Source organism: Pseudomonas sp. QS1027 (genome assembly GCF_002814235.1).
Lineage (GTDB): Bacteria > Pseudomonadota > Gammaproteobacteria > Pseudomonadales > Pseudomonadaceae > Aquipseudomonas.
On sequence record NZ_PHSU01000007.1, the window covers coordinates 57,672 to 173,014 of the forward strand.

Here is a 115,343-nt window from a genome sequence, read left to right on the forward strand (position 1 = left end):
TCGGCAGCGGCACCGGGCCGAGCGATAACCCGGCGTTCCTTGCCAGTCTCCAGCGGGCAGAGAAGCTGGGCATCGTGGTGGTCGCGATCACCCAGTGCCATGAAGGCGGCGTCGAGCTGGACGTGTATGAAGCTGGTAGCCGTCTGCGCGGTGTCGGCGTGCTGTCCGGCGGCGGCATGACCCGTGAGGCCGCGTTCGGCAAGCTGCATGCGTTGCTGGGCGCGGGCCTGGGGCAGGCTGAAGTGCGGCGCCTGGTCGAGCTGGATCTGTGTGGCGAGTTGAGCTGATATAGCAGCCGAGCGCGGACTTCAGCCGGGCCGAGATTTGTGGCGAGCGGGCTTGCCCGCGCTCGGCTGCGAAGCAGTCGCAAAACCGGTTATCTCGGTCTGCCTGACAGACTGCGTTCGCCGGTTTTAGGGCCGCTTCGCGCCCCAGCGCGGGCAAGCCCGCTCGCCACAAGTCCGCGTTTGACTTCAGATTTCCTTCACTGAACGGCACCCACACCAGACAAATCGCTTTTTCTTGAGCGACATTTCCTAGAAAATCCCAACGCCTTGCGCCTGTCCAGCCACGTGACTAGTCTCCGTTTGTCACTGCCCCATTGCAGTGAACGGGTTTAGCAGCTCGTGTCCAATAGGCGCACAACGCCTCCATTTTTCATGGCCGGCGTTTTTAATGCCCCCAGGTTTATGGTGGCTGTGCGTGGGGCACCTTCGGGTGCGCCGGTTTCCTATTGGCCGGTCTGCTAACCCGCGTACAGCTGCCACCCCCATCGTTTAGCAGCGATTGGTGTCAGCTCCCATGCGCCAATAGGAGTACATCATGGACAAGCTAATCCCCGATCCGCCCAGCAAAACCGCCCGCGCCCGGATCACCGCCATTCTCAAGAAAGCCAACGCCGACCTCTTGCAGGTGCTCAACAGCCAGCACCACGAACCGCCGTTGCTCGCCGCCCTGAAAGAAACCGCCGCCCGCCCGGGCAGCGTCAACGATGGCCGACACCTCTCACTGTTCAACGTGCAGGAAGGCATCACGGCCGAGCAGGCGCTGATCCACGTGTCGTTGATGCTGCGCTGCGCCGAAGAAGTCTCCGATGAAATCACCGAATACGGCAGCGGCGTCGAACGCGGGCTGATCTGGTCGATGATCCATTCGGTGGAAATGGCCCGGGCGGTGGTTGATGCGTTGTTGGCGGGGTCGCAGCCGACACCGACCTGAAACGCCCCCCCTAGCTTTTGTGGGAGCTGAGCCTGTGTGGGAGCGGAGCTTGCCCGCGAAGAAGACGCCGCGGTTTTTCAGAGACACCGCGTTATCGTTCTTCGCGGGCAAGCTCCGCTCCCACACCACCGCCACACCCCGTCATACCGCAGGTGCTGCACTGAACTGATCACTCAGCCGTCGGCACACAACTTGCTCGATGCCCCCTACCTCCCACGGACGGAACCGAACATGCTGCACTCCCACCTCACCACCCTCAACGCGGTATCCCTGGTGCTCAACACCTTCCGCGACAAGGGCATTGCCAGCGATGCACTCCTGGCCGGCAGCGGCATCAGCGCCGCCGACCTGAGCCGCGCCGACACCCGCATCACCACCAACCAGGAGATGCAGGTGTGCGCCAATGCTGTGGCCCTGCGCCGGGAAATCGGCCTGGAGCTGGGCCGGCGCATGCATGTGTCGGCCTACGGCATGCTCGGTTATGCCCTGCTCACCAGTGCCACCTTCGGTGACGCTTTGCGCCTGGCCCTGCGTTATCCGGCGCTATTGGGAACACTCTTCGAACTGAGCCTGGAAACCGACGGCGAGCGCATCTGGTTCACCGCCGCGGATTATCGGGAAAACCCGCAGTTGGCGGTGTTCAACACCGAGCTGTGCCTGGTCTCGCTGAAAGTCATCTGCGACGACTTGCTCGGCCACCCGCTGCCCTTGCTGGCGGCGCGCTTCGAGCACGAAGCACCGGACTACCAAGCCAACTACAGCGACAGCTTCGACTGCCCGTTGCAATTTTCAGCCGACAGCAACGCATTTGCCTTCGACCGGCGCTGGCTGGAGCAACCCTTGCCCCTGGCGGACGCCATTACCCACCAGGCCATGGCCGAACGGTGCCGCAAACATAACCTGGAGTTCACCGGCCGCCAGGCCTGGCTGGGGCGCATCCGCCAGTTGCTCGCCGCGCAACTGCACACCGCGCCGGGCCTGGAGGGCCTGGCCGAGCAGATGAAGTGTTCGGCGCGGACCCTGCGCCGGCACCTCAACGACCTCGGCTGCAGCTATCAGGAACTGCTCGACGAACTGCGCTTCGAGCGCGCCAAGCAATTGCTCGGGGAAGCCCGGCTACCGATTCACCGCATCGCCGATGAGCTGGGCTTCAGCGAAACCGCCAGCTTCCGTCATGCCTTCGTGCGCTGGAGCGGAGTCAGCCCGAGCCAGTTCCGCCCGTAAGACGCGAACAGCGTCTCAGAAACGCAACGTCCATTCGCCCTGAACACCGTGCAGTTGGCGATTGTCGGCGATTTCACCGGTATAACCGACGCCCAGGACGTGGTCCTCGGAGAGCCTGAAGTCCAGGCCCGCGTCCACCACCAGGCTGTCGCGATCCAGCGTGGCGCTGCGGATCTCGAACGCATCGCCGCCCAACGCCGACGACTGCATGACGGCGTGGGTGAGATGACCATACCGATGTTTCCAGCCGGCACTGAGGCGCGGCGCCAGGCTCATGCCACGATCCAGCCGGTGCTCATGGGCAAACCGCGCGCCCAGGGTGCTGCGCACATTACCCTGGGAGTGCGCCTTGACGCTCAAGGCCGCATCGCCGCCTTTTTCCGTGTAAGCGCGACGGTGATAGTGTTGATAGTCGAGGCCGGCAAAGGGCTCCACACTCAGGTTGCCAAAGCCCAGGGCGTAGCCGACCTCGCTGAACACCTGCTGGCTGCTGGCTTGGTGCCGGCCCGATAGACGCTCACTGAAACCAGCGAAAGCCACATCACGCCGGGTGTTGCCATCATGGCGACTATGGACGGCGCCGAGACGGGTCGCCCAGGGGCCGCTCTGATGCAGCGCGTACACCCCCAGATGCCAGCTGTCGACCGTGCCCTTGAAATGGCTGCCGCCCAGGCGCGTCTGCGATTGGCCGCCCACCACCCCGAGTCGCCAATCGGCGGCCCGTGCCCAGTCGGAGCCGATCAGCAAACCCCGGGTCTTGCGGTGCATGGGCTGATCGTTCTGCTGGCTACTCTCGAATTTGCCCGCGTTACCCAGGCCGTGAACCCAGACCCGGCTCTTTGCACCCCGGCTATCCGAATCGAAAGCCAACGTGGCAGGCCTGCCGGAGGACGTCTCGAACCCGGGCAAACGACGGTCGTCGCTCCACTGGCGCATCGCCGAGAGCATGCCGCCACCGACCTGGCCGACACCGCTCAGGGTCGCATTGCCCAGATTGGCGTTGTGGCTGCCCGAGAGCTGATTCAAGGCTATTTTCGCCGTCGCGGCGTTACTCGTGATCAGGCTGGAGACCAGGGCCGGGGGCTGCGGTGCCTGTCCGGTCGAGGCCATCGTCGGGGCCGTGGTGTCACCGACCTTCTGCCCGTCGGGTGCAGGGGCCGGGGCGAAGTACGCGGTCTGCCCGAGGCTCGCGGCCAGGCGCTTGGCATTCCCGGATTCGGCGATCTGTTCGAGGGGCACATAATTGCGGCTATAGATCAGCCCGACGTCCGTGGGGGTGTAGGAGAGCCTGTAGGTCATGAAGGCCAGATCGCTGACCACCTTGTGAAAAGCGCCTTCGACCTGGCCGGCCCGCAGGATCGTATGCACACTGGTCGAGGGCACATTCTCGGCCGTTGGCCGCAGGACCAGCGTCGCCCCTTGCAGATAGGCCGTGCCACCGACGGCAACGGTCGAACTGCCACCATCGCGGTCAATGCCATAAACCAGCACCGAGGAAGGGCCCATCGTGAGATCCCGTTCGACCACAGGCGCACCCGCTTGCGGGTTGGCGAACATCGTCCCGTTGACCACCAGGCTGCCGGTACTGCCGCTGCCAGAATAGAGACCCAACTGATCAACCCACGTGGCACCGGTGATCCCGCCGTTATTGATCAACTCCGCGCCGTTGCCGACACGGGCCTGGGCGCTGAAATCCGCCGGGCCGGTCAAGGTCCAGGTGCCCTGGTTGACCGACAGCGATTCAAAGTTGCGCGTGTTCCCCAACATGCCGCTGCCGCCCTCGAGAAGCAACAGGTCCGAGCCGCTGCCGCCGTCGATGGCCCCAAACACCTGGGAGCCGCTATACAGCGCCAAGGTATCGTTGCCGGCCCCCAGGTCTATCGCCGTGCCGGCGCGATAGGCACCTTTCATATAGACGCTTGCGGTCGAGCCATGGGGGTCCTGGTTTTGTATGTAGGTGGTTTCGATCAAGCCATGGTTGGTCACGCTGTCATCGTGATTGCCATTGAGCTTGATCCCCCGGTGCCCACGAATAATGCCGCGATTCACCACATTGATCGGACCTTTGCCCTGGCCCAGGATGCCGAAGCTGGGCCCCTGGATCAGTGCATCCTCGGCGTTGATCACCAGGCCGCGGCCTATCGAGACCCCTGAAGAGGTGCCGACACCCTTCGGTACATCGGCCTCGATAACGCCGTAGTTTTCTATCCGCGCCAGCCCGTCGATCCTGACCCCGTTGTACCCCGTAAGAAAAACGCCGTCGGTGCGATGACCGGAGATACGCCCCCAGTTCAACACCGTGCCGTTACCGTAGGCACGGACACCCGAACCACTCAGGCCTTTCACCACCCCATCGTTGCGCAGGGAGATATTGCGCCAGGTAAAAAGGCCATCGGCGCTCGAGGCCATGATCGACGAGGTATCGCCCAGATGCTCCACATGCAACGTATCGCCCCGGCTCACCCGGCTGGAAGCCAGCAGGGGCGGCGAGAAGGCGGTGCAAAGGGCTAGTGCGACGGCCCAACCAAGGTGATCGTGTGTCGATGGCATTTCATTCCCTACCTGGAGTTATCGGAGGCGAGAATGTATCCATCCCGATCGAGGACCACTGTCGGGCAAAGCAGATCGCGGCGGCAGGTTGCCTCTGTAAGGCTGTCCGAAAAAAACCGTAACAACTAACCCCGTGCGTGCGCCTTTTCAGGCCACGAAGCAGCCTTCCGCCCTGTTCAGGGGCGAAATCAGGACACATTTTTTGGCCATATCGATCCCCTTTTGGCCGCTCCCGCCGTTCTCCAAAAAGCGCCAGGCATCAAGAATGACGCCACGTCCACGCTATCGGAGAACAATAAATGCTGACGGTCTACTCAGACGATCATCACCTGCACCATGGCCGCTGCGAGCTGATCGACGGGCAACTGATGCCCTGCTTCGAAATGCCCTCGCGCGCCGACCACGTGCTGGCCCGCGTGCAACATCAGGCCCTGGGCCCGGTGCGCGAACCGGAAGACTTCGGCCTGGAGCCGATCCGCCGCGTTCACGACGAGGCCTACCTGAACTTCTTCAAGGGCGCCTGGGAGCGCTGGGCCGAACAAGGCCATGACGGCGACCTGCTGCCCTTCACCTGGCCGGCCCGCACCCTGCGCCGAGTGATCCCGAAAAACCTGCACGGCGAACTCGGCTACTACAGCTTCGACGGCGGCGCGCCGATCACCGCCGGCACCTGGCAGGCAGCGTATAGCGCGGCCCAGGTCGCCCTCACCGCCCAGGCCGAAATCCAGCGCGGCGCCCGCAGCGCCTTCGCCCTCTGCCGACCGCCGGGACACCACGCCGCCAGCGACCTGATGGGCGGTTACTGCTACCTGAACAACGCCGCCATCGCCGCCCAGGCCTTCCTCGATCAAGGCCATCGGAAGGTCGCGATCCTCGACGTCGACTACCACCACGGCAACGGCACCCAATCGATTTTCTATGAGCGCAGCGATGTGCTTTTCACCTCGATCCATGGTCACCCGGAAGCCGAGTTCCCGTTCTTCCTCGGCTATGCCGACGAGCTCGGCGAAGGCGCCGGCGAAGGCTTCAACTTCAACTATCCACTGGCCGCCGGTGCTGCCTGGGACCAGTGGAGCGCGGCGCTGGAACAGGCCTGCGGCGAGATCGAACGCTACGCCCCCGATGTGCTGGTGGTTTCCCTGGGCGTGGACACCTTCAAGGACGATCCGATTTCCCAGTTCAAGCTCGACAGCCCGGATTACCTGCGCATGGGCGAACGCATCGCCCGCCTGGGCAAGCCGACGCTGTTCGTGATGGAAGGCGGCTACGCGGTAGAAGAAATCGGCATCAATGCCGTGAACGTACTCGAAGGTTTCCAATACGCTCAATGAGGAATTAGAACAATGAACAAGCTCAAGCGTCTTATTGCCCCAGCCCTTTGCGCCGCCGTGCTCAGCACCGCCCTCCACGCCGAGGAGCGTACCCTGCGGGTCTACAACTGGTTCGACTACATCACCCCCAAGGCCCTGGACGACTTCAAGGCCCAGAACACCCAGGTCAAGCTGGTCTACGACATCTTCGACACCAACGAAGCCCTGGAAGCCAAGCTGCTCACCGGCAACTCCGGTTATGACGTGGTGGTGCCGTCCAACGTGTTCCTCGCCAAGCAGATCGAAGCCGGGGTGTTCCAGCCCCTGGACCGCAGCAAGATCCCGAACTGGAACCACCTCGATCCCAAGCTGATGAAGCTGATCGAGGCCAACGACCCGGGCAACAAGTTCGCCGTGCCCTACATGTACGGCACCATCCTGATCGGCTTCAACCCGGCCAAGGTCAAGGCGGCGCTGGGCGACAACGCGCCAGTGGACAGCTGGGACCTGATCTTCAAGGAAGAGAACATCAGCAAGCTCAAGCAGTGCGGCGTCGCCCTGCTCGACTCGCCGTCGGAGATCCTGCCGCTGGCCTTGCAGCACCTGGGCCTGAACCCCAACAGCAACAACCCCAAGGACTATGAAAAAGCCGAGGCGCTGTTGCTGAAAATCCGTCCATACATCACCTATTTCCACTCGTCCAAGTACATGGCGGACATCGCCAACGGCGACATCTGCGTGGCCGTCGGTTATTCCGGCAGCTTCTCCCAGGCCGCCAACCGCGCCAAGGAAGCCAAGAACGGCGTGGTGGTGGACATGCGCCTGCCCAAGGAAGGCGCGCCGATCTGGTTCGACATGCTGGCGATCCCCAAAGGGGCAAAGGACACCCAGGACGCCTACACCTTTATCAACTACCTGCTGCAACCCCAGGTGATCGCGCCGATCAGCGACTTTGTCGGTTATCCGAACCCGAACAAGGACGCCACCGAAATGGTTGACCCGGCGATCCGCCACAACGCCAACCTGTACCCGACCGAAGCGGCGATGAAGACGCTCTACACCTTGCAGCCGCTGGACCAGAAGGCCGAACGGGCACGTACGCGGGCCTGGACCAAGATCAAGTCGGGGATCTGAGTGTTTCCCTGCCCCCTAAAGGGGGCGGGGACAATCTTCAGGCACTCGGTGGCAGGAACAACGCCGCGGCCAACTTGGGACCGATGTCTCCACGCCAGATAGCGTCGACTTTGCTTCCAGCGCTCTCCTGGGCCCGCTGAAAACTGAGCCCTTTAAACCGCTGCTCGCGGGTCTTGAGGTGCGCCTTGGAAAAACTGGCCGCCGGCCTGGTCGCGGTCAGGTAATGGAAATGCGCGTACCACAGCGGCCTGCCCTGCCGGTCGCGAATCTCGTACTCATCGAGGAAGTCGTTGCCCTTGCCACCGGAAATATCTCGGCGCTCACCCAGCTTGTGAACCGTGATCTGCTCTTCCTGCGCCAGGAACTCAACGGCGGCGGCGGTCGGCAAGCGCTTCTTGGTCAGGTTGATCCGCAGACTCAGCCCCTTGTTGTTCAAGGTGCTCGCGGCCTGCTCCAGGTCGGCAATCAAAAACCGGGGAGACTGTGAAAGCCCCAGGGTCAAATCCCGCAGCTCCCTGCCGAGCGCTGAAAATGGCTGCGCCTTCATCCCGAGCATGTCCTCGATATCACGCGGGACCTGCACCAGGCTCGCACTGCGTTCGGCGTCCGCCAGCAGCGTCGGCACGCTCGCCAACAGATCACGGGCCTTCTTCTCCAGCGACTTGAGCTTTTTTGCGGCACGTACACTCAATTCTCCCACGCCGCCTAGCAGGCGCAGGCCACGATCCAACTGCCAAAGCCCCGAGCTGTCGCGCCTCAACCAGGGACCCTGTCGCGCCGGGTGGCTGTCATCAATGATCACCACCCCATCGAGTTTGCACGACACCCGAAACCAGGCATCCTCGACCCGCGCATAGAAAAGCTTGTCTCGCCGATACAGACCTTTCCAGTCGCCCGATTCCAGCAAAGTGCCGGGCGCCTCGGACAGTGACAGCTTGAACTTCTCGAGCCGGACCAGCTCGGAAGCCGTGAACTGACGTCCCGGACGGGTCCAGCCAAAGACCAGCTGGTTCGCCGCACTGACGGCAGGTTCCTTGATCACGGCGTTGCTGATGATCGGCCCTGGGCGCACGGCCCCGGCTTGCCCGATCAGCAACTGACGGTGATAGACCAGCACAACCGCCAGATTCAGCAAGACGTCGGCAAACGCCACCCAGGGATGGGGCGCATGGGGATCGGCAAAGGCCTTGAGGCTGGAGAGCAATTGCACGAGCCAGCCGAAACCCGCCAGGGGCCCAGGCAACAGGAACTGCAACAGACCGAACAGGGCCCAGCCCAGATCGACGAAACGGTGCCAGCGATCTTCGGCATTGGACACCGAATCCGCCTCGGCCTGCGCGATCAGCGCTTCGATGCTGGCGGCGAACAGCGCCGCGCAAAACGACCCGTCTAGCGGCGTGGTATCCAGCGCAGCCGGCTCGGGGGTGTCCGGGATATTCCAATCGGAGTGGGTCACCCGGGTCAGGTGCGGCTCCTTGAATCCGCCATCCTCATAAGTTGAACGCCTTGCGCTGTCCAGGCCGTCGAGGACCGACTGCTGCAAAGGTCCCTCCTGCTGGATCGCCGTCAACAAGCCGGCCCAGGATGGAAACTCAAGCAAGAGCGCCCTGGCGCCGGGCCGGCACAGCACCTGCGGGCCCTGTTCCGTCGCCTGCGGGCCAATCACGAACATGTTGCGCACCCGGTCCGCCGAGGCACCGGGATGCGCCAGAAACGCCAGGGGCCTGACCACGATGGGCTGCCCCAGGACCTCACGGACACCGACGTCCCGGGTCATCACCGCCTCGACATAAAGACGGGCGGTCTCCGTCAGTTTCCGCTCGAGCCGCAGCTCCAGCGCCCACATCGGCAGCAGGACCCGCAGGTAGTCGGTAAACAGCCCTTCTTGCCGGGCTCGCTCGGCCTGATCGTGCTGCAATTTCTGCCCGAGCAACTCAGGGTAGGTCCTGCCGATATCGGCGTCGGTCACCGCCGTGCGCAACGCGTCATAGGTCATCCAGGACGGCGCCGTCTGGCCTTGGTAACGAATCTGCGCCAAGGCGCCAAGAGGAAAGGCCTCAAGATTCTTCAGCGCCATGGCGACATAGTCCTGGGCCTGTGACTCATAGCGAACGTCACGCGCACTGTCGACCATTTCGGAGGGGCTGTTCGCGATACGCGTCAGGGTCACGCTGATATCGCTGATCGACACGCTCGCGGCCGCTGGATATTTCGCCTGCAAACTCGCCCGCAACGACTGGCCGGCAAAGGTCCGGATATCGGGAATGCCATCGAGAAACGCCTTGCCGGCATGACCCCGATGCACCGTCGCAAGCGCCGCCACATAACGGCCATAGCGCGTGCGATCCGCCGCCGACGCCTTGCGCAACGCCTCGGGCAGCAAGTCATCCAGGCTCGCCAATTTCGCCTCGTGACCGGAACGAAAAGCACCGAACAAGGCCTGCAAACCGGTCAGCTCACGCAGGTGCTGCTCAAGGGCCTCCGGGTCGCGATAGTCACTCGGCTTGATCGCATCGACGGCCTCCAACTGGCGTACCAGCAGGCTCACCGTCAGGGCGTCGAAGATGTGATGGTCCGGCGAGTAACTCCTGAAACCCGAGCCCTCGTCGCTCAATGTCACACTCAGGGACTCTTCAAGCGCTCGGGTGGAATCGAAGGTTTCGATTCCGCCGAACAGGCTGTAAAGCAAGACGATCTGGCGCTCGCCGACCCAGTGGCTGACAACCAGTGCCTGGATGCGCAAGGGCTCGGGACCCTTGATGCGGCTATCGATGATAGGGATATAGGCCTGCGCGCAATCACTGCCGAACCGGGCTTCGCGCGCCTTCAGGTCGGGATAGTCGAGCACCGCCTCCACGGCGGCCAGTTCGTCGCCCGACAGCGCCGCGCACGCCAGGCGCAATTGCGCCGCGAAGAACTCGGAAAGGTGCTGCCAGGGAGCCACATCCCCCACCAACGGCGAGCTCCAGAAGTCCACCAGCCCCTGCTTGTACGCCTCCAGCAGCAACGGCGCCCACTCATCCAGCAGCGTATCGAGCGCCTCAACACCCAGGGACAGCTTCTGCGGATGCTCCGCGCCCGGATAGAGCGTCACATAGCTGCCGGCCGGACATAGCCGTTTTTCTTCGCCCAGGAAGCGAGCGATCAACAAGTGCGCCAGGGTCAGGACCCGGTAGTCCACCTCATCCCCGCACGCTTCCGGTTCGATCAGCGCGGCATGGGTCAGTCGCTCGCCCTGCGACGGGTATTGGTCGTCCAACATGTCGCGGACCAGGCCGGGCGCCACGCTTTCCAGGGTCGGTCGCTGGGCAAAATAATCACTGAGGGTGTAGACCCGCTCAGCCTGTTCGCTTTCGCTCAAGGTCGCGCGAGCAAGGGGGGAAGTCATGTCCATTTATCCTGGTGGCGGGTTCCGGGAATAAATAAACATCGACCGCGCGATGGCCTGCGGTAGCCGGTTAATACCCTAGGCGGCTAGACCTTCCAGACCGTGCGCAAACGCGCCAGCGCCGACTCGATATCCACCTCCGGTACCGCCGCGAACCCCAGCACCAAACCGGCACGCCGGTCTTCGGGCGGTTCGGGCTGGGTGATCCAGTAGCCGCTCAAGGGACTGATTTCGACCCCGACACTCTCGGCCTGCGCGATCAGTTCCTGCTCCCGGGCCAGGCTCTCCACCGGCACCGTCAGATGCAGGCCCGCCGCAACCGCCGGCAAGTCACCACAGCCCGGGATATTCGCCGGCCAATGGGCCAACAAGGCGTTGCGCCGACTCAGGGCGGCCCGGCGCATGCGCCGGATATGCCGCTGGAAATGCCCGGCGGCCATGAACTCCGCCATCACCGCCTGGGTGCTGACCTCCGAGTGCCGCATATCCAGCGCGCGGCGCTGGGCAAAGGCCTCGACCAGCGTCGGCGGCAGCACCAGGTAACCGAGGCGCAACGCCGGAAAGGCGATCTTGCCGAAGGTCCCGACATACAGCACCCGCCCCTGCCGATCCAGCGCCGCCAAGGGTGCCAGCGGCGCGCCGCTGTAGCGGTACTCGCCGTCGTAGTCGTCCTCGACGATCCAGCCGCCGGTGCGCTCGGCCCAGGCCAGCAACTCCAGGCGCCGCGCCAGGCTCATGATCACGCCGGTGGGGTATTGATGAGACGGGGTCACATAGGCCAGCCGACAGTCCGGCAATTGCGCGAGTTCGACGCAATCGAGTCCTTCATTGTCCACCGTCACGCCATGCAGCTTGGCCCCCGCCACCGCGAAGGCCAATCGGGCCGCGCGGTACCCGGGATTCTCCACCGCGACGCCATCGCCGGGGTCCACCAGCAACTGTGCACAAAGGCTAATGCCCTGCTGCGCGCCACTGGTGATCACAATTTGCTCAGGCGTGCAGGACAGGCCCCGGGAGCTGCGCAAGTAAGCCGCAATCAGGCCGCGCAAGCGCGCCTCCCCCGCCGCCTCGCCGTAACACAGCAGTTGCAGGTCCGGTTTGCGCCAGAAAGCCGCCTGCAGCTTGGCCCAGACGCCAAAGGGAAACAGATCGAAGGCCGGCACACCCACCCGAAAAGCTCGCGGAGGACCACTCGGGGGCCTGTGCATCGGGTTGCTCTCGATGCGCTCCATGGCCAGATTGTGGATAACTTTACTGGATGTAACCCCAGCGGTTTCGGGTGATTTTGTGGATAACCCTGTTGATAAGCCTGTTGAAAACCCTGTGGATAGTTTTGTGGACAACTTTTTGATCGGCAGGGCTTTTTCCGGCAGTTGCGCGACGTAGGTGCCATCGCCGATCCGGCCCTCGATAAAACCTTCGGCGTAGAGCTGGTCATAGGCCCGCACCACGCTGTTGCGGGAAATCGCCAGGGCGCTGGCCAGGTCGCGGCTGGCCGGCAGACGGCTGCCACTCGCCAGTCGCCCGTCGAGCACCCGCAGGCGCAGGGCCTGATAGAGCTGGCGGCTGAGGCCCTTGGCCGGATCGAGGTAGATCCCGGCAGGGTCGAACGGCAAGGGCAACGATGGACTTGGCATGGTATTGGACCTATGAAAATCGCCGGTAATGGCTCTTACAACCAACCAATAGCCTGCCTAGGATGAGGGTATTCGCCAAGGAAAATTTCCATGTACACACCCAGCGCCTTTTCCGAACAAGACCTGCTCACCCTGCAGCAACATATCCAGGGCACTCGCCTGGCGACACTGGTCACCCATGGCAAGCTCGGCCTGCAAGCCATCCATGTGCCGCTGTTGCTGCGCCCCGAGCAAGGTCCCAATGGCACGCTCTATGGCCATCTGGCCCGGGCCAATCCGCAGTGGCAGGAACTGGCGGAGGGCGGTGAAGTGCTGGTGATCTTCCCGGGAGCCGATGCCTATGTCAGCCCGTCCTTCTATCCCGCCAAGGCCGAGCACGGCAAGGTCGTGCCGACCTGGAACTACGTGGCCGTGCATGCCTACGGCCAGGCCGAAGTATTCGATGACGCTGATCGCCTGCTCAACCTGGTCAGCGCCCTGACCGACCGCCATGAAGCGGGCCGGGACAAGCCGTGGAAAGTCGCCGACGCCCCCGCGCCGTACATCGAGAGCATGCTCAAGGCCATTGTCGGTTTTGCCCTGCCGATCCAGCGTCTGGAAGGCAAACGCAAGCTCAGCCAGAACCGCAGCGCCGCCGACATCGCCGGCGTGCAACAAGGGCTGGCGGCCAGCGCCGACAGCCAGGATCAAGCTCTCGCCCAATTGATGCGCTAAGGAGTCACCATGAGTTCCATTGAAATCCGTCCGGTCAGCGCCGCCGACCAGGCCGTCTGGCGCCCCCTGTGGCAGGCCTATCTGAAGTTCTATGAAACCGAGCTACCGGACGCGGTCTACCAGTCGACCTGGCAACGTTTTCTCGACCCGGCCGAAACCACCCACGCCGCCCTTGCCTGGCAGGACGGCAAGGCCGTGGGCCTGGTGCATTTCATCTACCATCGGTCGAACTGGAGCGTTCAGAATTCCTGCTACCTGCAGGACCTGTTCGTCGCACCCGGCCAACGCGGGACCGGGTTGGGACGCTTGTTGATCGAACATGTCTATGCCACCGCGGCCGAGGCCGGTTGCAGCAAGGTGCACTGGCTGACCCACGAGACCAACGCCACCGCCATCCAGTTGTACGAACGGATTGCCGAGCGCCCCGGTTTCATTCAATTTCGTCAAGCGTTGTAAGCCTCAAGGAAAGCCTCATGTCGATATCCCTAGCAAACTGGAAAGGCGCGCCGGCACCTTCGGCCCAACGTCTGGAGGGGCGTTTTATCGTCCTGGAAAAACTCGATCCGGCTCGCCATGGCGACGATCTCTGGCAGGCCCTGACGGGTCCCGGCGCCGATCCCAAGCTCTGGGACTACCTGCCTTATGGTCCGTTCCCGGAGCGCAGCGCCTTCAACGACTGGCTGAACAACCATGCGGCCAATAGCGATCCGTATTTCTTCAGCGTGGTCGACAAGGCCAGCGGTAAGGTCCAGGGCATTCTCAGCCTGATGTCAATCGTCCCGGCCCAGGGACGTATCGAAATCGGCCACGTCACCTTTGGCGCGCCGATGCAGCGTTCGCCCAAGAGCACCGAGGCGGTCTATCTGCTGGCCAAGGAAGCCTTCGCCATGGGTTACCGGCGCCTGGAATGGAAGTGCAACAACGACAACGCCCGCTCGCGTACGGCGGCCGAGCGTTTGGGCTTCAGCTTCGAAGGTGTGTTCCGCCAGCATATGGTGGTCAAGGGCAGGAACCGCGACACGGCGTGGTACAGCATTATCGATTCGGAATGGCCGGCGGTGAATGCCGGGTTCGAGCGGTGGTTGTCGGAAGAGAACCTGACCGAAGCCGGGCAAATCAAGTCCCTGGTCGAGTGCCGGGGTTAACCGGACAGCCTGAAAGTGCAGTGCCCCTCGACCTGAAAATACGGTGGCTGACGCCTCGGCCACCGTAAGACCACAGAGTCACAAAACACACCTCTAATCGCCACCAAACCGGCGACATATCTTGCAAAAGACGGGTAAAAATCCCGACATTTATCGATTACATGGATAGATACATTTCGGCCTCAATTTTCCAGGAGGTCGAAATTCCATGCCAACAACCTTTAATCGACTCGCCATATCGGTCGCACTGGCATCCAGTGTTATTGCCGGTCAACAGGCACAAGCCTATCCACAGACCCCCATATACAGCCGACCTGCCGATCCGAATGCTACCTATGTCGGAACGACTCCAGAGGGCGGCACTGTATGGAACGTTCCCATTGGTTCCGGTCAACAGCCACCACTCTCCCAGTACCAACAACAAGGTCTAGGCCCCAATACCTATACGATCGTCGGCCCACACCCCATCGCTCACGGCGTTGTCTGGGTCAAACCCAATAACGAGAATACGGCCCCCTTTGAGGCGCACATCCGGGACGACGGTTCTGCTGTTCGGGTATACGTGCCCGACCTCCCGCCACTGTGTCCGTCATGCGCTCCCGGTCAACAGCCACCGCTCCCTCAGGTGACACCGGTGCTCCGGCCCAACGCCACGAGCACCGGTATTGTCGAAACCAATCGGAACAATATCGCTGCCAACACCACTGCTCACAAAACCAATGCCAGCAACATCGCAAACCACGAAGGCAGGATCACGGCCAACACCAACGCCCACCAATCCAACACCACTGCTCACCAAACCAATGCCAGCAGCATCGCAAACCACGAAGACAGGATCGTGGTTCTTGAAGAAAGGAGCACCGACCACGGAAAAAGGATTACCGACAACACCAGCACGGGCCAAGCCAACGCCAGCGATATCGCAGACCTCCGTCAAGAAGTCTCCGCTATAAGGCAGAGCAATGCCCAGCTGGAACAAAAGCTTGTGGCCGCTCAAACCACAAACCAGACTCAGGCAGATGATCCAAAGGGCGGCCAGGGTGGCAATGTCGGCCAACCATTCCCCAGGCCGGTCGACTCCCCGCTGCGCACGGCCCTGAACAAACTGGGCACGGCGGCAAAACGAGACGCCCGCATGCAGCTTTCCGGCGCGGGCAATGCCAGCCTGGGTGCCGCCACCCTCAGCGGTGCCAGCCAGGTGGGCAACAGCGCCCTCGCGGCCATGCGCCAGCTCGGTAACGACCCCACGCAACGACAGCTCGCCGGACAAAACGGCGCGCCCGGCCAGGTGTCGCTGTCGGGGCGCTCGGAGATCAAGCCCAATGAAAGTCGCGTGTGGCTACAAGCCCTGAACAACGCCAGCACCTTCGATCAACCGGCAGGCCAGAAGTCCTTCGAACAGGACACCCGAGGCCTGGTAATGGGCGTCGACTGGGCCCTGGACAATGAATGGCGCATGGGCCTGCTGGGCGGCAAGTCGCAATCCAAGCATAAAGCCAACCGCTTCGAAGGCGGCCTGGACAGCTGGCATGTCGGCACCTATGCCCTGCACCAGAGCGGGCCCATGGCCCTGCGCCTTGGCGCGATCCACAGCCAGCACTATGGCAAGACCGAACGCAACGTGGAGTTCGCCGGTTACAAGGACCGTCTCACCGGCAACCACGGCGCCAACAGCCAGCAGGCCTTCGCCGAACTCGGCTACAACCTGGGCAGCGGCAGCCTGAGCGCCGAACCTTTTGCCAGCCTCGGCTACCAGCGCTACTCGCGTCAGGGTTATACGGAAAAAGGCGGTGAAGCGGCGCTGAAAGCCGATGCCCAGACCCAGAGCAACTTCAACACCACCCTGGGCCTGCGCACCGCCAGCATCAAACACATGGACAACAAGATGAGCCTGGCCCCGCGCCTGAGCGCGGGCTGGAAACACCTGTACGGTTCGGTCGAGAGCACCAGCACCCAGTCCAATCAGGTCACCGGCGACGTCTTCAACACCAAGGGGATCACCCGGGACCGCGACACCCTGGTGGTCGAAGCCGGGCTGGATCTGAACCTGTCGGCCCGGCATTCCATCGGCGTGGCCTACAACGGTGAAGTAGGCAACAGCAGCCGGACCCATGGCGTCATGGGGCAGTGGAAGATGAGTTTTTAACCTCTTGAACCTAAGGACTTATCCCGCCTGTCGGAGGTAAAAAGGCCGACATTTATCGATTAAATACATAGATACATTTCCGGCCTCGAATCAACCCGAGGCCGGAAAACCAATGCCCCCTACCCCCCATCGCCTAGCACTCGCGATCACGCTGGCACTCAGCACTGTCGTCTTGCGCGACACACAAGCCAGCCCCACGCCCTCAGCCCCTCAACAGCAGGAGAACATCCACAGCCTGCAAGCCGAGAAAGGCCACACGGTCTTGCTGAGCGATCCGTCAATCGACTACACCAATCATCGTGACGGCGACATTCAAGCAATCACCGGAAGCGCCATCAAGGTCATCGGACGCGTTGCGGGACGCATCGTCAACGACGGGAAAATCAGCAGTGAACGTCATGACGGCATAGACCTGGGGCCCTCCGCTATCACCCTGCTCAATGTCGGCACCCTCTCGGGCGGGCGTCACGGCGTCAACACCCGACGCGAGGGAGAACTCACGAACCGCGGCCACGTGAGTGGGCTCAACGGCGCGGGATTCAATTCCTCGGGCACCGGCAAGATCACCAACTACGGCAGCATCACGGGTGATGCACGCACCCTGGATGCCGACGGCGATGGCATACGGATCATCGGGAATGCGGAGATTTACAACGTCGGCGAGATTATCGGCAAAGGCAGCCTGGGTGTTGATCAATATGGCGGCGCCCATACCAGCGAAGGTATCTCCATAGGCGGCGGCACGATCTTCCAATACGCCAAAGGCACCATCAGCGGCGCGGATCATGGCATCCAGGTGAGTGACGGCAACAATGATCCGGCGCAACGGCCCACCGTCCTGGAAAACCACGGCACCATTCGCGGCCAGAAGGGCTTTGGCGTGCGCTTTATCGGCGAACAGGTCGACCAGGTGACCAACAACGGGTTGATCCACGGCGGCAACGGTTACGCCCTCGACCTGGGCGGCGGAAGCGATACCCTGATCGTGAAAAACGGCAGCCGCTTTATCGGTTGGGTCGATGGCGGGACCACTGACGATGACCAGGAACACATTCAGCTGGGCGTCGACCCTGACACAGCGCTCAAGGCCGACGACAATCTGGTGATCCTCGATGACGCCCTGGGCGGTAGCTTCGGTAACAGCCGACACTTCGAACGGCTGCAGGTCAAAGAGGGCACCTGGACACTCACCAGCCAGGACGACTTCAGTTCGGGTGCCGAAGTGCTGGTCCAGACTCATCTGATCAACCAGGGCAGTATTCTCGGGACGACCCGGGTCCACGACGGCGCGACTTATGGCGGCGGCGGAAGCGTCGGACATATGCGGGTGACGGGAACCCTCGAGGTTGATCCTCGGCAGGGTGCCGCCAGGATCAAGGAGCATCTGACCCTGGATCCCGGCGCGACCCTTTCCTATGGCATCGACGCCGACGGCAAGAGCGCTACTGTCGAGGTCGGCGGCACCGCCCATCTCGATGGCGCCCTGTTGCTGAAGGTACAGACCGACGCCCCATCGGACCGCCAGCACACGGTCATTAAAGCCGGCAAGCTGGAAGGCCGGTTCGCCAGCATCAGCACCAACCTGGCGCTGCTGACCGCCACCGCCCATTACAGCCCGACGCAGGTGGGCGTCACCTACACACGCAATAACGTCAATCTGGGGGATCTGGGGAATACCAGCAACGGTCATAACGCGGGGGAAGCCTTGGATCCCTGGATAAGTCCGAGTCCGCCGGCCCCGGCACCCGCCCCGGTTAAACCGCCTGAGCCGATCGCTGCCGTGCCGATTATTACGGAACCCGAGTCAGTCGTTTCCGTGCCGGTCGTTACACAGCCCGAGCCAGTCGCTTCCGTGCCGGTCATTACACAGCCAGAGCCAGTCGCTTCCGTGCCGGTCATTACACAACCAGAGCCAGTCGCTTCCGTGCCGGCCATTTCACCGCCAGAGCCAATCGTCTCCGCGCCAGTCGTTACCTCGCCAGAACCGGTCGTTTCCGCGCCGGCCATTACTCCAGAGCTGATAGCCGAGGAGGACCTGGGCACCGAGCTGTCGGACGAGCCCACGCAGCAACCGTCCCCGCACTCGCCACTGCGCCATGCCGCGCTCTATATCAGCGCCGTCGAGGCGGGACAGGCGCTCGACCAGCTTTCCGGCGGCAGCACCGCGCAGTTACGCAACGCGACGCTCAGCGGTTCCCGCCAAGTCGGCAGCAGCCTGCTCACGGTCATGCGGCAAACGGAGGACCAAGGAGACAAGGTTCAGGTCATGAACGGCGGCCACAGCCGGCTCTGGGTTCAAGGCCTGGGCAACTCCGCCAGATTCGACAGCACTCATGGCAACCATGGGCTGCGACAAAACACCCGGGGCCTGGTGCTGGGTGCCGACTGGGCGCTCGACAGCGAATGGCGACTCGGCGTTCTCGGCGGCCAATCGCAATCGGACTTCAAAGGCCAACGTTTCACCGGCGACCTCGACAGCTGGCACGCCGGTGCCTACGCCCTGCGCCAAAGCGGCCCGCTGGCCCTGCGGCTCGGCGCGGTGTACAGCAGCTATTCAGGCAAGACCGAACGCCGCGTGGAATTCAATGGCTACCGTGATCGTCTCAAAGGCGAGTACGACGCCAACAGCCAACAAGCGTTTGCCGAACTCGGCTACCGCTTCGGGGGGGCCGACCTGCGTGTCGAACCTTTCACCGGCCTCGGTTACGAACGTTATCACCGCGACGCCTTCACCGAGCGCGGCGGCGAAGCGGCCCTGGCCGTCGATAGCCAGACCCACGGCAACCTCAACAGCACCTTCGGCTTGCGCGCGAGCAGCATCACGACCTTCGACAATAAAATGAGCCTGAGCCCACACCTGAGTGCCGGCTGGAAACACCTGTATGGCGACGTTGGCAGCACGACCCAGCAGAAATTCACGGTGAGCGATCGCAGCTTCAAGGTCAAAGGCGCCGCCCTGGACCGCGACAGCCTGCTGCTGGAAGCCGGTCTGGACCTGAAGCTCTCGCCCAGCCAGAACCTCGGCGTCGGCTACACCGGCGAAGTCAGCAGCAACCAGCGCAATCATGGGGTCACGGGTCACTGGCGGCTGACCTTTTAAACCAGGCTCCGGCTACCCGGCCGCTCCAGGCCGGGCTGCGGGAAGCTGTCAGTGGCAGCGTGGGAAATGAGGGGCGTATCAGCGGGAGTCTCGGAGAGAAGGGTAGCGCCCTCAATGACGGTGCCGAGGGTCTTGGCGACGCGAGCCCGTCAGCCTGTCGTCTTGCGAAGTCGCACCACGCCCATCTGCAGCCCGAAGGGTTTGAACACCGAGTTCAACGACTTAAGCGTCGGATTACCCTCCTCGTGTTCGATATGAACAAGGGTCCGTACCGAAATCCTGCACATCCGTGCAAATTGAGTCTGGTGCAAACCGGTGACCTCGACACGCAAGCGCCTGACCGCCGCGCCGATGCCAATCACGCCCTGGGCAAGCTCGTCTTGAATGGCTTGAATCAGCAGTGCACGGACGTCAAGGCTGAGGGTCATTTCAGCCCCCAATCCTGCAAGCGCTGATCAAGCCTTTTCAGGGCAATCAGCGGATGATTCAACGTGATAGTCGGCAAGCCGCCGTCAGCCAGAATATCGGGCAATGCCAACAAATGATTGGCGTCCGCTCGAAGCCGTTCGAACGCCATCTGCGGATCGACGATACCTGCCAGCGCATCACAAACCTTGCGCCAATCCACCTCGCCTCCCCTTTCAATGTCCCTTGACCACTTGGTGCTGCGTGTCACGCCCTCGTCATCCATCACCATCGGTGCCAGATCATAAATAGGTGCCAGACGAAAGGCCGCCTTGTCGCGGATAATCGAGGTGTTTCGCCCGTGGTTGTCGGAATTGCCCAGGATCTTATTGAGCAAGTCGCGCCGCAGATAATCCGCCACCAGGTCCGCCACCTGATCCTGCTGGCCTGCCTGGCGCCAAAGGCTTGCCAGACGTGTGATCACCTCCAGATGGTCCATGTAACTACCGGGGATGGTGACTCCGGCCAGCGAATACATCGATTCCACGGCAAAGCGCTCAACACCCTGCCCCGTGACGTTACGATCAAAACGTTGCATCCAGAGACTCGGCCTGTTGGCCTCCTCCAGCGCCAGACCTTCAGCCGCTACGGTTTCGATACCCAATGCCTGCAAGGCTTTGTAGTAGTGATACTCGCTTCTGAGAATGTCCTGATCGGTCTGCGTCGACTTGTTTCGGGCAAACTTCACGAACCAATGGCGCGCGACTTCGGCATCGTCGAGAACTGCATCCGGGTATAACCGTCCCGCGCGATCTTCGCTCATCAGCAACTTCGGCGCTTCTCCACCAGCTCCCGTGGCCCCGCCAATCGCCGCGCCTTGCTCATAGGCGTATTCGAGAAATCGACTATCACGACCTACCACGTCCACCCGAGAAAACCCCATTGGTTCACGGTCATCCTGTACTTCCACAGAGTCCTTGATGCGCAAATGACCAATGGGTGCCGGGGTACTTCTTCCCAGCAAAAACAGATCGGCACTGACATCATCCGGCTTTTCCCGGCCTACCCTGGCCATCAGGAATCGCTTGGCCGCCCCGGCCGGAGCAATGTCCTGCACAAAGGCGGGGGCCTTCTGATCATTGCTGCTGTCCCAGTCCAACGGCAGAGCCGCACTGACAGCACAGGCGAACGAACTGCCCATGTCCTCGAAGTGATCCAACAGATAGCTTTGCTTGTAGGCAAACCTGCAACGCCCCTCGAAGCCCTTTTGCGGATCCTCGAAAGCCAGGGTCATGGCGTCTTGCCAAGTCCCGTTCGCATAAATCTGGAGCGTCAGTGTGTACATGGTCCAACCTGCAATTTAATGCGTCCGATGGGCAAAGATCGTCGACAGAACTGCAATATAGTACAGATCAGCCCATCTTCATTGCCTCGCGAACGCAATAAAATGCATTTTTAGGCCGCCAAGCGGGTGATAAACGCAATAAAATGCAGATTCTAGACCGTTTGCCATCGGTCACAGGGGGGTGGCCCATCAACCGATATCGGCAACAAAGACCTCATCGATCCTGGCCAGATCGCCCTCATTCAGGATGCCCGCATGGAAACGCAACTTCACCCATGCCATCAGATAGTCGTAACGGGCCTTGGCCAGCTCGCTACGGGTACTGAACCGTTGTTGCTCGGCATTCAGCAGATCGAGGTTGACCCGCTCGCCCCCCAGCAAGCTCTTTTGCGTCGAATCCACCAACGACTCCGCTGAAGCCAGGGCCTTCTGATAAGCGCGTAATTTGCTCTCCCCCGACAGGCAAGCGCTGAACTGGCGACGCAACTCGATCAACGTCTCACGGGTCTTGGCCTCCAGTTCGTACTCCGTTTGCTCAAGGCTCCGGCTGGCCTTGCGCACGGAGGCCGAAACGCCACCCCCCGCGAACAACGGCACGCTCAACTCGATGCCAATGCTATTGGTGCTGTTGCGCTGGTCATAGGTGCTGCTGCTATCGGACTCCGATTTGCGCAGGCTGGCGTAGGCCGTGACCTTGGGCAGGTGTCCGGCACGGCTGCGCTCCACCTCGAACCTCGCCACCTCGACCGCCTGGCGTTGAGAAGCCAGCAACGGGTTCTGGACCAGCGCCATGCGATGCCAATGATCAAAGGTCGCCGGCTCCATGGGAAAGGCCTGGAAAGTCGCGGACAGCGGCGCCAGATCATTGATGGCGATCCGCGGTTCGCCCATCAGGGCACCCAACTCTCGCAACGCGGCATCCTGCTCGTCATGGGCCTCGATCTGTTGCGCCGTTGCCAGCTCGAAACGCGATTCGGCCTCGAGAATATCGGTACGGGTGCCCTCTCCCTGGTGAAACAGATGGGTATTGCGCTGGAACTGCTGCTCAAAGGCCTTTTTTCGGGCCTGGGCAATTTCGATCTGATCCTGGGCCAACAAGGCCCGGGTGTAGGCACTGAGTACCCGCAGCAGCAGCTCCTGGCTTTTGCTGCGAAACACCTCATCGGCAAACAGCGACTGGGCGACGCCTTTGCGATAAGCCGCATAGGCTTCGTAATCGAGCAGCGGTTGCTGCAGGGTCAGTGCCGAGGTGGCACTGCGGTAGCGGCGCTGGTCATGGCTGCTGCCCGCCTCCCTGAGCTGGGTGACCCTGGATTCATTACGCCCCAGGTTGTGGCTGTAGGACAGCCGAGGCAGCAGCCCCGCCCGGCCAATGGCATCGCTTTCCCGCCCGGCATCGCGCGCCTTCATGGCCCCCTGGAACACCGGGTCATGCAGCAAAGCCGACTCATACACTTGAAAGGGTCCCAGGGCATGGCTCTCGAGGCTGGCGATCAACGCGAACAGCGCAACAGGTATCAAAACTATTTTCATGACGGCAGACCCTCTTCCTATTCGGTCAACGAGGCGCTCACGCGATCCAGCAGCGGTTTGAACAGGTAGTTGAGGAGCGAGCGCTCCCCGGTACGGACGAACATCTCGGCCGGCATGCCGGGCTTGATCACCAGTCCATTGAGCTGTTCCAGAGAGGCTTCACTGACCGAGCTGCGTATCACGTAGTAGGGGGCGCCGGTTTTTTCGTCGAGCAACTGGTCGGCCGACACCAGGCTGACCTCGCCCGCGACACGGGGCGTCACGCTCTGATTGAACGCCGTGAACAGGATGTCCACCGGCAGGGCCGGACTGACCTTGTCCACCAGGCTGATCGGCAAGCGCCCCTCCACCTCCAGATGCTGGCCTTGAGGCACGATCTCCAGCAGTGTGTCGCCGGCACGGACCACGGCGCCCTCGGTATGCACGCTCAAGTTGACGGCAATCCCTTGCGCTGGCGCGTTGACCTCGGTGTGCTGCAAGTCAAAACTCGCCGACGCCAGCTGTTGTTCCAGGGTCAGGCACTTGAGTCGCACCTCGGCCAACTCGCCACGGACTTCGGTCTGATATTCCTCGACATGCCGGGAGAGCCTTAGCTGCGACTCGAGTATTTCCTGTTTCAGCAGCCCGATTTCCCCCTTGTTCCGCGCGATCTGCTGCTGAACCTGGGACAACTGGCGCTCCTGCTCCAGCAGACGATTACTCGCAATATGTCCCTCATCCGCCAGAGGGCGCAGTTTCTCCAGTTGACGGCGCAGCGATCCGGCCTGGGCGTCCAGGTCATTGCGGGCCTGGCGCAGGCCGGAGAGTTGGGCGGTCGCCCCGTCGATGCGGGCACGGATGCCCGCCTGCTCGCGATAAAAGGCTTCGCGCCGACTAGCGAAAAGTTGCCGCTGCCCCTCCAGGACAACCGCCAGCAACGGATCGGCATCGGCACTCAACTCGGCTGGAAACTGAACCTGCGCCAGATTATCCCGCTCGCTCTGCCAGCGGGCCTGAGTGGCCAGGGCTTGACGGTACTGGGCCTGCAAGGATTGGACAGTGGCCGACAGTTGGGTCTGATCCAGGCGAAACAGCACCTGCCCCTTCTCGACCTTCTCTCCCTCTCTGACCAGAATCCCACTGACGGCTCCCCCGCCCAGGGACTGGACGGCCTTGCGCTTGCCGGACACGACAACCGTGCTCGGCACACTGACGCCTTGATCCAGCGGTGCCAGGGCCGCCCAGCTGAAGAAACCGCCGGCACCGAACACCACCAGTGCCCAACCCAAGCTGACGAAAAACGCGGCCCCGCGCTGCGGACACGAGGTGAGCGCAGGGTGATGTGGCGTGATGCTCTCTGAACTCATGCGCCTGTTTTCCTTGGCGATTGAATGGCAGCTTTCGAAGCCGCCTCCCGGGTTCTCGATAAACTTTCGAGCACCTGCGAACGCGGACCGAAGGCCCGCACTTTCCCCTCTTCCAGCACCATCAACTGATCGGCCTGGACCAGAACGTGGGTGCGGTGGGTCACCAGAATCACCGTGCTGCCCTGGGCTTTCAGTTGGGCAATGGCCCGGGTGAGGGCCGCTTCACCCTCGGTATCAAGATTGGAGTTCGGCTCATCCAGCACCACCAGGCGAGGCCGGCCATAGAGCGCCCGGGCCAAGGCCACGCGCTGCTTCTGGCCTCCGGAAAGGCCGGCGCCGGCGTCCCCCAGCACCGAGTCATAACCCTGTGGAAGGCGCAGGATCAACTCATGAACACCCGCCTGCCGGGCTGCCTCGACGACCTTGTCCGGGTTCGGCGCGCCGAAACGGGCAATATTTTCAGCCACGGAACCGCTGAACAGCTCGATGTTCTGCGGCAAGTAGCCAATATGGGGACCCAGTTCGTTGCGGTCCCAGCGATGGATATCGGCACCGTCCAGCCGCACCACCCCGCCCTGGACCGGCCAGATGCCCAGCAGCACGCGAATCAGGCTCGACTTGCCCGCGCCGGAGGCCCCCAGCACCCCCAGCACTTCACCGGCCGCCAGTTGGAAACTCACTTGATGCAAGGTCGTGCGCTGCTGGCCGGGAGGCCCGGCACTCACCTGCTCGAATGCCAGTTGCCCCTTGGGAGCGGGCAAGGCCATCGCTCCCACCGATTCGGGAAACTCATTGAGTAGCGCGTCGAGACGCTGATAAGCCGACCTGGCCGCGTTCCAATGCCTGGAGGTGGCAATCAACTGGTCGATGGGCAGCAACACCCTTCCCATCAGGATGGAACCGGCAATCATCATCCCGGCGCTCATATCACCAATGATCACCAGCAACGCACCGAGCCCCAGCACCAGGGATTGCAGGCACTGGCGAAAGCCTTTGCTCAGATGAGTCATGACCGCGCCCGTGTCGCCGGCCCGGTTCTGTTGCGAGAGGAAGTGGGCGTAGGGCTCGAACCAGCGTTGGCGCAACACACCCAGCATGCCCATGGCCTGGATGGTCTCGGCATTGCGCAAATGGCTGGCGGCCAATTGACTGGCCTCTTGCGAATGGCGACTGGCTTCAGCCAGCGGCTTCCTGGTCATCCATTCATTGAGCAGCGCCATGCTCACCAGCAGCACGGCTCCCGCACAGGCGAATACACCCAGCCAGAAGCTGAACATAAACATCACCGCCAGGTAGATCGGAAACCAGGGCGCATCGAAAAAAGCGAACAAGGCCGGGCCGGTCAGGAACTGGCGAATATGGTTCAGATCGCCGAGGGCCTGCGCGCCATGCCCGTCACCACGGACCAGGTTGCGCGCGAAGGCGGCCTGGTAGACCCGCAGGTTGAAACGCTGATCGAGATGCCCCGCGACACGGCTGACGACAAAGTTGCGAACCGTCTCCAGCAGCCCGATAAAAACGAAGAATCCCACGATCATCAGCGTCAACATAACCAGCGTGGTCTGGTTTTGCGAAGTCAGGACCCGATCATAAACCTGCAGCATATATATCGAGGGGGCCAGCATCAGCACATTGATCAAGGCGGTAAAACAGCCCACGCTGATCAGAATACTCTTATATTCCCCGAGCACTTCTATCAACGGTGCCGTAGGTGTTGTCGCCAAGGGTTTCATTGACTTCCTTGAATAGTATTTCGCGTGCGTAAAACATCAGAAGAGCAGCGCCCAGGGCACTGCTCTTGGTGAGTTCAAACGAATAAACTGACCGGGTTACTTATAAACCGGTGAGAGGGACTATTACGCAACCATATCCAGGATAGAAGGAAGCAGCGCATCATCAATACGCCAGCCGAAGTCGCTGTCGGTCAACTCGCTATAGGCATCCAACTGTTTGGCAGCGAGCGCAGACTCGCTGCGCGCTGTATGATTACAATCGTGCGGGCCAGAAAACTCTACTTTACATTCCGGCATGCCAGAAACCACCTCATCAACCTCTCCTTCAAGCCTGTCAAACACCTCTCTGCCGAGGCCCTCATCGCCTATAAGCCCCCTGGGTTGAGGCTGCGCATCATCTGAAATCAGGTCAAGCAACGCCTGGATTTCCATAAGATCTCGCTGCACATTTTCTGAAAGCTTGGCAATTTTGGCGCTCCAGCCATGATAGTCAAAACTATAGAAAGGAGCGTTGACCGCCGGCGGTTGCCCGCGCTCAGAGTCTATCTCCGCCTCTCCCCTCCAGAAAACCTGCAGATCACGCACCCGGTTGAAATTAGGGTCGACAGCAGCCGGCTTCGCGAGATCACCAATTGTTACCTCCATCCTTTCGTTCCAGAAAGAAGGCATCCGATCATACATATTGATAATGTCCATTGACATAAATCACTCCATATAACGACGAGTCAATGAGCGCCCAATACCCATTGGGCGTGCTCGTCGTCCATTTAATAAAACTTATGAAGTGAGGGTTATATAAATAGATATCACCACTGTTCCATGGCAAATCCTGAGCAAAAAAAAGGGGAGCACATGCTCCCCCGAGGAAAAACGTTTGTAGGCGAAGGCTATTTATTGATCAGCCTTCGATCTCGATCAGAATCTCGCCCGGATTGACCCGGTCGCCCTTGGCCACATGAATAGCGACAACCTTGCCCGCCACCGCCGCCTGCACTTCGGTTTCCATTTTCATGGCCTCGGTGATCAGTACGGCCTGGCCGGCTTTCACGGTGTCGCCTTCCTTGACCAGCACATCGACGATATTGCCCGGCATGGTGGTGCTGACATGGCCCGGCGCGCTGGCCTGCTTGCGCTTGCTGCTGCCACCGCCGACAAATTCATTGAGCGGTTCGAACACCACTTCTTCCGGCATGCCGTCGATGGACAGGTAGAAGTGCCGCTTGCCTCCGGCCTTCACACCCACACCGGTGATGTCCACGCGGTAGGTTTCGCCGTGCACGTCGATGACGAACTCGGTCGGTACGCCCTCGCCGCCCGCCGAACTCACGCCACCGGCTTCAGGGATCGGCAACAGTACTTCAGGGGTCAGGGTACCGGCCTCACGCTCTTCGAGGAACTTGCGCCCGATATCCGGGAACATGGCGTAGGTCAGCACGTCCTCTTCCGACTTGGCCAGGGCACCGATCTCGCCGCGCAACTTGACCATTTCCGGCTTGAGCAGGTCGGCCGGACGCACGTCGATCACTTCTTCGCTGCCGATGGCCTGGCGCCGCAGTTTCTCGTTGACCGTGCCCGGCGCCTTGCCGTAGCCGCCTTGCAGGTACAGCTTCACTTCGTTGGTGATGGTCTTGTAGCGCTCGCCGGCGAGGACGTTGAAGAACGCCTGGGTGCCGACGATCTGCGAGGTCGGGGTCACCAGCGGCGGGAAGCCGAGGTCTTCACGCACTCGCGGAATTTCCGCCAGCACTTCGCCCATGCGGTTCAAGGCACCCTGCTCTTTCAGCTGGTTGGCGAGGTTGGAGATCATCCCGCCCGGCACCTGGTTGACCTGCACGCGGGTGTCGACGGCGGTGAATTCGCTTTCGAACTGATGGTACTTCTTGCGCACGGCGTAGAAGTACAAGCCGATTTCCTGCAACAGTTCCAGATCCAGGCCGGTGTCGAACTCGCTGCCTTTAAGGGCCGCGACCATCGACTCGGTGCCCGGATGGCTGGTGCCCCAGGCAAAGCTGGAGATCGCGGTGTCGATATGATCGGCACCGTTTTCCACCGCTTTGAGCTGGCACATCGCGGCCAGGCCGGCGGTGTCGTGGGAGTGGATAAACACCGGCAGCGACTGCTCGGATTTCAGCGCCTTGACCAACTCGCCCGTGGCGTACGGGGTCAGCAGGCCAGCCATGTCCTTGATCGCCACCGAGTCGCAACCCATGGCTTCCATCTGCTTGGCCTGGGCCACGAACGCCTCGATGGTGTGCACCGGGCTGGTGGTGTAGGCGATGGTGCCCTGGGCATGCTTGCCCGCCGCTTTCACCGCTTCGATGGCAACCCGCAGGTTACGCACGTCGTTCATGGCGTCGAAGATGCGGAACACATCGATACCGTTGACCGCCGCCTTGGCGACAAAAGCCCGGACCACATCGTCGCTGTAATGGCGGTAGCCCAACAGGTTCTGGCCACGCAGGAGCATTTGCAGGCGGGTGTTGGGCAAGGCCGCGCGCAGTTGGCGCAGACGCTCCCACGGGTCTTCTTTCAGGAAGCGCACGCAGGCGTCGAAGGTCGCGCCGCCCCAGACTTCCAGGGACCAGTAGCCGACCTTGTCGAGCTTCTCGCAGATCGGCAGCATGTCTTCGGTGCGCATGCGGGTGGCGAGCAGCGATTGGTGGGCGTCGCGCAGGATAGTGTCGGTAACGTGAATCTTCTTGGTCATTGTAATAATCCTCACAGGCCTGCGTGGGCGGCGATGGCGGCGGCGATGGCCAGGGCCAGCTCTTCGGGTTTGCGCTTGATCGAGTAGTTGGTCAGTTCAGGGTGGCTTTCAACGAAGCTGGTATTGAACTGGCCGCTACGGAATTCCGGGTTACGCAGGATTTCCTGGTAATAGGCCGCGGTGGTCTTCACGCCTTGCAGGCGCATGTCGTCCAGGGCCCGCAGGCCACGGTCCATCGCTTCTTCCCAGGTCAACGCCCAGACCACCAGTTTCAGGCACATGGAGTCGTAGAACGGCGGAATGGTGTAGCCGGTGTAGATCGCCGTGTCGGTGCGCACGCCGGGACCGCCGGGGGCGTAGTAACGGGTGATCTTGCCGAAGCTGGGCAGGAAGTTGTTCTTCGGGTCTTCGGCGTTGATCCGGAACTGCAGGGCAAAACCGCGATGGATGATGTCTTCCTGCTTGACCGACAACGGCAGGCCGGAGGCGATGCGGATCTGCTCACGGACAATGTCGATGCCGGTGATTTCTTCGGTGATGGTGTGTTCCACCTGCACCCGGGTGTTCATTTCCATGAAGTACACCTCGCCCTCGGCGAGCAGGAACTCCACGGTGCCGGCGTTCTCGTAGCCCACCGCCTTGGCCGCGCGCACCGACAGGTCGCCGATGTAGGCGCGCTGTTCCGGGGTCAGCTGGGGGCTGGGGGCGATTTCGATCAGCTTCTGGTTGCGGCGCTGGATCGAGCAGTCACGCTCGAACAGGTGCACCACGTTGCCAAAGCTGTCGCCGAGAATCTGCGCTTCGATGTGCTTGGGATTGACGATGCATTTTTCCAGGAAGACTTCCGCCGAACCAAAGGCCTTGGTCGCTTCGGAAATCACCCGGGGGAAGGCCTGTTCCAGTTCTTCGCGGCTGTTGCAGCGACGGATACCGCGACCGCCACCACCGGAGGTGGCCTTGAGCATCACCGGGTAACCGATGCGGTCGCCTTCGATAAGGGCTTCGGCGATGTCCGCGACGTTGCCTTCGGTGCCCGGGGTGACCGGCACGCCGGCCTTGATCATGCTGCGCCGGGCTTCGGTCTTGTCGCCCATGCGGCGGATCACTTCCGCCGACGGGCCGATGAATTTGATTCCACGTTCGGCGCAGATGTCCGCCAGTTCGGCATTTTCCGACAGGAAGCCATAACCGGGGTGCAGTGCGTCACAACCGGTTTCCACCGCCAGGTTCACCAGCTTGCGCGGGTTCAGGTAGCCGGCCAGGGGCTCGGCACCGATGCTGTGGGCCTCATCCGCGCGCTTCACATGCAGGGCATGGCGATCGGCGTCGGAATAGATCGCGACCGAGCGAATGCCCATCTCGGCGCAGGCACGCACGATTCGTACGGCAATTTCACCACGGTTGGCGATCAGGATCTTTTTTATCACTTGGAAATTCCTAAGCCGCTGGAACAAACAACCCTTGGGGTGCAACCGGAAAAACGGGTCGGCGCGTGACTAAATGTTTCAAGCCAGTCGCGCAGTCCACACTAGACCTCCCCAGTGATAAACCAAAATCAATAATTATTGGGTCGCTCATAAGCAAAAGCTTATAGTTGAACGGTTCGCGGCCCTCATGAGTGTTTATAAAATGCGTAAGTCCTTGATGCGTATGACATTACGTCAACTCAAGATTTTCAATGAGGTCTGCGATCTGCGTTCCTACAGTCGCGCAGCTGATGAAATGTCTCTCACACAACCGGCCGTAAGCCTACAAATTCGTCAGCTGGAAGAGCTGATCGGCCAGCCGTTGTTCGATTACGTCGGCAAAAAGCTCTATATGACTGAAGCGGCTGAAGCGTTACAGCGGGCCAGCCGGGACATTTTCGGGCGGCTGGAAAACCTCGATATGCAGCTCTCGGACATGCAGGGCTCGCTGCAGGGGCAGCTGAAACTGGCGGTGGAATCCAGCGCCAAGTATTTCGTGCCGCACCTGTTTGCCGCGTTCAAGCGCCAGCATCCCGAGGTCAACCTGCACCTGACGGTGGTCAACCGCGCACAGGCGCTGCGGCGCCTCTCGGACAACCGTGACGACCTGCTGATCATGTCGATGGTGCCCCAGGACATGGGGCTCGAATTCCTGCCGTTCCTGAACAACCCGATTGTCGCGGTGGCGCCGCCGGATCATCCGCTGTGCCACGGCGGCCCGCTGCGCTTGCAGGACCTGGAGCCGTATACGCTGTTGATCCGCGAAGCGGGGTCGGGAACGCGGATCGCGTGCGAGGAGTATTTCAAGGAGAAACGCGTGCACTTCTCGCAGACACTGGAAGTGACCTCGGGCGAAGCCCAGCGCGAGTGTGTGGTGGCGGGGCTGGGCCTGGCCCTGTTGACGCGCCATGCCCTGAGCCTGGAACTGGCGACCGGCGTGCTCCGAGAACTGCCGGTGGAAGAACTGCCGCTCTATCGCAGTTGGTGCCTGGTTCAGGCCAAGGACAAACGCCTGTCACCGGTCGCCCATGCGTTCCTGGGGTTTATTCGCAGTGAACGGTTACAAATCAGCGGGCTGGTTGAGCGCTTCGACGGTCGGATGCCGCATCCGCCTGCCAGTAATTGAGTGCGGCGATTTCCTGTTGCAGTTGGCGCAGTTCGGTGCGGTCTTCGATTGCGCGACGAAATTCCATGCGGCGCTGATCTTCCTGCTGCCGACGGGTTTTGACGCTGCTTTGCTCTTCGTGGTGCCGGGCCATTTCGAGTCTCCCAGGTTGGGTACGGGAGTTACAGAGTGGACGGGAGCAATGACGGTTTGGCGGCAACCACGTGACAGGCAGATGAAAATTGCCCCTGTGGCGAGCGGGCTCGCCACACAGGCCCATCCGACGCAGGGAGTAAGCGGACCTCAGTCGTCGAGGGCTTTCACCGACTTGGGCGACAAGCGCAGGCTGCGCAAGCTGCGCTTGACGCTCTTGAGGTGATTCACCAGGCTCGGCCCACGGGCCATGGCCACGCCCATGGCCAGCACATCGATCACCACCAGGTGGGCGATACGCGAGGTCAGCGGGGTATAGATCTCGGTGTCTTCGTGCACGTCGATGGCCAGGTTCACCGTCGACAGCTCGGCCAGCGGTGTCTGGCTCGGGCACAGGGTGATCAGGGTCGCGCCGCTTTCACGTACCAGGTTGGCGGTGATCAGCAGGTCCTTGGAACGGCCCGACTGGGAAATGCAGATCGCCACGTCGGTAGGCTTGAGCGTCACCGCCGACATCGCCTGCATGTGCGGGTCGGAATACGCCGCCGCCGTCAGCAGCAACCGGAAGAACTTGTGCTGGGCATCCGCCGCCACCGCACCGGAAGCGCCGAAGCCGTAGAACTCCACCCGCTGCGCCGCCGACATGGCGGTCACGGCCCGTTGCAGCGCGGCCGGATCGAGTTTTTCGCGCACGTCCATCAGGGTATGCAGGGTGGTGTCGAAGATCTTCAGGCTGTAGTCCGCCACCGAATCGTCTTCGTGAATCGCGAACTGCCCGAAGCTGGCGCCGGCCGCCAGGCTCTGGGCCAGCTTCAGTTTCAGGTCCTGGAAACCCGAGCAACCGATGGCCCGGCAGAAACGCACAATGGTCGGTTCGCTGATGCCCACGCTGTGGGCCAGGTCAGCCATGGAACTGTGCATCACCGCCGCTGGATCGAGCAGGACGTGATCGGCAACCTTGAGCTCCGACTTGCGCAGCAGGTTGCGAGACTGGGCGATGTGTTGCAACAGATTCAAAGGACTGGACTCATTGTTATGGGCGAATGCCTGGGATGTAGCAGTCTTGTAGTTATACTACAAGAATTCGCGGATTGCCCGTTCCATTACGTAACCGGCCTCCCCGCTACCGTAGCGCAGGGAGCATGTAGCCCCTGTCGGCGCCTAGGGAAAGCCATTGCGCAGCAGTCGCATCAATTCCTGCGCCGCCACCGGCCGGCTGATCAGATAGCCCTGCACTTCATCGCAACCCTGGGCCTTGAGGAAATCCAGTTGTTCCTGGTTTTCCACACCTTCGGCCACCACCTTCAGTTCCAGGCTGTGGGCCATGGCGATGATCGCCCGGGTGATCGCCGCATCTTCACTGCCCTCGCCCAGGCCGCGAATAAAGCTCTGGTCGATCTTCACGTAGTCCACCGGGAAACGCTTGAGGTAACTCAGGGACGAATAGCCGGTGCCGAAGTCATCGATGGCCAGTTTCACCCCCAGGTCGCGCAGCTGCTGGAAGGTGGCGATGATGTGTTCGACGCTGTCGAGCAGCTGGCTTTCGGTCAGCTCCAGCTCCAGCAGTTCCGGGGCCAGGCCGGTTTCCTCCAGCACCTGGCGCACCAGGCTGACCAGCTTGCCCTGGCGCAACTGATGCACCGACAGGTTCACCGACACCCGGATCGGCGCCAGCCCGTCGCGCTGCCACTCGCACGCCTGCCAGCAGGCCTGGCGCAAGACGAACTCACCGATCGGCCCGATCAGCCCGGTTTCCTCGGCCAGGCCGATAAAGTCCGCCGGCGGCACCTGGCCCAGGGTCGGATGCTCCCAACGCACCAGCGCCTCGGCGGCGTTCATCCGCCCAGTGGCCAGGCACAGCTTGGGCTGGTAGAAGACGCTCAGTTGCCGCTCTTCGATGGCCTTGCGCAGCTGGTTCTCCAGTTGCAAGCGCTCCAGGGTGCTGGCTTGCAGGCTCTCGGTGTAGAACTGGAAGTTGTTCCCGCCCAGGTGCTTGGCGTGCTGCATGGCGATGTTCGACTGGCTGAGCAGCACTGGTATTTCCCGCGCATTGTCCGGCAACAGGCTGATGCCCATGGACGCGCTGACCACCAGTTCATGCTCGTCGATGGTCACCGGCACCCGCAGCTTGCCGAGCAGGCGCGTCGCCACCCGCGCCAGGCTGGAGAGATTGCCGTAGGCGTCGAACAACACGGCGAACTCATCCCCGGACAAACGGGCGATGGTGTTGGCTTCCGGCAAGGCATTGACCAGGCGCCGGGCCATCTGCTGCAACAACTGGTCGGCGATTTCATGACCGAGGCTGTCGTTGAGCAATTTGAAACGGTCCAGGTTGATGTGCAGCAGCGCCAGGCTGCGGCCACCCTGGCGAACCTGCTGATGGGCCTCGTGCAGGCGTTCGCGGAACAACGAACGGTTCGCCAGCCCCGTCAGTTCGTCGTAGTGGGTCAGGTAGCGCATGCGCTCTTCGGATTCGCGGCGGGCCGACAGATCGGCGAAGAAGCCGACGATATGGCTGACATGGCCCCGCGTATCGCGCACCACATTCAGTTGCAGCCATTGCGGGTACAGCTCGCCGTTCTTGCGCGCCTCCACCAGTTCGCCCTGCCAGCTGCCGTGCTGCTCCAGGGCCTGGTGGATGGTCGAATAGTGACGCCGGGCATCGCGACTGCCCGGCAGGTCGACCACATTGCGCCCGAGCATGTCTTCGGGCAGGTAACCGGTCACCCGGCTGAAGGCCTGGTTGATCGCCAGCAGGCTGTAATTGGGGTCAAAAATCACGATGCCTTCGCTGGCCGCCTCGAACACCGTCGCGGCCAATTGGCGCAGGGCTTCCTGTTCCTTGTGCGTGCTGATATCGCGACGGGTGCCGACCATGCGCAACACCCGACCGCTGGTGGAGCGCTCGACCGCCCGGCCGCGGTCTTCGATCCAGACCCAGTGACCATCGCCATGCCGCACCCGGTACTCGATCAGGTAGTCCTCGGTGCGGCCCTTCAAATGTTCCACCAGCGCGCGCTTGAGTGCCGGGACATCCTCGGGGTGCAGGCGCGGCTTGAGGTGGCTGAGCATGGCCGTCACGTATTCCGGATCAAGGCCGAACAGCTCCTTGAGCTGGGTGTGATGCACTTCGTCGGTCTGCAGGTTCCAGTCCCACAGCCCGAGGGCGCTGGCCTGCAACGCCAGGGCCAGGCGCGTTTCGCTTTTGCTCAGGGCCTTGTTCGCCGCATCCAGCTCCAGGCTGCGCTGGACCACCCGGCTTTCCAGGCCGACCTGGGCGTCGCGCAGCTCCTGTTCGGCGCGGCGACGCTGCTCGATTTCCCGCGCCAGTTCGAGATTGAGTTGTTCGCTGCGGGTGTGCGCCTGTTGCAGACTCTCGATCAGCGCCTGGTTCTGGAAGCGCCGCAACAGGCCGCGTCGGATCAGCCGATTGACCTGCAACGCCACCACGCTCAGCGATACCAGCAGGATCAGCCCGAGCCAGCCCCAGCCTTGTTGCTCCTCGGTCCCGCCCCAGAACAGATAGACGATGGCCGGCAACAGGCAGGGCAAGGTAAAGGTCAGGAACGCCGGGATGCTCACGGCGTAGGCCACGCTGGCGGAGAGGGTCGCGGCACCGATCAGGCCGAAGACCCAGGCCTGCTCGAGAAAACTGTCGGTGGGCACCAGGGCGATGCCGGCGCAGGCCAGGGTCAGGCCACTGACCGCCGAACCCAGCAGGAAGGTCCGACGCCAGATCGGCTGGGCCTGGCGACTGGGCATCGCCGAATCGAACGCCGCCACCTGGATCACGCGCAAGGCCACCAGCGCCATCAACCACACCAGCCAGACGCTGACCAGCAGGTAGCGCTGCGGGCTCCAGAGCAACCAGGCGCAGACCAGACCGTTCAACAACATGAATAAAGTCGGCAGCAACGACCCCTGGTACAGCAGGCGCGTACGCTCGACCGTCAGCTCGGTGGCGAATTGCTTGCGGATAACCCGCCCAGCCTCCATCGAGGGGCTCAGCGCGTCAAAGCTCTGGGTCATGGGCAGTATTCTTATAATGGTTAGCCATAAACGTGGCAGGAGCATACACAAGCATCCGGCAGGACCAAACTGCCCCAGGTCATAAAATGTAATGAATTTGCCGACAGCCGGCCCCCTTGTCCGGGGTCAGAGCAAGACACGCCGCCACCTGTAGCCGATGACTGACCGGTCGTCACAGCTGATCTTTTTATCTGCCACGGTGCGCGTCCCTGCTCAAGAGCCGCCGCTCAGCATTAGGGTTTGCCCGCCCAGGCCCAGCACCCTAGAATGCGTCGATGCGCGATGATCTCTCCTTTCTGCTGAACTCCCTCAACGATGCCCAACGCCAGGCCGTAGCCGCCCCCGTTGGCCGTCAGTTGGTCCTGGCCGGTGCCGGCTCGGGTAAAACCCGGGTGCTGGTGCACCGTATCGCCTGGTTGATCCAGGTCGAAAACGCCTCGTCCCATTCGATCCTGTCGGTGACTTTCACCAACAAGGCCGCTGCCGAGATGCGCCATCGCATCGAGCAGTTGCTGGGCATCAGCCCGGCCGGCATGTGGGTGGGCACCTTCCACGGCCTGGCGCACCGCCTGTTGCGGGCGCACTGGCAGGAAGCCGGCCTGAGCCAGACCTTCCAGATCCTCGACAGCGACGACCAGCAACGGCTGGTCAAGCGGGTGATCCGCGACCTGGGCCTCGACGAACAGCGCTGGCCGGCGCGCCAGGCCCAGTGGTTTATCAACGGCCAGAAGGACGAGGGCCTGCGCCCGCAGCATATCCAGGCCAGCGGCGACCTGTTCCTGGCGACCATGCGCAGCATCTATGAAGCCTACGAGGCCGCCTGCGCCCGCGCCGGGGTTATCGACTTCTCCGAGCTGCTGCTGCGCGCCCTGGACCTGTGGCGCGACCATCCGGGCCTGCTGGCGCACTACCAGAAGCGCTTCCGGCACATCCTGGTGGACGAGTTCCAGGACACCAACGCCGTGCAGTACGCCTGGTTGCGCCTGCTGGCCCAGGGCGGCGACAGCCTGATGGTGGTCGGCGACGACGACCAGTCGATCTACGGCTGGCGCGGCGCGAAAATCGAGAACATCCACCAGTATTCCGCCGACTTCGCGGACGCCGTGACCATCCGCCTGGAGCAGAACTACCGCTCCACGGCCGGCATCCTCAAGGCCGCCAATGCCCTGATCGCCCACAACACCGGGCGCCTGGGCAAGGAGCTGTGGACCGATGGCGGCGACGGCGAGGCGATCAACCTCTACGCCGCCTTCAACGAACACGACGAAGCGCGCTACGTGGTGGAAACCATCGAAAGCGCCCTGAAAACCGGCCTGGCCCGCAGCGATATCGCCATTCTCTATCGCTCCAACGCCCAGTCCCGGGTGCTCGAAGAAGCCTTGCTGCGCGAACGTATTCCGTACCGCATCTACGGCGGCCAGCGCTTCTTCGAACGGGCTGAAATCAAGAACGCCATGGCCTACCTGCGCTTGCTGGAAGGCCGTGGCAACGACGCGGCGCTGGAGCGGGTGATCAATGTCCCGGCCCGCGGCATCGGCGAGAAGACCGTCGAGGCCATTCGCGAGCACGCCCGCCACAGCGAACTGTCGATGTGGGAAGCCATGCGCCAGCTGGTCGCCAACAAGGGCCTGACCGGACGCGCCGCCGGCGCGCTGGGGGTGTTTGTCGAACTGATCGAGGACCTGGCGGCGAAAACCCGGGACATGCCGCTGCACCTGATGACCCAGGTGGTCATCGAGCAGTCCGGGCTGATCGCCTACCACGAAGCGGAAAAAGGCGAGAAAGGCCAGGCCCGGGTGGAAAACCTTGAGGAACTGGTCAGCGCCGCCCGCAACTTCGAGGCCGCCGAAGAAGACGCCGAGCTCACGCCGCTGGCCGCCTTCCTCGGCCACGCATCGCTGGAAGCCGGCGACACCCAGGCCGACGAGCACGAAGACAGCATTCAACTGATGACCCTGCACAGCGCCAAGGGCCTGGAATTCCCCTACGTGTTCCTGGTGGGCATGGAAGAAGGCCTGTTCCCCCACAAGATGAGCCTGGAAGAACCCGGCCGCCTTGAGGAAGAACGCCGGCTGGCCTACGTGGGCATTACCCGGGCGATGCAGAACCTGGTGCTGACCTACGCCGAAACCCGACGCCTGTACGGTAGCGAGACCTACAACAAGGTCTCGCGTTTCGTCCGCGAAGTGCCGAAAGGGCTGATCCAGGAAGTGCGCCTGTCCAACAGCGTCAGCCGACCGTTCGGCGGCGCCCAGGCCCAGGCCGGCAGCAGCCTGTTCGGCGGTAGCGATATTCCGGACACCGGCTTCAGCCTCGGCCAGACTGTACGCCACAGCATCTTCGGCGACGGCGTGATCCTAAACTTCGAAGGCGCCGGCGCCCAGGCCCGGGTCCAGGTGAACTTCAGCGAAGGCAGCAAGTGGCTGATGCTCGGCTACGCCAAGCTGGAAGCGGTCTGATCGTGATGTTCAAGCGTTTCCACGCCTGGTGTGGAAACGCTGACAGCACGCCCCCGCACGTCTAATCATTCAAGCGAGGTCGTGACACGGCATGGGTTCAGGCTTCTTTTCCTCTTGGACATTCTGGGCCTTGTTGTCGGCGACTTTCGCTGCCCTGACGGCGATCTTCGCCAAAATCGGCATCGATAACGTCAACTCGGACTTCGCCACCCTGCTGCGAACCATCGTGGTATTGGTCAGCCTGGCCTTGATTTTGTACGCAACGGGCCAATATCAGTCATTGAGTTCGATTTCCGCCAAGAGCTATCTGTTCCTGCTGTTGTCGGGCCTGGCTACCGGCGCTTCGTGGTTGTGCTACTTCCGCGCCCTGAAGGTCGGTCCGGCCTCGCTGGTGGCCCCGGTGGACAAACTCAGCGTGGTGTTCGTCGCCGTCATCAGCGTACTGCTGCTGGGCGAGAAGCTCGACCTGCGTCAATGGGGCGGTATCGGCCTGATTACCGCCGGCGTGGTCATGCTGGCTCTCCGACGTTAGCCGGGAACATTTCACTCAGCGCTTATCGACTCGTCTTACGAAACAAACGGCATCGGCGTAATGGCCTTTCATGAAACCTTCAGGTGAGGCATGGGAGGATCAGGCAAAAGCCGGAAACACTCTCGCGCTAGCCAGTAACATTTCACCTGTGCAGTATGGCGCGCGTGCACTCCACAAACGGGAATACCCTTATGCAACGTTTTCTCAGTATCGCCTTGGCGCTCTGCATCGGTCTGACGATGAGCCTCGACGCGAACGCCAAACGCTTCGGCGGCGGCAAAAGCATGGGTTCGGCGCCCAGCCATCAAACCAGCCAGATGGCCCCAGCTGCGGGTGCCGGCGCTGCTGCCGCGACCGCCGGTGCTGCCGGTGCCGCGGGCGCTGCTGCCAAAGCGGGCGGTGCTTCGCGCTGGCTCGGCCCTCTGGCCGGCATCGCCGCCGGCGGCCTGCTCGCCTCCATGTTCATGGGCGGCGGCTTCCAGGGCATGCAGTTCTTCGACATCCTGATCATGGCGGTCATCGCCTTCATGATCTTCCGCTTCATTGCCGCCCGTCGACGCAAGCAGCAGGAGCACATGGCTCCGGCCGGCGCGCCGTTCCAGCGTGAAGTGTTCGAGCAACCGGCTCAGCCGCAGAACGCGATCTTCGGTGGTTCCGCCCCCGCTGCCCTGCGCCGCGAGATCCACGCACCGGCCTGGTTCAACGAAGAGCGCTTCCTGGAAGCCGCCCGCAGCCACTTCCAGTCGCTGCAGCAGCACTGGGACGCCAACGAGATGGACAAGATTGCCGAGTTCGTCACCCCGCAGATGCTGCAGTTCCTGAAACAGGAACGGGCAAACGAAGGCGACGGCTTCCAGTCCACCTACATCGACAACCTGCACGTGCAGCTGGACGGCCTGGACGATCGCGCCGACAAGACCATCGCCACCCTGACCTTCAGCGGCGTGTCGAAGAACTCGCGTTTCGACCAGGGCGAAGCCTTCAGCGAAAGCTGGAACATGGAGCGTCCACAGGGCGACAACCAGCCTTGGCTGGTGGCCGGTATCCGCCAGAACGGCTGATCCACGGCGCGCGCTGAAAAAAGCTACAAAAACCCCGGACCTGTCCGGGGTTTTGCATTTCACAATTGTACTTTTTGCAAGCTACTGTATAAGACCCGTGATACGAACCGCGCCATAAAGCAAGAGGATTGAGGCCGTGGAAGAAGTCATTGAACAATTGCGTGAAGCCAACGAACCCGTGCCGGTGCCTTTGGAGTTGCCCGACGAGGATCAGTTGGTCGAAGTCGAGGAGGAGTTGTTCATCAACATCCCCTTCGTTTTCAAGGAATTCCTGCTGACCGTCAGTGACGTGGTGTATGGCAGCCTGGAACCGGTGACGGTGACTGATCCGCAGTCGCACACCTACCTGCCCGATGTGGCGGCCAATGCCTGGGACTCCGGGGTGCCACGGGACCTGATCCCGATCTGCCAGGACGGTGACAACTACTACTGCGTCGAGGAAGACGGCACCGTGGTGCTGTGGTCCGGCGAAGAAGAGTTGATCACCGAAGAGTCCTGGGAATCGGTGTGGCACTGGGCGCGGGATGTCTGGCTGGAAAGCTGATCTGCCCCCGCTCGACACCGACCCCTTGTAGGAGCCGGCTTGCTGGCGATAGCCATCTCACAGGCGCCAACGATCCATGGCCGTATGGCCGCCTGTGGCAGATCGCGAGCAAGCTTGCTCCTACAGGCGGGCATCGGCGCCCGGGCCTCAATGCCCCGCCGAATCGCTCTTCTGCTCCAGGGTCTCCAGCAAGGCGACCTGCATGCGCGTGTGCACGCGTACAAACCAGCGCCACAGCACCGCCGCTACCGCCGCCGCAACCACTGCGATCAGCACCAGCAACTCGCTGGTGGGCAGGATGCTCGCCGACAGCGCCGACAGCAGCAGGAAAATCACCAGCAGCGACAGCAGCGGAATCACCTCGGCGATCACCCGCCGGACCCGCTGGGTATGCCGCCCCGCCACCTCGGCCTTGACCCCCATCTCCGCCAGCAGCATCGACAGTGCCTTGAGCTTGCGGTACGCCGCGATCAGGAACGGCAACGACAGCAGCAGCGCCCCGCCCCAGATCAGGCCGTTGTGCCAGCTCGGCTCATTGATCCAGTCGGCCAGATAGTCGGCAATCGGCGCCGCGAAGAAACCACCGGCAAAGAAGATCGCCATCACCAGCGCCAGGTTGACCCCCACCTGCAACAGAATCCGCCGGATCATCGAGGCCAGCAGCGCGCCCTCGCCCTGTGGCTGGATACTGCGCAGCCATTCACCGTAGAGGCCGAACACCCGCGCCAGGCGCCGTGGCATCACCGCCGCCAGCTTGAGCGACAGTGGGTCCGCCGCACGGATCAGATAGGGCGTGAGCAGCGTGGTAATCACCGAGACCGCCACCGCGACCGGATAGAGGAAGTCACTGGTGACCTGCAAGGTCATCCCCAGCGCCGCGATGATGAAAGAGAACTCGCCGATCTGCGACAACCCCATTCCCACCCGCAACGACGTGCGGCCATCGTTGCCGGCAATAAACGCCCCCAGCCCGCAGGAGAGCATCTTGCCCAGCACCACCGCGACGGTGATCACGACAATCGGCCAGGCGTAATCGAGCAGGATCGCCGGATCGATCATCAAACCGATGGCAACGAAGAAAATCGCGCTGAACAGGTCGCGAACCGGTTCGATCAAGCGCTCGATTTTCAGCAGCTGACGGGACTCGGCCATGATCGCGCCGATCAGGAACGCCCCCAGGACCATGCTGTATTCCAGCTTGACCACCAGCAGGCAGAAGCCGAAACACAGGCCCAGCACAGTGATCAGCAGCATCTCGTTGCTTTCGAAGCGGGCAACGTAGGCCAACAACCGGGGTACCAGCAGGATGCCGACCACCAGGGCGACGATCATGAACAGCGACAGCTTGCCCACGGTGGAGAACACCTCGCCCGAGCTCACGGTGCCGCTGACCGCGATGCTCGACAGCAACGCGATGATGCCGATGCCGAGGATGTCCTCGACGATCAGCACGCCGAAGATCAGCTGGGCGAAGCGCTGGTTCTTCATCTTCAGGTCGTTGAGCGCCTTGACGATGATGGTGGTCGAGGAAATCGCCAGGATTGCGCCGAGGAACAGCGAATCCATGGTATTCCAGTCGAACCAGCGGCCGATTTCGTAGCCGATCCAGATCATCAGCACGATTTCCAGGAACGCCGCGATAAACGCCGTGGCCCCGACCTTGAACAGCTTGCCCAGGCTGAACTCCAGGCCCAGGCAGAACATCAGGAAAATCACCCCCAGCTCGGCCAGGGTCTTGATCGTGTCTTCGTCGTGGATCAGGCCGAACGGCGGCGTGTGCGGCCCGATGATAAAGCCGGCGACGATATAGCCGAGCACCACCGGTTGCTTGAAACGGTGGAAGAGGATGGTCACCACACCGGCCACCAGCATGATCACGGCCAGGTCCTGGATAAAACTGATGGCATGCATGGCGTGGCGCTCCTTGCTGTTGGGAAAGCGGCCATGGGACAGTTTTTGAGCTGTCAGCAATCACCGTTCCTGGTGTGAGAACTTTCTATGGCATGGCTTTCTGAAGGTTAACACTGCGACTTCCGACAAAAAGCCGGTGCAATATGTAGAAACAGATCCCTTGAAGCGTGACGATGGCCCAATCGACGGCGTCCCGTTATCGAGTGTTTGTAAAAATGAAGTAAGCGCCCGTAGAGGTGCCTGAGCCAATCCCTGCCTACCCAACCGTGAGCGTGCTATGGAACCCGGAAATGCCCAGCTGTCGATGACTGTTTTGATGACCCCGGACATGGCCAACTTTTCTGGCAATGTCCACGGCGGCACCCTGCTCAAGTACCTGGATGAAGTGGCCTACGCTTGCGCCAGCCGTTATGCCGGCCGTTATGTGGTGACCCTGTCGGTGGACCAGGTGATTTTCCGCGAGCCGATCCATGTCGGCGAACTGGTGACGTTCCTGGCCTCGGTCAACTACACCGGCAACACCTCGATGGAGGTGGGCATCAAGGTGGTGACGGAGAATATTCGCGAGCGTTCGGTGCGCCACACCAATAGCTGCTTCTTCACCATGGTCGCGGTCGACGACCAGCGCAAGCCGGCCGCCGTACCGCCGTTGCAGCCGCAAAGCAGCGAGGACAAGCGTCGCTACGTGCAGGCGCAACAGCGTCGGCAGATTCGCCAGGAGCTGGAAAAGCGCTACCAGGAAATCAAGGCCGACGGTGAAGGCGACTGAAGCCCTGAAGACAGGGCTTACAGGCTGATCGACTCCGCCTCGAACCGCACCCGCGGATGCACGATGCGGTCCTGGGCCCGCACCAGCTCCAGCTCGTAGCTGGCGCAGGCCTGGGTTTCCAGCAACACCTCATGCACCGCCGAAGCGGCGAACTCGAACGCCGCCACCAGGCTGTCGCCCAGCAGCACCCGCGCCAGGAACAGCCCCGAGGTCAGGTCGCCGACGCCCACCGGCTGCTTCGGGAAGGCCAGCAAGGGCCGTCGCAGGTGCCAGCTGCCCTCGGCAGTCACCAACAACATCTCGAAGCTGTCCGCCAGCTTGCCCGGATAGGCCAGGTGCTTGACCAGCACCGCCTTCGGTCCCCGCGCCAGCAGGCTGCGGGCCATGGCCAGGCAATCGAACAGGGAACTCGGCGTACGCCCGCAGAAGCTATCGAGCTCAAGCTGGTTGGGGCAGAGGAAATCGGCCATGACCGCCGCTTCTTCCAGCAGGAAATCACTGACCTCGGTCGGCACGCTGCAGCCTTTCTCCGGGTGGCCCATCACCGGGTCGCAGAGGTACAGGGCATTGGGGTTGATCGCCTTGATCCGCGCCACACCGGCGAGGATCGCCCGCCCCTGGGCCGCGCTGCCAAGGTAGCCGGACAACACGGCGTCGCAGTTACCCAGTTCACCGATGGCGGCAATCCCTTCGACCAGTTCGGAAATCCGCTGCGGCGCCAGCACTTCCCCCGCCCACTGCCCGTATTGGGTATGGTTGGAGAACTGCACGGTGTTCAGCGGCCAGACATTGACCCCGACACGCTGCATGGGGAAAACCGCCGAACTGTTGCCGGCATGGCCAAAAACCACGTGGGATTGAATGGCGAGCAGATGGGGAGTGCGTTTCATTCCGTATTCCAGAAAGGCCAGTGGATTCAAGCCGCTGAGTATGCGACTAAACGGAGCCTGTACGACAGACCGGGGAGCCAGTTAAGCTGAGCTGACTTTGTTGGAGTGGCGTTCATGCTGACCCTCGGAAATATGTTCGTGCTGATGTTGCTGGCGACCGGCGCTGCCTGGCTCTGGCACAACCATGGCCTGCGCGAGCGGGCGCTGGAGCGGGTCAAGCAGCACTGCGCCAAGCTCGACATCGAGCTGCTCGATGGCGCCGTCGCCCTCAAGCGCATCGGTTTTGTCCGTGACGCCCATGGCCGGCGGCGCCTGGCGCGGATCTACAACTTCGAGTTCACCGTCACCGGTGAGCAGCGTCACGCCGGGACCATCACCCAGTTCGGCGCCCACAGTGCCCATATCGAGCTGGCGCCCTACCCGTTCGAAGCCAAGCCGGAAGTGCGTAGCGCCGAAGTGATCGAATTGAGCCAATGGCGCCAGGATCATGCCAAGGACCACAATAATTTGCGCCGTTGAAGGGCCCGACGATGGTTCGCCAGTGATTGCGATGCAAGATGCACTGCCGCCATCGCCAGCAAGCCGGCTCCTACAGTTCGGTGTTCCAACACAAAATATCGTCAAGCCCGGGACCCTGTAGGGCTTGCTGGCGATAGCGATGTCACCTTCACCGCCGCTCGCCCTACAAACGACACTGCGCCATTCCCGCCTTTAACGACTCAATCTCCTGTTTTTCAGCGAAGATCAGCTCAATACGCGAATCCCGCCGCCATTCACTGGGCTGCCACTGCACGCTGGAGTTATCCACAGCGTTGGCGGAAACCCAGCCGTCGGGGCTGTGGATAACCAGTTTGGCTCGCAACCAATCCAGCCCGGACAACCAGTGCTGGAGCTTTTCCGTATCGAAGCACTGGCTCGGGTGCCAGCGCCAGCCGATGCTCCAGTTGCCGTCCTGGGAATGATCCAGGCAGATCGGTTGGGTCGGGTCGGTCCAGATCGCCGGCAGTGGGGCTTTGACCGGCGCGTCGACAGACGGCGCGCTATCAGCAGAGGTGTAAGCCTGCTCACCCTGACCGTTCTCCAGCGCGAGCAACTCGGCCAACCCCAACACACCCTGCTCCGTCCAGCGCACGGGCCCTTCAGGCAGCCGGGCCAGCACCCGTTGCCGTTCAACCGCGTCCAACCCTTCGGACTTGTTCAACACCCGCAGCCCCGCCAGCCCCAGCGCTTCCTGCTGGGAGTCCGGCAACGGCTTGCCCGCCGCCAGGGCCCGGGCGTCCAGCACCAGTACGCACGGCTGCAACGCCAGGACTCCCAGCCAGGGCGCCTCGGCCAGTTGCTTGAGAATCTGCACCGGATGCCCCAACCCGGAGGGCTCGATCAGCAACCGGTCCGGCCGCGCCTTGCGCAGCAAACGGGTCAATCCGACCTGGAACGGCGCGCCGTTGACGCAGCAGACACAGCCCCCAGCCACTTCCCCCAGTGCGATACCATCGTCGCCCTGGGTCAGCAGCGCGGCGTCGAGGCCGATCTGGCCGAACTCGTTGATCAGCACCGCCCAGCGCTCGCCCTCCGGCTTTTGCGCCAGCAGGTGTCGAATCAGGCTGGTCTTGCCCGCGCCCAGCGGACCGGCGATGACATGGGTGGGAATGTTCTGCAACATAGAGGGCCGATGGTCTGAAAGAGATAAAAGAATGATGCGCCTGATCTGCCTGGCGTTGCTGTTCGGCTCTGGCCAGGTGCTGGCCCAGGCCTGTGTGGTACATAGCCATGGGCAGCGGCTGGACGTGAAAGTCTGCCAGGAAAACATCAATATCCCGGCCAAGCTGTTCAGCGACGGTTTCTGCCAACCGAACCTGCCGGGGCAGAAGGTCGAGGTCGAGTACGTCGAGCAGTGCCCGGGCGGTTCGTTTGGCGTGTGCGGCAACGCGCAAGTGGCCAATATGCCTTATCGGCAGAATATCCACTATTACGGCGTGGCGACGGACGCGGCGTACCTCAAGCCGTTCTGTGAAAGCCAGAGCGGCGGACAGTGGCAAACCCCGTAATCAAGACCGCCACATATCCCCTGTAGGAGCCGGCTTGCTGGCGATAGCGTCCTTGAGTTCAACACTGGATTCACTGGCCCCATCGCCAGCAAGCCGGCTCCTACAGTACGGTGTGAACCCGCGCGATCAGGCCAACCAATCCAGGGTCAGGATCAATCGCCGTTCGCCTTCCGGCACCGGCGGCGAGCGGTGCACCAGGCCAAAACCTTCATTGCCGTGCCAGCGCTCGCCCTTGAGCAGCGCCACGGCGCCGCTGTCCACCTGCTGGATCAGCGCCGGCTCACCAGGCTCCGCCGCCGCATTGCCCAGCAGCCGACGATCGATCGCCCCTTCCGCCAGCCACTGACTCCCCACACCCGCATAGGTGGTGATCAACCGCACCGGCACATGATCGACGTGAAAACGCGGACACATCGCTTTATCCAGCACCCGCAAACGCAGGCCGATCCGCCGCGCGCCGAGCAGACAGGCATAAGCGCTGACCAGCCAGGACACATCGCTCAAGAACCCTTCATAGCCCTCCAGATCGCTGAACCCCGAAGCCAGGCCCTGCAGATTCGGCCGTGCCTCGTCATCCGGCATCTCCAGGCTCAGGGATTCGGCCAACGGCTCGTCCAACGACAACAACAGGGTCGCAAAATCGGCAATATGCCCCGGCAACCGGCGCTGCCAGACCGCCAGGTTGACGCCCTCGTCGAGAATCTCGCCCAGTACCGTCGGCGCTTCGCCCTGTACCTGCCGAATCGCCGGCAGGGCCTTCCAACGTGGTGCCAGCATCAGGCGGCCTCCTCTTCATGCCAGGCACCGAACGGATCGGGCAGCGCGCTCCAACCCTCGACTCCCAGGGCCATTTCCTCATCGCTCAACAGGCAGTTGTCCAGCCGCGCGGTCATCTGCGCGAAGTCGATGTTCTGCCCGATAAACACCAGTTCCTGGCGGCAATCCCCGGTTTCCGGCGTCCAGTGCCCCATGATCGCCGTGACGCTTTCCTGATCCTGCGGCCACTGCGGTTTCGGCACAAAACGCCACCAACGCCCGGCAAAACCATGGCGCATCAAACCCCCGGCCTGGGACCAGCTGCCGGCTTCCTGGTACTTGCTGGCCAGCCAGAAGAAGCCCTTGGAACGCAGCAGCTTGCCGTTCACCCAGGGCCGGTTGATAAAGTCGAAAAAGCGCTCGGGATGAAACGGCCGTCGCGCCCGATACGCCGTGGAAGCAATGCCGTACTCCTCGGTTTCCGGCACATGCTCGCCGCGCAGTTCCTGCAACCAGCCCGGCGCCTGGGCCGCGCGCTCGAAGTCGAAACGGCCGGTGTTGAGGATCTTCGCCAGGGGGATCTCGCCCATCACCATGGGAATGATTTCCGCCTGGGCGTTCAGGCGCTGCAGAATCGCCATCAACTCCTCGCGTTCATGGCTGCCGATCAGGTCGATCTTGCTGATCAGGATCACATCGGCAAACTCGATCTGCTCGATCAACAGGTCGGTGATCGAGCGCTCGTCCTCCTCGCCCAGGGTTTCGCCACGGGAGGCGAGGCTTTCGGCGGCCTGGTAGTCGAGCAGGAAGTTCATGCCGTCGACCACCGTGACCATGGTGTCGAGCCGGGCGACATCCGCCAGGCTCTGGCCGCTTTCATCGCGGAAGGTAAAGGTCTCGGCCACCGGCAGCGGCTCGGAGATGCCGGTGGACTCGATCAACAGATAATCGAAACGACCGTCGCGGGCCAGCTTGCCGACCTCCTCCAGCAGGTCTTCGCGCAAGGTGCAGCAGATGCAACCGTTGCTCATCTCGACGAGCTTTTCCTCGGCGCGATTGAGGCTGACATCGCGCTGCACTTCGCTGCCGTCGATATTGATTTCGCTCATGTCGTTGACGATCACGGCCACCCGCAGGTTTTCGCGATTGCGCAGCACGTAGTTGAGCAAGGTACTTTTACCGGCACCGAGAAAGCCGGACAGCACGGTCACGGGTAGACGTTGGGTCATGGGGTTTTCCTCATCAGGTCGGCCGGGTCAAAGCGCCCGTTTATGGCGTTCGCGCAGCTCTTCACGTTCTTTGGCTTCGATGCACAGGGTCGCGGTGGGCCGCAGCAGCAGGCGCTTGAGGCCGATCGGCTCGCCGGTTTCGCGGCACCAGCCGTATTCGCCGCGGGCCAGCCGCTCAAGGGATTCATCGATCTTGTCCAGGAGCTTTTTCTCGCGTTCCAGTACCCGCAGTTGCCATTGCCGGGTTTCCTCGGCGCTGCCGATGTCCGCCGGGTCGCTGCTGGTTTCTTGCTCGCGCAACTGGTCGAACTCGCCGCTGATGCGTTCCTGCAGCTCAAGACGCTGGCCGCGCAGCAGCTCACGGAAAAATCCCTGCTGGGCATCGTTCATGTAGTCCGCCTCGGGCTGGGCGAGCAGTTCGTGTTCAGTCATGGGAGGTCGGGTCCGGGATTTATTTAATGTTATATTATAACAATGCAAATAATCCAATCCCCTGCTTGCTCGCCGCGACGAAGAGCGCAATGCTGGGTCGATCCCGTTGCCGAGAATGCCGATGCGTCCTGTCCTGAACTATCTGTTGCCGGTCCTGTTGCTGGCGGCGGCGAATGCCGAGGCCCAGGTGCCTGCCCCCACCCAGACGAACTGCACCCGCAGCGCCAACCTGCTGGCGTGCAAGGACGGGCTGGGCAACGCCTATGGCGTCGCCACCGAGGGCAAGACGATTTACCTGCAGGGCTTTGAAGTGATCGGCAAGCGCTACTGGGCGCAGACCAGCAGCCGCTATGGGCAGCTGACGTTCTTCACCGGGATTGCGTCGGATGGCGAGGCCTGGGTCGGTTACAGCCGGCGAGTGGGCTGGACCACCCAGAACCGTTTTTCCAGTTCAGGCGGGTTGAGCAAGAAGTTTGTCTGCGACCGGATGGTGGGGTGCTAGGCACCCCTGGGTCGCTCTACACCAACCCTTCCTGCACCTGCTGCTGTTGCCAGGCGATATAGCTGTCCGCCGGCGGGTTCTTCTCGAAGTAACGCTTCAAACCCTCGAACAGACCATCGGCAATCGCCTGCTGGTGCCGTGCCGTGACCAGTCGCTGACTGTCGCGAGCGTTGGAGATAAAACCGGTCTCCACCAGGATCGACGGCACGTCCGGTGACTTCAACACCGCGAATCCCGCCTGTTCCACACGCTTCTGGTGCAGGGTAGTGATGCCTTCCAGGCTGCCCAGCACGCTATGCCCCAGCTGCAGGCTGGAAGCGATGGTGGCGTTCATCGACATGTCGAGGATCACCCCGGCCAGCATCGGGTCCTTGTCCTTGAGATTGAGCAGGCTCTGAGCGCCCAACAGGTCGGCACCGTTTTCACGCTGGGCCATGAACCGCGCCGTGGTCGACGTCGCACCACCCTCCGACAGGGCAAACACCGAAGCCCCCGAAGCCGTAATACGCGGCGCGGCATCGGCGTGCACCGAGATAAACATGTCGGCGTTGTTCTTGCGCGAGAACTCCACCCGCTTGCGCAGGGGCACGAAGAAGTCGTCATTGCGCACCAGGCGCACATCGAAGCCCTTCTCCCGCTTGAGACGCTTGGCCAGCAGTCGGCCAATGGACAACACCACGTCTTTCTCGCGCTCGCCTTTCGAACCCACCGCACCCGGGTCCTTGCCGCCATGGCCAGGGTCGACCACGACCATGATGTCGCGCTTGCGATGGGGGCTGCCGCTCGCCTCCTCATGCCGCACAGGCGGCGGCGCGGCTACCGCCGGTGCCGCCGGTGCCGCTGCCAGGGCCGCCGCCGGCACCGCGGCGCTGCCATTGCTGGTCAGGTCGATCACCAGGCGATGGCCCTGCGCGCCCTCGGGCGGCAACAGGAAGCTGTTGAGCTGAACCGGGTTGGCCAGGTCGAGGACAATCCGCGTATCGCCCTGGCCGAAATGCCCGGAACGGATCGAACGGATCACCGTGTTGCTCAGTGCCAACTGTCGGAAATCGCCCGTCAGCTTGGCCCCGCTCAGGTCGATGATCAACCGCTCGGGCGAGGTCAGGGAAAAGGTCTTGTATTGAATCGGACCACTGAGATCCAACACCAGCCGCAGCTTGTTGCCGTCGCGCCACAGCCGCGCATCCCGGATCTGCGCCGCCGACACACCGAACGGCAAAACCACCGCACCGGCCAATAAAAAGTTGAGCAACTGACGTCTATGCATAACAGGTACCGCGGATAAGGGAGCGTCCATACTCGTTGTCGCTGTGTAAAACCCCAGCAAAAAAGGCATCGTCGACTGAATAGTTATAATATAACATGTCATTCCACCTCCGACGATGGACCTGCTCATGAATGCGTTGACGCTGCCGGATATCGCCGCGCAGTCATCCCGGCAAGCCTTGCCCCTCGAGTGGGTGGGCATGTGCGGCATTGCCCTTCCGATCTCGATTGACGGCCACCGTCTCAGCGCCACAGCCGATGCTGGCGTCAGCCTCGACGATGGCGAAGCGCGGGGCATTCATATGTCACGTCTGTACCTGGCCCTGGAACGATTGGAGCAGGAAGACCTGACGCCCGCGCTGATCCGAGAAGTATTGCAGCAATTTCTCGACAGCCACGACGGACTTTCCAACAACGCCTACCTACGCATCCACAGCGATCTGCTGCTCAAACGCCCGGCGTTGGTCAGTCCGCTATCTGGCTGGAAAACCTATCCAGTCAGTGTTTTAGCCGAACTGAAAAACGGAGTGTTCCACGTGGAACTAAAAATTGACGTGACCTACTCCTCAACCTGCCCATGCTCGGCCGCCCTCGCCCGGCAGTTGATCCAACAGCAATTCATCACCGATTTCGCCGACAAGCCTCTGGAGCACGCTGACATCCTCAGCTGGCTCGGCGGACCGCAAGGCGTCGTCGCCACACCTCACAGTCAGCGCAGCATTGCACAATTGCATATTCATCTAGATGAAAAAACGTATCGGTTTCCCTTCGAGGCCCTGATCAACGACGCCGAAGCCGCCCTCGGCACCGCCGTGCAGACCGCGGTGAAACGCGCTGACGAACAGGCCTTCGCCCTCGCCAACGGCCAGAACCTGATGTTCTGCGAAGACGCGGCACGTCGCCTCAACCTGGCACTCAAGCGCTCGGACGCGGTCAACGGCTTCCACCTGCGGGTAGTCCATGCCGAAAGCCTGCACGCCCATGACGCCGTGGCTGAAAGCCGCTGGAACTGGAGGCAGGCATGATCCGTTGCCAAGGCCTGCGCTGGGGCGCCCCGGGCCAGCCCCTGACTCCCGCCGTGGATTTCGAACTCGCCGCCGGCAGCCTGACCGCCGTGATCGGTGCCAACGGCACCGGTAAAAGCAGCCTGTTGAAAGTCATCGCCGGGCTACAGAAACCGTTGTCCGGCAAAGTCCATCTGGATGTTCCACGGCGTGGCAGCCTGTCGTTCCTGCCGCAGCAACAGCATCTGGACCGGCAATTTCCCATCAGCCTGCAAGAGCTGGTGGCTGCCGGCTTCTGGGGCATCAAGCAGACCCCGCAGCAACGCAGTGAACGCCTGCAAGCCGTGCTCGAAGACTGGCACCTCGGCGGCCTGGAACATCGCCCGTTGATGGCCTTGTCCGGCGGTGAGTTGCAGCGCGCCCTGCTCGCCCGCATGAGCCTGGCCTCGGCGCCGGTCCTGCTGCTCGACGAACCCCACGCCGCCCTCGACGAGGATGGTCAGGCGCTGCTGTGGAAACATATCCACGCCTGGCACGCCGAAGGTCGCACCCTGGTGGTGGTCTGCCATGACCTCGCCGCCGTGCGCCAGCACATCCCCAACGCCTTGCAGATCAAGAGCAGCGGTTGCGTCCTGGCGCCCAGTACCGAGCTGATCCGCCAACAACCCATTACGCAGGTAGCCTGATGTTGATGTTCGCCAGCCACCTGTTGCAGCCGTTCCAGGATTTTGTGTTCATGCGCCGGGCGTTGATCGGTGGGCTGGTCCTGGCCTGCAGCACCGCACCACTCGGGGTGTTCCTGATTCTGCGGCGCATGAGCCTGATCGGTGATGCCGTCGCCCACGGCATCTTGCCGGGCGCCGCCCTCGGTTTCTGGATCGCCGGCCTGAGCCTGCCGGCCCTGACCATCGGCGGCCTCGGCGCCGGCATGGGCATGGCCGGGCTCTCGGCCTGGATCACCCGCCGCACCGGCCTGCGCGAAGACGCCAGCCTGGCGGCGATCTACCCGATCTCCCTGGCCAGCGGCGTACTGATCCTCGGCATCGCCGGCAAACGCCTGGACCTGTTGCACCTGCTGTTCGGCTCGGCCCTGGCCGTCGACGGGCCGACCCTGACCGGCATGCTCTGGGTCTGCGGCATCAGCCTGGTGTTGATGGCGCTGATCTATCGCCCGCTGCTGCTGGATACCCTCGACCCGCTGTTCCTGCAAACCGTCAGCCGCCTCGGCCCCCTGGCCCACGGCGTGTTCCTGACCCTGGTGGTGCTGAACCTGGTGATCGGCTTCCAGGCCATCGGCGCCCTGATGGTGGTCGGCCTGATGATGCTACCGGCAATCGCCTCGCGTTTCTGGAGCCGCAACCTGCCGGTGCTGATGCTGATTGCGGCAGTGATCGGCTGCGTCTCGGTCACCCTCGGTCTGCTGCTGTCGTTCTACTACTCGCTGCCCAGCGGCCCGGCCATTGTGCTGGTGGCTGGCGGCTTTTATCTGCTGTCCGTGGTCTTCGGTCCGGTGCACGGTTTGCTGCGCCGCCCTCCCTTGCTTACATCCCAATGAGGTCTCATCCGATGCGCGCTTTACTCGTGTTGTTCAGCTCCGTGCTGGCCTTGTCACTGAACCTGTCCACCGCCCAAGCCGCGGACAAACTCCCGGTGGTCGCCAGCTTCAGTATCCTGCGCGACATCACCCAGCAGATCGGCGGCGACCATATCGCCGTGATCGGCATGGTCGGCCCGGACGCCGACGCCCACACCTACGAACCGACGCCAGATGACGCCAAGGCCCTGCTCAACGCCAAGCTGATCGTCAAGAACGGCCTGGGCTTCGAACCCTGGCTCGACCGTCTGGTGACCAGCACCGAGACCAAGGCACCGGTGGTCACCGCCAGCAAGGGTGTGATCTCCCACACCATGGTCGACGACGGCGAAACCATTCCCGACCCACACGCCTGGCACAACCTGGCCAACGCCGAAATCTATGTGAACAACATCACCAAGGCACTGATCCAGGTCGACCCGGCGAACAAGGACGACTACACCCGCAACAGCCAGGCCTACCTGAAAGTGATCCACGGCCTGTTGGCCGAAGCCAAGGTCAAGCTCGGCAACCTGCCGGCCGGCAACCGTCGCATCGTCACCTCCCATGACGCCTTCGGTTACCTGGGCCAGGCCTACGGCATCCAGTTCATGGCACCACAAGGCCTGTCCACCGAACGTGAGCCATCCGCCGCCGAAGTTGCCGCGCTGATCACCCAGATCCGCAAGGACAAGGTCAAGGCCGTGTTCATGGAAAACATCAAGGACGCCCGCCTGCTCCAGCAGATTGCCGACGAAAGCGGCGCGCAGATCGGCGGCACCCTGTATTCCGACGCCCTTGCCGCCGAAGGTCCGGCCAGCACCTTTACCGGTCTGTTCGAATACAACATGAACACCCTGCACGCGGCACTGAGCAAATGACCGCGCGGCCACCCTTGTCGATGCTCGATCTGGAGAGCGCCGCCCTGGGTAGCCGCTGGCCTCTCGCGGCGGTGCTCGACGCACTGCCGTGGAACGAGGACGGACTGATCGCCGCCATCACCCAGCAACATGACACCGGCGAAGTGCTGATGCTGGCCTGGATGAACCGCCAGGCCCTCGGCGAAACCCTCGAGAGTCGCCAGGTCTGCTACTGGTCACGCTCGCGCCAGCGCCTGTGGCGCAAGGGCGAAACCTCCGGGCACCGCCAGCATCTGGTCGAGGCACGCCTGGACTGCGATGGCGACGCCGTGCTGCTGCGCGTCGACCAGCAAGGCCCGGCCTGCCACACCGGGCGCCCCAACTGCTTCTACAACGCGATTCGTGACGGCGAGGTGCACGTCATCAGCGCCCCCCAGGAGAATGCTTCATGATCCGCAGGAATCCATCCGGCGACCTACCGCTGATCGCCGAGTCCGCCTATGTGGACAAGACCGCGATCATCTGCGGCAAAGTCGTGATCGGTGAAAACGTCTTTGTCGGCCCCTACGCGGTAATCCGCGCCGACGAAGTCAACGCACAAGGCGAAATGGACCCGATCGTCATCGGCGCCAATTCGAATATCCAGGACGGCGTGGTGATCCACTCCAAATCCGGCGCGGCGGTGACCATCGGCGAGTTCACCTCCATCGCCCACCGTTCCATCGTCCATGGCCCCTGCACCGTCGGCGACCGGGTGTTCATCGGCTTCAACAGCGTGCTGTTCAACTGCGCGGTGGGTGACGGCAGCGTGGTCCGGCACAACTCGGTGGTGGACGGTCGCGACCTGCCGCCGGACTTCTACGTGCCCTCCACCACCCGCATCGGCCCGGGCACCGACCTGTCGCAATTCCCGCCGGTGAGTGTCAGCGCCTCGGAGTTTTCCGAAGACGTGGCGCGGACCAACGTTGACCTGGTGCGCGGCTACAAGGCCCTGCAAAACGAGTTCTGACCATGAGCAGCCTGCTGATCCGCAACGCCCGCGTGGTGAACGAGGGGCGTGAATTCGATGCCGATATCCGGGTCATCAATGGCCGGATCGAGACCCTCGCCGCGCAGATCCACAACGCCAGCGCCGACCAGGAAATCGACGCCGCGGGTCAATGGCTGCTGCCCGGGATGATCGACGACCAGGTGCATTTCCGCGATCCCGGCGCGCCGGCCAAGGGCAGTCTCTACAGTGAGTCGCGGGCGGCGGTGGCAGGCGGCATCACCAGCTACATGGACATGCCCAACACCCAGCCGGCGACCCTGACCCTCGACGCCCTGGCCGACAAGCAGCGCCGTGCCGCCTTGAATTCGGTGGCCAACTACGGCTTTCACTTCGGCGTCAGCAACGACAACCTCGACACCATCGCCGCCCTCGATCCGACCAGCGTGGCCGGGGTCAAGGTGTTCATGGGCGCGTCCACCGGCAATATGCTGGTGGACGATCCCCGGGTGCTGGAGAGACTGTTCGCCGAAGTGCCGACGATCCTCCTCGCGCACTGCGAACACACGCCGACCATCAAGGCCCGCGAGGAAAACCTGCGGGAGCTGTTCGGCGGTGTCATTCCCCCCGACGCGCACCCGTTGATCCGCAATGCCGAGGCCTGCTATCGCTCCTCGTCAATGGCGGTGGAGCTGGCCCGGCGCCATGGCACACGTCTGCACGTGCTGCACCTGACCACCGAGCGGGAACTGGCGCTGTTCGAGAACAAGCCGCTGAGTGAAAAACACATCAGTGCCGAGGTCTGCCTGCATCATTTGCTGTTCGACGACCGCGACTACCCGCGCCTGGGCAACCTGATCAAATGCAACCCGGCCATCAAGCACCAGTCGGATCGCGATGCCCTGCGTGAAGCCTTGCTGAGCAACCGCGTGGATGTCATCGGCAGCGATCACGCGCCGCACACCTGGGAAGAAAAACAACGCCCTTACAGCGAGGCACCGTCCGGCTTGCCGCTGGTCCAGCATGCACTGCCGGCCCTGATGGAGCTGGTGGCCGGACGGGTCCTGCCGTTGACCACCCTGGTGGAAAAGACCAGCCACCGGGTCGCCGACCTGTTCGCCATTCCCGACCGTGGTTACCTGCGCGAAGGCTACTGGGCCGACCTGGTGCTGATAAACCGCGAGCCGCTGTCGCGACCGGTGAGCGCCGAGCCGCTGCTGTCGCAATGCGGCTGGACACCCTTCGTCGAGCGACGTTTCCGCCACTGGGTCAGCACCACGGTGGTGTCCGGCCAGGTGGCCTGGCATGCCGGAAAAATCCACGACACCTGCCAGGGCCAGCCCCTGCGCTTTCTCCGTTAATCCGTCCCACCGCCTGATCGACCAAGGACCGCCACCGATGATCCGCATTACCCTCCCCGATGGCTCGCAACGCGAGTACGACCAGCCGCTCACGGTGTTCGAAGTGGCCGCCAGCATCGGCACCGGCCTGGCCAAGGCGGCCGTGGCCGGTCGGGTCGACGGCATGCTCGTGGACTGTGGCACCCTGATCGAACAGGACGCGGCGGTGAGCATCATCACCCCACGGGACACCGAGGGCCTGGAGATTCTCCAGCACTCCTGCGCACACCTGCTGGCGATGGCGGTGAAGCAGTTGTACCCCTCGGCCCAGGTCACCATCGGCCCGGTGATCGAGGACGGCTTCTTCTACGATTTCGCCTATGAGCGTGCCTTCACGCCCAAGGACCTGGAGCTGATCGAAGCGCGCATGCAGGCCCTGGCCGCGACCAATCATTCGGTACACCGCCGTGAGTTGCCACGCGACGAAGCCATCGCCTGTTTTGAAGCGCGCGGTGAGCACTACAAGGCCGAGCTGATTCGCACCATCCCGGACGGTGAAGTGCTGTCACTGTATCGCCAGGGTGATTTCGAAGACCTGTGTCGCGGCCCCCATGTGCCTTCGACCGGGCTGCTGCAAGCCTTCAAGCTGACCAAGGTGGCGGGCGCCTACTGGCGCGGCGACGCCAACAACGCACCGCTGCAACGGATCTACGGTACCTGCTGGGCCAACGCCAAGGACCTCAAGGCCTACCTCACCCGCCTCGAAGAAGCCGGCAAGCGCGATCACCGCAAGCTGGGCGCACAACTGGACCTGTTCCATTTCGACGACTGCGCACCGGGCTCGGTGTTCTGGCACGCCAAGGGCTGGACCCTGTTCCAGCAACTGATCGGCTATATGCGCAAGCGCCAGGAACAGGCCGGTTACATCGAGGTGAATACCCCGGACGTGATGGATCGCGGACTGTGGGAAACCTCCGGGCATTGGCAGAACTACCGTGATCATATGTTCACCACCACCACCGAGGATGAGCGGGTGTTCGCCCTCAAGCCGATGAACTGCCCCGGCGCGGTGTCGATCTTCGGCCATGGCCTCAAGAGCTATCGCGACCTGCCGCTGCGTATCGCCGAGTTCGGCAAGGTCCATCGCTACGAGCCGTCCGGCGCCTTGCACGGGCTGTTGCGGGTACGTCACTTTACCCAGGACGACGCCCATATCTTCTGCACACCGGCGCAGATGCAGGCCGAATGCGAGACCGCGATTGCCCTGGTGTTCGATATCTACAGCGAGTTCGGCTTCGACGATATCGTGGTCAAGCTCTCCACACGGCCAGCCAATCGGATCGGCAGCAACGAAACCTGGGACCAGTTGGAAGGTGCGCTGATCGGTGCCCTCGGGCAGATGGGTATCGAATACCGGATCAATCCCGGCGAAGGAGCGTTCTATGGGCCGAAGCTGGAATTTGTCCTGCGCGATGCCATCGGCCGCGACTGGCAATGCGGCACCTTGCAGGTCGACCTCAATCTGCCGGAACGCTTCGACATCGGCTATATCAGCGAAAGTGGCGAGCGCCAACGGCCGGTGATGTTGCACCGGGCGCTGTTCGGTTCACTGGAGCGTTTTATCGGCATTCTGATCGAGCATTACAGCGGCGCGTTGCCGGTCTGGCTGGCGCCGTTGCAGGCGGTGGTGCTGAATATCAGCGAGGGCCAGGCCGAATATGCCAGGGATGTCGCCGAGGGTTTGAAGATCCGCGGCCTCAGGGCCAGCGCGGATCTGCGCAACGAGAAGGTCGGCTACAAGATCCGCGAGCACAGCCTGCAGAAAGTGCCGTACCTGCTGGTGGTGGGCGAGAAGGAAAAGGCCGCCGGGCAGGTCAGCCTGCGCAGTCGGCAGGGCGAGGATCTTGGGGTGATGAGCCTGGAGACGGCGTTCCAGCGGCTGACCGCATGATTCCCTGAAAACACCAACCTTGTAGGAGCCGGCTTGCTGGCGATGGCGGCCGGATAGTCGATGCAAGGCTGGCGGGCTCCATCGCCAGCAAGCCGGCTCCTACAGGTTTGCGGTGTATCAGGTGCGCGGTTTCACCGGCCCACAATCCTGTCCCATCCACACCGCCCGGGTTTCCATGCTGCCGTTCTGCTGGATGCCGGTGGCATTGAAAGTCCCGCTGACCTTGGTGCTGAACTCGCGGTCACTGACAAAATGCGCTACGCCGCTGCCCTGGGCCTTCGGACAGCTGAAACGGAATTTCCAATCCGGGCCGTTGCGCTCGGTGACCTGCTGCTGGCAACCCGATTGCGGATCGGTCAGCGGAATCGACTCGGACGCCACCTGTTGCGGCGTCAGGCATACCCGTACGCCCTCCCCACCGAGGTTGATCCCCTGCTTCTCCAGCGCCGCGCGCTGCTCCGGGGTGGTGTTCTGTTTCAGCACGCCCATGAGCATGCCGACATCCAACTGTTGGTTCTCGACCTGCACATTGCTGGAGGTCAACTCCCACAAACCCGGTTGCAGCACCTGCGCCTGGGCAACGGGAATCATTGAACCAAGGACAAGGGCCAGGCCCGGCAGACGAAGGTTCATCAAGTAGCTCCTAGAGAGTGGTCCACCTTGGACGTCAGAATCATGCGGGGGTTGCGTCAAGAATTAAATAGCGACAATAACGCCGGAACATGGTCTGTTAGACATTGAAGACGCCTGAGCAGGACCACCATGGATTTTTTTGGCCCACACCTTTTCGCCTACCTGATTGCCCTGATTCATTCCCTTGGCCTGATCGCCGCCATCCATGCCGTGTTGACCGTGCGCACAGCGCAGGGCGCGATCGCCTGGGCCCTGTCGCTGATGTTCATCCCGTACCTGACACTGATTCCCTATCTGGTCTTCGGCCGCAGCAGCTTCGACGCCTACATCAAGGCCCGGCGCCAGGCCAACGTGGAAATGCGCAAGGCCATCGCCGACCTGAACTGGCGCCCCTGGGTCGAGGAAGCCCTGGCTGCGCGCAGCTCCCAGGCCTATGCCTCGCTGCGGGCGATGCCGAAACTGGGGCGCATGCCGTGCCTGGCGAACAACCAGGTGCAGTTGCTGATCAACGGCGACGCGACCTTCGAGGCGATTTTCCAGGCCATCGACCAGGCCCGGGAAGCGGTGCTGGTGCAGTTTTTCATTATCCACGACGACCAACTCGGCCGACGGCTGCAGAAGAAGCTCCTGGAAAAGGCCGCCGAAGGTGTGGCGATCTATGTGCTCTATGACCGCATCGGCAGCCATGCCCTGCCCCACACCTACGTCGAGACCTTGCGTGAAGGCGGTGTGCATATCCGTGCGTTCGCCACCCGCAGTGGCTGGCTGAACCGCTTCCAGGTGAATTTCCGCAACCATCGCAAAGTGGTAGTGGTCGACGGCCTGGTGGGTTTTGTTGGCGGGCATAACGTCGGCGACGAGTACCTGGGGATCAAACCACCGCTGGCGCCCTGGCGCGACACCCATGTGCGGGTGAGCGGCCCGGTAGTCGCCTGCTTGCAGGAATCGTTCGCCGAAGACTGGTTCTGGGCCTCGCGCAAACTGCCGCCGCTGATCCTGCCGGAGTCCTACCCGGACGACGGCGTGCTCTGCCAGTTGCTCGCCAGCGGCCCGGCCGACCCGGTGGAAACCTGTTCGCTGTTCTTCGTCGAAGCCATTCATGCGGCCCGGGAACGGGTCTGGATCACCAGCCCCTACTTCATCCCCGACGAAGCGGTGTTCGCCGCCTTGCGCCTGGCGGTGCTGCGCGGCGTGGATGTGCGCCTGCTGCTGCCGTCACGCCCGGACCACCGCATTGTCTACGCCGCCTCCAGCCTGTACGCCTTTGAAGCCGTGCGTGCCGGGGTGCGGGTGTTCCGCTACCGCCCGGGTTTCCTGCATCAGAAGGTGGTCTTGGTGGACAACGAAATCAGCGCCATCGGCAGCGCGAACCTGGATAACCGCTCGTTCCGGCTGAATTTCGAACTGATGTTGCTGACCGTGGACGAAGCCTTCGCCCGGGAAGTGGAACAGATGCTCGAGAAAGACTTTGCCCTGGCCCATGAAGTGGCCAAGGACGAAAGCCGCAAAACCCATCGCCTGCAACAGCTCGGCATGCGGGTCGCACGCTTGATCTCGCCGATCCTCTAGCGATGAACCTCAGCGCCGGCGCCGCCGACTTCGGCAGCGCCGGCGAGAGGCTTTAGCGGTAAAGATCGTCGCGAGTCCAGGGCAGGTTGTGGCTGCCGTCGGAGAAGGCTTTCACCGCCAGGATCTGATGCAGGTTGATCCAGCCCTTTTCAAAGGCGTAGGCACAACCGGCCAGGTACAGCCGCCAGATCCGCAGGGCCTGTTCCGGCACTTCGCGGCCCGCCGCCTCCAGGTTGTTTTCCAGGCGCTGGCTCCACTGCTCCAGGGTCCGCGCGTAGTGCAGGCGCAGGCTCTCCACATCGACCACTTCCAGGCCGGCCTCGCTGATTTCAGCGGTGATCATCGACAGGTGCGGCAACTCGCCATTGGGAAACACATAACGATCGATAAAGTCGCCGGCACCGCGTCCCACCGGGCGCCCGTCGGTGTGCTTGGCGGTAATGCCGTGGTTCATCACCAGGCCGCCTTCGCGCACCGCGCCGAACAGAATCTCGCAGTACTGCTTGAGGTTGGCGTGGCCGACATGTTCGAACATGCCGACGCTGACCACCTTGTCGAAGCGACCGTCCTGGGGCAGGTCACGGTAATCGAGCAGTTGCAGGTCGACCTTGTCCTGCAGGCCCTCGGCGACCACCCGCTCCTTCGCCAGCGCCAGCTGTTCCTTGCTCAGGGTGATACCGAACACCTTGACCCCGAACTCCCGCGCCGCATAACGCGCCAACCCGCCCCAGCCGCAGCCGACATCCAGCAGGTACTCGCCCGGTTGCAGGCGCAGCTTGCGGCACAGGTGGCGGAACTTGGCTTGCTGGGCTTCTTCGAGGGTCGCGTCGGCGCTTTCGAAGTAGGCGCAGGAATAGACCATCTCGCGGTCCAGCCAGAGCTGGTAGAAGGCGTTGGAGAGGTCGTAGTGGTAGGAGATGGAGGCAGCGTCGGTGGCCTTGTCGTGGGCCAGGCGCGGTGGCGGGTTGTCCCCTTCATCCTCCAGCAGCGCCTGGCTCAACTCGTCGCAGACCCGCACGACTTCGCTGATCGATCCTTCGAGTTCCAGCTTGCCTTCGACGAAGGCCGTGCCCAGCAAGTCCAGCGTGGGGTGGGTGAATTGCGCGACCAGTTGCGGGTCCTTCACAACGATGGTGACACTGGGCTCCGGCCCTAGATTGAATTCATGGCCATCCCAGAGTCTCAGGCGAAGCGGTAGCTGAAGATTCTGTAAGGCCGGTGGAAGTTGCGCGAGCATGAGTAATCCCCCTTGTTTCAGACGTCTGAATTAAGGGTAGCGCATTCACAGGAACTGTCAGCCTATCGAGATAATAGACTCGAACTATGGGGTTTGCCCGCCACCGCCCCTGCGGGGGAATGGGTGCATCAAAGAGTGTGACGTTGACAGACCAGACCGTCGTTCACCCACTGTTTGAGCCAGCTGACCGCTTGCAAGGGCGCCCCCTCTCCAAGAGTGACAGCCAGCTCGGCGCACAGTTCGGCGAAACTCCAACCGGCATTCACCATGCCGTCCAGGGCATGCACTTCTGCCGGTTCCAGGCTGCGGTAGTGGCAGACCAGGTCGGCACGCCAGACCAGGCAAACCTGCGGCTGTTCCAGTTCAAGGCTGTCGGGGAATTCCGCTTCGGCTTTCACCGCCCGCCACATCGCCAGGCTGTTGAACCGGCCATGGAGCCACTGGACGCTGGGCAGCAGCGCCAACCGCAGTTCCGGCCAGGCCTCGGCCGGCAAGGTGGCCATGGTCTCCAGGGTCAGGGGCTCGCCCGGCACGGCATCGAAGGCCAGGGTAAAGGCCCACTCCAGGCGAATCAGTTCCGCCAGGGGCGCGCTCTGTTCCGGCATCAGATGGCGCAGGACAAAAGCCTCGAAGCCGGCGCCGAGCCAACGCAGGCTGTAATGGGACGATGGGCATTCACGCAGATAGGCCGCGGTCAGCACATCGAACTCCTCATCACCCAGCCAGTTCCACACCGTGGGAAAGTCGCTGCGCAGGGTTTCCTGCAAGCGGGAGCGGTAGGCGTTGTGGTAAATGGCCAGGCCGGTTTCGACATCCAGGCTCGGCCCACCGATCAGGCTGGCGCCCAAGGCATCACTGGCTACGGCGTTTTCCCCGAGTAGGTAACGTTCAAAAGCCAGTTGCCAGTCGTTCAGGCGCATAACGACCTCCGGGCCAGGGCGATTGCGCCCAACTCACGGGCCTTGTCCAACTCGTCCACCAGTTCATCCAGCGGCGGGAAATGATCGTCACGCTCCAGTAGGGTTGCCACCGGGCCCAGGTATTCGAGGGTTCGCTGATAGAGCTCCCAGACCGGATCGCAGACCGGATGATCATGGGTATCGATCACATAGTCGCCATAATCGGCATGCCCGGCCAGGTGCAATTGACGGATCTTCTGCGCTGGCAGGCCGTGGATAAAGGTCCAGGGATCAAAACCGTGATTGCGCCCGCTGACATAGACGTTGTTCACGTCCAGCAGCAACTCGCAGTCGCTCAGGCGGCTGAGGGCTTCGAGAAACTCCCACTCGGAAAATTCATCGGACGCGGCCCGCACATAACTGGAGACATTCTCCAGCACCAGCGGCTGCTGCAGCACGTCCTGCACCTGGCGGACCCGGGCGGCGACGTAATACAGGCTTTCTTCGGTGTAGGGCAGCGGCAGCAGATCATGCAACTGATGGGCGTTGCCACGGCTCCAGCACAGATGGTCGGAAATCCATGCGGGATTGACCCGCCCGGCCAACTGCTTGAGTTGTTTGAGGTAGTTCATATCCAGCTCATGGGGTCCGCCGATGGACAGCGACACACCATGCATCACCAGCGGATAACGCTCGGCGATGGCATCCAGGTAGTACAGCGCCTTGCCGCCCTGGACCAGGTAATTCTCGGAAACGATCTCGAACCAGTCCACGGCGGGCGACTGCTCAAGGATTTCCTGGTGATAGTGACTGCGCAAACCCAGGCCATAACCCAGGCAGGGACGGGAAACGGACATACTGGACTCCTTGGGCCAGTGTCCGCAGCGGCATGGAAGGCCGACCGCTGCGGGAGCACTCGGGCGTCGTTTATTCGCCGATTTTGCCACCGGCTTTTTCACAGGCCGACTTGGTCATGGCCTTGAAGCCGTGGCCTTTGCAGGAGCCCTGACCTTTGCAAGAGTTCTCTTTGGTCTTGCAGTCGTTCTGGCCTTTACAGGCATTGACACCATAGCAGTGAACCTGGGCATCGGCAGCCGACGCCTGGGTGACGACACCGGCAAACATGGTGGCGGCGGCGAGAGCGAGTGCGGCACCAGCAGCGGCGGTTTTGATCGACATGGTTTTTATCCTCGAAAATGCGTTAGGGGTATCGGTCCGAACGGAATGTTCAGTCTCGACATGGCACTAGAGAGCGGTCGCTGCCGACCGTTACAGCCCCTTGCAAAATTTTTTGAAAATAATCCTCGGCGCCCCTCATCGATCGGCCGTTCCTGCCAGGGGTGGCCTGCCGAGTCTTGCGTTACTCCATAACAGAAGTTCTTTAACAAGCAATAATGAAAGCATGACTCGAAGGGGTGTAACCCGTATATCAATTAACCCAATAACACGGAAACCACTGACATTGATTTATCTGCCGTCCCACTGTTCGAAACAACCAGAAAAATTACCGCCGGTTAACCGGATGCTCATGTAACAAAATTCAACATCTGCGTGACTTGATTGGTCTCCTGGCAATGACTAACATCCTTCTGACTTTAAATAGCCCTTGCCGGTTCATTAAAAAGCTTCGTAACTTTCCGTATTGAAAAGCGTCTGCCAACGGTTCAGCACCACGCCCAACCCCTTGAATAGACGGCTCGATACCCAAACACCCTATTGATCCTCGTGCGCTTGCCAACGCCACGGGGCCAGATAACTTATAACTATATGCCTCACCCTTAAAACACTTGACACCCTTTGTGCGCGCTGCCGACTAATAACATGCCCAACACTCGGCGCGCACACTTGAGCGACGGAGCCGCCATGAGCCATACCTTGAGTGAGTACCATTATTTTCAACGCCCATTGGGGACTGTCCCTGGTGCGGAGACTTCCAGTTGCCTGACCATCAATCAACCAGGCTCGCCCCTGGGCCTGAGCAACCTGCTGGACTTGATCAGCCATGAGATCAGCCGGGAAGACAATCAACAGATTCACCGGCTCACCTTCAAAAGCGGCCAGACACTCTGCATAAAGGCCGACTCGCAACTGACCACCGTCCGAGGCCGGAGGATCAATTTCCACGCCGACCCGACGTACCCCTACACCACCTTTCTGGAAGATCCGGCCCGCGTCGGCAGCAGTAAAAACCCCTCCAGGTGACACCGTGCCTTCAAGGGCCCATCGACGTGTGATGCCTTGACCAAAGTTGCGCACAAGGACAATATTATGATCATAATATTTTATGACACCTACCTTTGTCCTTCTTCCTCAACGCGGTGTCTCCCAGGAGAACAGTCATGAGCAGTTACGACGTCGTCATCATCGGCGGTGGACCCGGGGGCTACAACGCCGCCATTCGCGCCGGCCAGTTGGGTTTGAAGGTGGCCTGCGTGGAGGGTCGCGCGACCCTCGGCGGAACCTGCCTGAACGTCGGCTGCATGCCGTCCAAGGCCCTGCTCCACGCTTCCGAGCTCTATGAGGCGGCGATGGGTAGCGAGTTCGCCAACCTCGGGATCGAGGTCAAGCCCAGCCTCAACCTCGCGCAGATGATGAAACAGAAAGACCAGAGCGTGGCCGGGCTGACCCAAGGCATCGAATACCTGTTTCGCAAGAACAAGGTCGAGTGGATCAAGGGCTGGGGGCGGATCGCCGGCCCCGGCAAGGTGCTGGTCAGTGCTGCCGACGGCAGCGAGAGCACCTTGCAGGCCAAGGACATCGTGATCGCCACCGGCTCCGAGCCGATGCCGCTACCGGGTGTCGAGATCGACAACCAGCGCATCCTCGACTCCACCGGCGCGCTGTCGTTGCCGGAGGTGCCCAGGCATCTGGTGGTGATCGGTGCCGGGGTCATCGGCCTGGAGTTGGGCTCGGTGTGGCGGCGGCTGGGTAGCCAGGTCACGGTGGTCGAATACCTCGACCGTATCTGCCCCGGCGTCGACCTGGAAGCCGGCAGGACCTTGCAACGCTCGCTGAGCAAACAAGGCATCCGTTTCCTGCTGGGCTCCAAGGTGACCAGCGCCACCCGTTCCGATACCGGCGTACAGCTGCGCGTGGAGCCGGCGACCGGCGGCGAGGCGCAGCTGATTGACGCCGACTACGTGCTGGTGGCCATCGGCCGTCGTCCCTTCACCCAAGGGCTCGGGCTGGAAAGCGTGGGGCTGTCCACCGACAAGCGCGGCGTGCTGGCCAACCAGGGCCATCGCACCGAAGCCGCGGGCGTCTGGGTGATTGGCGATGTCACCAGCGGCCCGATGCTCGCCCACAAGGCCGAAGACGAAGCCATGGCCTGTATCGAGCAGATCGTCGGCAAGGCTGGCGAGGTCAACTACGCGCTGATCCCCAGCGTGATCTACACCCGGCCGGAACTGGCCAGTGTCGGCAAGACCGAAGAGCAGCTCAAGGCCGAAGGCCGCGCCTACAAGGTCGGGAAATTCCCTTTCAGCGCCAACAGCCGGGCCAAGATCAACCACGAGACCGAGGGTTTCGCCAAGGTCCTGGCCGACGAGCACAGCGACGAAGTTCTCGGCGTGCATCTGGTGGGCCCGAGTGTCAGCGAGATGATCGGCGAGTACTGCGTGGCCATGGAGTTTTCCGCCTCGGCCGAAGACATCGCCCTCACCTGCCACCCGCACCCGACCCGCTCCGAAGCCCTGCGCCAGGCAGCGATGAACGTCGAAGGCCTGGCCACGCAGATCTGAGTCAGTCGGGCAGATGATCCAACGGCAGCGGTCCGGGCGCCTTCACCGCCTGGATCGCGAAGTTGCTGCGGATGTCCCGCACACCGGGCAGGCGCAGCAGTTGACCATTGAGGAAGCGTTCATAAGCCCGCAGGTCGGGCACCACCACTTGCAGCAGGAAGTCCGACTCGCCGGATACCAGGAACGCCGAGATCACCTGTGGCAAGGCCATGACCGCCAGGCGGAACGCCTCGGCTTCGGCCTCGTGATGGCGCTCGACCTTGACCCCGACGAACACCGTCAAACCCAGCCCGACCTCATCACGGTCCAGATTCACCTGGTAACCGCGAATCACCCCCGCCTCCTCGAGCATACGCACCCGACGCAGGCACGGTGACGCCGAGAGACCGATCTGTGCGGCCAGTTCGACATTGCTCAGGCGTCCGTCCTGCTGCAAAGCCGCGAGAATTTTACGGTCGTAGGCATCGAGTTTTATTTTTGGCATATCCGACTACTCACTTCGACTGTATTGGCAGAAAGCACCAAGTCTAAGCCTTTCAAGGGTTGAATACGCAAGCACCTGCCCTGCCCTTCCGACATAGAATTTTCTCCAGTTATCCCCTCTTGGAGAAACGGCACGATGCTCCTCTACCTGTTCGCACTGGCGATGGTTTATCTGCTTCCCGGCCCCGACATGATCCTCCTGCTGCAAACCGGCGCCCGCCATGGTCGCAGCCAGGCCCTGACCACAGCCCTCGGCCTGGGTATCGCTCGCGCCTGCCACGTGGCGCTTGCGGCCCTGGGCCTGGCGGCGCTGTTCAAGGCCGCGCCATGGACCTTCGACATAGTGCGCCTGGCAGGCGCCGCCTATCTGCTGTGGATCGGCGTACGCATGCTCAAGCCCGGTTCGCTGGCGTTGTTGAGCGCGGATCACGAAGGCGCCCAACGGACCCTGAGCTGGCGCGCCGCCCTGCAACAAGGGCTGCTCACCAATCTGCTGAACCCCAAGGCATTGCTGTTCTGCTCGGTGCTGCTGCCGCAATTCATCGATGCCCATGCCGGCCCGGTGGCCACGCAGTTCCTTGGGCTCGGCGCGACCCTGGTGGCGGTCGGGCTGCTGTTCGACAGCTGCTACGCCCTGGCCGGTGCCTGGATCGGCCAATGGCTGGACAAGAGCCCACGGGCGCAACGCCTGCAGCAATGGCTGTTCGGCGGCCTGCTGATCGGTTTTGCCGTTCGATTGGCGTTTATCCAGCAAGCCTGAGGGCTGTCCGTGCAAAAGAAACGCCGTTAGCAGGTGAGCCGAGGGCGTTTTTCTTATACATTTTGCCTTCTACTTTTCTGGACACGTTCTCCCATCATGACCAGCACGCTCGATCGTCTTATCGCCGGCACTCCGATTCTCTACGCAGGTAACCGGGTTTCCCCGGTGCCGCCGGAATTGGCCGAGCGTTTCCAGCCGGGCGATCATCTGCTGGTGGACCAGGCCAGCGGTGAACTGCTGCTGATTCCCCACGCCGTGCAACAGATCGCGACCCAGGCCATCGACACCGCACAGGTCGCGTTCACCGCCCTGGCCCAGGTCTCGGACGAGGCCATCAGCCAGTTCTTCGACCTGTTCGCCCAGCACCTGGAAGCCCCCGCTTCCTGGGCCTTGATCGAGGCCGCGAACCAGGCCGATATCGCCCAGGCCAAAGCCCGTGGGCGTTCCACCACCCGTCTGCAGGCGAGCGAGGCCATGCGTCGCGACATGATCGCCGGACTGCGGGCCTGGCGTGATGCGCCGCTGATTCGCGGTCGGGTCCATGAGTCCGTGGAACATGAGGGCTGGAAGGTTGAACAGGTGGTCGCGCCCCTGGGCGTGGTGGCGTTTGTCTTTGAAGGTCGGCCGAATGTGTTTGCCGACGCCGCCGGCGTTCTGCGCACGGGCAACACCGCGGTGCTGCGAATCGGCAGCGATGCCCTTGGCACGGCCCAGGCGATTGTTCGCCATGCGCTCAATCCGGCGCTGCACGAAGCCGGTTTGCCGGCGGGTGCGGTGTCCCTGGTGGAAAGCAGCGACCGGGCGGCAGGCTGGGCGATGTTCGCCGACCGCCGCCTGTCCCTGGCAGTAGCCAGGGGTTCGGGCCATGCCGTGAAACAACTTGGCGGCATCGCCCAGCAAGCCGGCACCGTGGTCAGCCTGCACGGCACCGGCGGCGCCTGGTTGGTGGCCCATCAGGACGCCGATGCCAAGCGCTTTGCCGAAGTGGTGCGCAACTCCCTGGATCGCAAGGTCTGCAACACGCTCAATGTCTGTGTGATTCATCGCCAGCGCGCGGCCGAACTGGTGCCGTTGTTCCTTGAGGCGCTGAAGGCCGCCGGCGAAGCACGCGGCCAACGCTGCAAGCTGCATGTCGTCAGCGGCGATGAAAGCGTGCTGCCGACCGAGTGGCTGCAAGCGCGGGTGCAGGTCCGGCGCGCCGAAGGTTATGAGGAAGAAGCACAAACCGAATCGTTGCCCGAAGACCAGCTGGGCCGCGAGTGGGAGTGGGAAGAGACGCCGGAAGTCAGCCTGAAAATCGTCGATGACCTGGATCAGGCGGTTGCCCTGTTCAACCGTTACAGCCCGCAGTTCACCGTGTCGCTGATCAGCGCCGACCGTGGTGCCCATGACTACTTCTACAACAGCATCAACGCGCCCTTTGTCGGCGATGGTTTCACCCGCTGGGTCGATGGCCAGTACGCACTGAACAAACCGGAACTGGGTCTTTCGAACTGGGAAAACGGGCGCCTGTTTGCCCGTGGGGCGATCCTCTCCGGAGATGGGGTCTTTACCCTGCGTAGCCGGATGAGCCAGATCGATACCAGCCTGCGGCGCTGAAAATCACGCAGTCTCCCGCTATAGATCCAATACCAGCGGTTCCGTGCTTTGCGCCGGAATCGCGCAACAAATCAGCACCTGCCCTTCGCCCGGCAACTCCGCCGGCGGCTGTGGATAATGCACCTGCCCGCTGATCAAGCGGGTGCTGCAGGTGCCACAGGACCCGCCCCGGCAACTGAACTCCGGCTGCAAGCCACGGCTTTCCGCCAGCACCAGCAGACTCTCGCCTTCCGGCTCCCAGCGCGCCTCCTTGCCTGAACGATAGAACACCACCGGCACCGACTGCGTAGCCGCCAGCGGCTGTTCGATCTGCGGCACACCCGGGTCCTGGCGACGACGCAATGTCGACGGGCCAAAAGTCTCCGCATGAATACGCTCATCGCGGATATCCATATCCCGCAGTTGATCGTACAGCCCCTGGGTAAAACCACCCGGACCGCACAGGACAAAGTCCACCGAGTCATAGTCATCAACCGTCAGCACGGCCTTCAATACCTCGACATCGAGTCGGCCTTGCAGATGGTAATCCTCACCCGGCACCGCTTCGGGCTCCGGTTGGCTCAAGAGTCGCACCACCTGAACCGTATCACCCGCACGGTCCATCAGTTCATCCAGCTCGGCGCGGAATGGAAGCTCCGCCAACGACCGGGAGCTGTGGAACAAAACCGTGGGCCGCATCCGCCGGGTTCGTTTGCCCTGATACACCACCTCCCGCAACATCGACAGCAGAGGCGTAATCCCCACCCCCGCCGCCAGCAATACCAACGGGCGCTGCTCATGGGTCGCCACGGTGAAATGCCCCTGTGGTGCACGCGCCTCAAGTACATCACCGACCTTGAGCTGATCGTGCACATGGGACGATACCCGACCGTCGCGCTTGACGCTGATCCGGCAGAACTCATCAGACGGCGCGCCCGACAAACTGTAGGTACGAATCTGCGTCTGCCCGCCCAGATCGAAACGCAGCGGCAGATGCTGGCCGGCCTGAAACACCGGCAACCCCGCCCCGTCCGTCGGCTCCAGATACAGCGAACGAATGTTGCGACTTTCCTCGACAATCCGGCTGATCCGCAAAGGCCGCCAAGCGTTGCCCAACGCTTCGGCTTGCAAACGCGCGGCGGCCTGATCCCAGTTGCCGGTCATCAGGCTGTTGGGTGAAAAGCCTTCAAACTTCCAACGCAGGGTCGACGCCGCCGGACGCCGCACACAATGTTCCACGTGGAACGTCCACAACCGCTCGGCCCCTTGAAAGGCTTTCACCAGCGGTCCATCGAGGATGACCTCGGTGCGTCCGCTGAGTTGCAGCAGGTCACCTGTATTGAAATCGATAAACAACAGACCGGCATGGGGATTGATCAGCAGATTGCCCAGGGTGTTGAAATGCAGGTTGCCGGCAAAGTCCGGGATGGTCAGACAGTCGCCCTCGACCCGGACAAAGCCGCTTTGCCCGCCACGATGGGAGACGTCCACGGAGCGAGCGCCGTCGATATCCACATAGCTGGCGACAAAGAACGTATCGGCGGCATGGATCATTGCCGCGGCCTCGGCGTCCAGGCCTTGCGAGCGATGAACGACCTGCGTGGTCGGGTCCGGCGCGGGCACCCGCTCGAACTGACGCAACTGGATATATTGCGGACAGTTGCCGAAGGCATGTTCCACAACGACGTTCAGGGTCTGCCCAGTCAGCGCGGCAACACGCCCATTGATACGGTTGCGTCGCCGGGTGTGCAGTTCCATTCCCAGCAAACCGATCGCCGCGCCGGCCCGCAGGGCTGGATACGTGGGATCCGTAGCCTGTGGAAAACTCCCCACTTGAAGCAACCTGGGTTCGGGGGAAAAGGCAAAACCGGGCTCACCTTCAAACAGGCTCGCCCAGGGATTGCCCTGATCGTCCACGGTGCCGAACAACAGGAACGGCAACTGGCGATAAAAGTCACGATGCTGGTCCGGCATATAGTCGCGGATGACCTTGGGACCCAGCTCGGCCATTCGCGCGGCGACACCGACCCGACTCTGCATCTGCAGCTCGCCGACGTGCCAGGGTGATGCATTGGATGGGCTGGGTGTGTTCATCACAACTTCTCCACGGGAAACCCTCCAACCCGAAGTGGGCGGGAGGCTTCATCAACCTCAGGCGGTCTGCAACCCGGCGACGGTGCGTGGCATGGGTACAAAGCCCGGCAAGGCTTCGATCCGCGCCAACCAGGCCCGTACATTGGGGTAGTCCGCCAGCGAGACATTGCCTTCCGGCGCATGGGCGATATAGCTGTAACCGGCGACATCGGCGATGGTCGGTGTGTCACCCACCAGGTAGGACGACTGGTTCAATTCATGCTCGACGACCTTGAGCAAGGCATGGGAACGGCTGATCGCATCCTCGGCGTCAAAGGGTGCACCGAAGACCGTGATCAACCGGGCTCGGGCCGGACCGAAAGCAATCTGCCCCGCCGCCACCGACAACCAGCGTTGCACATGGGCGGCCCCCACCGGATCGGTGGGCAGCCAGCGACCTTGCCCATACTTGAGCGCCAGATACACCAGAATCGCCGCGGAATCGGCGAGGACCAGCCCCTGATCGTCGATCACCGGCACCTGGCCAAAGGCATTCAGCGCCAGGTATTCCGGGGTCTTATGGGCACCACCGGGAATATCCACATGAATCAGTTCCACCGGCAAGCCGAGCAGGGACAACATCAGTTCGGCACGATGGGCGTGGCCGGAGCGGGAAAAGTTGTAGAGCTTGATGGGGGTCTGGGACATGGCGGGACTCCACGGGGGCAGAAGCGCAACCCAGGATGGTTCGCGCTGATGGAGTGATCTTGCTCCTTCAGCGAAAACAACAGAATCACCAGAAACGGCAATCCATTCTTTCAAAAAATGAAATTCTGATCAGCCTTTCAGATTCGGGTGTTCGCGCAAGGCGGCGACCATGAAGTCGACAAAACTGCGCACCCGTACGGAAACCGTGCGACCTCCTTGATACACCACGTGGATCGGCAGCGGCGGAAACTCGAACTCTTCCAACACGATTTCCAGCTCACCGGCCGCCAGCTTGTCCGCAACTTGATAAGACAGCACCCGGGTCAGGCCAAGCCCCAGGCAGGCGGCGTGGATCGCCGCCCTGTTCGCCGTCATTGCCAGGCGCGGTTCCAGGCGGATGCTCAAGGGTTTGTCACCCTCAAGGAATTGCCAGCTCCTGACCTGCGAAGCCGAAGCGGCCATGACGATCTGCGCCTGACGCAACTCGTCCGGATGTTGGGGACGGCCCTGTTTGTCCAGATAGGCCGGTGAAGCGCAGACCACCCGGCGCACCTGCCCTACCCTGACGGCGTGATAACCACTGTCGGGCAACTCGCCGATCCGCACCGCGACATCGATCCCGTCCTCGACCATGGGCACCACGCGGTCCAGCAGCAGCGCGTTGATATCCACCGCCGGATACTGTGCCAGGTAACGCACCATCACCGGCGTGACATACAACTCGCCGAATAGCACCGGCGCGGTCATGGTCAGCTGGCCGCTGGGACGGGCGTGAATGTCGGCGGCCGAGGCCTCGGCTTCCTCCATCGAGGCAAGAATACGCCGACAGTCTTCCAGATAGCGGTTCCCGGGTTCGGTCAGGTGCACGTTGCGCGTGGTACGTACGAGTAACTGGGCGCCGATGCGTTTTTCCAGAGCCGCCACCGCCCGGGTAACGCTCGGTGCCGAGAGGCTCAGACGCCGCGCCGCCGCCGCGAAACCCTGCTCCTGGGCCACGGCGACGAACACCTGCATTTCCTGGAATCTGTCCATGGGTTGGCTACTCGCTCCTCCGGAGGATCGCGGTGACTATGCAGGCAGCTCCGAGAGGAATGCCAACAGCGCATCGTTCACGAATGTCGGGTTTTCAATGCTGGAAATATGTCCCGCCTCTGATATCCCGATGTACTTGCAACCGATCAGCTCGGCCATCTCCCGGGCCTCGCTCGGCGGCCGTGGCTTGTCCTGCTCGCCGCACATCACCAGCGTGCGGCTGGCATCCAACGCCGCCAGCTCGGCCAGACGATCGTCACGCCCGAAGATCAGCCGTCCCAGTGGGACGACGCTGTCACGCAGACGCTCGCCCGACCAAGTCGTCAGGGACGTACGAAACGCCTGGTAGTACGGCTGTTGCGGATCGATACCCGCCTTGAAGAAAATCGGCACGATTGCATCGAGCAAAGGCGGTGGAACACTGCCGGCGTCCCCGATCATCTTCAGCATCGAGAAATAATATTGCTGGGTCGGGGCGGGTTCTTCACCGGCATAGGTATCCATCAACACCAGGCCACGGACGCGCTCGGGTGCTGCCAGGGCCAGGCGAGCGCCCCACATGCCGCCGACCGACAGGCCGACCAGGGTGAAACGCTGAATTTCCAGGTGATCGAGCAAGGCCAGTACCTGGCTGGCCAGATCGTCGAGGCTACGGGTGTTCTCCGGCAACCGGCCTGACTGCCCATGGCCCCAGAGCTCCGGCACAATCACTCGATAGTGTTGCGACAGCACCGCGATCTGCGGCGCCCACATGCCGCTGTCCCACAGGTAGCTGGAGCCCAGTACCACCACCTCGCCCACGCCCTGGTCGAGGAAGTGCAGTGGTTGTCCATCGATCGTCACAAACGGCATTGCATTCCCCTTCGCTAATGGATGAAACAACGAGTGCCTAGACCCCTAGCACTCACCACAGCCTGTTTGCATTCGCCAAATCATCAAATACTTTAGCCGAGCCTTCATAGCTCAAATGCCCAGAATCGCGATACATCGGTACGTCATCCACTATTGTGCGGCAGACTTTCTTATCACAAAGCGCACTGCTCAGCCGAACGACTTTGACTTTGTATTTTTTCTCAATCACATCTAATAACTCAATGACACCCGCATCGGTACGCCTGTAAGTATCTAGTGATATTCCACAGAACGACTTATCCGGTAGTAGCATCTTTCCGGAGAGGCGCCGTTCCATACAGACAATATTATCGTCTCCGACTAATGGCGGAGGACCAATGACTATCACTTCCTTTCCAAGGTTTTGCAGGGTTTCAATGGTATTCCCGAGATCAGCTTCCGCCAAGCTTAAGCTTGTAGGAACGACCGTCGTCGTCGCCTGAGTGCCTGCCAACCTGACTTGCATACTATTATTCGGCACGGTGTACTGCCAAAAAGACGCAGCCAAAATGACAGTTTTTATATACTGGGACGTTTTTATAGCATTCAGTACGCCGTCGTTGAAGGCGATACAGTAATTGGCCATACTTTCGGCATCAGGACGCAAAGGATTATAGGGTGCGGTATTAAGAAAGGGTGGGCAAGCACTGTAAGTTGCCTGAACGATACCGTTGCGCCTATGATTCTTTATTCCCCCGACAGAGTGCATCGCATAAGAATCACCCCAAACCATAGTATCTGCAAATTCGGACGTCCTACACTTTTCAGTATTTTTGAAAATATTGATATCACAAGACTTGTCCAAACCGTAATTTGGCCGCCGAATGAATTCAAAATCCATCTCGGCCTTGTGAAAACTCAAGACTATGTATTGTGAAACCAATAAAATAACCGCCCCCAGAGCGACACCGCCACTGAGTTTCATAGGGGGGATTTTTATAGAGCGGCTTGGACGCTCAACCAAAAAATATAGAGCTACCGCTGCGGCAAGCGACGAAAACAACAGCGTGACCTTAAAGATCAGCGAAGTACTGCCCGGGTTGGTATTTTGGAAAAACACTATAATCGGCCAGTGCACCAAATACAACGAGTATGAAATATCACCTAATACAACCAGCGGTTTCACCAGGGGGGAGCGATTAAAAATAACGCTCTTAGCCAAAAGCACAATCAACGTAGCAACGCATGTAATAAGAGCGGCGCTGCCTGGGTGCGCCCACTGACGCGCTTGCATCGGTACGACAATGAGTGCAAGGAGTGCAGTAAAAAACAACAGCCTGGGCACTTTGACATTAATTTTCTGGGCTGCCAAGTATCCAGCAGAACCTATCAGCAATTCCCAGGCTCTGGTGGGCAGCAAATAAAACGAAGCCGAAGGATTCGATTGATTAAGGTACAAACAAGCCGTGAGACTCGCCACGAGCAAAGCGGCAACGATAGGCAACCAGTACCGGGACGGAGACAGTATAAGCAGTAGAGGAAAGACCAGATAGTATTGCTCTTCAACAGCCAGCGACCACAGGTGCAGCAATGGTTTGGTGGAGGCCGCCGCATCAAAATAACCGGCCTGGGAAAGTAACACTATATTCGTGGTGTAACTAACCGCCCCAGCCACCTGATAAAGCAGGTTTCGCAGTTCAAGGACATTTAGAAAAAAATAAGCCCCCACACAGGTAAACAATATAGTGGCATAGGCTCCGGGGATCAGTCGCCGAGCACGCCTGTAGTAGAAATCACGAAGGCTAAAATTTCCATCTAATATTTTTTTTGCAATAATACCTGTAATGAGATAACCAGAAATAACAAAAAAAATATCCACGCCTAGAAAGCCCGACTTTAATGCCCCAAAGCCGATATGGTCCAATACGACCAGCATCACTGCCAGGCCTCTTAAGGCCTGGATATCCGTTCTGAACTGACTCATACGTCCTCTGTTTTCAATGCCCGGCCGATGCTGAACCGCTTACCGGGCTCCAGCGATCCTTACTGCGTAATATGCCGTGGTGGCGTAATACTTTTGGGCCAGCACTCACCGACCGAGTGGCGGCTGGTACTAGACTGGATGAATCAATAATGCAACGGAAACATCAGACCGATGAACGTTTTGACTCCTGTACCACATCGTACAGGATAGTTTCCATTTTCCGTTGCGAAGTCTCAGCCGAGTAGAACTGGCGCACATAATCCAAAGCACTGACCCCCATCTTGGAGGCTCGCAATCGATCGTCGCACAACTCAACGATATGCTGCACCATCGCCTGATCGTCGTCGGGATCGAACACCAGCCCTGCCTCAGCCATTTCCATGATCCTCTGCGCCTCACCGCGAATACCGCAGATCACCGGCTTGGCGCAAGCCATGTAATCCAGCAACTTGGTAGGAATGGCACCTTGAAACAGAGGTATATCCTGCAAGGTCGCCACGCAGATGTCGGCGGCATTTAAATACGCGTTCGCTTCAGACTTGGGTACAGGCTCAAGAAACAGCACGTTGGTCAACTCCATGGCACTCGCCATCTCTTTCAGGGATCGGCTCATCATCCCGCCACCCACGATGACAAACAGCATGTTCGGATCTGATTGTAATGATTGAGCGGCCCTGAGTATCACCGCAATATTGTTGGCCTCTCCCAGTGCCCCAAAATACATAACGACATTACGCGCCTCCCACCCCATGCGCTGTCGGGTTTCCTGACGTAATGCCTCATCGGGATACAACAAATCGAAATTGACGCCGCAGGTCACCAGTTCGACCTTATCGTGTGGCCAACCACGATCACGAATATTTTTCTGGATACCTTGGGTGAGGGCGACAATCCGTTTGGATTTGTCATAAAGCACCCGCTCGATCCAACTCATGACCCCGATCAACTGGCGATTGCGTAGCACCCCCATCTGTACAGCGGACTCAGGCCAGATGTCACGAACCTCCAGTACCAGAGGAATGCTGCGTAATTTACAGACCAGCCACACAGAGAACATCGGAAAGATAGGCGGTGAAGAGGCAATCACCACATCAGGCCGACTCATGGACAGAAGACCCAAAGGACAGGTCAGAGAAAAAGACAGAAAGCTCAGCAACCGCCCAAAATAACTTTTGTGTAATTCGGAGTAGGTGTACATACGCATGACGCGCACACCTCCATCTTGCTCCCAGCGCATCAAACGTTTGTACCAAGGACGGGTTATTGTTTCCCGACGCATGTAACCCGTTTCACCACTCACCACCGTGACTTCATGATCATGCTTGGCTAAAAACTGAGTCAGTTCATAAACCAGTGAATGCCCAGGCGACGTATGCCCCTGATAGTACTGGTAGACCATACAAATTTTCATTTGAAGCGCTCATAAAGGTCTTGCAATAGAGCACCTTCAACTTGCCAGCTGAATCGCTCACGAGTGTCCAAAAGGACGTCACGCCAACCCTGCAGTTTCTGACCATCCTGGAAAAAACCGTCAATACCAGCCGCCATTGATTCGGCACTCGACAAGTCCGTCACCTGTCCGATGCCATTATCAGCGACGAAACGACGCAACTCTGGAAGATCGCTGGCGAGGATGGGTAACCCGGCTGCGATAAACTCAAACAGCTTGTTCGGCGTACAATAAAAATTGTTCAGGCAGGTCGCCTGATAAGGAATGACACCCGCGTCCGCGGTGGCGGTGATAGCCAGAAGATCTCGTTGTGGAACAGCAGAATGCAGGTGTACGCGCTGCTCAAGCCCCAGGCGCGCTACTTGGACCTTGAGTGCCCTGCTCAACTGTCCATCCCCCAAAATGACGAGATGTACTGTTTGAAGCTTGACCTGCGCCATGGCATCGACAAGTTCAGGTAAATGCCGACCTGCCGATAACCCTCCCTGGAACAACAGGATCGAATGACTGTGTGGTATCTCGAAATGATCATGCAGATACCAGGAGCGTGGCCCTAGTGGCAGAACTCGTTCAGCGTTGTGAATAACCTGCACATCCACCAGGTCATAGCGTCGCTCCAATTCTTTGGCGATCGACGGATTGACAGTGATCACCAAATCACAGGCGCCAATGTGGCGTTGCTCGATCAACGCCCAATTGCGCCCCTGAGCGCGACTGAATTCCTGTTCGCAATACAACTCGTGACTGTCATACACCAGAGAGGCTGAAAACTCGGCGGCCAACACCCGTCCCACGGCCAACATCGGTAAATCGTGGGCCACTACCACATCGGCACGCATCTGCCGCGCCTGCTGGAGAAACAAGCGCAGGTAAAAACGCTCCTGATCAACCAGAAAGCGCCAGGCGAGCGCCTTGAGCAGCCGCATTGGGCCACCGTTCATAGTCAAATAACGGCGCACGAAACGATACGTCGACAGCACCCGATTCTCTCGAAGCGCCATTTGCGAATCGGCCTGACCGATACGAGACACACGAGGATCGTCCTCGGCAGGATTGTCCAATGGCATTGCCAGAATTCGAACCTGCCAACCGGCCTCCTCGAGGCTATCTGCCTGCAAGAGAATACGTCGATCAATCTGCCGATCATTACAAAGCATCAGTATCGAGCGATTAGCCTCTTTTCCTTCAGTTCGCATTAATCGCCCTGTCTCCATCAATAAAGTTGCGATGCCAGGTTTCCAGGCACAGTAGACCCCAGACCACGCGACCGAATTCACTCTCATTGTTTAGAGTTTTCTCCAGAGCGTCGACGTTGTACAAGCCGCGTTGACGCGCCCGCTCGGACAACAGCGTGTCACGCACGAAATCACGAGCCACACCCTTGGTCCAAGCCGCCAATGGCGTCGGGAAGCCCATTTTGTCTTTGCGGTCGAATATCTGCTGTGGAACGATGTTACGCACCGACTCCTTGAACAGGTGCTTCATGCGTCCGCCGGCAAATTTGACATTCGGCGGGACGCGCGCCATAAACTCGACAATGCGATGGTCCAGCAACGGAACACGGGACTCGATGGAGGCCGCCATGCTGGTGCGGTCTTCAACATGCAACAGCGCCGGCATGGAGCCCTTCAGGTCGAAGTACGTCATCTGGTTGACCAGAGAGTGCAGACCTTCGCGATTAAAGATTTTCTGATAAGCCTCGAACGGCGAGTAGCCCTTGTCAAAAGCACCTTCATTGAACAGGTGTGACATGCCTTCACTGCGATCAATCAAGCGAAAATAACGCTGGTCGGCAGGCGCGAACAAGCCCTCGCGCCACAGCCCCTGCAGCATTGGCTGATAGGTCTTGAGTAATGGTAGGTTGGGGATAATCGATTCCAGCGATACCGCGTAACGATGCTCATTCGCTGTCTCGTTGATGGCGCCAGACAGACACTTCTCCAGGTAGGCGGCCATGTAGCGTGCGTAACCGACGAATAGCTCGTCACCTCCCTGCCCGCCCAATACGACCTTCACCTTTTCTGCGGCCAAACGCGAAACATAGTACTGCGGGATTACACCCGGACCGGCCAACGGCTCATCCATGAAATGCATGAGTTTGGGCAGCATGTCGGCCAGTTCATTGCCTGGAATGTAGATCTCGTTATAGTCGGTGCCGGCAAAGGCCGACACCGCCTTTGCATGTGCCGTTTCGTCAAATTGAGGGCCTTCATGAAAAGCCCCGGTGAATGTCTGGAGCCGCTCCCCTCCCAACATCCTGGAGGCCAGGCAAACGACCGCGCTGGAATCCAGACCGCCGGACAAGTGCGCACCCAGCGGAACATCGGAACGCAGGTGCATACGCACCGAGTCTTCGATTAGAGCAGACAGGTTATCGACGAAGTAACGCTCGTCATGGCTATCATCGATGTCGAATTGCAGATCCCAGTACTGGCGCGTCTTGATCTTGAGCTGCGAGCCTTCATACCAGGCTTTGAGGTGACATCCAGGCTCAAGCTTTTGAACGCCTTTGAATAAGGTCTTTTCTTCGAGGCAAAACTGGAAAGTCAGATAGTCCTGCAGACCATCCGAGTTGGATTCGGGCTTGACACTGCCATCCGCAAAAAGCGCCTTGATCTCGGAAGCAAAACTCAGCTTTTGACCATCAAAATGGTAGTAGAACGGTTTGATACCAATACGATCGCGAGCACAGAACAGCCGCTGTTCCGCGCGGTCCCAAATTGCAAATGCAAACATGCCCAACAGACGATCGACGCAAGCCTCGCCCCACTCGCGGAAAGCGTATAACAACACTTCGGTATCCGAGAAACTCCGTAGTGGGTGGCCACGACCTATGAGTTCGCGACGCAGTTCCAGGTAGTTATAGATCGCGCCGTTGAAAACAATGGTGTACCGACCATCTTCCGTCGTCATCGGTTGTTTGCCGTGCTCAGGATCGATAATTGCCAGGCGCCGATGCCCCAGTGCAACGGGACGTAAAGGATCCAGCCAGATACCCTCGCCATCGGGTCCGCGGTGACGAATACTGTCCATCATTTTCAGAACGGAGCCCTGCATTGACTCCGGGGTTCCTGAAACTGTAATGATCCCTGCAATTCCACACATAAAACATCCTAGCCTAAATAGGCAATGACTGACACAGCGCCCGAATTTCGTCGACGGCGATCAACGAGTAACCTGTTGATAAATACTCAACAGTTTTTCACCTTCAACTTCCCAATTAATGAACTCGCGCGCCTTCACCGCACCCGCTTTCAATGACGCCAGCTGCGCCGGAGCGCTGAACAACTGATTAACGGCAGAGGCGATCAATTCAGCGGAGTTGAGGTCCGCCAACAAGCCATTACCATAGGTCTGTGCGATGTCACGCAAGAACGGTAAATCGTTACTGATAAAAGGCAACTCGGCAATCGCAAACTCAAACAGCTTATTGGGGCTACAGAAGTAGTTATTCTCATCCACCCCATGGTAAGGAATGATGCCCAGATCCGCGTCGCAGGTCAGCTCGTGTAAATCATCTGACGGCACGCCGCCGTAGAAAAAGACTCGCTGCTCCAGACCCCGTTCAGCGACCAGCTGCTTCAACGTGTCTTCGAACGCACCATAACCCACCAGCACCAGATAGGTGCCGTTGGTAAAACTGGCAGCAGCCTCAACGATCCGCTCAATCCCACGGTTATCAGAAATCCAGCCCTGGTAAAGCAGAATTCTGGCATCGGCATCAAGACCAAAGCGCTCACGCAACATCGACGTCGAAGCGATCGGCACCTTGGGAGCCGCATTCATAATCACGTGGGGCACCGTAACAGCGTAACGCTCGCCCATCAGCTTCGCGATATACGGATTCACGGTAATCGCAGCGTCAACTTGCTTGATCAACCGAGACTCTTTTTTCTTGTATTTACGTTGAGTCGCCAGGGGCAGTTGCACTTGAGCGTAATACAATTCATGAGCATCGTAGATCAACGGAACCTGACGAGTTTTTGCCAGTTCGACAGCGGGAGCAAGCATCGGAAAGTCATGCACATGCAGCACATCGACTTGATATTCCGTCATCCGGTCAAGGATGAACTGCTCGAAGCTGTTCACGCTCGCAACACGGTTGGCCCAGCCCCGGAAAAGCCGCCACGCCCACCCATATATTCTGGAGCCTGGTGTCAGGTTACATCGACGTGCCAGGGCATTAAACCGAGAATCGCCCCAGTCGAACATAAAGCGCTCGATTTTTATGCCATTGTGCACATAGGACTCACGTTGCGGGCATTCGAAACCTGCCAACAACGTAACCTGGTGGCCCTGCTCAACCAGCGTTTGAGCTTCCTGCAAAATACGCCGATCAATCATTAAATGATCAGCAGTTGTCATTAGAATATTCATGAACCGTCGCCTTAGCCGTCCTGTGTTACTGGCACTGCGCCAGGTTCAATCTGCTGGCCAGACTATCGGGGTCATAGCTACCGACACCGATCTGTCCACCTTGTTCGGCGCCGTGAGCCTCGATACCATTATAGTAAAGGGTTGGGGTCGCCGCGCCCTCAAAGAAATACATCCCATACTTCAAACCGTCCCAAGCTTTCTCGGTCGTTTCCTTGAAGTTGAAAATAGGTTCTTGACTGGCGCTAATCAAATCACCTGAAGTATTGAAGCACAGGGCTTCCCAGTTATGCTCTGTCTCTACAACCAACACAGGTTTATTATCAACGTGGACAACACCCAGCGTGTAAAGACCGCTATGAGGGTTAAACACGGTGTGGACCGGTCCCACACTACCATCCGCCTTGAGCTCGGCCGATTGAATGACGTTCTCGCCATCAAGAGTCGAGGTATAGAGGATGATCTCTCGACCATTCTGCTTGATGACAAGGGGATCAAGCGCCTTATCACTCATCAGCTTTTTGGGCACATCCCAGTGCAAGCCGTCAGCACTGGTGGCGCGGTAGATCGCCGAATAAGTTGGTTCACCGTCTTCGACCGCGGAAAAATACAGTTCGAAAACGGTTGCACCATCGACCCGCGTATTCCTGACAAATGGAAAGGCGTAACCACCTTTGAATGGCAACTTGTTCTCGTCGAATATATTACCTTGCTTAACATAGTCCGTGGCTGTCTGTGCCAGCGCCAGCTTGATTCTCCAGCGGTGGTCATCACCATAAGCCGAATAAAGCATGGCCGTGCCGTCACTGACATTATAGACCGTAGGGTATTCAACATGCAGAGACTCTTCTGACGCTGGCTGAGTCCGAATGAGAGGCTCACGGCCCCAGTCAAAGACGTCACCTTGCAATAAATTCTTCTGCCACGCATAGCCCAACCCAGCCACTGCCACAAAAACGGCCGACGCCAGAATGATGCGCCCCTTAGAGTAATACACTTAGAAAATCCTTAAAATAAACGGCGAACGAAATTAATTTTATATAGTAAATGAGCGAGTAAAAAAGCCAAGGCCGTTGTCAACACGAAGGTCAGCGGCACCTCAATGAGGGGCTTCATCAACAACGCAGATACCTTGCCATACTGCGAGCGCAGCAACTCCATGAAGATAGGGTGCACGATATAGACCAGTAGTGTTAACGGCGCCAACTTAGTCAACGCAGGAATCTTCAACTTACCCGCGATCTGCAAGCTCAACCCCCAGACACCAATGGCCATCGCGAATACCGTAGGGCTGAAGTAGCTATAAAAATATAACTTCCAGGTATACGTATTGCCCATACCATAGGCCAGTGCCATGGTGCCAAAGACCGTACATAGGTATCCCACCAGCGTAATCATTCCATAGGGAAGATCCGGTCGAAATTTATAAAGGTAATAACCCAGAAGAAAGTAACTTATATAGGACCAAGAAAAACTTCCGCCGTTGGGGGTATACGTTCTGGAGAACGTACTCCACGCAAAGGTGGCCATTGTAATAATGCTTGTTGCAACCACCGCATTACGGAGGTCTTTTTCCTCCATCTGGACCACCATTTGCGATAGCGGCGGCGCGATGAGATACAGCCCAATGATCAGGTAGAAAAAATGCAAATGATAATACGGTTGGCCCATGACGACGGCATTCAGAAAATTGGCCCACACAAAGTCATGCTGAAAATATTTCATCCACAGCGCATAAATCACCGATGAAATGAACAGCACGGCCAACATTCGCGGCACACGCGACTTAAGCATATGGGGATAGGTGGTCTTGCTACTCCCCAAAATGAGTACAGCGCTCAACATCACAAAAACCGGCACGCACCAGTGGGTCAGCGAACTGACGACATTCCCCAGCAGCCAGCCCCACGCACTTAACTCATCCTGCATATAAATCGGTCGCGCAGAAACGTGCAAAAGCACGACTGCCAAACAGGCCACCACACGAACAAAATCCAGGTTCGAATCACGTGGCCGTTCTGCGACACCGTCTTTTAGCTTGGTCATTAAATTCAGGCATCCAAATTGAAAATTGTCGTGGCATCCGTTACATCCAAAACTGACTAGCCCCTACTCTTGGCTATCGAAGCCGAGTACACAGCCGCAATTTCTTGAGCAATACTGGAGCCCGAAAATTTTAACTCAGTGGTTTTGCGTATCACTTTACTGCTGAACTGGGCACGTTGCAGGGCCATTGACAACATCCCCTCCGTCAGGGCCTCCACGCTCATACCGACAACCTGTCCCAATTGAGGGTGTGAAACGATCTCCGCCGGACCGCCGCAACACGTCGTAAGCACCGGCCGACCGCAGCTCATGGCCTCAATCGCTACAACACCAAATGTCTCGCTTTCGCTGGAAATAACCAGAAAATCACAGTGTTGGTAGTGATCCACCAGTTGTGCGCGGTTGGCTTGTCCAGAAAACTCTACCTTCTGCTCAATACCCAAGCTCTTCACCAACGCTTTGGCTTGCTCCTGACCTTCACCCGTCCCCACCAACCGTAAGCGCAACTGCGGCTGTACCTTGACAGCGGCAGCAAACGCCTCAAGCAACACAGGTACCCGTTTTACCGGTACAAAGTGACCGACCCATAATAGATGGATCAACTCGTCAGACGGCCTGGGTTGTTCATTGAACCATTCGGTATCGACCAGATTGCCAATAACTTGCGCACTCACGTCGGGACTGAGCTTGACCTGTTGCCGAATATCCGAGAGCAAAGCCGAGCTGACCGCGATCACCTGATCTGCCGCGTTCAAGGCCTTTTTTGTCATACGCCGCAAATAGCCGGTACGAGTCAGTGTCGTGAACGGTCCAGTATGCTCGGTAATCACCAACGGCACCTTGAACTTGCGGGATAGACAACGACCTGCGGTACCATCGGTGTAAGCCGTATGGGCATGAACCAGCTCGAACGGGAAATCAGCATGCAACCACGCGGCTTGGCGCAGCAACCCATGGGTGTAAGTAGTTGCGTGGGCCTGGAACGGCAGTAGCGCACTGACGATGTAAGGGAAACGGATCAGCGGAACACCATCATGATCTTCCCATTTGCTGACGTTCTGTGACCTATAACTATCCCATGCACGCTTGATGCTTCTGGGATTGAGGGTGTTGACCCAGAAGGGCTCACCACTGACCACTCGGGCATCAATCCCTAATGCTCGAAGGGCCTTGACCTGTTCGTGGACGAAAATGCCGCCGGCCTGGTTATAGTCGCGGGGATACATATGCGATAGGACCAGCACTTTGCCAGGGTAGTCCGCGTCGCTCCGTGGCCGGTGGCCGAGACGGATGTGCAATGCATCGACCAGGCACTGATACTCGATCTTCTCGTCCATCAGGCTGTTGATGCTCCAGTCGAGGCTCTTTACTTTGCCCTCCAAGGCTTCACGCTGGCTTTCCAACCGCCTGGACAATTCATCAAGATAGGCACCCGCCTGGTGTGGCTTGGTCGACTCAGTGGAGCGCTCAGAAACTTCCATGTTCAGACTTTCCAACTCCAGACATAAGGTATTTTTTTCCAGCTCCAGAGCATCAATGTGTTCTGCTGCACCCAAGTGCTCAAGCATGATAATTTGCGCGTGAGTAACTTGCGATTCGAGTGATTTGATGGCCGAAGCGAATACGTGTTGTTTAAGCTCAAGCGCACAGGCTTTCTCAATCAAATGCTCGTTGCTGCTTTGAGCATGGTCGTACCGAGCTTGCAATTCCCCCAATTGCTGTTCACGCAATTGAAGTTGCTCCTCCAATGCTTCGCGCCGCTGCTCCAAAACATTGGCAAGGGTATTCATCTGATCCCATTTGAGCGCCAACTCTTCGATTTGCAAATTATCGACAGCACGTTGCGAGCAGACCTGCTGGTTCTCGTGCAACAACTCATCAATACGCAGTTCTTTGGCGCTGATCAATGTCTCCAGGCTGGCGGCCCGTGCACTCAATTGTGTGAAACTATCCTCGACTTCGGCGCGCTTGCGTTCGAGTTCGTTGGCCAGCGTCGATAGCTTGCTCGACTCTTCACGTACTTGCGTGATGGCTGGATCGTCGCCCAGGCAACAAGCGGTGATCGTGCTCACATCGGTATCAGCAAAGTTCAGCTGCAACTGCAGATCGTCGCTGGGACGAAGCATACGCAAGATGCAGCCATGAGGACCAAAAGGTGTGACAGCCGGAAGAAATGAGCCCGCCCGCTCGCCGCTCGGGCAAGCGGCGTAACGCTTGCGGACGTGGTCGTAAACTTCAAGAGCTTCAAGATGACCAGCGGTCACCTGTACTGACTGTGGGCGTCGGGGAATGGTCACGAGGCCATAATCTGCGTCCCCCTTGAGCCGATAAGGTTCACGTGGATAGTTGGTCGGATCGTCACGCAGCACCAGGCTGGCCAACTGCAAGGTCGAATCACTGAACGGTGCTACAGAAGCGGGGGATGCCCAGTTTTTCTTCAACGATGCACCTCGTTCAAACAGCACAAGGATTTCGCTGTTGTCGGGCATGTCACGCACGCCTTCAGCGACCTGCATTGCTTGCAGGGCCTCGAAGCGGCGCTGCACCATGAGGGCAGAACTGGATTGCTCGACAGCTCCACGGCGTGTAGAGCAATGCGGACAGACGCCATCCTCAAACGGATAGTCCAGCCCTGACAACATACGTGAGGTGTGCAACAGCTCCGGAGCTTCGAAAGTCCAGGATTCGCCAGAAAACCGCACGTCAACGGCGGTGAACGCGGGCTCGAACAACGATACGGCATCAGCAACCGTATAGGAGCGCTGGTGCAAATGAGCGTGATAGCCCAAGCCACAACCCGGGCAAGTGACTTCAGCGGCTTCGAGCAACTCGCGGTAGGGCACCGCCACCAGGATGTAGCGTCCCGAAACCCGCGCTATCTCAGCCAGCGCCTGGGCATAGATAGCATCCGGCAAATGCTCGATCACATCACTGGACAAGGTCAGATCAAAACAGCCATCGGCGAACGGAATCGCGCACAAGTCCGCTACCAAGGCCGGCGCTTGCACATGCTTGACTGCCGCCTCGCTAATATCGCAACCAACGACATCCCAACGCGACATCAACTGGTTGGTCACGGTCCCATTACCGCAACCAGCATCAAGAATGGTTTTCACCGAGTCAGGAACGAGCTCAATCAAATCCTCAGCGACAGCCAGCTGTTCCGACACTGCACTGCGCTTCCATAGATCGTCCTGAGCAAAGTAACGAATCTCGGAGCGTTTATTCATTCCACTGATTCCAGGTTGGCCCATTCGACTGGGTGCACAACAATGCCGCGATCCATACGCATATCGTTTGGCGCGGTGACTCGAATACGGTATTGGCGATCATGGACGTCCAGAGGGTGCTCGCCACTCGACTGCCCCTCAGTCATACCGTCAAAGATCCCGACAGAAATGACATAGTCTCCAGAGCCGACCATCAATGGATCGAACTGCGCCTTGACCAGACCGGTACGTCGTTCGCGAGTGGCCGAGATGAACGGCGACACCACCTGAGAGATACACCGCCCGTCCATACCGTAGATACAAACAATAAAGGCCATGCGAGGGATGTCACGTTTGGCGCCCCATTTCACATTGACGTGAAATGGCTCGCCAAAGGAAAACACTCGACGTGATTCCTGATGCTGGTCAAGAAAATCTACGCCATCGATCCATGCACTGCCTTCGCCATATTCGAAATCAGAACGTTCAGCCAAGACCGAAGTATCGCTGGGTGCAGGTAGCAGGAGTGAGGTACCGAGCGCGAAGCGCTGATTGATGACCTGCCCCGTCCCGGTCACCGGTTCAAGGGCGCCAATCGAGATATATTCCAAACCATCAAATATCTGACAATAAACGGTCTCATCGGGTGCTGTGCCGGAGTGCCTGACGGTAACCGAAAACTCTCCCAGTTCACCCAGACCCAACGGAACCTTGATACTGACCGGCGCATGCTTGTACTGCCCACCGCAATTCTTGAACTCTCGGTAGCTGACGCCTTGGGAAGTTGTTTGCGGCGCCCCCCAGTTCATGTAGCCGTTCGCGGTCAGTAGATGCAGGCGCTGATTGCGATCATCGTCCAGAGCCTCGCCCACCAGCACGTTGTCAATGACTTCGCCGTTACGCTCCAACACCATCTCAAACACAGCAAGGGGGGTGATCGGCGCATCATCAGTCGCGGAGATAAAACGAAGGATCGACACCCGGTCAACCTCGGTGTCGGTCAGCAGCTCACTGACATCGCCGCGGCTGAGCTTCAGATTGATCGCTCGTAGCCGCAACTCCTCCTGCTTACGGATCGAGGCCGCGTAGGACCGACCGATTTCGATCGGGTCCCCATCTGCAACAATTCGTCCGCGCTCGATCCAGATTGCACGATCGCAAATCATCTGCACGGCTGACATGTCGTGGGAAACAAACAGTACGGTTGAGCCCTCGGCAGTCAAGGCGCGCATACGTTTGGCAGACTTGCCGGCAAAGTAGGAGTCACCGGCGCCGAGGATTTCATCGATGATAAGAATTTCTGGACGAATCGCGGTGGCTGCCGCAAAGGCAAGGCGCGAATACATACCAGAGGAATAGGTCTTTACCGGTTTATCAATAAACTCTTCAAGCTCGGCAAACTCCAGCACGTCTTCGAGCAACTTTCTAGCCCGGGCGCCCGTCACGCCCTGATAGGCGAAGGACGACATGACGTTGCTGCGACCGGTGAATTCGGGGTGAAATCCGGTACCCAGCTCCATCAGCGCCTGAACCTTGCCACGCACATTCACCTTGCCCTCTGTAGGCTGAATCAGCCCGGCGATCAGCTTGAGAAGCGTACTCTTGCCGGCACCGTTACGGCCAACCAGCCCTACCCGCTCCCCCGGTTTGATCGTCAATGACATGTTACGCACAGCCCAAAACTCATCGTAGGTTGAGCGGGCAACAGGGAACCCGAGAGCCTCGATCATACGATGACGCGGTGAGCGGAATATCCGGTACATTTTGGCGATAGACGCCAGTGCAATGATTGGCTCAGACATAATCGGCAAACAATGGCTTCAATCGCGAAAAGACGAACCCACCCAAAAAGAGAGTAGAGAATGAGATAACGGTAAAAATGGCCAGCAAACTCGGCTTGATCACACCAATGAACGCCGCATCCCGATACAACATGATCAGGTAGTACAACGGGTTGGGGTACATGAAGGGGATGAGCGCTTTAGGGATCATCTCCTGGGTGTAGGCAATCGGAGAGACCAGCATCAAGAACAGGATCAACACCGCTACCATCTGACTCAGGTCAGGAATGAACACATTAATGGCTGACAGAATCCAGATCAGGCCAACGGTAAAGACGATTTGCAGCACCAAAATCAACGGAATTGCCAGCTGGGTGGCATGCATGATTCCGCGACTCCACAACACGATCAGCAACATGACCAGCCCCACCAGCATGGTCACGCTGCTGGCCAGTACGGTCTTGACCGGAATCAGGTCAATCGGGAATAACGTATTCTTGACCAATCCCTTGTTACCAAGCACCGATCCTACGCCACTGCCCAGTGCTTCCGAAAAACCCAGGAAAGGCACCAATCCGCAAAAAATAAGCAGGACATAATCAAACGTTCCGAACTCTGCGACCCGAACACGATAGATCATCGTGTAGACCACGGCGTACAGGCCGAGGAACAGCAAAGGGTAGAGGAAAATCCAGGCCACACCGAATATCGTCCCGATGAAGCGACTGCGTATATCCGTTAAGGTCGTCGCCCAGAGTACGTGACTGTGGCGCCAGATGATTGCGATGGGGTTCATGGTCGGGTTTTTTCCAGGATAGCGACTATCCGCGCCGAAGCGTTGCCGTCGCCGTAGACGTCTGTCGGGCTCTCGGGGACCGACCTGTTGTTCATAGCGTCATTGATAGCGCTACGGCTAGCCCCCACGAGTTGATTGAAACCCAGTTGAACGGTTTCGACCCATTCGGTTTCATCGCGCAGGGTAATGCAAGGCACACCATAGAAATAGGCTTCTTTTTGCACCCCGCCCGAATCAGTAAGGATGACATTGGCCGATTGCTCAAGTGCAATCATGTCCAGAAACGGCAGAGGATCAACCACATGGAGCGAGCTCAAGCGATGCTCGAGACCATGGTCCTGCAGCAGCTTGCGAGTCCGTGGATGCAAAGGCAGAACCACCGGCATCTGAGCGGATACGTCGGCCAGGCCGGCCATGATTTCACCAAGGCGCTGCGGGTTGTCGGTGTTTTCAGCACGGTGACAAGTGGCCAGGGCAAAAGAGCCTTCCTGCAACCCCAACTGCGCCATGATCCCGCTTTGGGCCCGGGCCTGTTCGCGGTAGAACAGAGCCACGTCATACATGACATCGCCGACATTATGTACACCATCGACGATTCCATCCTTGGACAGATTGTCGACTGCGACCTGGGTCGGGCACAGGAGCAAGGACGAGACACGATCGGAAAGGATACGATTGATTTCTTCCGGCATACGCATGTTAAACGAGCGAAGACCCGCTTCAACGTGAGCAACCGGGATGTGCAGCTTGGCAGCAGCCAAGGCCCCCGCAAGCGTGGAGTTGGTGTCGCCGTAGATGAGCACCCAGTCCGGCTGTTCTTTGAGCAGCACCTGCTCGATACTTTCGAGCATACGCCCCGTCATCGCTCCGTGGGTCCCTCCAGAAACCTCCAGATTGTAGGCCGGTGTCGGGATATCCAGCTCTTCGAAAAAAACCTTCGACATGTTTTCATCGTAGTGCTGCCCGGTATGCACCAGCACTTCAACCATCCGTTGTGGCCCCAGGCTTCTGATCGCCCGTGATACCGCCGCCGCCTTGATGAATTGAGGACGGGCACCAACGATGGTAACAACTTTGACGGTCATGGCTTCAGCGCCTCAGATAAAACATCGGCTATGACTTCCTGGTTGGAAGCGTCAAGATAAGGGTGCATCGGCAAACTCATGATCTGCATCGCAACCGCGTCACCGATCGGCAAATGTGCCAGTTTATCCGCCACCGCAGGCTGCTTGTTCAGGGGAGTCGGATAATGCACCGCAGTGGGAATACCGGCATCTTTCAGGCGTTGCTGAACATCGGCGCGTCGATCGACCCGAATACTGTATTGCGCCCAGCTGCTGGTGTTGTGGACTTCGACATAGGGTACCCAGGGAATCCCGCGCGCCTGCAGCAATTGATCATAACGGCTGGCCACGACCTGACGTTGCTCCAGCTCTTCAGCAAAAATATCAAGCTTGGGCAGCAGAATAGCGGCCTGCAACGTATCCAGGCGGCTGTTCACACCAACTCGAATGTGGTGATAGCGCCGGTCTTGGCCATGCCGGGCAATCTGTCTCAACGCCACCGCCAATTCGTCGTCGTCGGTAAATAGCGCTCCGCCATCGCCGTAGCAACCCAAAGGCTTGCTCGGGAAAAAACTGGTGCAGGCGATAGTACTCAGACTGCACGAGCGTCGCCCTTTGTAGGTCGCGCCAAAACTCTGTGCGGCATCTTCGATCACGGGTACGGAGTGACGGGCAGCAATGGTATTGATCGTATCAAAGTCGGCGCACTGGCCGTAAAGTGATACGGGGATAATTGCCTTCGTGTGCGATGTGATCGCCGCCTCCAGCAACACCGGGTCCAGATTGTAGGTGCGCAGATCTACATCGACGTAGACCGGCTTGGCACCCAACAATGCAACGGCCTCGGCGGTGGCAATATAACTGAAACCGGGGGTGATGATCTCGTCACCCGGACCGATACCGAGTGCCATCAAGGCGATCTGCAAGGCATCGGTGCCATTGGCGCAACTGATACAGTGCTTGACGCCGACGAAACGCGCGAGCTTTTCCTCAAGCTCAGCGACTTCCGGGCCAAGGATGTACTGGCCATGGGCAAGCACCCGTTGAATGCCGGCGTCTATCTGGCTCTTGAGACGTAGTTGCTGGGCTTTGAGGTCAATGAACTCAATCACTATGAGGCTCCTTGCTGAGTGTTTTTCCATCAAGGATGTAACGGTCACCGGTGTGCTCGCACACTGCACTGGTCTGACCTTGGAGAGGCAGGGCTAATTGCTCACCGAACTCGCTCATCCAGCCGATTTGCCTGCCGGGCACACCAACGACCAGTGCATAGGCAGGCACATCTTTATTCACCACGGCACCTGCACCGACGAAAGCGTACTCACCAATGGTGACACCACAGACGACGGTACAGTTGGCACCCAACGTAGCGCCCCGGCGGACCAACGTACTGCGGTACTCACTTTTGCGCTCGATAAGCGAGCGAGGGTTGTAAACGTTGGTGAATACCATGCTCGGGCCGCAGAAAACGCCGTGCTCGATGGTTACGTTGTCGTAGACCGAGACGTTATTCTGGATTTTCACGTTATCGCCGATCACCACCTGGTTGCCGACAAACACGTTCTGTCCCAGCGAGCAATCCTTGCCGATCGACGCACCGGAGCACACGTGCACAAAATGCCAGATTCGACTGCCGTCACCGATCTGTGCGCCCGCGTCAACGATCGCACTGCTGTGGGTCTGATAAGCCATAAAGTCCTCAGCGCAACAAACGGGTCAGGAAGGGATGCCCTTCGCCGTTCTGAGGAGCTGCCTGAACAGCCGTGCGTATAAAGTCAACGGTTTCCACACAGTGACGGGCGTCTTCAATGCCATAGCCCTTGCCATCGAGAATGGCCTGGTAGCTGACGGTATGCAGGTCGGTAAAACCTTCGGAGAACTCGATTTCATCACCATCGACAGTGATCGAGCGGTAGGTCGGTTTCTTGCCTTTGACCGACTCTGGCAGGTCGTCGGCATCAATCGACAGGAACCAGCGAACCCGCGCGTTTTCGTACTCCAGGTAACCCGCAGCCTTATGCTCGTGACTGAAATGAACGACGTTACGTTGCAGTTTGCCGAAAACAAAATGCAGCATGTCGTAGAAATGCACACCGATGTTGGTGGCAACCCCGAACGATTTACGTGGGTCGCCCTTCCAGCTTTCCATGTACCAACGGCCACGAGAAGTAATGTAGGTCAGCTCGACTTCATGCTTGTGTGTGCGCTGCTCATTCAATACGCGATCACGCAGGCTGATGATTGCCTGATGGTGACGTAGCTGCAGAATGTTCCACAGGCGTTTACCGGTTTCCTTTTCGGTCAGAGCCAGTTCATCGAGCATTTTCGGGCTCGGCACCAGTGGTTTCTCGCAAATCACGTCGCAACCCAGACGCAATCCCGCATTGATATGCGAGAAATGCAGGTAATTGGGACTGCATACCGAAACGATATCCAAAGGCTGCTGGCGTTTGAGCGTCCAGGCAAAGTCGTAAAACCGCTCGAACTCTGTAAAAAAGTCGCTCTGCGGCGAAAGGCTGTCGATGATCCCGACCGAGTCGTTGATATCGTAGGCACACACCAGCTCATTACCGGTGTCCTTGATTGCACGCATGTGCCGTGGGGCGATGTAACCGGCAGCACCTATCAGGGCGAATCGTTTCACTGCTTGCTCCAAAATCAACACCCCGGTTTAACCGGGACTAAAAAGCGGTAGACATCAGGCCTTGACGATGTGCTCTTCAGGCAGACGATATTTGCCCCGACTATCGATCAGCAGCTTCGAGTGTTGACGAATCAACTCATAGTCGAAGCGCTCATGGTCAGTGGCCAGAACGACAGCATCAAACGAAGCCAGGTTTTGCGCGGTCAGCACCTCACTGGTCAGGTTGAAGCGGTGCTGACGCATCTTGGGGAACACTTCCACATGAGGATCGCTGTAGGCGACAATCCCACCCTTGGCCTCAATCATCTCCATGATTTCCACCGATGGAGACTCACGCATGTCATCTACGTTCTTCTTGTAGGCGATGCCCAAGACCAGCACACGGCTACCTTTGACGGGCTTACCGCGATCATTCAAACCATTCACCAGCTTTGTGACCACATACTCGGGCATGGCCCGATTCACTTCACCCGATAGCTCAATGAAGCGCGTATGCAAGCCATACTCGCGAGCTTTCCAAGTCAAATAAAACGGGTCGATGGGAATGCAGTGACCGCCCAGACCAGGCCCAGGATAATAGGCGGTAAAACCGAATGGCTTTGTAGCCGCAGCATCGACAACCTCAAAAATGTCGATTCCCATACGGTCGGCAACAATTTTCATCTCGTTGACCAAGCCGATATTCACCGCACGGTGAATGTTTTCCAACAGCTTGGTCATTTCCGCCGCTTTGGTGGAACTCACGGGTACGACTTGATCGATCGCCTGCTCATACAGCGCAATTCCCACCTCGAGACAGGCGCTGGTGTGACCACCGATGACTTTAGGAATCGTGCGCGTTTCGAAATCAGGATTACCCGGATCTTCGCGCTCTGGCGAATAAACCAAGAAGATATTTTCACCAACCCGCAACCCACCCTCTTCGATACGAGGCAGCAATTCTTCCTCGGTCGTTCCTGGATAGGTGGTGCTCTCCAACGACACAATCTGACCGGCTCTCAGATAACGCTTGAGCGCATCGGTGGTGTCGATGACAAAACTCATGTCCGGTTCGCGGTATTTGTTCAGCGGTGTCGGTACACAGAGAATCAGCGCGTCACAATCGGCAACGCGTGCAAAATCCGACGTGGCTTCGAAACCCGATGCACAAGCCTGAGCAATTTTGGCCGCTGGAATATGTTCAATATAACTTTGGCCAGCATTCAGTTTGCTGATTTTGCTCTCATCGATATCAATACCCAAAACGCGGTAGCCGATCGCGTTGTAACGCAACATTAAAGGCAATCCCACGTAGCCCAGGCCGACAATGCCTATCAAGGCATCCTTGGTTTTTAGCCTGGCCTGGATAAGGCTGCGGGTATCTAACATATAAACTCCACTTTTGACGGCCACAAAATTCAGATGCAAAAACGGGCCGAAGAGCTTGGCCGAAAGGGTGAAAGCACAAAATAAGGCACGCAATACAGGTGTGTAAAAGCCTGGGCTTGGGTGATGAACACACCACCAGCACCTCACAGACCCCCACGTGAACACAGCATACTACGGATATATGTAATTTTTCATACACAATTTACACTCGGTACTGGCCATTTGACATCTGTTTTTTGCAAACACCCCAGCCATCACCCAGTGAACATTGGGACTAAAAGGCCACTAGACTAGGGGCTGAACTGTAACCAGAAGCACATAATGACCAAGCCTCACATGCCATACCTGGCCAGCTTTATGCCATCCCCTACACCGAACCCCTTGTAGCCCAAACCTCTACCGCAAGCCCGCACAATCGTTGCCGCAACCACAAACGGGACAAAATGGTCACTCACACCAATGAGTAGTGGCCAACTAACCTCAGTCATATTTGCTAATTAAACTCATTGAGCCATATAGCACAACGCCATTAACATGGGCGAAATGAAACGCTCTCCAAACCAGTCCCGCTACTCAGCTAAGTAAGGACGGCCGTCCGACAATCCGACGAACCCCAAGGCCCCTCTATAACAAAGGACAGCGCGATTACCCGAAAATCCGTGATACCCGATTACGAGAGCGAGCCGTCGACCTACTCGCCACGTTGTCAGTCAGACCGTCCGCGATAACAGAGTTCTAAAAAATTTCTGTATCAACTAGCAAGATCGTACGCATTTCGCAAGACTTTTCTGAAAATAGCAGACTATGTAACAGCACAGTGTTTTACCAGGAAGCCGTTGATGCCCCTCTGCACAAAACCCATACGATACCAACCTACAACGAAGCTACGCTTACCGAGAAAGCAACGCACTCAAACAGATGGACAACCAATCGTTTCGAATGACATTTTTTTGACACATCCACTATGAGCTCGACACCAGACTCCAGATTATTTCTAGATTCATTCCCCCAACCAAAAGTTCATGCCCAGACCAGAAAAACAAATTAATAATTATTTAATTGCTTTTTTATTTAAAATAGTGGTCAAGATATATGGCTGATTCACGAGCTCCAGCCGTAAAGCGTTACAACCATCCATACGACGTTTTTTCAGAGAACAACAATAGAGGCCAGCGAGGAGTTTGACCGCTCGAACCGGGCTAAAAACCATGATCAAATAGGCTATACCCTCATCTGACTCACACATTCAAATCTAGAACAAGACCAGATAGGTCGCGCCGGCAAAAAAAACCCTCTGAACTCAGAGGGGAAAGAATGTTTATTAAACACCTATTGGCTGGCGACTTTTACTCCACCGTCACCGACTTCGCCAGGTTACGCGGCTGGTCGACGTCCGTGCCCTTGAGCACTGCCACGTAGTACGACAGCAGTTGCAGCGGGATGGTGTAGAGGATCGGCGCCAGGGTGTCGTGGATATGCGGCATGGTGATGACGTGAGTGCCTTCGGCATTGACCATCCCGGCGTGCTCATCGGCGAAGACGATCAGTTGACCACCGCGGGCGCGCACTTCCTGCAGGTTGGATTTGAGCTTCTCCAACAATTCGTTGTTCGGCGCGACAGTCACGATCGGCATGTCGTTGTCCACCAGGGCCAACGGGCCGTGCTTCAGCTCACCCGCCGGATAGGCTTCGGCGTGGATGTAGGAGATCTCCTTGAGCTTGAGCGAACCTTCCATCGCCACCGGGTACTGCGCGCCACGACCGAGGAACAGGGTGTGGTGCTTGTCGGCAAACAGCTCGGCGATTTTCTCGACCTTGGTATCCATCGCCAGGGTCTCGCCCAGGCGGGTCGGCAGGCGACGTAGCTCTTCCACCAGCTCCGCTTCGACACCTTCGGCCAGGCTGCCACGAACCTGACCCAAGGCCAGGGTCAGCAGCAGCAGGCTCACCAGTTGGGTGGTGAAGGCCTTGGTCGACGCCACGCCGATTTCACGGCCGGCCTGGGTCAGCAGGGTCAGATCGGACTCGCGCACCAGCGAGCTGATGCTGACGTTGCAGATCGCCAGGCTGCCGAGGAAACCCAATTCCTTGGCATTGCGCAGGGCCGCCAGGGTGTCGGCGGTTTCGCCGGACTGGGAGATCGCGACGAACAGGGTGTCCGGCTGCACCACCACCTTGCGGTAGCGGAACTCACTGGCGACTTCGACCTGACACGGAATCCCCGCCAGACCTTCGAGCCAGTACCGCGCAACCATGCCGGCGTGGTAGCTGGTGCCGCAGGCAACGATCTGCACATTGCGCACTTTGGCGAACAGCTCCGCCGCCTGCGGACCGAACGCCTGCACCAGGACCTGGTTCGGACCGAGACGGTTTTCCAGGGTGCGCTGGACCACGGTCGGTTGCTCGTGGATTTCCTTGAGCATGAAGTGGCGGAACGCGCCCTTCTCGGCCGCTTCCGCGCCGTCGCGATACTGCACCGCTTCGCGCTCGACCTGACGACCATCAATGTCCCAGATCTGCACGCTGTCGCGATGGATCTCGGCGATATCGCCCTCTTCCAGGTACATGAAACGGTCAGTGACCTGACGCAGCGCCAACTGGTCGGAGGCGAGGAAGTTTTCCCCCAGGCCCAGGCCGATCACCAGTGGGCTGCCACTGCGGGCGGCCAGCAGGCGATCCGGTTGCTGTGCGTTGATCACCGCCAGGCCGTAGGCGCCATGCAGCTCCTTGACCGTGGCTTTCAAGGCCTTGGTCAGGTCACCCACCTCCTTGAACTTGTGGTTCAACAGGTGGGCGATGACTTCGGTGTCGGTTTCCGAGGTAAAGACGTAGCCCAGGCCCTTGAGCTGTTCACGCAAGGCTTCGTGGTTCTCGATGATGCCGTTGTGCACCACGGCTATATCGGATCCGGAGAAATGCGGGTGGGCATTGTGTTCGCACGGCGCGCCATGGGTCGCCCAGCGGGTGTGGGCAATACCCAGGCGACCGGCCAGGGGAGCACCGGCCAGGGCCTGCTCCAACTCGCTGACCTTGCCGGTGCGACGGGTGCGCTCCAGCGTGCCGTTATGGCTGAAAACGGCGACACCGGCGCTGTCGTAGCCGCGGTATTCCAGACGCTTCAGGCCTTCGACCAGGATGGCCGTGATATTACGTTCAGCAACTGCACCGACAATTCCACACATGCTCTATTTCTCCTGGCTGGCAACCGCGCAAATGACAGTGATGCCACGGGCCTGAATCTGTTCGCGTACCTCTTTGGGCAAACGATCATCGGTAATAAGGGTATGGATACTGCTCCAGGGCAGTTCCAGGTTGGGAATCCTGCGGCCGATCTTGTCGGACTCGACCATCACCACCACTTCCCGGGCAACTTCCGCCATCACCCGGCTCAATCCCAGCAGTTCATGGAAGGTGGTGGTGCCACGCTCCAGATCGATGCCGTCGGCGCCGATGAACAGTTGGTCGAAGTCATAGGAGCGCAGGACGCGCTCGGCGACCTGGCCCTGGAAAGACTCGGAATGCGGGTCCCAGGTGCCACCGGTCATCAGCAGCACCGGCTCGTGTTCCAGTTCGCTCAGGGCACGGGCGACATGCAGGGAGTTGGTCATCACCACCAGGCCAGGTTGCTGGCCCAGCTGCGGGAGCATCGCGGCAGTGGTGCTGCCACTGTCGATAATGATACGCGCGTGCTCACGGATACGTCCCACGGCGGTTCGGGCAATCGCCTGCTTGTAGCGGGAAATCGCCTGGGCCGGATCGCTGAACAGTTCGTGGGGAATGGTGATCGCACCGCCGTAGCGGCGCATCAACAGGCCGTGGCTTTCCAGGGCCGCGAGGTCCTTGCGAATCGTCACCTCGGAGGTTTCGAAGCGCCTGGCCAATTCATCCACACTGACTTCGCCCTGGTCATTGAGCATGGCCAGGATATTGTGACGACGTTGTGGGGTGTTGCGTTTCGATATGGTCACTTAAGTTTCGATTCGAAAGATAACAGCGGCAATAAGACCTTCGAACCGAAACTTAGTCAAGTGAAATGATCATCGCCTGTGGGTAAATCAACCTGCGCCATCGCTGTGGATAACTCAGGGCCTCTTGATCTTCACCGGCCGCTTCCAGCCTTCGATATTGCGCTGACGGGCGCGGGCTACGCCCAGTTGTCCTTCACCGACGTTCTGGTTGATGGTCGAACCCGCCGCCGTGCTGGCGCCAGAAGAGATATCCACAGGCGCCACCAACGAGTTGTTGGAGCCAATGAAGACGTCCGCACCCAGCACTGTCCTGTGCTTGTTCACCCCGTCGTAGTTACAGGTGATGGTACCGGCGCCGATATTCGTCCGCGCACCGACTTCAGCATCGCCGAGGTAGGTCAGATGCCCGCACTTGGCATCTTCGCCCAGGTGCGCATTCTTCAGTTCGACAAAGTTACCCACATGGGCACGGGCGTCGAGCACGCTCCCCGGACGCAGGCGCGCAAATGGACCGGCATCGCTGCCCTCGCCCATGATCGCACCGTCGATATGGCTGTTGGCCTTGATCGTCACGCCCTTGCGCAGGGTGCTGTTCCTGATCACGCAGTTCGGGCCGATAACCACATCGTCCTCGATCACCACCTGGCCTTCGAGAATTACGTTGATATCAATCAGCACATCACGCCCGACCGTCACTTCGCCTCGCACATCGAAGCGCGCCGGATCGCGCAGGGTCACGCCCTGGGCCATCAACCGCCGCCCCGCACGCAGCTGGTAGTTACGTTCCAGCTCGGCCAATTGCTGGCGGTCGTTGGCGCCCTGCACTTCCATCGCATCCTGGGGTTGCTCGGTGGCGACCACCAGGCCGTCACCCACCGCCATGGCAATCACATCGGTCAGGTAGTACTCGCCCTGGGCATTGTTGTTCGACAAGCGACCCATCCACTCACCCAGGCGCTTGGCCGGCACCGCGAGAATCCCGGTGTTGCCCTCGGTGATGGCCAGTTCCGCCGCGCTGGCGTCCTTCTGTTCGACAATGGCGGCCACCTTGCCGGCGGCATCACGCACGATCCGGCCATAACCGGTCGGGTTGGCCAGCTCGACCGTCAAGAGTCCAAGCTGCTCCGGGCCCGACTGCAGCAACAGGCGGCGCAAGGTCTCGACTTCGATCAAGGGTACGTCGCCGTAGAGGATCAGCACGGTATCGGCGCTGATGAACGGCACGGCCTGTGCCACGGCATGGCCGGTACCGAGCTGCTGGTCCTGGAGGACAAAATTCAGGTCATCGGCAGCCAGGCGCTCGCGCACCAGCTCGGCGCCATGGCCGATCACCACATGGATGCGCTGTGGATCAAGTTGTCGGGCGCTGTGGATAACATGTCCCAACATCGAATTGCCCGCGACCGGGTGCAGTACTTTAGGCAGCGAAGAGCGCATACGGGTGCCCTGACCCGCCGCAAGGATAACGATTTCGAGAGACATGACTGGCTACCAATCCTGGAGTGGTCAACGACTGTGACCGGGTAATAAACGCGGAAAAGAAAAAAGGGTAGCCGAGGCTACCCTTTTTAATCAATCACACAACAAGCGTTGGCTTAACCGCCGAACTTCTTGCGGATCTGCTGGACGGTGCGCAGCTGAGCTGACGCCTCGGCCAGACGAGCGGCGGCGGAACCGTAATCGAACTCCGCGCCACGTTCATGCAGGGCCTTCTCGGCAGCCTTGACGGCTTCCTGAGCGGAGGCTTCATCCAGGTCGGCAGCACGTTGCACGGTATCGGCAAGCACCTTGACCATGTTCGGCTGAACCTCGAGGAAACCACCGGAGATGTAGAACACCTCGGCTTCCCCGCCTTGCTTGATCAGGCGGATCGGACCCGGTTTCAGATTAGTGATCAGCGGCGCGTGACCCAAGGCGATACCAAGATCACCCAGTGCACCGTGCGCAATCACCATCTCGACCAGACCGGAGAAGATTTCACCTTCCGCACTGACGATGTCGCAATGGACTGTCATAGCCATCTGATTGCCTCAACCTAAATTAGCGCCCGTTGCCGGGCGCCGGGATTACAGTTTCTTGGCTTTCTCGATCGCTTCTTCGATGCCGCCAACCATGTAGAACGCTTGTTCTGGCAGGTGGTCGTAGTCACCGTTGAGGATGCCTTTGAAGCCAGCAATGGTGTCTTTCAGGGAAACGTATTTACCCGAGGCACCGGTGAAGACTTCAGCCACGAAGAACGGCTGCGACAGGAAGCGCTGGATCTTACGAGCGCGGGATACCAACTGCTTGTCGGTCTCCGACAGTTCGTCCATACCCAGGATCGCGATGATGTCCTTCAGCTCTTTGTAACGCTGCAGCACGTACTGAACGCCGCGAGCGGTTTCGTAGTGCTCGTTGCCGATCACGTTCGGGTCCAGCTGGCGCGAAGTCGAGTCCAGTGGATCGACCGCTGGGTAGATACCCAGGGAGGCGATGTCACGGGACAGTACGACGGTGGCGTCCAAGTGGGCGAAGGTGGTCGCCGGCGACGGGTCGGTCAAGTCATCCGCAGGAACGTAGACGGCCTGGATCGAGGTAATCGAACCGTTCTTGGTCGAAGTGATGCGCTCTTGCAGCACGCCCATCTCTTCAGCCAGGGTCGGCTGGTAACCTACTGCCGAAGGCATACGGCCCAGCAGTGCGGATACTTCGGTACCGGCCAGGGTGTAACGGTAGATGTTGTCGACGAACAGCAGAACGTCGTTACCTTCGTCACGGAACTTCTCGGCCATGGTCAGGCCGGTCAGGGCGACGCGCAGACGGTTGCCCGGCGGCTCGTTCATCTGACCGTAAACCAGTGCCACTTTGTCCAGAACGTTGGAGTCCTTCATCTCGTGGTAGAAGTCGTTACCCTCACGAGTACGCTCACCCACACCGGCGAACACGGAATAACCGCTGTGCTCGATGGCGATGTTACGGATCAGTTCCATCATGTTTACGGTCTTGCCGACACCGGCACCACCGAACAGACCGACTTTACCGCCCTTGGCGAACGGGCAAACCAGGTCGATAACCTTGATGCCGGTTTCCAGCAGGTCGTTGCCGCCCGCTTGTTCCGCGAAGGATGGCGCAGGACGGTGAATGCCCCAGCGCTCTTCGGTATCGATCGGGCCAGCTTCGTCGATCGGGTTACCGAGGACGTCCATGATCCGGCCCAGGGTCGCTTTACCGACCGGTACGGAGATGGCAGCGCCAGAGTCGACAACGTCCAGACCGCGCTTCAAGCCTTCGGTGGAACCCATCGCAATGGTACGCACCACGCCGTCGCCCAGCTGCTGCTGAACTTCCAGGGTGGTTTCCGCGCCTTGTACTTTCAGCGCGTTGTAGATGCTCGGTACGCTGTCGCGTGGAAATTCCACGTCGATAACGGCGCCGATGATTTGAACGATACGTCCGCTACTCATAGCTGGATCCTCTGAATATTTGAACCGTTAAACCGCGGCAGCGCCGCCGACGATTTCCGAGATCTCTTGGGTGATCGCAGCCTGACGCGCCTTGTTGTAGATCAGCTGCAAATCGCTGATCAAATCACCGGCGTTGTCGGTAGCGTTCTTCATCGCGATCATCCGCGCAGCTTGTTCAGCCGCGTTGTTCTCGACCACCGCCTGGTAGACCTGCGACTCCACGTAACGCACCATCAGGCCGTCAAGCAGCTCTTTGGCGTCCGGTTCGTAGAGATAGTCCCAGTGGTGCTTGAGTTGCTGATCCGGGGTCGCCACCAGAGGAATCAACTGCTCCACTGTAGGCTGCTGGGTCATGGTGTTGATGAACTTGTTGGACACCACGGACAGGCGGTCAATACGGCCGTCCAGGTAGGCATCCAGCATCACCTTGACGCTGCCGATCAGATCGTTGATCGACGGCTCTTCACCCAGGTGGCTGATAGCTGCGACGACGTTACCGCCGAAGTTACGGAAGAATGCCGCACCCTTGCTACCCACTACACACAGATCAATCTCGACGCCGTTTTCGCGGTTTACCGCCATGTCCTTGACCAGGGCCTTGAACAGGTTGGTGTTCAAGCCACCGCACAGACCACGGTCACTGCTCACCACGACATAGCCGACGCGCTTGACGGCGCGGTCGATCATGAACGGGTGGCGGTATTCCGGGTTGGCGTTGGCCAGATGCCCAATTACCTGGCGGATACGCTCCGCATAAGGACGGCTAGCAGCCATGCGCATTTGTGCCTTGCGCATTTTGCTGACCGCCACTTTTTCCATGGCGCTGGTAATCTTTTGCGTGCTTTTGATGCTCGCAATCTTACTGCGAATCTCTTTTGCGCCTGCCATGTAACACCTATCAGGTTAGCAAGCGGGAGCCTCGCGGCTCCCGCTGCGGCTTACCAGGTTTGGGTGGCCTTGAACTTCTCGATGCCAGCCTTCAGGCCAGCGTCGATCTCGTCATTGAAGTCACCCTTCACGTTGATCTTGGCCAACAAGTCGGCATGATCGCGGTTGAAGTAAGCAATCAGCGCTTGTTCGAAGCTACCGACCTTGGCGATTTCGACATCAGTCAGGAACCCACGCTCAGCGGCATACAGCGACAGCGACATGTCGGCAATCGACATTGGCGCATATTGCTTCTGCTTCATCAGCTCGGTAACGCGCTGACCGTGTTCAAGTTGCTTACGGGTCGCTTCGTCCAGGTCAGAAGCGAACTGGGCGAATGCCGCCAGTTCACGGTACTGAGCCAGAGCGGTACGGATACCACCGGACAGCTTCTTGATGATCTTGGTCTGAGCGGCACCCCCTACGCGGGATACCGAAACACCGGCGTTCACTGCAGGACGGATCCCGGAGTTGAACATGGCCGATTCCAGGAAGATCTGACCGTCGGTGATGGAAATCACGTTGGTCGGAACGAACGCGGAAACGTCGCCAGCCTGGGTTTCGATGATCGGCAACGCGGTCAGGGAACCGGTCTTGCCAGTCACTGCGCCTTTGGTGAACTTCTCTACGTATTCTTCCGAAACGCGGGATGCGCGCTCCAGCAGACGGGAGTGGAGATAGAACACGTCGCCTGGGTAGGCTTCACGGCCTGGTGGACGGCGCAGCAGCAGGGAAATCTGGCGGTAAGCCACTGCTTGCTTGGACAGATCGTCATAAACGATCAGCGCGTCTTCACCGCGGTCGCGGAAGTATTCGCCCATGGTGCAACCGGAGTACGGTGCCAGGAACTGCAGCGCAGGAGATTCCGAAGCACTGGCGGCCACGATGATCGTGTTGGCCAGGGCGCCGTTTTCTTCCAGCTTGCGAACCACGTTGGCGATGGTCGATTGTTTCTGACCGATAGCCACGTAGACGCAGAAAATGCCGCTGTCTTTCTGGTTGATGATCGCGTCGATCGCCAGAGCGGTTTTACCGATCTGACGGTCACCGATGATCAGCTCACGCTGGCCACGGCCGACCGGGATCATGGCATCGACAGCCTTGTAGCCAGTCTGTACAGGCTGGTCTACCGACTTACGCCAGATCACGCCTGGAGCAACTTTCTCGACCGCGTCGGTCTCGGTGTTGTTCAGCGGACCTTTGCCATCAACTGGGTTACCCAGTGCGTCGACAACGCGACCCAGCAGTTCCTTACCGACCGGAACTTCGAGGATGCGGCCGGTGCACTTGGCGCTCATGCCTTCAGCCAGACTGGTGTAAGCGCCCAGTACAACGGCACCTACGGAGTCTTGCTCGAGGTTGAGGGCCATACCGTAGACGCCGCCCGGAAACTCGATCATCTCGCCGTACATGACGTCGGCCAGACCGTGAATCCGCACGATACCGTCAGACACGCTGACGACGGTGCCTTCGTTACGGGCTTGGGAGGTCACATCGAGCTTGTCGATGCGGCCCTTGATAATTTCACTTATTTCGGAAGGATTGAGTTGCTGCATTGCTCTGCTGCCCCTTCAAACTCAAGATTTCAATGCTTCGGCCAGGCTCGCGAGTTTGCCGCGAACCGAGCCATCGATAACCAGGTCGCCGGCGCGGATAACGACGCCACCAATCAGGGCGGCGTCCTCCGCAACTTGCAGGCGCACTTCCCGATTGAGTCGTGCACTGAGAACCTTGGCGAGTTTGTCTTGCTGTTCTTGGTTCAATGCAAAAGCACTGGTGACTTCCACGTCTACCGATTTCTCTTGTTCGGCCTTGTACAGGTCGAACAGAGCGGCGATCTCCGGCAACAGCAGGAGACGGTCGTTTTCAGCAACGACATGGATGAAATTCTGTGCCTTGACATCGAACTTGTCGCCACACACGTCAATGAACGTGGTGGCCTTTTCTGCGCTCGTCAGTCGCGGGGCCTTGAGCACGCGCTGCATGGTGTCGTCTTCCGACACCGCTGCTGCCAGGCCGAGCATGGCTGACCAATTGGCCAGTTGCTGGTGGGCCTGAGCGTGCTCGAAGGCCGCCTTAGCGTAAGGTCGGGCCAACGTGGTCAGTTCTGCCATGGTCGCCCTCGCTTAGATTTCAGTAGCCAGTTGGTTAACCAGCTCTGCGTGCGCGTTTTGATCGATTGTCTTGCCCAGGATCTTCCCGGCGCCATCGACTACCAGGCTACCCAGTTGGGTGCGCAGCGCGTCTTTGACACTGTTGAGTTCCTGTTCGATCTCGGCCAGAGCCTGAGCCTTCACACGGTCAGCTTCGACGCGAGCCTGTTCACGGGCCTCGTCGACTATCTGGTTACCGCGTTTCTTGGCTTGCTCAATGATTTCAGCTGCCTGAGCTTTCGCATCGCGCAGTTGATGACCCGCTTTCTCTTGGGCCAACTCCAGGTCGCGAGCTGCTCGGCTGGCAGCGTCCAGTCCATCCGCGATCTTCTTCTGACGTTCGTGCAGTGCCGCAATGACCGGAGGCCACACGAACTTCATGCAAAACAGTACAAAAATGAGGAACGCAACGGACTGGCCAATCAGGGTCGCATTAATGTTCACGCCAACACCTCGCTCGTTCGTTGTCCATCACACCAATCAACTCGAAATATCCGAGTGATCAGCCAGCGAGTTGACCAACGAAGGGGTTCGCGAAGGTGAAGAACAGAGCAATACCAACACCGATCATGGTTACGGCGTCGAGCAGACCGGCAACGATGAACATTTTGACTTGCAGCATTGGGACCATTTCTGGCTGACGCGCGGCGCCTTCCAGGAACTTGCCGCCCAGCAGGCCGAAACCAATTGCGGTACCCAGTGCGCCCAGGCCGATCAACAGTGCAACAGCGATAGCGGTTAGACCAACTACAGTTTCCATCTTTCCTCCCGACTTTTACGTCGTATGGTTTAGGTTTTTTTAATTTAAAGCGGTAAAACAAATCGTTTCGCGGCCCCTTGCGGGGCCACCCCGCGCCGGGGCGCCAGGGACATCAGAACCGCCGAGACGGCTCTTAATGGTTTTCTTCGTGTGCCATCGACAGGTAGACGATGGTCAGCATCATGAAGATGAACGCCTGCAGGGTGATGATCAGGATGTGGAACACGGCCCACGCCCATTGCAGCACCACGCCCAGGCCGCTGAGCCAGAGCAGGCCGCTGCCGAACATCACGGCGATCAGGATGAACACCAGCTCGCCGGCATACATGTTGCCGAACAGTCGCAGGGCCAGGGAGATCGGCTTGGCGATCAGGGTGACGAATTCCAGCAGGAAGTTCACCGGGATCAGCAGGGCCTGCAGGAAGATGTTCTTGCTGCCAAACGGGTGCAGGGTCAGTTCGCCGATGAAACCGCCGAGGCCCTTGATCTTGATACTGTAGAAAATGATCAGAGCGAAGACCGAGAAGGCCATGCCCAGGGTCGCGTTCGGGTCGGTGGTCGACACGGCGCGGAACGGGATGTGCTCATCGCCGGTGATCAGCATGGCCAGATGAGGAATCCAGTCGACCGGGATCAGGTCGACGGCGTTCATCAGGAACACCCAGACGAAGATGGTCAGGGCCAGTGGTGCAATCACCGGGCTACGACCGTGGAAGCTGTCTTTCACGCTGCCGTCGACGAACTCGACCAGGACTTCAACGAAGTTCTGCAAGGCACCGGGTTGACCGGACGTGGCTTTTTTCGCCGCGAAACGGAAAACCAGGATGAAGATCAGGCCCAGTGCGACAGACCAGCCCAGAGTATCCAGGTGGAATGCCCAGAAGCCCATGGCCTTGGCCTCTGCTGCGGAATGGGCAAAGCCCCAGCCGCCAGTAGGGAGCTGACCGAAGGTCAGGTTCTGCAGGTGGTGCTGGATATAGCCCGAAGCGGTTGTTTCTGCTGACATGGTTGCCTCAAACGCCCTAAGGTCTCGAAAGTCTTGTTTTCATTAGCACAGGTGCGAACCAGCTGACCGACTGGGTCAGCACGAAGACACCGAAGACTGCTATCGGCGCCAATGGCTTCACACCTGCGAACGTCAGTGCAAACAGCACGGCCGTCAAAATCAATTTACCCGCCTCGCCGGCATAAAAAGACCGGACGATGGACTGGGCTGCTCGGGCGCCGGAAAACCGAAAGGCCCTGTGAGCAAAATACACATTGGGGAGCAAGGCTATCAGGCCTCCGCAGAGTCCTGAGTATCCGGCAACGACACCGCGCCATTGCCAAAGCGCCAAAGCGGCCACCAGCACAACAACAAACTGGGCCAACAAAACCGGAAATACCGCCAAGCGATGGAACGGCAACCTGTTTGGCCTGCGGGTCTCCATCACTCACGCTCCTCAAGGGTCGGCTGCCAACCATCAATAACTTGGCATAAATTGTGCCGACAAAATGCGCGCAGAGTATAGGGGCGGTTCAGCCCCTATTCAACTGCCGGGTAGTGATTTCCGACTGCACGCTACATGAGGAAATGTTTCAGCGGATGTGGGCGAGTACCCCTTGTAGTTCATCCAGGGAGTTATAGCGAATCACCAACTGGCCTTTTCCTTTCTGGCCATGGCGAATCTGCACCGCAGAGCCCAGCCGCTCTGCCAGGCGCTGCTCGAGGCGACTGATGTCGGGGTCGACCTTGGCCGGCTCGACAGGCTCCTGTTTGCCGCTCAGCCACTGGCGAACCAGGGCCTCGGTCTGGCGTACGGTGAGGCCACGTGCGACAACGTGTCGCGCCCCTTCGACCTGCCGGTCATCCGGCAAACCGAGCAAGGCCCGGGCATGACCCATTTCCAGGTCGCCGTGGGACAACATGGTCTTGATCACTTCCGGCAACGCGATCAGGCGCAGCAGGTTGGCCACGGTCACGCGGGACTTGCCCACGGCTTCGGCGACCTGTTGCTGGGTCAGCTGGAATTCCTGCTGCAAGCGCTGCAGGGCCACGGCTTCCTCGATCGGGTTGAGGTCTTCGCGCTGGATGTTCTCGATCAACGCCATGGCGATGGCGGTTTCGTCCGGCACATCGCGGACCATGGCCGGAATGGTTTCCTGCCCGGCCTGCTGGCTGGCGCGCCAGCGGCGTTCGCCGGCAATGATTTCAAAGCGACCGCCACCGACCGGACGTACCACGATCGGCTGCATCACGCCCTGGGCCTTGATCGACTGCGCCAGTTCTTCCAGTGCCTGGGGGTCCATGTCGCGGCGCGGCTGGTACTTGCCGCGCTGGATCAGGTCCAGCGGCAGGTGCTGCAACTCCCGTTGATCGGCCTGGACGGCCTGTTCTTCCAGCGAACTGACAGTCGGACCACTCAGCAGTGCATCCAGTCCACGTCCGAGACCTCGTTTCTTGACGGCCATGGGGATTCCTTAAGTTGCCGGGGCTGCGGTGCGTGAAGTGCGGCGTTGACGACGAACCATCTCGCCCGCCAGGGCCAGGTAGGCCACGGCGCCACGGGATTGTTTGTCGTAAGCCAGTGCTGGCATGCCGTAGCTCGGGGCTTCGGCCAGACGGATGTTGCGCGGGATCACGGTGTCGTACAGCTGATCACCGAAATGTTCCTTGAGCTGTGCGGAAACGTCGTTCATCAAACTCAGACGCGGGTCGTACATGGTCCGCAGCAAGCCTTCGACTTTCAGCGCCGGATTGAGCAACTCGGCGATGCGCTTGATGTTATCCACAAGGTCGCTGAGTCCTTCCAGGGCAAAGTATTCACACTGCATGGGGATAATCACCCCATCAGCGGCCACCAGTGCATTGAGGGTCAGCATCGACAGCGACGGCGGGCAGTCGATGAGGATGAAGTCGTAGTTCTCGCGAATCGGTGCCAGGGCGTTGCGCAGACGGCTTTCTTTCATCTGCATTTCCAGCAGCACCACTTCGGCCGCCGTCAGGTCGCGGTTGGCCGGCAGCAGTTGATAACCGCCGTGCTCGGAGAAGTGCATGGCCTGGGCCAGGTCGCATTCGCCGATCAGCACATCGTAGATGGAGTTTTCCAGGCCGTGCTTATCCACACCGCTACCCATGGTGGCGTTGCCCTGTGGATCGAGGTCGATCAGCAGCACCCGACGCTTGGTGGCGACCAGGGATGCTGCGAGGTTGATGCAGGTGGTGGTCTTGCCCACGCCACCTTTCTGGTTCGCTATCGCGAATACCTTAGCCATTCTTGCTTGTGTTCCCAATCATGCCGTGCGGCGCAGTATCAGCAGATGGCGTTGGCCTTGGCAACCGGGTACGGCCAAGGCGTGTTCGCTATCGAGGTGGAAGTCTGCCGGCAATGCTACCAGCTCATCGGCGGGATGGACGCCCTTCATTGCCAGCCAGCGTGTATCAGCGTCGCCGAGGTGGCGAGTCCAGCCGGTGAAGTTCTCCATGCTGCTGAACGCCCGGGAAATGATCCCGTTGAATGGCTGCGGCGGCTGGAAGGCTTCGACCCGGCTGTGGATAACTTGCAGGTTATCCAGTTTGAGTTCGAGTTTGACCTGGGTCAGGAAGCGGGTTTTCTTGCCGTTGCTGTCCAGGCAGGTCACTTGTGAATCGGGAAACAGGATCGCCAGGGGTATCCCCGGCATCCCACCGCCGCTGCCGACATCGAGCCAGCGGCCGTTTTCGACGAAGGACATCACGCTCAGGCTGTCGAGCAGATGGCGCGAGACCATTTCGTCGGGATCACGTACGGCGGTGAGGTTGTAGGCCTGGTTCCATTTGATCAACAGGGCCAGGTAACCCAGCAGCAAGGCGTGCTGGGTTTCACTCAGGTCGATGCCGAGCTGGCGGGCACCTGTGGATAACTCTTCTGCGTGTTGCGAAGTAACCAACGAACTCAAGCGCTTTGCTCCAACTGACGGCCGGCGCCGCGTTTTTTCAGGTGAATCATCAACAGGGAAATCGCCGCCGGCGTCACACCGGGGATCCGCGAAGCCTGGCCCAGGGTCTCGGGACGCGTCGCGCTGAGCTTGCTCTGGATCTCCTTGGACAGTCCGGAAATACCGGTGTACTCGATATCCACAGGCAGCTTGGTGTCTTCACTGGCGCGCAGACGAGCGATTTCGTCCTGCTGGCGATCGATATAACCGGCGTATTTGGTCTTGATCTCGACCTGCTCGGCGACTTGCGGATCCTCGGCGCCCTGCCCGGTCACGGCGACCAGACCAGCGTAGTCGATTTCCGGACGGCTCAGCAGATTCAGCAAATTGTATTCGTGGGTCAGCGGCGTGCCGAACTTTTCGGCAATGGCATCGCCCTGCTCGGTGCCCGGGCGGACCCAGGTGCTTTTCAGGCGCTGTTCTTCCAGCTCGATGCTTTCGCGTTTCTTGCAGAAAGCAGCCCAGCGCACGTCGTCGACCAGACCCAGCTCGCGACCTTTTTCGGTCAGGCGCAGGTCGGCGTTGTCTTCGCGCAGGATCAGGCGGTATTCGGCGCGGGAAGTGAACATCCGATACGGTTCCTGGGTACCCAGGGTAATCAGGTCGTCGACCAACACACCGATGTACGCCTCATCGCGACGCGGGCACCAGCTGTCCTTGCCCTGGGCACGCAGTGCCGCGTTGGCCCCGGCCAGCAAACCTTGGGCGCCGGCTTCTTCGTAACCGGTGGTGCCGTTGATCTGTCCGGCGAAGAACAGGCCGCCGATCACCTTGGTTTCCAGGCTGTACTTCAGGTCACGGGGATCGAAGTAGTCGTATTCGATGGCATAACCGGGCCGCACGATATGGGCGTTTTCCATGCCGCGGATCGACTGGACGATCTGCAACTGCACGTCGAACGGCAGGGATGTGGATATCCCGTTCGGGTACAGCTCGTGGGTGGTCAGGCCTTCGGGCTCGATAAAGACCTGGTGGCTTTCCTTGTCGGCAAAGCGGTGGATCTTGTCTTCGATGGACGGGCAATAGCGCGGACCGATGCCTTCGATCACCCCGGAATACATCGGCGAACGGTCGAGGTTCGCGGCAATGATTTCGTGGGTACGGGCGTTGGTGTGGGTAATCCAGCAACTGACCTGCCGCGGATGCTGCTCTTTCGAGCCCATGAACGACATCACCGGGATCGGTGTATCCCCAGGTTGTTCGGACATCACCGAGAAATCCACAGACCGACCGTCGATACGCGGCGGTGTACCGGTTTTCAGGCGGCCGACACGCAGGGGCAGTTCCCGCAGGCGCTGGGCCAGGGCAATCGACGGTGGATCGCCGGCACGGCCGCCGGAATAGTTCTGCATTCCGATGTGGATAAGTCCACCGAGGAAGGTGCCGGTGGTCAGGACCACGGATTCAGCGAAGAAACGCAGGCCCATCTGGGTGACAACACCACGAACCTGGTCCTGCTCGACGATCAGGTCATCAGCGGCCTGTTGAAATATCCACAGGTTCGGCTGGTTTTCCAGGATCTCGCGGACCGCCGCCTTGTACAGCACGCGGTCGGCCTGGGCGCGGGTAGCGCGCACGGCTGGGCCTTTACGGCTGTTCAAGACACGGAACTGGATGCCGCCCTTATCGGTGGCGATAGCCATCGCGCCGCCGAGGGCATCGATTTCCTTGACCAGATGGCTTTTGCCGATCCCGCCGATCGCGGGGTTGCAGCTCATGGCGCCGAGGGTTTCCACGTTATGCGTCAACAGCAGGGTTTTTGCCCCCATGCGTGCGGACGCCAGTGCTGCCTCGGTACCGGCATGACCGCCGCCGATGACGATCACTTCAAAACGGGAAGGGAAATCCACCACGCACCTCGTGCCTGCTTCAAGTAGGTAATTAGGAATAGGGTCGGCCCACTTTTTTGAGCCAGGTCGTCAAGTATAGGGACTTCCCCCCTCCTAAAGAACCCTTTGCACAAAAATTAACCAGCTGTGGATGACTGGCGGACAATAGAAATTAAAAAGAAAGAAATTTATAAGATCTTTGTTTTTATGTTTATTCTTAGTGAGCGACCTTTCTGTGGATAAGGTTCTACAGGCCTTATTTATCAATGTGTACAGAGATTCAAAAGTCTGTGGTCATGTGGCCACGAGGGTTTGGGATAACCGGCCTGAGCCTGTGGATTAAACAGGTTGTTATCCACAGGCGGGTTCATCCTCAGTTTTCAGGCCCTGTTATCAACCGAGCTGAGGCGGGGTTATTCACAGGGCTTAATCCACAGAAAAACGTCCGAAGGGGTAAATCCCAGGCAGCCGAAAGCCGCCGGAACGATCTGGAATCATCCGGCCGGCAAAAAATTCAGTGAGGTTTGCTGCTGGGTGTGGGAGCGGAGCTTGCCCGCGAAGAGGCCCGTGAGAACGCCAGAGATCTCACGGGTAAGCAGGATGTGCTTATTTGCCGATGCAGAAGCTGGAAAAGATCCGCCCCAACAGGTCATCCGAGCTGAATGCGCCGGTAATCTCACCGAGGAACTGCTGAGCATGGCGCAGATCCTCCGCCAACAGCTCGCCGGCACCCGCCAGGGTCAACTGTGCGTGACCGTGCTCCAGGGCCGCGCTGGCATGCCTCAGGGCTTCCAGATGGCGGCGACGGGCGCTGAAGCTGCTCTCGGAGGTCTGTTCATAACCCATGCAGGCCTTGAGGTGCTCGCGCAATAGCTCCAGTCCGTCGCCACCGACCTTGGCGCTCAAGCTGATGGTGACATGGCCATCTTCGCTGACTTCCATCGCCATGGCCTCGCCACTCAGGTCAGCCTTGTTACGAATCAAGGTCACCTTGGCCGGATCAGGCCGCTGTTCGAGGAATTCCGGCCACAAGGCAAAAGGATCCACAGCCTCCGGCGCCGTTGCATCTACCACCAGCAACACCCGATCGGCTTCGCCAATGGCCTTGAGCGCACGTTCCACGCCAATCTTTTCCACCTGGTCGTCGGTATCGCGCAAACCAGCGGTATCCACCACATGCAGGGGCATGCCGTCGATGTGGATATGTTCACGCAGAACATCGCGGGTGGTGCCTGCAATCTCGGTGACGATCGCCGCCTCGCGTCCGGCCAGGGCATTGAGCAGGCTGGACTTGCCGGCATTTGGCCGGCCGGCTATCACCACTGTCATGCCGTCGCGCAACAAGGCACCCTGGCCGGCTTCGCGCATCACTGTGGATAACTCGTTGCGTACCGCATCGAGCAAGGCCAGCACATGACCATCGGCGAGGAAGTCGATTTCTTCTTCGGGAAAGTCGATGGCCGCTTCCACATAGATCCGCAGGCCGATCAGTTGCTCGGTGAGGTTATGCACACGCATGGAAAACGCGCCTTGCAATGAACGCAGGGCATTGCGGGCCGCTTGTGCGGAACTGGCCTCGATCAGATCGGCAATCGCCTCGGCCTGGGCCAGGTCGAGTTTGTCATTGAGAAAGGCCCGCTCGCTGAATTCACCCGGCCGCGCCAACCGACAGCCCAGTTGCAGGCAACGCTGCAGCAGCATATCCAGGACAACCGGGCCGCCGTGGCCCTGCAGCTCAAGTACATCTTCACCGGTGAAGGAGTTCGGTCCCGGGAAATACAGCGCGATGCCTTCATCGAGTACATCACCGCCGCCATCCATGAACGGACCGTAGTGGGCGTAGCGCGGTTTCAGCTCGCGACCGGCGATGGCCAGCGCCGCGGCGTGCGCCAAAGGCCCGGAAATTCGGACGATACCGACACCACCACGGCCCTGGGCGGTGGCAACGGCGGCAATGGTTTCCCGGGGAAGGCTCATGAATCGGGTCTCGACACTAAAAATGACAGATAGCAAAACGCCCCACTAGGGGGCGTCTTGAGTGGTTATCCACAGAGTAGGTTACGCAGTGGCTTTCTTGGTAGCCGCTTCGATCTTACGTGTGATGTACCACTGTTGGGTGATGGACAGGCAGTTGTTCACAACCCAGTACAGCACCAGACCTGCAGGGAACCACAGGAAGAAGAAGGTGAAGATGATCGGCATCAGCTTCATCACCTTGGCCTGCATCGGATCCGGCGGAGTCGGGTTCAGACGCTGCTGGATGAACATGGTTGCGCCCATGATGATCGGCAGGATGAAGAACGGATCCTTGATCGACAGGTCGGTAATCCACAGGATGAACGGTGCCTGGCGCATTTCAACGCTTTCCAGCAACACCCAGTACAGGGAAAGGAAAACCGGCATCTGCACCAGGATCGGCAAGCAGCCGCCCAGTGGATTGATCTTCTCTTTCTTGTACAGCTCCATCATGGCTTGCGACATTTTCTGCCGGTCGTCGCCATGTTGCTCTTTCAGTGCTGCCAGTTTCGGTGCCACGGCACGCATGCGCGCCATCGATTTGTAGCTGGCCGCCGACAATGGGAAGAACAGACCCTTGATCAGCATGGTCAGAACGATGATCGAGAAGCCCCAGTTACCCAGCAGGCTGTGGATATGTTGCAGCAACCAGAAGATCGGTTGGGCGATAAACCACAGCATGCCGTAGTCGACCGTCAGTTCCAGACCTGGGGACAACTGTTTCAGCACGGCCTGGCTTTTCGGGCCGGCGTACAGAATGGCGCTGGTCTCGGTTTTCTGGCCAGGTGCCAGGGTCAGCGAAGGACCGGTGTAGCCAATGATGTAGTTGCCCTGGCTATCCTTGCGGGTAGTCACGACATTGCTGTCGCCCTTGGCCGGAATCCAGGCGGTCACGAAGTAGTGTTGCAACCAGGCAACCCAGCCACCTTGAACGGTTTCCTTCAACTGGCCCTTGTCGATATCTTTCATCGACACTTTCTTGTACGGCTCGGTACTTGTCCCCAGGGCGGCGCCCAGGTAAGTCGCGGTACCGGTGGCGGTACTGGACGATGGATCGGTACTGGCGTCACGTTTCAGCTGGGCGAACATCGCACCCGACCAGGGCTGGGCGCTTTCGTTGTCGATCAGATAAGACACGGTGATGTCATACAGGCCGCGTTTCAGGGTGAAACGCTTGATGTAATTGACGCCGTTCTCGCTGAATTTCAGGTCGACGACCAGTTGGTCCTGACCCTCAGCCAGTTGATAACTTTTCTGTGCCGAAGCATACAGCGGGCGACCGGCCGAACTTGCGTCGGGGCCATTGGTACCGATCAGGCCGCTCTGGGCCAGGTAGGTACGCTCGCCACCGTTGTCGAACAACTGGAAAGGAATTTCCGGATGGTCCTGACGACGTGGATAAAGCGGCAGCTTCAGCTGGGCAACATCCCCACCTTTTGGATCGATAGCCAGGTCGAGCACATCCGTTTTGACATGGATGAGGTCGTTGCTGACAGCCACCGGTGCTTCAACAGGTGCACTGGTGTCATTGGCTGCACGTGGAATGTCATCACTGGCGCTTGTTTTGTTACCAGATACCGAATCCGGCAAGCCGGGAACGGTGGTGCTGGAAGCGACATTCTGGGTCGGCAGGGCAGCCTGACCGTAGTCCTGGTTCCATTTCAGGACCCCGGCATAGGTCACGATTGCCAGGGCGACGATCAGGATCGTGCGTTTGATATCCATGATTACTCGGCCATCGAAGAAGAACGGGAGGTAGGGATTGGTGGAACCGGGTCATAACCACCGGCATTCCACGGATGACAGCGACCTAAGCGACGAACGGTCAGCCAGCCACCGCGCAGGAGTCCATGAGTTTCGATGGCTTCATACGCGTAGCAAGAACAACTGGGGTAGAAACGACAGTGATTGGCCATCAAGGGACTGATGGCATAGCGATAAAACTGGATCGGAACGAGGGCCAGTTTACGCATCTGGGCTGTCTACCCCCACAGTTTCGGCTTTGACTACAGGTACCGCTGGCACCGTACGGGCCAGGCGTTTCCAGAGTTTGCCGAAATGCTGGATCAATTCAGGGTTTTCGATATCGCCCAGACCTTTGCGCGCGACGATAACGATGTCCCAGCCGACCAGTGAATCCTGGTGCAGACGGAACGACTCGCGCATCAGACGTTTGAGGCGATTGCGCTCAACGGAGAGCTTGACGCTCTTTTTACCGATAACCAGCCCCAGACGGGGATGATCAAGGTCGTTGTTGCGCGCAAGGAGCAGGAGATTTTTCCCCGGAACCTTGCCGGTGGGGGAGTCAAAGACTGCCTTGAAATGCCGAGGAGTAAGCAGACGCTTTTCCCGACTGAAGTCCTGACTCACCACCCGCGCCGGATTATCAAACTGCCAGACGAGCACGGCCTTTGGCGCGGCGACGCGACAGGACGGCACGACCGTTTTTGGTTGCCATGCGAGCACGGAAGCCGTGGGTGCGGGCGCGTTTGATAGTGCTGGGTTGGAAAGTACGTTTCATGGCGTTG

The 115,343-nt window shown here is 59.9% G+C and carries 99 protein-coding genes (1 of these 99 only partly in view); 32 read left to right on the top strand and 67 right to left on the bottom strand.

The window, feature by feature from the left end:
• The 3 genes from CWE01_RS07160 to CWE01_RS07170 all read left to right on the top strand — a co-directional run.
• On the top strand, window positions 1-287 hold the 3' end of the coding sequence (locus tag CWE01_RS07160; RefSeq protein ID WP_100939833.1) for an asparaginase. It extends 718 nt beyond the left edge of the window; the window shows 287 of its 1,005 coding nt (coding positions 719-1,005); its start codon lies beyond the left edge, outside the window; its stop codon occupies window positions 285-287.
• Window positions 288-822: 535 nt separating this feature from the next.
• Window positions 823-1,218: a hypothetical protein gene (locus CWE01_RS07165; protein WP_100939834.1), complete on the top strand. Its 396-nt coding sequence runs from the start codon at window positions 823-825 to the stop codon at window positions 1,216-1,218.
• A 231-nt stretch (window positions 1,219-1,449) separates the two neighbouring features.
• The gene (locus CWE01_RS07170) at window positions 1,450-2,442 is read left to right on the top strand and encodes an AraC family transcriptional regulator (RefSeq protein ID WP_100939835.1); all 993 of its coding nucleotides are present in this window, start codon (window positions 1,450-1,452) and stop codon (window positions 2,440-2,442) included.
• A 15-nt stretch (window positions 2,443-2,457) separates the two neighbouring features.
• Here CWE01_RS07170 and CWE01_RS07175 read toward each other — a convergent pair whose 3' ends face one another.
• Entirely contained in the window at window positions 2,458-4,992 is a 2,535-nt protein-coding gene (locus CWE01_RS07175) for an autotransporter domain-containing protein (protein WP_100939836.1), read from the bottom strand.
• Window positions 4,993-5,291: 299 nt separating this feature from the next.
• On the opposite strand from CWE01_RS07175, the gene CWE01_RS07180 reads away from it, so the two are divergent.
• Both CWE01_RS07180 and CWE01_RS07185 read left to right on the top strand, forming a co-directional pair.
• Window positions 5,292-6,323, top strand: coding sequence for a histone deacetylase family protein (locus CWE01_RS07180; protein ID WP_100939837.1), 1,032 nt, complete (start codon window positions 5,292-5,294; stop codon window positions 6,321-6,323).
• Between the two features lie 12 nt (window positions 6,324-6,335).
• Window positions 6,336-7,436: a polyamine ABC transporter substrate-binding protein gene (locus CWE01_RS07185; RefSeq protein WP_100939838.1), complete on the top strand. Its 1,101-nt coding sequence runs from the start codon at window positions 6,336-6,338 to the stop codon at window positions 7,434-7,436.
• A gap of 37 nt (window positions 7,437-7,473) precedes the next feature.
• Here the strand turns inward: CWE01_RS07185 and CWE01_RS07190 are convergent, their stop codons facing one another.
• Together CWE01_RS07190 and CWE01_RS07195 are read right to left on the bottom strand one after the other, a co-directional pair.
• Window positions 7,474-10,824, bottom strand: a complete 3,351-nt coding sequence (locus tag CWE01_RS07190; protein ID WP_100939839.1) for a dermonecrotic toxin domain-containing protein — start codon at window positions 10,822-10,824, stop codon at window positions 7,474-7,476.
• Between the two features lie 86 nt (window positions 10,825-10,910).
• Entirely contained in the window at window positions 10,911-12,461 is a 1,551-nt protein-coding gene (locus CWE01_RS07195) for a PLP-dependent aminotransferase family protein (protein ID WP_100939840.1), read from the bottom strand.
• 90 nt (window positions 12,462-12,551) lie between these two features.
• Between CWE01_RS07195 and CWE01_RS07200 the strand changes: the two genes are divergently transcribed.
• The 5 genes from CWE01_RS07200 (at window position 12,552) to CWE01_RS07220 (ending at window position 19,566) form a co-directional block, all read left to right on the top strand.
• The gene (locus tag CWE01_RS07200; RefSeq protein WP_100939841.1) at window positions 12,552-13,175 is read left to right on the top strand and encodes an FMN-binding negative transcriptional regulator; all 624 of its coding nucleotides are present in this window, start codon (window positions 12,552-12,554) and stop codon (window positions 13,173-13,175) included.
• 9 nt (window positions 13,176-13,184) lie between these two features.
• Window positions 13,185-13,631: a GNAT family N-acetyltransferase gene (locus tag CWE01_RS07205; protein ID WP_100939842.1), complete on the top strand. Its 447-nt coding sequence runs from the start codon at window positions 13,185-13,187 to the stop codon at window positions 13,629-13,631.
• Window positions 13,632-13,648: 17 nt separating this feature from the next.
• Entirely contained in the window at window positions 13,649-14,320 is a 672-nt protein-coding gene (locus CWE01_RS07210; RefSeq protein ID WP_100939843.1) for a GNAT family N-acetyltransferase, read from the top strand.
• A 208-nt stretch (window positions 14,321-14,528) separates the two neighbouring features.
• A complete protein-coding gene (locus CWE01_RS07215) occupies window positions 14,529-16,466 on the top strand; it encodes an autotransporter domain-containing protein (protein ID WP_100939844.1) in 1,938 nt (645 codons plus the stop codon).
• 112 nt (window positions 16,467-16,578) lie between these two features.
• A complete protein-coding gene (locus CWE01_RS07220; RefSeq protein ID WP_100939845.1) occupies window positions 16,579-19,566 on the top strand; it encodes an autotransporter domain-containing protein in 2,988 nt (995 codons plus the stop codon).
• Between the two features lie 149 nt (window positions 19,567-19,715).
• Here the strand turns inward: CWE01_RS07220 and CWE01_RS07225 are convergent, their stop codons facing one another.
• The 8 genes from CWE01_RS07225 to CWE01_RS07260 form a co-directional block, all read right to left on the bottom strand.
• On the bottom strand, window positions 19,716-19,994 hold the full coding sequence (locus CWE01_RS07225) for a helix-turn-helix domain-containing protein (protein WP_100939846.1): 279 nt from the start codon (window positions 19,992-19,994) through the stop codon (window positions 19,716-19,718).
• A complete protein-coding gene (locus CWE01_RS07230; RefSeq protein WP_100939847.1) occupies window positions 19,991-21,316 on the bottom strand; it encodes a type II toxin-antitoxin system HipA family toxin in 1,326 nt (441 codons plus the stop codon). Before CWE01_RS07230 ends, CWE01_RS07225 begins: the two co-directional genes overlap by 4 nt.
• Window positions 21,317-21,505: 189 nt before the next feature.
• Window positions 21,506-22,849 carry a TolC family outer membrane protein gene (locus CWE01_RS07235; RefSeq protein WP_100939848.1) on the bottom strand — a complete coding sequence of 448 codons (1,344 nt, stop codon included), beginning with the start codon at window positions 22,847-22,849 and terminating at the stop codon, window positions 21,506-21,508.
• A gap of 17 nt (window positions 22,850-22,866) precedes the next feature.
• On the bottom strand, window positions 22,867-24,195 hold the full coding sequence (locus CWE01_RS07240; protein ID WP_100939849.1) for an HlyD family type I secretion periplasmic adaptor subunit: 1,329 nt from the start codon (window positions 24,193-24,195) through the stop codon (window positions 22,867-22,869).
• Window positions 24,192-25,928, bottom strand: coding sequence for a type I secretion system permease/ATPase (locus tag CWE01_RS07245; protein ID WP_100939850.1), 1,737 nt, complete (start codon window positions 25,926-25,928; stop codon window positions 24,192-24,194). The genes CWE01_RS07240 and CWE01_RS07245 overlap by 4 nt, the downstream gene beginning before the upstream one ends.
• A gap of 123 nt (window positions 25,929-26,051) precedes the next feature.
• Window positions 26,052-26,630, bottom strand: a complete 579-nt coding sequence (locus CWE01_RS07250) for a hypothetical protein (RefSeq protein ID WP_100939851.1) — start codon at window positions 26,628-26,630, stop codon at window positions 26,052-26,054.
• 196 nt (window positions 26,631-26,826) lie between these two features.
• Window positions 26,827-28,635 (bottom strand): sodium-extruding oxaloacetate decarboxylase subunit alpha, encoded by a 1,809-nt coding sequence (gene oadA, locus CWE01_RS07255; RefSeq protein ID WP_100939852.1) that lies wholly within the window; start codon window positions 28,633-28,635, stop codon window positions 26,827-26,829.
• 11 nt (window positions 28,636-28,646) lie between these two features.
• On the bottom strand, window positions 28,647-30,062 hold the full coding sequence (locus tag CWE01_RS07260) for an acetyl-CoA carboxylase biotin carboxylase subunit (protein WP_100939853.1): 1,416 nt from the start codon (window positions 30,060-30,062) through the stop codon (window positions 28,647-28,649).
• Between the two features lie 202 nt (window positions 30,063-30,264).
• On the opposite strand from CWE01_RS07260, the gene CWE01_RS07265 reads away from it, so the two are divergent.
• Window positions 30,265-31,227 carry a LysR family transcriptional regulator gene (locus CWE01_RS07265; protein WP_100939854.1) on the top strand — a complete coding sequence of 321 codons (963 nt, stop codon included), beginning with the start codon at window positions 30,265-30,267 and terminating at the stop codon, window positions 31,225-31,227.
• On the opposite strand, the gene CWE01_RS33810 is transcribed toward CWE01_RS07265, so the two are convergent.
• The 3 genes from CWE01_RS33810 to CWE01_RS07280 form a co-directional block, all read right to left on the bottom strand.
• Window positions 31,169-31,360 (bottom strand): PA3496 family putative envelope integrity protein, encoded by a 192-nt coding sequence (locus CWE01_RS33810; RefSeq protein ID WP_100939855.1) that lies wholly within the window; start codon window positions 31,358-31,360, stop codon window positions 31,169-31,171. The genes CWE01_RS07265 and CWE01_RS33810 overlap by 59 nt on opposite strands.
• 149 nt (window positions 31,361-31,509) lie before the next feature.
• Entirely contained in the window at window positions 31,510-32,376 is an 867-nt protein-coding gene (gene hexR / locus CWE01_RS07275; protein ID WP_040071809.1) for a transcriptional regulator HexR, read from the bottom strand.
• Window positions 32,377-32,520: 144 nt separating this feature from the next.
• Window positions 32,521-35,388, bottom strand: a complete 2,868-nt coding sequence (locus CWE01_RS07280; protein ID WP_100939856.1) for a bifunctional diguanylate cyclase/phosphodiesterase — start codon at window positions 35,386-35,388, stop codon at window positions 32,521-32,523.
• 275 nt (window positions 35,389-35,663) lie between these two features.
• Between CWE01_RS07280 and uvrD the strand changes: the two genes are divergently transcribed.
• The 4 genes from uvrD (at window position 35,664) to CWE01_RS07300 (ending at window position 39,984) form a co-directional block, all read left to right on the top strand.
• Window positions 35,664-37,847 (top strand): DNA helicase II, encoded by a 2,184-nt coding sequence (uvrD, locus tag CWE01_RS07285; RefSeq protein ID WP_100939857.1) that lies wholly within the window; start codon window positions 35,664-35,666, stop codon window positions 37,845-37,847.
• 91 nt (window positions 37,848-37,938) lie between these two features.
• Entirely contained in the window at window positions 37,939-38,379 is a 441-nt protein-coding gene (locus tag CWE01_RS07290; RefSeq protein ID WP_100939858.1) for an EamA family transporter, read from the top strand.
• Window positions 38,380-38,570: 191 nt separating this feature from the next.
• Window positions 38,571-39,440 (top strand): Tim44 domain-containing protein, encoded by an 870-nt coding sequence (locus CWE01_RS07295; RefSeq protein WP_100939859.1) that lies wholly within the window; start codon window positions 38,571-38,573, stop codon window positions 39,438-39,440.
• 136 nt (window positions 39,441-39,576) lie between these two features.
• Entirely contained in the window at window positions 39,577-39,984 is a 408-nt protein-coding gene (locus CWE01_RS07300; RefSeq protein ID WP_017129371.1) for an SMI1/KNR4 family protein, read from the top strand.
• A 147-nt stretch (window positions 39,985-40,131) separates the two neighbouring features.
• Here the strand turns inward: CWE01_RS07300 and CWE01_RS07305 are convergent, their stop codons facing one another.
• Window positions 40,132-41,895 (bottom strand): cation:proton antiporter, encoded by a 1,764-nt coding sequence (locus CWE01_RS07305; protein WP_100940049.1) that lies wholly within the window; start codon window positions 41,893-41,895, stop codon window positions 40,132-40,134.
• 277 nt (window positions 41,896-42,172) lie between these two features.
• Between CWE01_RS07305 and CWE01_RS07310 the strand changes: the two genes are divergently transcribed.
• On the top strand, window positions 42,173-42,664 hold the full coding sequence (locus CWE01_RS07310; protein WP_100939860.1) for an acyl-CoA thioesterase: 492 nt from the start codon (window positions 42,173-42,175) through the stop codon (window positions 42,662-42,664).
• A 17-nt stretch (window positions 42,665-42,681) separates the two neighbouring features.
• On the opposite strand, the gene pdxY is transcribed toward CWE01_RS07310, so the two are convergent.
• Window positions 42,682-43,554, bottom strand: a complete 873-nt coding sequence (pdxY, locus tag CWE01_RS07315; RefSeq protein WP_100939861.1) for a pyridoxal kinase PdxY — start codon at window positions 43,552-43,554, stop codon at window positions 42,682-42,684.
• 114 nt (window positions 43,555-43,668) lie between these two features.
• Here pdxY and CWE01_RS07320 point away from each other — a divergent pair, with 114 nt between their 5' ends.
• Window positions 43,669-44,073, top strand: coding sequence for a DUF3301 domain-containing protein (locus CWE01_RS07320; protein WP_100939862.1), 405 nt, complete (start codon window positions 43,669-43,671; stop codon window positions 44,071-44,073).
• Between the two features lie 163 nt (window positions 44,074-44,236).
• Here the strand turns inward: CWE01_RS07320 and CWE01_RS07325 are convergent, their stop codons facing one another.
• Complete coding sequence (locus tag CWE01_RS07325; protein ID WP_100939863.1) at window positions 44,237-45,217, bottom strand: GTP-binding protein; 981 nt, start codon at window positions 45,215-45,217, stop codon at window positions 44,237-44,239.
• Window positions 45,218-45,251: 34 nt separating this feature from the next.
• On the opposite strand from CWE01_RS07325, the gene CWE01_RS07330 reads away from it, so the two are divergent.
• Entirely contained in the window at window positions 45,252-45,602 is a 351-nt protein-coding gene (locus tag CWE01_RS07330; RefSeq protein WP_177410463.1) for an NADH:ubiquinone oxidoreductase, read from the top strand.
• Between the two features lie 126 nt (window positions 45,603-45,728).
• Here the strand turns inward: CWE01_RS07330 and CWE01_RS07340 are convergent, their stop codons facing one another.
• The 3 genes from CWE01_RS07340 to dksA are packed head-to-tail and all read right to left on the bottom strand — an operon-like array spanning window position 45,729 to window position 48,019.
• Window positions 45,729-46,379: a DUF1826 domain-containing protein gene (locus CWE01_RS07340; protein WP_100939865.1), complete on the bottom strand. Its 651-nt coding sequence runs from the start codon at window positions 46,377-46,379 to the stop codon at window positions 45,729-45,731.
• On the bottom strand, window positions 46,379-47,587 hold the full coding sequence (gene zigA, locus CWE01_RS07345; RefSeq protein ID WP_100939866.1) for a zinc metallochaperone GTPase ZigA: 1,209 nt from the start codon (window positions 47,585-47,587) through the stop codon (window positions 46,379-46,381). Before zigA ends, CWE01_RS07340 begins: the two co-directional genes overlap by 1 nt.
• 27 nt (window positions 47,588-47,614) lie before the next feature.
• Window positions 47,615-48,019, bottom strand: a complete 405-nt coding sequence (gene dksA / locus CWE01_RS07350; protein ID WP_100939867.1) for an RNA polymerase-binding protein DksA — start codon at window positions 48,017-48,019, stop codon at window positions 47,615-47,617.
• Window positions 48,020-48,140: 121 nt separating this feature from the next.
• Here dksA and CWE01_RS07355 point away from each other — a divergent pair, with 121 nt between their 5' ends.
• A complete protein-coding gene (locus tag CWE01_RS07355) occupies window positions 48,141-48,521 on the top strand; it encodes a glutamine synthetase (RefSeq protein ID WP_100940050.1) in 381 nt (126 codons plus the stop codon).
• Between the two features lie 16 nt (window positions 48,522-48,537).
• On the opposite strand, the gene CWE01_RS07360 is transcribed toward CWE01_RS07355, so the two are convergent.
• Window positions 48,538-49,788: an N-acetylmuramoyl-L-alanine amidase gene (locus CWE01_RS07360; protein ID WP_100939868.1), complete on the bottom strand. Its 1,251-nt coding sequence runs from the start codon at window positions 49,786-49,788 to the stop codon at window positions 48,538-48,540.
• 127 nt (window positions 49,789-49,915) lie between these two features.
• Between CWE01_RS07360 and folE2 the strand changes: the two genes are divergently transcribed.
• Genes folE2 through thrS form a run of 8 tightly spaced genes read left to right on the top strand, consistent with a single transcriptional unit; the run spans window position 49,916 to window position 57,503 of the window.
• On the top strand, window positions 49,916-50,812 hold the full coding sequence (gene folE2, locus CWE01_RS07365) for a GTP cyclohydrolase FolE2 (protein ID WP_100939869.1): 897 nt from the start codon (window positions 49,916-49,918) through the stop codon (window positions 50,810-50,812).
• Window positions 50,809-51,477 (top strand): metal ABC transporter ATP-binding protein, encoded by a 669-nt coding sequence (locus tag CWE01_RS07370; protein WP_100939870.1) that lies wholly within the window; start codon window positions 50,809-50,811, stop codon window positions 51,475-51,477. Before folE2 ends, CWE01_RS07370 begins: the two co-directional genes overlap by 4 nt.
• A 2-nt stretch (window positions 51,478-51,479) precedes the next feature.
• The gene (locus tag CWE01_RS07375) at window positions 51,480-52,346 is read left to right on the top strand and encodes a metal ABC transporter permease (RefSeq protein ID WP_100940051.1); all 867 of its coding nucleotides are present in this window, start codon (window positions 51,480-51,482) and stop codon (window positions 52,344-52,346) included.
• An 11-nt stretch (window positions 52,347-52,357) separates the two neighbouring features.
• Window positions 52,358-53,245, top strand: a complete 888-nt coding sequence (locus CWE01_RS07380) for a metal ABC transporter substrate-binding protein (RefSeq protein ID WP_100939871.1) — start codon at window positions 52,358-52,360, stop codon at window positions 53,243-53,245.
• A complete protein-coding gene (hisI, locus tag CWE01_RS07385; protein ID WP_100939872.1) occupies window positions 53,242-53,676 on the top strand; it encodes a phosphoribosyl-AMP cyclohydrolase in 435 nt (144 codons plus the stop codon). The genes CWE01_RS07380 and hisI overlap by 4 nt, the downstream gene beginning before the upstream one ends.
• Complete coding sequence (locus tag CWE01_RS07390; RefSeq protein WP_100939873.1) at window positions 53,673-54,233, top strand: carbonate dehydratase; 561 nt, start codon at window positions 53,673-53,675, stop codon at window positions 54,231-54,233. The genes hisI and CWE01_RS07390 overlap by 4 nt, the downstream gene beginning before the upstream one ends.
• Window positions 54,234-54,235: 2 nt before the next feature.
• The gene (locus CWE01_RS07395; RefSeq protein WP_100939874.1) at window positions 54,236-55,573 is read left to right on the top strand and encodes a dihydroorotase; all 1,338 of its coding nucleotides are present in this window, start codon (window positions 54,236-54,238) and stop codon (window positions 55,571-55,573) included.
• A gap of 37 nt (window positions 55,574-55,610) precedes the next feature.
• Window positions 55,611-57,503 carry a threonine--tRNA ligase gene (gene thrS, locus CWE01_RS07400; protein WP_100939875.1) on the top strand — a complete coding sequence of 631 codons (1,893 nt, stop codon included), beginning with the start codon at window positions 55,611-55,613 and terminating at the stop codon, window positions 57,501-57,503.
• 117 nt (window positions 57,504-57,620) lie between these two features.
• Here thrS and CWE01_RS07405 read toward each other — a convergent pair whose 3' ends face one another.
• On the bottom strand, window positions 57,621-58,136 hold the full coding sequence (locus tag CWE01_RS07405) for a DUF3617 domain-containing protein (protein WP_100939876.1): 516 nt from the start codon (window positions 58,134-58,136) through the stop codon (window positions 57,621-57,623).
• A 129-nt stretch (window positions 58,137-58,265) separates the two neighbouring features.
• On the opposite strand from CWE01_RS07405, the gene cls reads away from it, so the two are divergent.
• Window positions 58,266-59,705, top strand: a complete 1,440-nt coding sequence (cls, locus tag CWE01_RS07410) for a cardiolipin synthase (protein WP_100939877.1) — start codon at window positions 58,266-58,268, stop codon at window positions 59,703-59,705.
• Window positions 59,706-59,757: 52 nt separating this feature from the next.
• Here the strand turns inward: cls and cfaB are convergent, their stop codons facing one another.
• The 4 genes from cfaB to CWE01_RS07430 all read right to left on the bottom strand — a co-directional run bounded on the left by cfaB (window position 59,758) and on the right by CWE01_RS07430 (window position 63,020).
• Window positions 59,758-60,942 carry a C17 cyclopropane fatty acid synthase CfaB gene (gene cfaB, locus CWE01_RS07415; RefSeq protein WP_100939878.1) on the bottom strand — a complete coding sequence of 395 codons (1,185 nt, stop codon included), beginning with the start codon at window positions 60,940-60,942 and terminating at the stop codon, window positions 59,758-59,760.
• A 128-nt stretch (window positions 60,943-61,070) separates the two neighbouring features.
• On the bottom strand, window positions 61,071-61,862 hold the full coding sequence (locus tag CWE01_RS07420) for a DNA-binding domain-containing protein (protein WP_100939879.1): 792 nt from the start codon (window positions 61,860-61,862) through the stop codon (window positions 61,071-61,073).
• Window positions 61,853-62,698, bottom strand: a complete 846-nt coding sequence (locus CWE01_RS07425) for a DUF692 domain-containing protein (protein WP_100939880.1) — start codon at window positions 62,696-62,698, stop codon at window positions 61,853-61,855. The genes CWE01_RS07420 and CWE01_RS07425 overlap by 10 nt, the downstream gene beginning before the upstream one ends.
• Window positions 62,699-62,768: 70 nt before the next feature.
• Window positions 62,769-63,020, bottom strand: a complete 252-nt coding sequence (locus tag CWE01_RS07430) for a hypothetical protein (RefSeq protein WP_100939881.1) — start codon at window positions 63,018-63,020, stop codon at window positions 62,769-62,771.
• 684 nt (window positions 63,021-63,704) lie between these two features.
• Between CWE01_RS07430 and CWE01_RS07435 the strand changes: the two genes are divergently transcribed.
• Window positions 63,705-64,043, top strand: a complete 339-nt coding sequence (locus tag CWE01_RS07435) for a hypothetical protein (RefSeq protein ID WP_100939882.1) — start codon at window positions 63,705-63,707, stop codon at window positions 64,041-64,043.
• Between the two features lie 137 nt (window positions 64,044-64,180).
• Window positions 64,181-65,581 (top strand): dihydrolipoyl dehydrogenase, encoded by a 1,401-nt coding sequence (gene lpdA, locus CWE01_RS07440; RefSeq protein ID WP_100939883.1) that lies wholly within the window; start codon window positions 64,181-64,183, stop codon window positions 65,579-65,581.
• A 1-nt stretch (window position 65,582) separates the two neighbouring features.
• On the opposite strand, the gene CWE01_RS07445 is transcribed toward lpdA, so the two are convergent.
• Window positions 65,583-66,056, bottom strand: a complete 474-nt coding sequence (locus CWE01_RS07445; RefSeq protein ID WP_100940052.1) for an Lrp/AsnC family transcriptional regulator — start codon at window positions 66,054-66,056, stop codon at window positions 65,583-65,585.
• 144 nt (window positions 66,057-66,200) lie between these two features.
• Here CWE01_RS07445 and CWE01_RS07450 point away from each other — a divergent pair, with 144 nt between their 5' ends.
• Window positions 66,201-66,824 carry a LysE family translocator gene (locus tag CWE01_RS07450; protein WP_100939884.1) on the top strand — a complete coding sequence of 208 codons (624 nt, stop codon included), beginning with the start codon at window positions 66,201-66,203 and terminating at the stop codon, window positions 66,822-66,824.
• A gap of 96 nt (window positions 66,825-66,920) precedes the next feature.
• A complete protein-coding gene (locus CWE01_RS07455) occupies window positions 66,921-68,423 on the top strand; it encodes an aldehyde dehydrogenase family protein (RefSeq protein ID WP_100939885.1) in 1,503 nt (500 codons plus the stop codon).
• Between the two features lie 18 nt (window positions 68,424-68,441).
• Here CWE01_RS07455 and CWE01_RS07460 read toward each other — a convergent pair whose 3' ends face one another.
• From CWE01_RS07460 to rpmH, 40 genes are all read right to left on the bottom strand, one after another.
• Window positions 68,442-70,496 (bottom strand): pyridoxamine 5'-phosphate oxidase family protein, encoded by a 2,055-nt coding sequence (locus CWE01_RS07460; RefSeq protein WP_100939886.1) that lies wholly within the window; start codon window positions 70,494-70,496, stop codon window positions 68,442-68,444.
• Window positions 70,497-70,553: 57 nt separating this feature from the next.
• Window positions 70,554-71,183, bottom strand: coding sequence for a glutathione S-transferase family protein (locus tag CWE01_RS07465; RefSeq protein ID WP_100939887.1), 630 nt, complete (start codon window positions 71,181-71,183; stop codon window positions 70,554-70,556).
• A 129-nt stretch (window positions 71,184-71,312) separates the two neighbouring features.
• Entirely contained in the window at window positions 71,313-72,215 is a 903-nt protein-coding gene (locus tag CWE01_RS07470) for a LysR family transcriptional regulator (RefSeq protein ID WP_100939888.1), read from the bottom strand.
• A 36-nt stretch (window positions 72,216-72,251) separates the two neighbouring features.
• The gene (locus tag CWE01_RS07475; RefSeq protein ID WP_100939889.1) at window positions 72,252-73,067 is read right to left on the bottom strand and encodes an alpha/beta fold hydrolase; all 816 of its coding nucleotides are present in this window, start codon (window positions 73,065-73,067) and stop codon (window positions 72,252-72,254) included.
• A gap of 52 nt (window positions 73,068-73,119) precedes the next feature.
• On the bottom strand, window positions 73,120-75,030 hold the full coding sequence (locus CWE01_RS07480; protein ID WP_100939890.1) for an acyltransferase family protein: 1,911 nt from the start codon (window positions 75,028-75,030) through the stop codon (window positions 73,120-73,122).
• A gap of 163 nt (window positions 75,031-75,193) precedes the next feature.
• Window positions 75,194-76,429: a glycosyltransferase family 4 protein gene (locus tag CWE01_RS07485; RefSeq protein WP_177410457.1), complete on the bottom strand. Its 1,236-nt coding sequence runs from the start codon at window positions 76,427-76,429 to the stop codon at window positions 75,194-75,196.
• An 8-nt stretch (window positions 76,430-76,437) separates the two neighbouring features.
• Window positions 76,438-77,676, bottom strand: coding sequence for a glycosyltransferase (locus CWE01_RS07490; protein ID WP_177410458.1), 1,239 nt, complete (start codon window positions 77,674-77,676; stop codon window positions 76,438-76,440).
• Window positions 77,666-79,585, bottom strand: a complete 1,920-nt coding sequence (gene asnB / locus CWE01_RS07495) for an asparagine synthase (glutamine-hydrolyzing) (protein WP_100939893.1) — start codon at window positions 79,583-79,585, stop codon at window positions 77,666-77,668. The genes CWE01_RS07490 and asnB overlap by 11 nt, the downstream gene beginning before the upstream one ends.
• A 60-nt stretch (window positions 79,586-79,645) precedes the next feature.
• Window positions 79,646-80,857, bottom strand: a complete 1,212-nt coding sequence (locus tag CWE01_RS07500; RefSeq protein WP_100939894.1) for a glycosyltransferase — start codon at window positions 80,855-80,857, stop codon at window positions 79,646-79,648.
• Window positions 80,858-80,882: 25 nt separating this feature from the next.
• Window positions 80,883-81,851, bottom strand: a complete 969-nt coding sequence (locus CWE01_RS07505; protein WP_100939895.1) for a hypothetical protein — start codon at window positions 81,849-81,851, stop codon at window positions 80,883-80,885.
• Between the two features lie 11 nt (window positions 81,852-81,862).
• The gene (locus tag CWE01_RS07510; RefSeq protein ID WP_100939896.1) at window positions 81,863-82,900 is read right to left on the bottom strand and encodes an acyltransferase; all 1,038 of its coding nucleotides are present in this window, start codon (window positions 82,898-82,900) and stop codon (window positions 81,863-81,865) included.
• A 56-nt stretch (window positions 82,901-82,956) separates the two neighbouring features.
• The gene (locus tag CWE01_RS07515) at window positions 82,957-86,130 is read right to left on the bottom strand and encodes a glycosyltransferase (protein WP_177410459.1); all 3,174 of its coding nucleotides are present in this window, start codon (window positions 86,128-86,130) and stop codon (window positions 82,957-82,959) included.
• Window positions 86,127-87,911: an ABC transporter ATP-binding protein gene (locus CWE01_RS07520; RefSeq protein ID WP_100939898.1), complete on the bottom strand. Its 1,785-nt coding sequence runs from the start codon at window positions 87,909-87,911 to the stop codon at window positions 86,127-86,129. The genes CWE01_RS07515 and CWE01_RS07520 overlap by 4 nt, the downstream gene beginning before the upstream one ends.
• Window positions 87,904-88,686 (bottom strand): ABC transporter permease, encoded by a 783-nt coding sequence (locus tag CWE01_RS07525; RefSeq protein ID WP_100939899.1) that lies wholly within the window; start codon window positions 88,684-88,686, stop codon window positions 87,904-87,906. The genes CWE01_RS07520 and CWE01_RS07525 overlap by 8 nt, the downstream gene beginning before the upstream one ends.
• A complete protein-coding gene (gene wecB / locus CWE01_RS07530; RefSeq protein ID WP_100939900.1) occupies window positions 88,683-89,771 on the bottom strand; it encodes a non-hydrolyzing UDP-N-acetylglucosamine 2-epimerase in 1,089 nt (362 codons plus the stop codon). Before wecB ends, CWE01_RS07525 begins: the two co-directional genes overlap by 4 nt.
• The gene (locus tag CWE01_RS07535; protein ID WP_100939901.1) at window positions 89,768-90,862 is read right to left on the bottom strand and encodes a DegT/DnrJ/EryC1/StrS aminotransferase family protein; all 1,095 of its coding nucleotides are present in this window, start codon (window positions 90,860-90,862) and stop codon (window positions 89,768-89,770) included. The genes wecB and CWE01_RS07535 overlap by 4 nt, the downstream gene beginning before the upstream one ends.
• On the bottom strand, window positions 90,855-91,442 hold the full coding sequence (locus CWE01_RS07540; protein ID WP_100939902.1) for an acyltransferase: 588 nt from the start codon (window positions 91,440-91,442) through the stop codon (window positions 90,855-90,857). The genes CWE01_RS07535 and CWE01_RS07540 overlap by 8 nt, the downstream gene beginning before the upstream one ends.
• A gap of 7 nt (window positions 91,443-91,449) precedes the next feature.
• Window positions 91,450-92,394, bottom strand: a complete 945-nt coding sequence (locus CWE01_RS07545; RefSeq protein ID WP_100939903.1) for a Gfo/Idh/MocA family protein — start codon at window positions 92,392-92,394, stop codon at window positions 91,450-91,452.
• Between the two features lie 54 nt (window positions 92,395-92,448).
• A complete protein-coding gene (gene wbpA / locus CWE01_RS07550; protein ID WP_100939904.1) occupies window positions 92,449-93,762 on the bottom strand; it encodes a UDP-N-acetyl-D-glucosamine 6-dehydrogenase in 1,314 nt (437 codons plus the stop codon).
• 1,346 nt (window positions 93,763-95,108) lie between these two features.
• The gene (glmS, locus tag CWE01_RS07555; RefSeq protein WP_100939905.1) at window positions 95,109-96,944 is read right to left on the bottom strand and encodes a glutamine--fructose-6-phosphate transaminase (isomerizing); all 1,836 of its coding nucleotides are present in this window, start codon (window positions 96,942-96,944) and stop codon (window positions 95,109-95,111) included.
• 3 nt (window positions 96,945-96,947) lie between these two features.
• Window positions 96,948-97,724, bottom strand: coding sequence for a DeoR/GlpR family DNA-binding transcription regulator (locus CWE01_RS07560; RefSeq protein WP_100940053.1), 777 nt, complete (start codon window positions 97,722-97,724; stop codon window positions 96,948-96,950).
• 120 nt (window positions 97,725-97,844) lie between these two features.
• Window positions 97,845-99,212 (bottom strand): bifunctional UDP-N-acetylglucosamine diphosphorylase/glucosamine-1-phosphate N-acetyltransferase GlmU, encoded by a 1,368-nt coding sequence (glmU, locus tag CWE01_RS07565; protein ID WP_100939906.1) that lies wholly within the window; start codon window positions 99,210-99,212, stop codon window positions 97,845-97,847.
• Window positions 99,213-99,325: 113 nt separating this feature from the next.
• Window positions 99,326-99,751 (bottom strand): F0F1 ATP synthase subunit epsilon, encoded by a 426-nt coding sequence (locus tag CWE01_RS07570; RefSeq protein WP_040071848.1) that lies wholly within the window; start codon window positions 99,749-99,751, stop codon window positions 99,326-99,328.
• Window positions 99,752-99,796: 45 nt separating this feature from the next.
• Entirely contained in the window at window positions 99,797-101,173 is a 1,377-nt protein-coding gene (gene atpD, locus CWE01_RS07575; protein ID WP_100939907.1) for a F0F1 ATP synthase subunit beta, read from the bottom strand.
• A 27-nt stretch (window positions 101,174-101,200) separates the two neighbouring features.
• Window positions 101,201-102,061 (bottom strand): F0F1 ATP synthase subunit gamma, encoded by an 861-nt coding sequence (gene atpG / locus CWE01_RS07580; RefSeq protein WP_100939908.1) that lies wholly within the window; start codon window positions 102,059-102,061, stop codon window positions 101,201-101,203.
• Window positions 102,062-102,111: 50 nt separating this feature from the next.
• Entirely contained in the window at window positions 102,112-103,656 is a 1,545-nt protein-coding gene (gene atpA / locus CWE01_RS07585) for a F0F1 ATP synthase subunit alpha (protein WP_100939909.1), read from the bottom strand.
• A gap of 21 nt (window positions 103,657-103,677) precedes the next feature.
• On the bottom strand, window positions 103,678-104,214 hold the full coding sequence (locus CWE01_RS07590; RefSeq protein ID WP_100939910.1) for a F0F1 ATP synthase subunit delta: 537 nt from the start codon (window positions 104,212-104,214) through the stop codon (window positions 103,678-103,680).
• A gap of 12 nt (window positions 104,215-104,226) precedes the next feature.
• A complete protein-coding gene (locus tag CWE01_RS07595; RefSeq protein ID WP_100939911.1) occupies window positions 104,227-104,697 on the bottom strand; it encodes a F0F1 ATP synthase subunit B in 471 nt (156 codons plus the stop codon).
• 58 nt (window positions 104,698-104,755) lie between these two features.
• Window positions 104,756-105,013 (bottom strand): F0F1 ATP synthase subunit C, encoded by a 258-nt coding sequence (gene atpE, locus CWE01_RS07600; RefSeq protein ID WP_002555987.1) that lies wholly within the window; start codon window positions 105,011-105,013, stop codon window positions 104,756-104,758.
• Between the two features lie 133 nt (window positions 105,014-105,146).
• Window positions 105,147-106,019 carry a F0F1 ATP synthase subunit A gene (atpB, locus tag CWE01_RS07605; protein ID WP_100939912.1) on the bottom strand — a complete coding sequence of 291 codons (873 nt, stop codon included), beginning with the start codon at window positions 106,017-106,019 and terminating at the stop codon, window positions 105,147-105,149.
• 16 nt (window positions 106,020-106,035) lie between these two features.
• Complete coding sequence (locus CWE01_RS07610) at window positions 106,036-106,443, bottom strand: F0F1 ATP synthase subunit I (protein ID WP_100939913.1); 408 nt, start codon at window positions 106,441-106,443, stop codon at window positions 106,036-106,038.
• Between the two features lie 148 nt (window positions 106,444-106,591).
• Window positions 106,592-107,464, bottom strand: a complete 873-nt coding sequence (locus CWE01_RS07615) for a ParB/RepB/Spo0J family partition protein (RefSeq protein WP_100939914.1) — start codon at window positions 107,462-107,464, stop codon at window positions 106,592-106,594.
• Window positions 107,465-107,473: 9 nt separating this feature from the next.
• Window positions 107,474-108,268 (bottom strand): ParA family protein, encoded by a 795-nt coding sequence (locus tag CWE01_RS07620; protein ID WP_100939915.1) that lies wholly within the window; start codon window positions 108,266-108,268, stop codon window positions 107,474-107,476.
• Window positions 108,269-108,286: 18 nt separating this feature from the next.
• Window positions 108,287-108,931 carry a 16S rRNA (guanine(527)-N(7))-methyltransferase RsmG gene (rsmG, locus tag CWE01_RS07625; protein ID WP_100939916.1) on the bottom strand — a complete coding sequence of 215 codons (645 nt, stop codon included), beginning with the start codon at window positions 108,929-108,931 and terminating at the stop codon, window positions 108,287-108,289.
• Window positions 108,928-110,820, bottom strand: a complete 1,893-nt coding sequence (gene mnmG / locus CWE01_RS07630; protein ID WP_100939917.1) for a tRNA uridine-5-carboxymethylaminomethyl(34) synthesis enzyme MnmG — start codon at window positions 110,818-110,820, stop codon at window positions 108,928-108,930. The genes rsmG and mnmG overlap by 4 nt, the downstream gene beginning before the upstream one ends.
• A 585-nt stretch (window positions 110,821-111,405) precedes the next feature.
• On the bottom strand, window positions 111,406-112,776 hold the full coding sequence (mnmE, locus tag CWE01_RS07635; protein ID WP_100939918.1) for a tRNA uridine-5-carboxymethylaminomethyl(34) synthesis GTPase MnmE: 1,371 nt from the start codon (window positions 112,774-112,776) through the stop codon (window positions 111,406-111,408).
• An 81-nt stretch (window positions 112,777-112,857) separates the two neighbouring features.
• Entirely contained in the window at window positions 112,858-114,540 is a 1,683-nt protein-coding gene (gene yidC / locus CWE01_RS07640; RefSeq protein ID WP_100939919.1) for a membrane protein insertase YidC, read from the bottom strand.
• A gap of 2 nt (window positions 114,541-114,542) precedes the next feature.
• On the bottom strand, window positions 114,543-114,788 hold the full coding sequence (yidD, locus tag CWE01_RS07645) for a membrane protein insertion efficiency factor YidD (protein ID WP_100939920.1): 246 nt from the start codon (window positions 114,786-114,788) through the stop codon (window positions 114,543-114,545).
• Window positions 114,781-115,188: a ribonuclease P protein component gene (rnpA, locus tag CWE01_RS07650; protein WP_177145620.1), complete on the bottom strand. Its 408-nt coding sequence runs from the start codon at window positions 115,186-115,188 to the stop codon at window positions 114,781-114,783. The genes yidD and rnpA overlap by 8 nt, the downstream gene beginning before the upstream one ends.
• A gap of 13 nt (window positions 115,189-115,201) precedes the next feature.
• Window positions 115,202-115,336 (bottom strand): 50S ribosomal protein L34, encoded by a 135-nt coding sequence (rpmH, locus tag CWE01_RS07655; protein WP_003213577.1) that lies wholly within the window; start codon window positions 115,334-115,336, stop codon window positions 115,202-115,204.
• Window positions 115,337-115,343: the final 7 nt, after the last annotated feature.

Coding starts and splice junctions, on each gene's coding strand:
- cls (WP_100939877.1), top strand. CDS start 58,266: ATGGATTTTTTTGGCCCACACCTTTTCGCCTACCTGATTGCCCTGATT.
- CWE01_RS07215 (WP_100939844.1), top strand. CDS start 14,529: ATGCCAACAACCTTTAATCGACTCGCCATATCGGTCGCACTGGCATCC.
- CWE01_RS07485 (WP_177410457.1), bottom strand. CDS start 76,429: ATGGTCTACCAGTACTATCAGGGGCATACGTCGCCTGGGCATTCACTG.
- pdxY (WP_100939861.1), bottom strand. CDS start 43,554: ATGAAACGCACTCCCCATCTGCTCGCCATTCAATCCCACGTGGTTTTT.
- CWE01_RS07405 (WP_100939876.1), bottom strand. CDS start 58,136: ATGAACCTTCGTCTGCCGGGCCTGGCCCTTGTCCTTGGTTCAATGATT.
- thrS (WP_100939875.1), top strand. CDS start 55,611: ATGATCCGCATTACCCTCCCCGATGGCTCGCAACGCGAGTACGACCAG.
- dksA (WP_100939867.1), bottom strand. CDS start 48,019: ATGACTGAACACGAACTGCTCGCCCAGCCCGAGGCGGACTACATGAAC.
- glmS (WP_100939905.1), bottom strand. CDS start 96,944: ATGTGTGGAATTGTCGGTGCAGTTGCTGAACGTAATATCACGGCCATC.
- folE2 (WP_100939869.1), top strand. CDS start 49,916: ATGAATGCGTTGACGCTGCCGGATATCGCCGCGCAGTCATCCCGGCAA.
- CWE01_RS07460 (WP_100939886.1), bottom strand. CDS start 70,496: ATGAACACACCCAGCCCATCCAATGCATCACCCTGGCACGTCGGCGAG.
- CWE01_RS07290 (WP_100939858.1), top strand. CDS start 37,939: ATGGGTTCAGGCTTCTTTTCCTCTTGGACATTCTGGGCCTTGTTGTCG.
- CWE01_RS07245 (WP_100939850.1), bottom strand. CDS start 25,928: ATGAAACCCTTGGCGACAACACCTACGGCACCGTTGATAGAAGTGCTC.
- CWE01_RS07500 (WP_100939894.1), bottom strand. CDS start 80,857: ATGAATATTCTAATGACAACTGCTGATCATTTAATGATTGATCGGCGT.
- CWE01_RS07465 (WP_100939887.1), bottom strand. CDS start 71,183: ATGTCCCAGACCCCCATCAAGCTCTACAACTTTTCCCGCTCCGGCCAC.
- CWE01_RS07425 (WP_100939880.1), bottom strand. CDS start 62,698: ATGTCCGTTTCCCGTCCCTGCCTGGGTTATGGCCTGGGTTTGCGCAGT.
- CWE01_RS07320 (WP_100939862.1), top strand. CDS start 43,669: ATGCTGACCCTCGGAAATATGTTCGTGCTGATGTTGCTGGCGACCGGC.
- CWE01_RS07185 (WP_100939838.1), top strand. CDS start 6,336: ATGAACAAGCTCAAGCGTCTTATTGCCCCAGCCCTTTGCGCCGCCGTG.
- atpG (WP_100939908.1), bottom strand. CDS start 102,061: ATGGCAGGCGCAAAAGAGATTCGCAGTAAGATTGCGAGCATCAAAAGC.
- oadA (WP_100939852.1), bottom strand. CDS start 28,635: ATGACCAAGAAGATTCACGTTACCGACACTATCCTGCGCGACGCCCAC.
- CWE01_RS07525 (WP_100939899.1), bottom strand. CDS start 88,686: ATGAACCCCATCGCAATCATCTGGCGCCACAGTCACGTACTCTGGGCG.
- CWE01_RS07195 (WP_100939840.1), bottom strand. CDS start 12,461: ATGCCAAGTCCATCGTTGCCCTTGCCGTTCGACCCTGCCGGGATCTAC.
- CWE01_RS07475 (WP_100939889.1), bottom strand. CDS start 73,067: ATGCCGTTTGTGACGATCGATGGACAACCACTGCACTTCCTCGACCAG.
- CWE01_RS33810 (WP_100939855.1), bottom strand. CDS start 31,360: ATGGCCCGGCACCACGAAGAGCAAAGCAGCGTCAAAACCCGTCGGCAG.
- CWE01_RS07200 (WP_100939841.1), top strand. CDS start 12,552: ATGTACACACCCAGCGCCTTTTCCGAACAAGACCTGCTCACCCTGCAG.
- CWE01_RS07240 (WP_100939849.1), bottom strand. CDS start 24,195: ATGAGTTCAGAGAGCATCACGCCACATCACCCTGCGCTCACCTCGTGT.
- wecB (WP_100939900.1), bottom strand. CDS start 89,771: ATGACCGTCAAAGTTGTTACCATCGTTGGTGCCCGTCCTCAATTCATC.
- CWE01_RS07305 (WP_100940049.1), bottom strand. CDS start 41,895: ATGCATGCCATCAGTTTTATCCAGGACCTGGCCGTGATCATGCTGGTG.
- CWE01_RS07235 (WP_100939848.1), bottom strand. CDS start 22,849: ATGAAAATAGTTTTGATACCTGTTGCGCTGTTCGCGTTGATCGCCAGC.
- hisI (WP_100939872.1), top strand. CDS start 53,242: ATGACCGCGCGGCCACCCTTGTCGATGCTCGATCTGGAGAGCGCCGCC.
- CWE01_RS07420 (WP_100939879.1), bottom strand. CDS start 61,862: ATGCGCCTGAACGACTGGCAACTGGCTTTTGAACGTTACCTACTCGGG.
- CWE01_RS07170 (WP_100939835.1), top strand. CDS start 1,450: ATGCTGCACTCCCACCTCACCACCCTCAACGCGGTATCCCTGGTGCTC.
- CWE01_RS07570 (WP_040071848.1), bottom strand. CDS start 99,751: ATGGCTATGACAGTCCATTGCGACATCGTCAGTGCGGAAGGTGAAATC.
- CWE01_RS07390 (WP_100939873.1), top strand. CDS start 53,673: ATGATCCGCAGGAATCCATCCGGCGACCTACCGCTGATCGCCGAGTCC.
- CWE01_RS07615 (WP_100939914.1), bottom strand. CDS start 107,464: ATGGCCGTCAAGAAACGAGGTCTCGGACGTGGACTGGATGCACTGCTG.
- CWE01_RS07250 (WP_100939851.1), bottom strand. CDS start 26,630: ATGTCAATGGACATTATCAATATGTATGATCGGATGCCTTCTTTCTGG.
- CWE01_RS07380 (WP_100939871.1), top strand. CDS start 52,358: ATGCGCGCTTTACTCGTGTTGTTCAGCTCCGTGCTGGCCTTGTCACTG.
- atpA (WP_100939909.1), bottom strand. CDS start 103,656: ATGCAGCAACTCAATCCTTCCGAAATAAGTGAAATTATCAAGGGCCGC.
- CWE01_RS07330 (WP_177410463.1), top strand. CDS start 45,252: ATGCGCCTGATCTGCCTGGCGTTGCTGTTCGGCTCTGGCCAGGTGCTG.
- CWE01_RS07310 (WP_100939860.1), top strand. CDS start 42,173: ATGGAACCCGGAAATGCCCAGCTGTCGATGACTGTTTTGATGACCCCG.
- zigA (WP_100939866.1), bottom strand. CDS start 47,587: ATGACCCAACGTCTACCCGTGACCGTGCTGTCCGGCTTTCTCGGTGCC.
- atpE (WP_002555987.1), bottom strand. CDS start 105,013: ATGGAAACTGTAGTTGGTCTAACCGCTATCGCTGTTGCACTGTTGATC.
- CWE01_RS07205 (WP_100939842.1), top strand. CDS start 13,185: ATGAGTTCCATTGAAATCCGTCCGGTCAGCGCCGCCGACCAGGCCGTC.
- CWE01_RS07470 (WP_100939888.1), bottom strand. CDS start 72,215: ATGGACAGATTCCAGGAAATGCAGGTGTTCGTCGCCGTGGCCCAGGAG.
- CWE01_RS07620 (WP_100939915.1), bottom strand. CDS start 108,268: ATGGCTAAGGTATTCGCGATAGCGAACCAGAAAGGTGGCGTGGGCAAG.
- CWE01_RS07515 (WP_177410459.1), bottom strand. CDS start 86,130: ATGAATAAACGCTCCGAGATTCGTTACTTTGCTCAGGACGATCTATGG.
- CWE01_RS07165 (WP_100939834.1), top strand. CDS start 823: ATGGACAAGCTAATCCCCGATCCGCCCAGCAAAACCGCCCGCGCCCGG.
- uvrD (WP_100939857.1), top strand. CDS start 35,664: ATGCGCGATGATCTCTCCTTTCTGCTGAACTCCCTCAACGATGCCCAA.
- yidC (WP_100939919.1), bottom strand. CDS start 114,540: ATGGATATCAAACGCACGATCCTGATCGTCGCCCTGGCAATCGTGACC.
- CWE01_RS07510 (WP_100939896.1), bottom strand. CDS start 82,900: ATGACCAAGCTAAAAGACGGTGTCGCAGAACGGCCACGTGATTCGAAC.
- atpB (WP_100939912.1), bottom strand. CDS start 106,019: ATGTCAGCAGAAACAACCGCTTCGGGCTATATCCAGCACCACCTGCAG.
- asnB (WP_100939893.1), bottom strand. CDS start 79,585: ATGTGTGGAATTGCAGGGATCATTACAGTTTCAGGAACCCCGGAGTCA.
- CWE01_RS07610 (WP_100939913.1), bottom strand. CDS start 106,443: ATGGAGACCCGCAGGCCAAACAGGTTGCCGTTCCATCGCTTGGCGGTA.
- CWE01_RS07220 (WP_100939845.1), top strand. CDS start 16,579: ATGCCCCCTACCCCCCATCGCCTAGCACTCGCGATCACGCTGGCACTC.
- CWE01_RS07175 (WP_100939836.1), bottom strand. CDS start 4,992: ATGCCATCGACACACGATCACCTTGGTTGGGCCGTCGCACTAGCCCTT.
- CWE01_RS07265 (WP_100939854.1), top strand. CDS start 30,265: ATGCGTAAGTCCTTGATGCGTATGACATTACGTCAACTCAAGATTTTC.
- CWE01_RS07190 (WP_100939839.1), bottom strand. CDS start 10,824: ATGACTTCCCCCCTTGCTCGCGCGACCTTGAGCGAAAGCGAACAGGCT.
- CWE01_RS07430 (WP_100939881.1), bottom strand. CDS start 63,020: ATGTCGATCAAAACCGCCGCTGCTGGTGCCGCACTCGCTCTCGCCGCC.
- wbpA (WP_100939904.1), bottom strand. CDS start 93,762: ATGTTAGATACCCGCAGCCTTATCCAGGCCAGGCTAAAAACCAAGGAT.
- cfaB (WP_100939878.1), bottom strand. CDS start 60,942: ATGCTCGCGCAACTTCCACCGGCCTTACAGAATCTTCAGCTACCGCTT.
- CWE01_RS07395 (WP_100939874.1), top strand. CDS start 54,236: ATGAGCAGCCTGCTGATCCGCAACGCCCGCGTGGTGAACGAGGGGCGT.
- glmU (WP_100939906.1), bottom strand. CDS start 99,212: ATGTCTCTCGAAATCGTTATCCTTGCGGCGGGTCAGGGCACCCGTATG.
- CWE01_RS07225 (WP_100939846.1), bottom strand. CDS start 19,994: ATGACCCTCAGCCTTGACGTCCGTGCACTGCTGATTCAAGCCATTCAA.
- CWE01_RS07180 (WP_100939837.1), top strand. CDS start 5,292: ATGCTGACGGTCTACTCAGACGATCATCACCTGCACCATGGCCGCTGC.
- CWE01_RS07230 (WP_100939847.1), bottom strand. CDS start 21,316: ATGTACACACTGACGCTCCAGATTTATGCGAACGGGACTTGGCAAGAC.
- CWE01_RS07450 (WP_100939884.1), top strand. CDS start 66,201: ATGCTCCTCTACCTGTTCGCACTGGCGATGGTTTATCTGCTTCCCGGC.
- CWE01_RS07370 (WP_100939870.1), top strand. CDS start 50,809: ATGATCCGTTGCCAAGGCCTGCGCTGGGGCGCCCCGGGCCAGCCCCTG.
- CWE01_RS07540 (WP_100939902.1), bottom strand. CDS start 91,442: ATGGCTTATCAGACCCACAGCAGTGCGATCGTTGACGCGGGCGCACAG.
- CWE01_RS07435 (WP_100939882.1), top strand. CDS start 63,705: ATGAGCCATACCTTGAGTGAGTACCATTATTTTCAACGCCCATTGGGG.
- CWE01_RS07325 (WP_100939863.1), bottom strand. CDS start 45,217: ATGTTGCAGAACATTCCCACCCATGTCATCGCCGGTCCGCTGGGCGCG.
- CWE01_RS07490 (WP_177410458.1), bottom strand. CDS start 77,676: ATGCGAACTGAAGGAAAAGAGGCTAATCGCTCGATACTGATGCTTTGT.
- CWE01_RS07480 (WP_100939890.1), bottom strand. CDS start 75,030: ATGAGTCAGTTCAGAACGGATATCCAGGCCTTAAGAGGCCTGGCAGTG.
- CWE01_RS07590 (WP_100939910.1), bottom strand. CDS start 104,214: ATGGCAGAACTGACCACGTTGGCCCGACCTTACGCTAAGGCGGCCTTC.
- mnmE (WP_100939918.1), bottom strand. CDS start 112,776: ATGAGCCTTCCCCGGGAAACCATTGCCGCCGTTGCCACCGCCCAGGGC.
- atpD (WP_100939907.1), bottom strand. CDS start 101,173: ATGAGTAGCGGACGTATCGTTCAAATCATCGGCGCCGTTATCGACGTG.
- CWE01_RS07455 (WP_100939885.1), top strand. CDS start 66,921: ATGACCAGCACGCTCGATCGTCTTATCGCCGGCACTCCGATTCTCTAC.
- yidD (WP_100939920.1), bottom strand. CDS start 114,788: ATGCGTAAACTGGCCCTCGTTCCGATCCAGTTTTATCGCTATGCCATC.
- CWE01_RS07355 (WP_100940050.1), top strand. CDS start 48,141: ATGCGTCCTGTCCTGAACTATCTGTTGCCGGTCCTGTTGCTGGCGGCG.
- lpdA (WP_100939883.1), top strand. CDS start 64,181: ATGAGCAGTTACGACGTCGTCATCATCGGCGGTGGACCCGGGGGCTAC.
- CWE01_RS07210 (WP_100939843.1), top strand. CDS start 13,649: ATGTCGATATCCCTAGCAAACTGGAAAGGCGCGCCGGCACCTTCGGCC.
- CWE01_RS07340 (WP_100939865.1), bottom strand. CDS start 46,379: ATGCTGGCACCACGTTGGAAGGCCCTGCCGGCGATTCGGCAGGTACAG.
- CWE01_RS07520 (WP_100939898.1), bottom strand. CDS start 87,911: ATGTCTGAGCCAATCATTGCACTGGCGTCTATCGCCAAAATGTACCGG.
- rpmH (WP_003213577.1), bottom strand. CDS start 115,336: ATGAAACGTACTTTCCAACCCAGCACTATCAAACGCGCCCGCACCCAC.
- CWE01_RS07295 (WP_100939859.1), top strand. CDS start 38,571: ATGCAACGTTTTCTCAGTATCGCCTTGGCGCTCTGCATCGGTCTGACG.
- CWE01_RS07280 (WP_100939856.1), bottom strand. CDS start 35,388: ATGACCCAGAGCTTTGACGCGCTGAGCCCCTCGATGGAGGCTGGGCGG.
- CWE01_RS07360 (WP_100939868.1), bottom strand. CDS start 49,788: ATGCATAGACGTCAGTTGCTCAACTTTTTATTGGCCGGTGCGGTGGTT.